This window comes from Heyndrickxia sp. NPDC080065 (assembly GCF_050281185.1).
Taxonomy (GTDB): Bacteria; Bacillota; Bacilli; order Bacillales; family Bacillaceae_C; genus Heyndrickxia.
The window spans coordinates 57,672-155,627 of sequence record NZ_JBNNWS010000015.1; the positions used below are offsets into that span (position 1 = coordinate 57,672).

Genomic DNA, 97,956 nt, shown 5'->3' on the forward strand with positions numbered 1-97,956 from the left:
TTTTAATTTAGCATAGCGTTGCATAATTGGAGCAAGTTCTTTTTGAAGCACATCTAATTGGTTATGATACATTTCAAGTGATACTTGCTGTGGATGAAGCTGCATTTCCGTTACTGAATTAAATTTACGTAAACGTGATAGAGCAACTTCCTTCGACACTTCGGTTGCGTAAGTGGCAGCGAATGTATTTTTATATTGATTTAATGTATTATTGAACGAATGATATGCTTTTCTTCTTATTTCAGTATCTGCTGATAATTCATAACGATCCTCATAAAGTGCAAAGGACATCGGTAATTGACTGCCATCTTTATCTTCAATTGACGTAAATTGCATATCTGAAGATTTACTTCGTTGATAAATCATATAAGGTGAATCGTGAACTTCACTTAGGGAAGCCAATGCTTCTTCCATTTCAGCAGACAATGTATGCGGCTTTCTTTCTAGTAATTCTTCTAAGTGATTTTTATATACTTCTAGGTTCGGTTCTTCCTGTATGTATTGTTCGATCGTTCCATCTGCTAATGTAAGTATTTCTGTTTCTAAAAAAGAAAGTGAAGCACCTATATTTGCCATCATTGCTGCAATGCGTGCAGAATTTCCTTGATTTATAGGGTTAGTACCATCTTCAGAGGACCGTAAGCTTGTATATGTTGCTACTCTAATAATTCTTGTGTAAAGTGCTTCATAAGCTGTTAAACATTCCAATAAGACATTTGCTCCATTCCCAAGCTTACCTTTATATTGGGAAACAGTTGTTACATCTCTTTGTACAGCTTCAAGCTCATACTCCCATTTTTCCTCGGTTTCAAAAAGATCTTCTAATTTCCATGTCATTTCTTTTGGTACTTCAGTTCGTAAAAGACGTTTTTCTATCGTTTTCTCCATAAAGATTTCTCCCTTCTTTTGCTAGTGCTTTCAAAGTATTTCGAAACACTAATCTATTTTATTATATAAGAATTTTTTGATTTTTTATATAAATATTTCATTCCACATAAACTTTTCCCTATTTAGAAGGTGTTTAATGTTCACATCTTAAAAAGGATATATTTTCTATATATAAAATTAATTAATATTCATAAAATAACATCGTTCACTATGAACAACTTATGAATTGATATAAACGTAAAAAAATTTTTTTAAAAGGAGTTTTGTTCATGACAGTTATCAATAATATTAAGCAGACAGTTTCTGGATTAAAGAGTGCACAAGCAAACTTAGAAAGCTTTGCATTAGCAACTGATAACCAACAAGCAAAGCAGCTTTATCAAAATGCAGCGCAACAAACACAAACAGTTATTGATTCTTTAACTCCTAGAGTGAATGAGGTTGAACAAGAAGAACCACAATATAAACAACAATAATTTTATGAAGAAAAGGATGATATGAAAGTATCGTCCTTTTCTAAAAAGGAGTAGGGACCAATGACTATTGCTTCAGACGTAAAAACATGTATTGCAAGTCTAAATGGGGCTAAAAATAATCTTAGTCGTTTTGCTTTAATGTCTATGGATAATGAAGCAAAAAGAATATTTCACGAATGCATGCTTGAAACGGAAGACATTATTTCTGAATTAAATCAAAGGCTGACCGTTATCGAACGAGAAGAGCCTCAGTATAAATCGTAGAGGAGGGAGTTATGATTATGGGGTTTCCTGGATGGCTTGAGATTATTATTCGCTCATTCTCTTCACTTATTATTTTATTCCTTCTAACAAAATGGCTGGGAAAAAAACAAATTACACAATTGTCTTTATTCGAATATATTATCGGAATCACAATCGGAAGTATTATAGCTGAAATTTCAACTGGAGTAGGAACGAATTTTTTATACGGATTATATAGCCTTTTGGTTTGGACGGCTGTTCCGTTTTTTATTGCTCTCATTAGTATGAAGAGTAAAAAATTCAGGGAAGTTGTTGAAGGAAAGCCGACAGTTTTTATCAAAGATGGGAAAATCCAAGAAGACAATTTGAAAAAAGAAAGATATACAGTGGACGACTTAACAGAATTATTACGAAGAAAAAATGCATTTAATATTGCCGATGTTGAATTTGCTGTGCTTGAAGCAAGCGGGGACTTGAATCTATTATTAAAAAGAGAAAAGCAGCCACTTACACCAAAAGATATCCAGTTAAAAGTAGCTCCAGAAAAAGAACCTAAAACCGTTATTTTAGAAGGACAAATTATGGCAGAAGCACTAGGGCTAACAGGGTATAATCAGTCTTGGTTAAAGGCGGAATTAGAAAAGCTAAATGTTGATCTTAATAATGTTTATATCGGTCAAGTCGATTCATATGGTAAATTAACCGTTGATATTTATGATGATAAAATACAGCTTCCAAATTCTCAGGAAAGACCACTATTATTAGCTACATTAAAAAAATGCCAAGCAGATCTTGAATTATTCACCTTAGCTACTGAATCAAAATCTGCCAGCACCATGTACACAAATAATGCAAAACGTATTGAGGCAATGATCGAAAAGTTAAAACCTTTTTTATCGGAATAATGCCATTTATGATAAAAAGTTTTTAACTATATTTAAATATTGATCTTTTGGATAGCCATTATAAAGTCCCATACCTATCCGTACAGGGTCCCCAAAGAAATAACGTTCAAAATGAGTTTGTCTTGTTCCAAATGAGCTCATACAAAGATCCCATGCTAATCGGAAGGTCTTTACACGGTCTTCAGCAGTCGCATTAGCACATTGTAAATAATCATCCAAATCAGTTTGAATAGAGGAATCAAATTGTTTTTCAGTGGGAAGCATGATCAATCCGCTTCCTCCTATTAATTGAATAATTTCAACCAGTCTTGGATAAATTCTAGGGTAATAATATATTGCTACATTTAATGGCTTTAAATCTGGAACCATTGTATTCCACCTGTCTAATTTTGAATTTATTCGGGAAGACAAATGTAATGATTTCATAATTTCAAGAGCTGAAATAATCTCACTCATTTTGTCTTTTACATGTTGATATTCATGAATATTAATGGCCTCAACAATAGATTCAGCTACCCCAAGTATAAACTCAGTCTTTACAATCATCCGTGCAACTGCTTGGTAAAGTAACATAGTATTAAAATTCGTTTCCGCATAAAACTTTGATGCAATATCAATGTTTTTATATAAAAAAACTCTTTCCCAAGGGACTAAAACATCATCAAAAACGATAATAGAGTCCATTTCTTCAAATTTTGAAGCTAAAGGAGAGTCAAAAGTGGAAAGGTTGTTGACAAATGATTCACGACAAATGAACCTTAATCCCGGAGAATTTGAAGGTATAGAAAAGCCAAAAATGTATGAATCCTCGATAAAATTCCCACCCGCTGGAAGGACTAACACTTCATCTGTTATACCGCCTTGTGTGGCTAATAATCTTGCACCTTTAATGATAATACCATCACTTGTTTCACGAATAATTTTTGCAGCAATAATTTTTTCTGAATCCTCAAAATAGCCAATAGAACGATTGACTTGTGGATTAATAAGAGTATGTGTAAAGGAAAGATCATTCTCCATGGCCATTTCATAGATTTTACGAATATGTGTACCGTAATTATCATTTTCCCCATTAAATACTTTTTCCCCAACACCTAATGCCATTATACATGTATTGACATAATCAGGAGATCGGCCTAATAACCCTAAATTTGTTTTAGCCCATTCCTGTGTTGCGAAACATCTTTTCTCTAAATCTTCTTTTGTAGTTGGTTGATGGAATGAAAAACCTACACGAGTGTTTGTAATAGGGGATAGGAATGTGAAAATTTCACTTTTAGAATTTTGCAGCTCATATAGAGCAGCTTTACTTTTTAATACACCACTGAAAGCGGGATGTTCTGAGATTTTTCCTGTGAGTTTCTTTCCATCTATCCAAACTTCATTATTTAAGCTATCAATTCTGTTAATGTATTCAATCCCAGTATTTATCAATTTATTCACCTCAAATCTGTTTATATTTTAAGGTATGCAATATATGGAATGGACTATTAATTTTTTTATTCCTAAAAAAAAAGAAATCTGCATGATGCAGATTTCTTAAAAAATTACTCTTATTGATATAAAAGCTGTACTTGCTTTTGAATATCATCATTTTCTAAATATTCATCGTATGTCATTTCTTTATCGAGCATCCCTTTAGGGGTAAGTTCAATAATGCGGTTAGCTATTGTTTGAATAAACTGATGATCGTGGGATGCAAAAATCATCGAACCTTTAAAACGGATTAAACCATTGTTCACTGCAGTAATCGATTCTAAATCAAGATGATTGGTAGGTTCATCTAAAAGAAGAACGTTTGATCCACTTAACATCATTTTAGAAAGCATACAACGAACCTTTTCACCACCGGAAAGGACATTTGCTTTTTTCATCACTTCTTCACCAGAGAATAGCATTCTTCCTAAAAATCCTCTTAAAAAGCTCTCACTTTGGTCATTGGGAGAGTATTGACGTAACCAATCGACAAGATTTAAATCTCCATTTTCAAAATAACTAGAGCTATCTTTAGGGAAGTAGGATTGTGTAGTAGTGATACCCCATTTAAATGAACCACTATCAGGTTCCATTTCTCCTGCCAAAATTTTAAACAATGTGGTTTTAGCTAATTCGTTTTGGCCAACTAGAGCTATTTTGTCATCTTTATTCATTATAAAACTAACATTATCAAGAACCTTTACACCGTCAATCGTTTTCGTTAATCCTTCTACACGTAATAGATCATTACCAATCTCTCGGTCAGGGGTAAAATGAACGTAAGGATATTTTCTAGATGAAGGTTTAATGTCATCTAATGTAATTTTATCGAGAAGCTTCTTCCGAGAAGTTGCTTGCTTCGATTTCGATGCATTCGCACTAAAACGGGCAATAAAGCTTTGCAGCTCTTTAATTTTTTCTTCTTTTTTCTTATTATCCTCTTGTGCCATTTTTTGAGCAAGCTGACTAGATTCATACCAAAAATCGTAATTTCCTACATATAATTGGATTTTACTGAAGTCTAAGTCAGCAATATGAGTACAAACCTTATTTAAGAAATGACGATCATGGGATACAACAATCACAGTGTTCTCAAAGTTAATTAGAAATTCTTCAAGCCATTGAATAGCTTTTAAATCTAAGTGGTTGGTAGGCTCGTCTAATAGCAAAATATCTGGTTTTCCAAAAAGTGCTTGAGCAAGTAATACTTTTACTTTTTCTGCACCAGTTAACTCCGCCATTTTCTTTGTATGAAGCTCTTCTGAAATTCCAAGACCTTTAAGCAAAATAGCTGCTTCTGATTCTGCTTCCCAACCATTTAATTCAGCAAATTCACCTTCAAGCTCTGCGGCTCTCATTCCATCTTCATCACTGAAATCTGCTTTCATGTAAATAGCATCTTTTTCTTGCATCACTTCAAATAAGCGGGTATGTCCCATAATAACAACTTTTAAAACTTCTTCATCTTCAAATTCAAAATGGTTTTGTTTTAATACAGCCAGTCTTTCGCCTGGTGTCATATGGACATCACCAGTTTGAGGCTCAAGTTCACCTGAAAGAATTTTTAAAAAGGTTGATTTTCCAGCGCCGTTTGCGCCAATTAATCCATAGCAGTTACCGGGTGTAAATTTAATATTAATATCTTCAAATAGTTTACGTTCCCCGAATCGTAAGCCAACATTATTAACAGTAATCAAAGACATATACCTCCAAAACAGTAATATCTTTATGATTATAACATGACTTGAATAAAAAAGGGGGACACCTGAGTTAATATGTAGTATTCGTTAATTGGTTTTGATTATTTTGCTACAAATTTTCATTCTGCTGTATAATTTCATCACCTGTAATAATGGTATTAGCTTCTTCCAATCGTTTGAGTTTTTCAACGGAATCACCAGGATAATATTTGCTTTGATTGATATTACTCATTGCTGTATTAACGGTAATTTCAGGTTTTTTGGGTGAATTAGTTATTCTTTGATCTTTTTTTTTCATCATTTTCAACTCCATTCAATAAACTGTCTAGTTATTATCCATTCACTATTTTTATAGAATTATGCATAATAATAAATATTCTTCTATACGTAACTAGGATTGAAAATTTAATTAAATGATATACATGAATTTAACTCTATTTGATAAAAATAGTAGGTATATTACTACTATTTGGAGGATATAAAATGCCTAACGATCAAACCATGATGCCACAGTTTCCGGAGCCAATTTGGAGAGAGTCTGTTGAAATTCCTAGTTTTTCTAATTTGATTGAGGATATTGATGTGGATATAGCTATTGTTGGTGGAGGAATTACAGGAATAACAACTGCTTACTTATTAACTAAGGAAGGATTCAAAGTTGCCATTATTGAGGCTGGGAACTTGTTAAATGGTACAACTGGTCATACAACTGCAAAAGTAACAGCTCAACATGGATTAATATATGATGAATTCATCCAAAATATAGGAAAAGAAAATGCAAGATTATATTATGAAGCAAATTCTGAAGCAATTCAGTTTATTAAAAATACGATTCAAGAACATGGGATTGATTGTGATTTTAGTGAAGAGGATGCTTATATTTACACGAATAGTGTTGAGTATGTATCCAAATTGCTAAAAGAAGAAGAGGCGTATAAGGAGCTCGGAATTGATGGTGAAATAGTTGATCAGATTCCATTAGATTTTCAAGTGATATCCGCATTAGTGATGAGGAATCAAGCCCAGTTTCATCCTCTAAAATATTTGAAACCACTTATCAATTATATACAAAATGCTGGGGGATTAATTTTTGAAAATACGACTGCGACTGATGTTGATTACGGTGATCAGCCAGTAGTTATTACAAGAGAAGGTATGAGGGTAACGTGTAAATATGTTTGTGCTTGCTCACATTTTCCTTTTTATGATGGTTTAGGGTTTTATCCGACAAGAATGTATCCCGAGAGATCCTATTTAATTGCGGTAAAGTCGAAAAAAGATTTTCCAGGCGGTATGTATATAAGTGCCGAGCAGCCTACGAGATCATTGCGTTATATGATGTACAATAATGAAAAAATGTTATTAGTCGGTGGTGAAAATCATAAAACAGGACAGGGAATACCAACTATTATGCATTATGAGGCCCTGGAAGAGTTTGCTAGTAATCAATTCGGTATAGATGAATATTTATATCGATGGTCTGCACAAGATTTAACCACATTAGACAAGATTCCTTATATAGGAAGAATTACGAGTAATCATAACCAAGTTCTAGTCGCGACAGGTTTTAGAAAATGGGGAATGACGAATAGTACTTTGTCTGCACTTCTATTAAGGGATATCATTGTTGAAAAAGAAAATCGTTTTGAAGAACTTTTTTCGCCATCCAGGTTCAATTCGGATCCTGGTGTGAGTGAGTTTATATCTACAAATTTGGATGTAGCTAAGCATTTAATCGAAGGTAAGCTTGAATACCCGTTGAGGGATGTTAATGATTTATCTAATGATGAGGGCTCAGTTGTTAATGTCAATGGAAAACGTGCCGGAGCATATAAAGATCAGGATGGAAAACTGTATGTAGTGGATACGACATGTACCCATTTAGGCTGTGAAATAGAATGGAATTCGGGGGATCGTACATGGGATTGTCCTTGTCATGGGTCAAGATTTTCGATTAAGGGAGATGTTGTTGAAGGACCTGCAGAAACACCGTTAAAGAGAATTGACATTGATTAATTTGATTTATATCGCATCACCTATTGGGTGGTGCTCATTTTTTTATAATAATTTTGAAACAAAAGGTATATATTTTTCGTAGAAAAGTTATCAAGTATTTTTAACGAAAGAAGGTTCTTTTATGAGTGAAAAAGGTTGTATCAAATGTGGTAGCACCAATGCAGCGAAAAAAGAAGTGGCCATGACAGGTACTGGCCTTTCGAAAATGTTTGATATTCAACATAACCAATTTATAGTTGTTTACTGTGAAAATTGTGGTTACTCGGAGTTTTATCATAAAAAATCATCAACTGCCTCAAATGTGATAGACTTTTTCTTCGGTGGTTAAAACGTCATTAAGAAAGCGCCCTTAATCGTCAAATTAAATGAGGGCGCTAGTATATTATTTAGTGTTTTCATACCAATCAGAAAATAGCCCACTGCCATTGCAGCCAGGGCAATCATACACATTTGATACATAATACTCGCTAAAGGCAAACGTGTTGATCCCTTTTCCATAGCAATCAGGGCAAATTCCTTTAGACTCCATTTTTGCAATTCTCTTTTCATATCTTGAAGAATTCCATTCTTGTATTGAATTAAATATTCCCAACATTTTCACCTCTAACTTTTTATTATTAGGATGTGGAAATGCTGGGAAAATTATACGTGTTATAATTTATAACCTAAGTTCAATTAAAGGACGAGTATACTTTTTGATTAAATAACTTCCAAGAGTTAAGCAAACTACAATAGAAAAAATAAATAGTAATAAATAATTTTGGGAGAAAGATTCAAGTGTATCATCTGAAACAAACGTTTCAATTATTTTAATGATAAACCCGTGAAGTAAATAAACATAAAGCGTACGTTGGCCAATTACTGTAATTTTAGTACCACTTGAAGGTACAAGAGCTAGAAAACCAACGATAACAACAAATGTTAATAAATATTGAAATCCTCGATAAATTCCATCCATTATCTCAACATTTCCCATATCATCATAGGAGGAAGAGCCGAGTAACCACGGTACGGCGTTCTTAGGAAATGAAAATTCAAATAAAAGAAATGTAGAAATTAATATCAACATACCTAAAACATTTGAATACTTAATATTTTTAATCCATTGTATGTGTTTTGGTTCAATTAAAAATCCGAGTAAAAAGTAAGGAAAAAACACAAATGTTCTAGATAGGCTTAAAAAACTACCAATATGATCAATGTATCCGATCCCAATTCCTATAAAAATTGCAACTATTAATCCAAGCCATTTCAATTTTGCAAAAACATACAAAAGTAGATTCCAAAAAAATAAACTAAGTAAAAACCATAATGTCCAATGGGGTTCAAGAAAATCAAAAGAAAGCGAATGTTCATCTCCATTGATAAAATAAAAAAACGAATATATTGCCTGAAAGATAAGATAGGGCAATAATATCTTTTTAACTGACTTTAGCAAATACCCATTTTTACGATATCCCTTTGCAAAATAACCAGATATTAAAATAAAAGCCGGCATATGAAAGAGAAAGATAACCGCATATAGAGTAAAAAGAAAATCGTCATTTTCTTTTAAAGGACTTATGACATGTCCAAATACTACTAAGAAAATTAGAATTAATTTTGCATTATCAAAATAAAGATTTCTAGTTGAAGATGAAGCCATGTTAGCACCTCTCATAAATTTTAATACGACTTCTTTATTATCCTTATATAATTTATATTAATAGAATATATAAGTGAAAAATAGTTTCTAAAAAGTGAATAAACCACCTTAATGTTGAAATATCTTCATTTATATATACAATTTTAACATCTATTTACAGTTTGAAGGTTACTACAAGATAAAAATCGTATTAAAAAATATTATTGTGTTATTATAAAATTTACAAAATGATTACATTTATTGTAAAGTGGATTTTGTTGTGTAAATTGATAAAATAGATTTTGATTATATATCAACCTAGATGCATTTGATGAAAAATAAAAGGGATCAATCGAAAAAGTCTAAATTGTAGAGGCTGTCTTTCATTTTACATATCTAATTTGGGATAAATATTGTAAAATATTTAAATGAGTAGAACTTATTAAATATCGAAAGAAGGTTTTTAGAGCATATGTCTATTCCTTTAATCATTGCTGAAAAGCCTGATCAAGGTGCAAAACTTGCTGCCCCATTTCCCCATAAAAAACGGAAAGGCTATATCGAAATCGCCCCAAACCAAACATTTCCGCAAGGTGCCTATCTAACTTGGGCTGTTGGCCATCTATGTGAGCTTGTTCCACCCGAAGAATATGATGCGAAATGGAAACGCTGGTCACTTAACACCCTTCCAATCCTCCCTGAATCCTTTCAATATAAGGTAAAGCGCGATAAGTGGAACCAATTTAAAATGATTAAGGATTTATTGAAGCGTTCGGAAATTACTGAAGTTATTATGGCCGGTGATGCAGAGCGAGAAGGGGAAGCGATAATCAGAATCATATTAAAGCAATGTCATAATCGAAAACCTACAAAAAGATTATGGATTTCCTCACTAACCGAAAAAGCGGTTATAAACGGATTCCAAAATTTACTAAATGAACAAGATACAAGAAGCATTTATTTTGAAGCAATGAGTAGAGCATGTGCAGATTGGATGATTGGTATGAATGCCTCACGCGTCTACACATTATTGCTTCAAGGAAAAGGGATCCGAGATGTATTTTCAACTGGTCGTGTACAAACTCCGACACTTGCTTTAATTGTTAAAAGAGAAAAAGAAATTGAAGACTTTAAAAGTGAACCATTTTGGGAAGTTAAGGCAGTCTTTCAAATCGATAATAATCGGTATGAAGGAAAATGGCATCATGAGCAAGAAACAAGAATAATGGAACAAAGGAAAGCGATCGCTATCGCACAATTTTGTGAAGGAAAAAGAGCTAGAATTGAGGATATTGAAAAAGAGAGAAAAGAGTTTCAACCGCCATTTTTATTTAACTTGTCCTCCTTACAGGCGACAGCAAATAAATTATTTAAGTATTCTCCAAAGAAAACGCTAGATATAGCTCAAAGACTTTATGTAAAAGGGATCATTTCTTACCCTAGATCAGACTCAAGCTTCGTAACAAAAGAAGAAGCACTTGCTTTTCCTGAGATTTTAAATAAAATTAATAAAATTGAACAGTATCAAGATTATTTTCCTCTTCCCGTGCCATCCATTTTAAATAATAAAAGGTTTGTTAATGAAAAGAAAGTGACTGATCACTATGCGATTATTCCAACAGAGCAAGTGACTAATCCTTTATCATTAGATAAAGATGAACAACAAATTTATGACCTTATTATACGAAGATTAATAGCTGCTCACTATGAAAAAAGTATTTTTGATTATACAACAATTCATACAATAGTAGATGAAAGAGCAAAGTTTATTTCAAAAGGAAAACAAATGATTCAAGAGGGTTGGAGAAAGATTATTCACTATTCAGAGGAGAAGAAGGAAGCTGATGAACAAGCTCTGCCAATTTTAGAAAAAGATGAAACAGGAATTGTAAAAAAGATTACGATAAAAGATGGAAAGACCCAGCCGCCAAAGCGATATACAGAAGGTCAATTGATTACTTTAATGAAAACCGCTGGAAAGTTTATAGAAGATGCCGAAATGCAAAGTATATTAAGAAAAACAGAAGGGCTGGGCACGGAAGCAACTAGGGCTGGAATTATTACTGTTTTAAAAGATCGAAAGTACATCGAGGTCACAAAAAACCTAGTCTACCCAACCAAAAAAGGAATTCTTCTAATTGACAGTATCGGAGAGAGTATTTTATCTTCTCCTGAAATGACCGCGAAATGGGAGCAAAGACTTCATGAAATCGGGGAAGGAAAAGCATCCCCAAATGTATTTTTGGAACAGGCAAAGAAATTGTCTGTCAAGCTTATTAATGATGCAAAAACAGCCGAAAGTAATTGGAAATTTACTAGTGAATTACTTGAAGAATTGTCACACCTGACCGTTAAAAATAAAGGAAAAGAAAGATCGAAAACAAAGCTAGGAAAATGTAAAAAATGTGAAGGCAGTATTATTGAAAAAGGAAATTTTTATGGCTGTACAAACTACCAAAAGACAAATTGTGATTTTACCGTTTCAAAGAAAATACTTGGTAAAACTATTTCACAAAAAAATATTTCGAAACTACTAAAGGATGGGAAAACCGATCTTATTAAAGGATTTAAAAAAGGAGAAAAAACGTTTGATGGATTTCTTGAATGGAATCCAGAAAAACAAAGCATACAGTTTTTAGCTAAGTCCTATTCAAATGAAATATTGTGATATAAGAAGGAGTGGTCTGATAAAGATGTCAACCACTCCTTTTTTTATTATTCCTCTTTATTTGCTAAACAACGTTCACATTCTAAAATGTACGATTCGGCTTGTTCATGTACATGTTCTCCACACTCGGGACAAATCTTTTTTGAAAGATTAAGAAAAAATTCAACTGGATTTTGTAACATTCTTACCACTCCATTCATTTGTTTTGAATTATGCGAAAACAGAAAACATTTTTTATATTTTAACACTTATATAATACAGTTGTAAATTATTTATTCTGTTGTGGTACAGATTATGCAACAATTTTTGGATATGTGCTTGGGCAAAAACCTAAATTTGTTAGTAAAACCTATTGTGAAAGTAACTGAGATGATATATTGTTAAGAAAATTGGGTCTATTTAAAATTCCTAAATATGTAGGTGATTAATTTGAATGATATAAGTCTTCGTCCAAAAGCAAGATCACAGTTTAGAATTCAAGTGGGGAAAACTTACTACATGACAAAACGATATTTGGAATGGATGTTTGATAATAAAAGATACGCAAAAGAAAAAACTGAGGAACTATTGCCACATATACTGTTTAAACATGAAACGATTCTTCTTCGTGAATTAAAAGGGGTGGATATGTGGTATCAGCATAATAAAACCAAAAATTTAAAAATCGCTATAAAACAGCTAAATGGAATCGTAGTAAAACCTGGAGAAACATTTTCTTACTGGAAACTAATCGGAAAACCGACAAAAAGAAAAGGTTATGTTGATGGGATGGTTCTATTTTACGGTACCTATAAAAAAGGAATTGGTGGCGGGCTTTGTCAATTATCCAATTTAATTTATTGGACAACTTTACATACACCACTTACTATTATGGAACGTTATCGACATAGTTATGATGTATTCCCAGATTCCAAACGCACACAACCTTTTGGTAGTGGGGCCACATGCGCATATAATTATTTAGATTTACAAATAAAAAACAATACAGAAAACGATTATCAGTTACATCTTTACTTAACGGATACACACTTAGTAGGTGAATGGAGATGTTCAAACCCAAAGTTATATTCATACTTGGTTTATGAAAAGGAACATTTCATTACTCCAGCTTTTTGGGGAGGTTATGTACGCCATAATAAGATTTATCGAAAAGTCTTTAACAATAGTAAACAATTAATTAATGATGAATTTGTCACTGAAAATCATGCTATTATGATGTATGAACCGTTGCTTGAAACAAAAGAAGAAAATTTGTAAAAAGCTTCCTTTGATGATTTAGGGAGTTTTTTATTAATTTTTGCAACGAAGAAACTTTTTTATATCTGTGCATATAATTTTAAAAAATAGGATAAATAACTAAATTTGGAGGTGTTAAAAGTGAACAAGTTTGTGTTTTATACCGTGTTGTGTGAAAGGATGGGGATATTATCAAAAGAAGAAGCTACGAGAATTTTGAATCATAATCACGTATATTTAAAGGATACACATAGAAAAAGTAAAAATTAATAATAGATTGATTATTTTATATTATTATTGACTTCGGATAATTTTTATAGTATTTTTTCACTAGGGAAACATTGTTAATGATTTTCATTTTCAATATTTTTTTTATATAAAAGTTTCCTGTGGGAAACTATTTTGTTTGTGTGAAATTATTAATTAAAAAATGTAGTTTTATACAGGTGACATATTGCCTAAAAGTTGCCTTTAGGAAACAATTGTTCCCTAACAAAAAAGAATGAAAAAATCAGGAGGTTACAATGTTCAAGTCAAAAATGGTTTTAGCTGTATTTATGGTTTTCGCAATAATTGTTGCAGGCTGCTCGAATCAGTCATCTAGTAAAAAGGAAACGGGAAAGATTAAAGTAACAACTACTATTGGAATGATTAAAGATATTGTTGACGAGGTAGGGGGAAACCATGTCGAAACAATTGGTTTAATGAAGTCAGGAGTAGATCCTCATCTTTATAAAGCATCACAAGGAGATATTCGTAAATTAGATCAAGCTGATATGATTTTTTATAATGGATTGCATTTAGAAGGAAAAATGGTCGATATCTTTGAGCAAATGTCTAAGAAAAAAGTAACGGTTGCTGTATCCAAAGACATACCTGAATCTGAATTTCGTTCTTGGGATGATGGAACAGAAGGACATGACCCTCATATTTGGTTTAATGTAAAACATTGGATTTCTGCTACAAATACTGTAAGGGATGAATTGATAAAGTTTGATTCAAAACATAAAGAGGATTACGAAAAAAACGCTGAGCAATATATTAAAAAACTAGAGGAACTTGATAAATATACAGAAGAACAAATCTCAAGTATTCCGAAAGAAACACGGGTGTTAGTTACTGCACACGATGCATTTGGCTATTTTGGAGATGCATACAACATAAAAGTAATGGGGCTACAAGGAATTAGTACAGCTTCTGAATATGGTTCAAAGGATGTTAGTGAGCTCCGTGATTACTTAGTTAATAACAAAATTAAGGCTGTATTTGTAGAATCAAGTGTTCCAAAAAAAGCGATCAATGCAGTTGTTGAAGGAGCTAAGAAAAAGGGACATGAAGTGAAAATTGGTGGTGAACTCTTTTCAGATGCGATGGGTGAGGAAGGAACACCTGAAGGAAAGTATATTGGTATGGTGAAACACAACGTTGACACAATTGTCAATGCACTAAAATAATTGGAGGTATATTTTAATGAAATCACCTATAAGCGTACGTAATTTAACAGTGGCTTATCAGAAGAAACCTGTATTACAAAATATTTCTTTTGATATTCCAGAGGGAGAGTTAATTGGAATCATCGGACCAAATGGTGCAGGAAAATCGACCTTGATTAAATCCATCCTCGAACTAATTCCATCCGTGACTGGTGAGGTTGAAATTTATGGGGGTACCTATAAAGATAAAAGGAAAATCGTCGGTTATGTACCACAGCGAGAGTCGGTAGATTGGGATTTTCCAACAAATGCATTGGATGTAGTTACGATGGGAAGGTATGGACATTTAGGATGGTTTAAACGTCCTAGTTCAAAAGATAAGCAAATTGCTATGGATTGTTTAGAAAAAGTGGGGATGGAAGCATTTGCTCATAGACAAATAAGTCAGTTATCAGGCGGCCAGCAACAGCGTGTGTTTCTGGCAAGAGCATTAGCGCAAGATGCACAACTGTACATCATGGATGAACCGTTCGTTGGAGTAGATGCAGCTACTGAAAAAGCAATTATTATTCTTTTAAACGATTTAAAAAATCAAGGAAAAACAGTATTAGTCGTTCATCATGACTTAAATACGGTGAAGGAATACTTCGATTCGTTGATTTTACTTAATGTGAATTTAATTGCTGTTGGACCGACTGAAGAATTATTTACTAAAGAATATCTTCAAAAAACATACGGTGGAAAATTAACAATGCTTGATTCTAATTCTTCACCGATGGTTATAAGTTGAGGTGTCCGGCTATGAATATATTTAGTATTTTTCAAGATCCGAATACCCAATGGATTTTATTCGGATCCATTCTTCTGGGAATAAGTAGTGGTGTAATTGGCTCATTTGCCTATTTACGAAAACAATCGTTAATGGGCGATGCACTATCCCATGCTGCATTACCTGGAGTATGTTTGGTTTTTATGATTACTGGAACAAAATCCATTTTTTATTTTTTAATCGGTGCGATTATTGCAGGCATTTTAGCAACTATATCTATTAGCTTTATTACGAGACAAACAAGAATAAAACAGGATTCAGCTTTAGGGATTATATTAACAGTATTCTTTGGCATAGGTATTGTTTTGTTAACCCAAATTCAACATAGTGAGAGTGGAAATCAAAGTGGATTGGATAAATTTTTATTTGGTCAGGCAGCATCGATGGTCCACTCAGATGTTTATACAATGGCAGGAATATGCCTCTTCCTTATTGGTATGAGTGTGCTATTCTTTAAGGAATTTAAACTACTTTCTTTCGACCCTGGCTTTGCAAAAGGAATTGGGTTACCAATCGTCCTACTTGATCAAATCATCATGCTCCTTATGGTGATTGCTGTCGTGGTTGGCATCCAAGCAGTAGGAGTCGTTTTAATGGCAGCCTTGCTTATAACACCTGCTGTTTCTGCACGTTATTGGACAGAGAAATTACATGTAATGGTTGTTTTAGCTGGGATTTTTGGTGGAATTAGTGGAATGATCGGTACGATCATTAGTACATGGGCGAATAATTTACCTACTGGTCCATTAATTGTAATCGCCGCAACAAGTATTTTTATTGTTTCAGTTTTGATTGCGCCAAATAAAGGCGTGTTCGCAAAAATGATGAGCCGTAAAAAAACAAAAAGTGATGTTTTGCATCATCATATTAAACAAGTTGTAAAGGATGGAAAAGCGATATGAATCATATTTGGATTATTTTGATTGGTGCTTTAGTCGCTTCCTCATGTAGTATAGTTGGCTGCTTTCTTGTTCTTAGGAAAATGTCGATGATCGGTGATGCCATAAGTCACTCTGTTTTACCAGGGATCGTTATTGCATTTCTCTTAAGTGGTACGAGAGACTCATCTGTCATGGTGTTTGGGGCTGCGATCATAGGGATCATTACTGTATTTTTAATTCAAATGTTTCAAAATAACGGTGTTCAGTCTGATGCGTCAATCGGTGTAGTTTTCACTGCTTTGTTTGCCGTTGGTGTTGTGTTGATCAGTTTGTTTACTAGACAAGTTGATTTAGATCTTGATTGCGTTTTATATGGGGAAATTGCTTATGCACCTTGGGATACGCTTGAGGTAGGCGGGATGGCTTTAGGTCCAAAAGCTGTTTGGGGTGTTGGGAGTGTTTTCTTGCTCAATCTCCTTGTCATTGGCATATTTTATAAACAATTTAAGCTTTGTTCGTTCGATCCGGCTATGGCTGCCGCATTAGGCATTCCGGTTATGTTCTTTCATTATTTGTTAATGAGTCTTGTATCGTTAACGACGGTATCAGCCTTTGAAAGTGTTGGAGCCATCCTTGTTGTCGGTATGATCATCGTTCCAGCTGCTACAGCATATTTACTTACTGATAAGCTGAGTCGGATGATTGTTTATAGTATGATTATAGGTATAATGAGTTCGATTCTAGGATATTATATAGCTTATTTATTAGATGCTTCCATCGCAGGGTGTATGATTACAGTAGCAGGTTTATTATTTATGATTACCTTATTTATCTCTCCTAAGCATGGGGTTCTATTTAAGATATTGAGACTAAAAAGATTAGCTGTATAAATATAATTTTTTATCCCCGTAACTTTTCATAGCTTCTATTCGTTTATTATATAGAGGTTCAAAAGGAGTGATCACTTTGAAAACCAAGCTTGGTAATAATGAATCGTTGAAAGAGCAATTAAAAATAATAAATTGGTACCCTGCTCTAAAGAGGTATTGCCGAACAATCACGAGAAGTAATTGGGACGGGGATGATCTGGCTCAGGAAACAATGGTAAAAATGTTCAGATCCTATATAGATAAAGATATATCCAGTCATAACATTAGTCCTGCACTTATGTATAGAATCGCTCAAAATCAATGGATTGACTATATTCGTAAAGGTTCAAAAGAAGCAAAAGAGCTATTGAATGAACCTTCATATGAACCAATGAAAAACCTTCCAGATCTTTACTCAATTGTTGAAAAACTTGTTTTGAAGTTAACTCCTCAGCAAACAGTAGTTTTCATCTTAAAGGATGTTTTTCAATTTAGTTTATCAGACATAGCAGAATATTTATCCATGTCTGAAGGTTCTATAAAAGCATCTTTATTTAGAACTCGAAATCGGTTGAAAACTATTAGGATAGAGAGTGATGAAGGTAACGATACTGAACAATCTATTATAAATAATGAGGACCAAGAAATATTTTTCAAATCAATTTGCAATTCCATTCGCAAAGAAGATCCCTCTATTCTTATAGAGTTTTACCAATTGATTTACTTGAAACAGGTAGAAAGTATCCGTTCAATTACTTTCCGTTCGGCAGAAAACAACCTCCAATTACGAGCAGCATAATAGGAGGAAAAATGATGAACGCAATACCCTATGTTATCGAACAATCGTCTCGCGGTGAAAGATCTTATGATATCTATTCAAGATTGTTAAAGGATCGTATTATTATGATCGGTGATGAAATAAATGATGCAGTAGCAAATAGTGTTGTTGCTCAACTTTTATTCTTATCTGCTGACGATCCTGAGAAAGATATTTCTATCTATATAAATAGCCCTGGCGGATCGACATCTGCTGGGTTTGCAATTCTTGATACGATGCAATACATTAAACCTGATGTACAGACAATATGTATCGGTCTTGCTGCTTCTTTTGGGGCAATGTTACTTTTGGCGGGTACGAAGGGGAAACGCTTTGCATTACCTAATAGTGAGATTATGATACATCAGCCTTTAGGCGGTGTTCGTGGTCAGGCGACAGATCTTGAAATTTCTGCAAAAAGAATTTTAAAGCTTAAAGATCACATAAATAAAATGATTTCTGAACGTACAGGTCAGTCAGTTGAAAAGGTTGCACACGACACTGACAGAGATTATTTTATGTCAGCTGAAGAAGCAAAGGAATATGGGATTATTGATAAAATAATTTATGAATAACGAATAACTGAAAGGAGTACACTTTTTTTGTGTGTACTCCTTTTTAGTTTTTTTAAAAGGTAAGAAAGCATAAAATTTACTAAGGATATTAGGCATGAAAAGTGTCTGCTGTGTCTAGCTCCAGCGCCTATCGGCTAGCGGATTTCTCCGTCTTCTCCCTACGATAAGCGGGCATCTACTCGTCCCTCGCAGTGTCTCCTTTATCTCAGTCGAAGACTACGAAATCCGTACGCCGATGAGAAGTCGCTTATGTTTTTCTTATTCTGCTTGTTGGGTTAAAAATGCACTCTGAACTTGACTAACTGCCGTTTGAGCTTGAGCAATTTCATTTGTAGCTTGCTTAATTGCTTCCATAGCTAAAGTAGGATCAGAAGAAGACTTTTCAATTGCTTGACTTAGTAAACTTTGAGTAAGTGTAACATTTGCTTTTGCTTGATTTAATTGATTTACGTCAATTTGTTGTTGAGGCATATTCAACACTCCTTAAAAATTTATTCCTCAATATGATGACCATACAATTATGAAATTATGATTAGAAAAAATCCCCTTTAATTCAGGATAACCATTCGTATTATTCCGAATTTAACAAACGCAACACTCAAAATAGAAATACTATTGACGTTTTCATTCAATCTATGTTAATGTTATATCAATTTAAAATACTTTAGTTTGGTAGAGTGATAATGTAATAAAGAAATAGTGCCAGGAAGTGATAAAATGATGTTTTTGCCGAGTGGAAGCAAGGACGATATAGGAAGGATTGTCAGTAGTAGGAACAGGGTTTTTGAAGTGTTTCGTCAGGTAATTTCTAATAGAGGTTTTCATGAAATATCTACTCCGGCTGTAGAATATGCGGATACATTTACAAATAAACACGTAGGTATGTCTCTCCAAGGTTTGCTGAAGTGGTTTAATCGAGATGGAGCAATAGAGGTGTTACGTCCTGATTGGACAACAGCGATTGCACGAGCATTAGCTAAACAAAGTCATCATCCACAGAAATGGGCATATCAAGGTTCTGTTTTTCGAAGTGATAAACCTGGAATGGAAATGAGACAGGCTGGAATTGAAATTGTTGATTACCCTCCTTTTCTAGGTGAGAGTGAATGCTTGTTAATGGCTATAGATTTTTTGGAAGGGTTGAATATTGAACAATATTTAATTGAGCTTGGACATACAGGGATTTTTGATGAACTGACCAAGCAACTTACATTAAGTGAGGAAGAAATGGAAGCTCTTCGGCTTGCTATGCATGATAAAAGAAAAGATGAGGTTTACAAATTAGCATTGAATAAGGGGCATCTAGATATTGCGGAGGAGCTTCTTCATTTAGTGGATGCTTATGGTTCTTTTACAACTATATTAATGGAATATGAACAGAGATGGGAGAAACACCCTAAGCTTTTAAATATACTAAAACATTTAAAAAAAGTAGCTGATATGTTAGATGCCATTGGGGGAGAAGAGGTTATTGTGGATCTAGGAAAGGTGAAGAAATTACCTTATTATTCAGGCATTATGTTTAGAGGTTTTCTAAAAGAAACTGGGGCTACATGCTTTTCTGGTGGTCGGTATGACCAATTATATGATCAATTTGGTCAACGTCGTAGTGCTGTAGGTTTGGCATTTGATGTAGATGTTTTGTCAGAACAAATTGATATTGATCCAAAAAAAGAGACCATCTGCATTATTGCTTCAGATGAAAAACTTGTTTATGCTGAAAAACTTAGACAACAATTTAAAAATTCTATTGTAGATATACAATACGAAGTTCCTGAAATAAACTCCTATGATAAAGTACTTTACATAAACGGGAGCGAAGGAAGGTATGAGGTAAATTGAAAGTATGTATTGCTTTGACCAAAGGGAGATTAGAAGAACAATTTTTAGAGTATTTCCAATTATTATCATATGATATTCAACCTTTGATGAATAAGGGAAGGAAGCTAAGTGTTGAAACAGATATGTGCAAATTTATTTTTGCCAAAGGAGTTGATGTTGCAACATATGTAGAACATGGTGTTGCAGATCTTGGGATTGTTGGTGAGGATATTCTTCTTGAATATCAGCCAGATGTTTTTGATTTATTACCACTCCCTTTCGGAAAATGTCGTTTTGCAATCGCAGGACAAAAAGACAAGGATTTGAAAAATAGAAAACGAAAAATCGCAACAAAATATCCTAATGTAACAAATAAATATTTTCGAAAAAAAGGAGAATCAGTTGATATTGTAAAACTTGATGGTTCTGTAGAATTAGCCCCTATTTTAGGATTAGCTGATGCTATCGTCGATATAGTTGAAACGGGTACAACATTAAAAGAAAATGGACTCACTGTGCAGGAATTCATTCATAGTATTTCAGCTCGTTGTATTGCTAATCGATCCTCATTAAAAGTAAAAAGAGATGTATTGACACCAATTATTGATGCGATTGCACCAAAGGAGGGAGTTAGATGATTCGATCTTTATCTCCAGAACAATATATCAAAGCTTTTATCCATTCACGTAATAAAGGCAAATCGATAAATAATACAGTGATGGAAACCGCGAAAGAAGTAATTGAGCAAATTCGATTACATGGAGAAGAGGCTTTAAGGGAGTATGTTAATAAGTTTGATGGACATATTCCAGAACAATGGGAAGTTTCAATGGAAGAGCGGAAGCAAGCTTGGAAGAAAGTTTCACCAGAGGTTGCAGAATCACTTAAAAAGGCGGCAACTAATATCCGGAATTTTCATACGAAACAATTACAGCAATCAAAGATTATGGAAATGACAGAAAATATTATTTCAGGTCAATTATTTCGGCCGATTGAGCGAGTAGGGATTTATGTACCAGGTGGGACCGCATGTTATCCATCGACCGTTCTAATGAATGCTATTCCTGCTATATTAGCGGGTGTAAATGAGGTAATTATGACAACCCCAGTCAGATTTGGTGAAAATATTGCACCGATTCTTTCAGTTGCTGCTGATATTGCAGGGGTTCATAAAATTTATAAAATAGGCGGCATTCAAGCAATTGCTGCTTTAGCATATGGAACCGAAAAAATAACTCACGTCGATAAAATCGTTGGACCAGGAAATTGCTATGTCGCAGCAGCTAAAAGCCTTGTCTATGGTGATGTAGGGATCGATATGATTGCAGGACCGTCAGAGGTAGCGATTATTGCAGACGAATCGGCAAACCCAGCCTATATTGCAGCAGATTTAATCGCTCAAGCAGAGCATGATGAAAATGCTCGTACATTTCTTTTTTCAACTTCTAGAGAAATGATTTTGCAAACGGAAAAAGAATTAGAAAAGCAATGTTCGACTTTACCAAGGGAACATATTGCTGTTCAATCATTAAAATTACAAGGGGCAAGTGTTTTTGTAGATAGTATTGATATGGCATTTGAATTAGTCAATCAATTGGCACCTGAACATTTAGAAATTCAATTAGATAATCCGTTATTTTATTTGAGTAAAGTGAGGAATGCAGGTTCTGTTTTTTTAGGACATTATACTCCAGAAGCGATTGGTGATTATATCGGTGGACCTAACCATGTACTCCCTACTTCTGGTACAGCAAGATTTTCCTCAGGGCTTTCCGTAGATGATTTCATGAAAAAAACAACCTATTTATATTATTCTGAGAAAGCATTGAAGGATGCAGCAGTGCATATCATCAATATTGCAACAGAAGAAAAATTAGCAGGTCATGTACGTGCAATCGATATACGATTCAATAATAGAATATTGAAAGAAATATAAATATTTAACAGCAAGGACTGTGGAAAACATTTGATATTTAATGGCTTAGGGATTGGAGTGGAACTAAATGCGTACAGCCACAAAAACTAGAAAGACGAATGAAACACTAATTCATGTTTCATGTAACTTAGATGATTCAACGAATGTATCGACTCATACAGGAGTTGGTTTTTTTGACCATATGTTAGAGTTGTTTGCTAAACATGGAAAGATTGGCTTAATGATTAATGCTGAGGGAGATTTGCATATCGACGGCCACCACACAGTGGAGGATGTCGGGATTGTATTAGGCCAAGTAGTTAAAGAAGCGCTAGGGGATAAACAGAGTATTGCCAGGTATGGTTCTGCATATGTTCCAATGGATGAGTCGTTGGGTTTCGTTGCTATAGATATTAGTGGAAGGCCTTACTTACATTTCGAAGCAGAATTTAAAAATCCAAAATTAGGGAGCTTCGATACGGAATTAGTTAAAGAATTTTTCACGGCGTTTGCATTTCAGTCAGGTATCACTCTTCACGCTAGAGTTTTATATGGTGAGAATACTCATCATAAGATCGAATCATTATTTAAAGCATTAGGTCGTGCACTTTCACAGGCTATCAGTATAGATCCAACTATAAGAGGAGTAAATTCTACAAAGGGGCTAATTGAATGATTGCAATTGTTGATTATGGAATGGGAAACATCGCAAGCATTTCCAATGCTTTTAAAAGCTTAGGTTATGACATTTGCATTTCAGATCGGATGGAGGATCTTGAAAAGGCTTCACATATTATCCTTCCTGGAGTAGGCTCTTTTCAAGCAGCTGCATCTGAAATAGAGCGAAGAGGATTGCGGGAAGTATTGCAGCATTTAGCAATAACTAAACCGATTTTAGGGATATGCTTAGGAATGCAATTATTATTTACTGAAGGTTTAGAGGGTGGAAGGTCAAAAGGATTGAATTTAATACCGGGTACAGTTGAAAAGATAAAAACGGAATCCATCTTACCTCATATCGGTTGGAATACGTTGAATTTCCGAAATTCCGAGTATGCTGATTACCAAAATAAGTATATGTATTTCGTTCATTCGTATGTTGCAAACACACCATCAGAATACATCATAGCAACGACAAATTATGGCGCAAACATTCCTTCCATAGTTCGAAATGGAAACGTCATTGGGATGCAATTTCATCCAGAAAAAAGTGGAGAAATGGGGAGGAAACTAATTCAGGCATTTCTACAAGCGGGGGAAAAAGCAAAGATGGGAGTAATGTAAGATGAAAGTAATTCCAGCAATCGATTTAATAAATGGAAGCTGCGTGAGGCTTTATCAAGGTGATTTTAGCAAAACTACTGAAGTAGCAAGCAATCCTAAATCACAATTATTACGATTTATTGAAGATGGTGCTGAAATGATTCATATTGTTGATTTAGATGGTGCCCGTATCGGTTCACCGAAACAATTTGAATTAATTAACACATTAACATCTCTTTCTAAAGTGCCAATTGAGGTTGGTGGAGGGGTCCGTGATCTTGAAACGATTGAAAAATATATTTCTATAGGCGTTTCTCGGATCGTTCTTGGAACATCTGCACTTGAAGATCAGATGTTTTTAAAAGATGCATTGACTCAATACAATAACCAGATTGTCATTGGAATTGACGCAAAAAATGGAAAAGTTGCTGCTCGTGGATGGGAAATGGTGTCTGAAGTTAACTATATTGATTTTGCTAAAAAAATGGAGCAATTAGGTGTACAAACAATCATTTATACAGATATAACGAAAGATGGAACAATGAGTGGTCCTAATTTAGAGGAGCTTGAACAAATTTCTAAGGCAGTTAGCTGTACGATTGTTGCTTCTGGAGGAATTCGTAGTGTCGAAGATTTACATTCTTTGAGTGAAATTGGTATTTCAGAGGCCATAGTAGGAAAAGCCATTTATGAAGGTAAGGTTAAACTCCAGGGGGAAAGAATATGATTGCAAAAAGAATTATTCCCTGCCTTGATGTTAAAGACGGAGAAGTAGTAAAAGGAACGAATTTTGTATCATTACGTAGTGTGGGAGATCCAGTAGAATTGGCTTCCTATTATTCGCAAAACGGTGCGGATGAACTAGTTTTTTTAGATATTTCGGCCACCACAGATGAAAGAAATACTCTTATAGAGATGGTAAAGAGAACGGCAGAAAATGTATTTGTGCCATTTACCGTCGGCGGGGGTGTAAGATCAATTGATGATATCACCCGATTATTAAAAGCAGGAGCGGATAAAGTGTCAATAAACTCTGCTGCTGTTGCTAACCCTAATTTGATAAGAGAAGCCTCTTATCGATTTGGATCACAATGTATAGTTGTAGCAATTGATGCAAAACGGTTTCAAGATTCATGGCATGTCATGACCCATGGAGGTAGAAAAAATACAGATATTGATGCAATAGAATGGGCAAAAAAGGTAGAACAATTAGGTGCAGGGGAAATTTTATTAACGAGTGTTGATAAAGATGGAGTAAAAAGTGGCTTTGATATTCCTTTAACTGAAGCTATTGTAAACGCAGTAAGGATACCCGTTATTGCTTCAGGCGGATGCGGACATCCAAAGCATTTTCTGGAAGTATTTAAAAAAACAAATGTATCGGCAGGTTTGGCTGCATCCATCTTTCATGAAGAAGCTTATACAATTCGCGAGGTAAAGCAGTTGTGTGAAGTGAATGGAGTGAATATTAGAAATGCTTGATTTTACTAAAGGGTTAATACCTTCAATTATAGTTGATAGTTATACAAACGAAATATTAATGTTGGCCTATATGAATCAAGAGGCATATAAAAAAACATTAGAAACAGGAGAAACTTGGTTCTATTCACGTTCCAGGCAGTCACTGTGGAATAAAGGAAAAACATCAGGTAATAAGCAATTGGTAAAGTCCATATTTGTAGACTGTGATAAAGATTCATTATTAATCTATGTAGACCCTTTAGGGCCAGCTTGTCATACGGGTCAAAAAACTTGTTTTTATCAAAAGATTAAAGAGTTTGATAAGGTACCTCCCAAACCAATAGCAAAGGAAACAATCTATGAGGAATTAATGACTGAAATTATAAATCGTAAAACAGTACCAGCTAAAAATTCCTATACAAATTATTTATTTGAAAAAGGAATCGATAAAATTGGAAAAAAGATTATTGAAGAAGCAGGAGAAGTTGTTATCGCTGCTAAAAATTGCAATTATCAGGAAGTGGTCAATGAATGTTGCGATCTATTCTATCATTCTTTTGTTCTATTAGCAGAGCAAAATATTCCACTTAAAGAAATCGAAGCGGAGTTGAAACAACGTTTTTCAAAAAAAGGAAATAGTAAGGGTGACAGAAAAGAAATCGCTGAGTGGTAATACATTAGAAATGATATATAGAAGAATAGTTTAGACACTAAGTATGTATAATTGAACTTAGTGTCTTTGTCATCGTTTAGGAAATTATAAAATATTCGCACTGTGGGATAACTTTATGAAGAGCGAGGTTTACGTCTAGCTCCAGCGCCTATCGGCTAGCGGATTTCTCCGTCTCCTCCCTACGATAAGTCAACATCGGCTCGTGAACTACCTCACCATGTTTCCTTTATCTCAGTCGAAGACTACGAAATCCGTACGCCGATGAGCAAGGCGCTTGCGCTTTTGTTCTTTATCGGTGTTTTTGCAAAATTATTGCCTTATGAATAAAGACTACTATTTAAAATAGAAAGAATGCGGGCATTTTTTCGTGACTAAATCGTTCAATCTTTAGTTGGAAATGCAACTTTGTTAACGAAAAGAGCTCTATTTATTGTTTATTAGGTTGAGCCAAGTCTTGCAAAAATAAGGTTGCCGATAAATATTTTCTAGCATACATTTGAAAATAGGCGGTATACACTGATAAGGTTGCAATAACAATCGTATTTCTGATTGCTTCACGTTGATGGTTTGCCAGATGAGCATATTCATCTACCATTTGTTTTGCAGTTGTTTCAATCATGTTCTCAATGTCACTAACAGTTTTTTTAGTCGTATCATAATCCTTATGATTAATTTGATCAAACAAGGTGGAATAACATGCATATAAGTGAACAGGATTAATTAAATCATCATTTTCATTTTCCGGGTCATTCACAACTAGTTTTAGTAACTTTCGTATTGAATCAAAATCTAAAGCCGTTTTTAAATCTTCAACAAGGAAAAGTAAGGCTGTTTGTTCTAATGAATACTTTTTTCCTTTTTGCGGTGAGGAAATCATATCTTTAATATCCCTTTTCACCCAATTTTGAACGGCTGTTATTGAAAAATTAGTATTTTCTATTTGATTACCTAGTGCAACAATTTCATTTAAAGAAAAAGATACATCCGCTTTTTCATATTTAATCACTTTTTCAAAAATAGGGGCTAGTATAGTGGTAATAAATTCAGTCATAGGTTTTTGTTCTTGAACGGTTATATTGTTCGAACGGACCCATGCATCTTGTAAAATGTTTATAGGCTTTTTATTATTCCATCCTTTAAGTGATAATAAGAGTTCAGCCATTTCTTTTCTAGTTAATTGAAATGCGAGCATTTTTTCAACCCCATGTATCAAAAGTTCTTATGAACTTATATTATGATTAGCATAAAGAAATGTCAAACCCATTATTATAGATAATTTCATTAGATTTATGGTCTAGGAAAATATTAATATAAAGAAGAGTTATAGAAAATACTTGCTTTTTATTAGATAAGTTCATATAATAAGTTCATAGGAACCTAAAATAATTTGAGAGAGTAAATTACTCTTGAAATTAAAAAAGGAGAATTACAAGTGCGAAAAAAATTATTAATGTTTTTAACTGTATTTACACTTATTTTCACTGTTTCTAGTCTCGGTTTTGTTGATGATGCATCAGCAAAAGGTTTCCGATCAGGAAAGAGATCTTTTAATCCGACACATTCGAATCAATTTTCACCAAACAAAAGTACGAATAATAACAAAATTAAACAAGATACACATACTAATTCTACCAATAAATCCTTTACGAAGAACAGCAGTAACAAAGGTGGATTTATGAAAGGCATGCTTCTTGGAGGTTTAGGTGGATTATTAATTGGAAACTTATTTGGTGGACTTGGTCTAGGCGCTTTTGGATCGATTCTTGCTGGGTTCGTCAATGTTATCATTATAATCGGTGTGATTATGATTATTGCGCGGATCTTTAAATTCTTTAAACGCAATAATTCAGAAAGATACAATTCATAATGGAGAAGACAGCCATTTTTGAACAAGATATAGTTAATGCCGTTTGTATTTATGTTGCCGATAAATACTATGTACAGCCAGAAGAAGTATCGGTAGAATTAATTTTTGATGATGAAAGCGGCTTTTCAGCTGAGATAGAGATTAATGATCGTTTACAAAAGTTAACAGAGTTAAATTTAATCGAGGCACTCCGTCATTGGCTTGATTCCGAACATGGATTAGACCCTATGGCAGTAGGTTTAGAATTGGAATTAGATGAACAAGAAGGAATCATTGCATATGTCAGTTAATAGCAAAATCTAGAGGGAAAATCCTCTAGATTTTTTTGTGGTTTAAGAATATTCTTTTAATATAGTTGATAAATTATTATTTTCGAGTAAGGGGGGCAGGGGATGCGGTCAATTTTTATAGGTATATGTGCATCACTCTTTTTTGCGGTTACTTTTGTCCTAAACCGCTCCATGGAATTATCGGGTGGGAACTGGCTTTGGAGTGCGTCATTGCGATATTATTTTATGATTCCATTTTTATTGGCAATTGTTATTTGGAGGAAAAATTTAAAGGCACTGTTTATAGAGATGAAAAAACATCCGTATCAATGGATGATTTGGAGTTTTATTGGATTTGGTTTGTTTTATGCACCATTATGTTTTTCTTCTGCCTATGGACCGGGGTGGCTTATTGCAGGGACTTGGCAAATTACCATTATATCAGGCTCTTTACTTGTCCCTTTATTTAATGAGGTCGTTCAAACTTCAGATGGACCGATTAAAATAAGAGGGAAAATTCCTGTAAAGGGTTTATCCATGTCGTTAATTATTATACTTGGTGTGTTTTGTATGCAATTAGATCAAGGGCAGCAAATCTCGTTAAAAGATGCCTTGCTTGTAGTTATACCTGTTATTATTGCTTCATTTGCTTATCCTCTTGGTAATCGAAAGATGATGCAAATTTGTGAAGGAAGATTAGATGCCTTCCAGAGGGTACTTGGGATGACGATTGCAAGTTTACCTTTTTGGATTATTTTGTCTTGTTATGCTCTTGTGACCGATGGTTTTCCAAGTATTAATCAAACAACTCAATCCTTAATTGTTGCTTTATCTTCAGGTGTCATAGCGACGGTATTGTTTTTCAAAGCTACCGACTTAGTGAAAGATAATATATCACAACTTGCTGCAGTTGAAGCGACTCAATCAATGGAATTATTATTTGCCTTAATAGGTGAAATTGTATTTTTACACACTGCAATACCATCCATACTTTCATTATTTGGTATTTTTCTAGTTATTATTGGAATGATCTTACATAGTTATGTATCTCGTTCTAAGGATGTAGTGATAAATAAAAAAGTAAACGTTTAGCGAGAATTGAATAAGATGTGTTCCTAAAATTATTCTTTAAAAATATGTATGAATTTTATTATTTAAACCAACTTATATGAAAGAGGTATACATTTAGAAATAGAGGTGATTATTTTGGACACATCATTAGCATACTTAAGAGAATCTTTATCCAATCATTTAAATCGCTCGACTGGTCAAGAAGTATATAAAAAGTTACAGACAAACCATTATAAAAATGAAGAGGAATTCGTTCGTGACTTAGCTGAAGAAGAGGTTGCATTTTTAAATAAAATATTGAGAGATGAAATACGCTACGCTGAAGAGGAACAGGATCAGAAACGTGTCATGGAACTAAATGAAGTATATGAATTGCTAATATAATGTGGTACTTTTCGCTTCAAAAACACCAAAGTTTAAGAAAAGATCCTATTTAATTCTACGCTAAATACAAGGAGTTGTTTCAATTTGGGTGCAATAGAAAGATATGGCTATGTGTTCGAACCTGAATTTAGTGTGATTAACCGTGATGGAGCAATTCACGTTTATAAGGATGGACAATTTGTAGAAGAAATCAAGTTTGAATTTTTTGGTGAATTTCCAGAGCATAATCAAATTGAAGAATTAGTTAATCACTATTGTGCTCAAATGAATAAAAATGGAAAATAGTTTTAGTTACTATAATTTGATTATGTAAACTTAGATTTTGTGGAATATTAAGTAGGGTAGACGATCAATAAAATTGTCTACCCTAATCATTTTATAAGAAACTTTTTTTTGCTAAAATAGTGTTTAGATTATGCTATAACTTTTAAAGTTTTTCATGAAGTGTAAAATAATGAAAATAGGTGTAATTGGGATAGGGGATATTGCAAAAAAAAGCAAATCTTCCTGTGTCACATGAGATTTGTGAAAAATTAGTTCATGATTTTAAGAGAGTGAATTAAATATTTTAATATCTATTATATAAAAGTAAAAAGACATAGATATAAAAACTGTCAAATAAATATTAGTAATTGAATTTTAAGTTTCATTGAATTGAAGGAGTAATGGAGCATGGAGAATATATTTGAAAAATACGCAAATCGAACACCATCTATTATTGACGAAGAAAAATTCAAAAAATATGCAGTTTTTCTTCCACTAATAAAAAAAGAAGAAGACTATCATATTCTTTTTGAAATTCGTGCTTATCATATGAGAAGACAGCCTGGAGAAATATGCTTTCCAGGTGGGAAAATTGATAAATCAGATATAGATCCTAAATATACTGCCTATCGAGAAACGTTTGAAGAACTTGGTATTCAACAAAATGATATCACTCATATTTTTCCATTGGATTATATGATGAATTCTTTTGGGACGATGATTTATCCATTTGCTGGAATCATTAAGAATGAGGAAAGGATTTTGCCAAATCCAGCAGAGGTTGCTAAAGTATTTACCGTTCCACTTTCGTTTTTTAAAAACACAGAACCAGAATGCTATAAAATTAATTTTAAGGTAGAACCTGAAAAGAATTTTCCTTTTCACTCGATTACCGGTGGAGAAAATTATAATTGGCAAATCCGTCACATGGATGAATATTTCTATTACTATAAGGATTATACAATATGGGGATTGACTGCCTATATATTAAAAAACTTTATTGAAATAATAAAAAAAGAGAATCTTAAAATGTAAATTGTCTTTGATAATAAAAGATTAATAGCTGAAAAAATCAGCAGTAATATAATAAAATACTTGCAAATAAGAATGATTACGTATTATTATTATTATTAAGAAGGACAAAAATAAATAGTAATAATTTTTTTGTTCTTTTGTTAGATAAATCGTAATGATTTTGTTTTAATTTATTCAGTTTAATTATTATGATTATAGTTTGTGTACGTTTTAATTTGAAATTAAATTCATGTTCTATTAATAGTGTAGTAGAATAATATTTTTATTTTTTCTAAATCGTAATAATATCGATTCATCTATCGATATAAATAGTAGAAATGGGGAAAAAAGTTGTTTCAAAAACATAATTTACTTACGGTATTTGTTTTATTTGCTATTTTTATATTAATTAGTGGTTGTGCAAATGAACAAAAGAATAGCAACAAGACAAACAATAATAAAAAGTTAGAAATTGTAACTACATTCTATCCTATGTATGAATTTACTAAAAATATTGTACAAGATAAAGCAAATGTTAAATTGTTAGTCCCTTCGAATATAGAACCACATGACTGGGAGCCTTCTCCTAAAGATGTAGGAAGTATACAACAAGCAGACTTGATGATCTATAATAGCACCTATTTAGAGACATGGGTTCCATCTATCGAAAAAAGTGTAAACAGAGATCATCTTTCTTTTGTAGAAGCAAGCAGTGGAATTGATTTAATGGAGGGTACTGAGCACCATAAGCATGAAATGGATCCGCATGTTTGGCTAAGTCCTGTATTAGCTCAGCAAGAAGTAAAGACAATTACAAATGCTGTAATTAAGGCAGATCCAAAAAATAAAACTTATTATCAAAAAAATAGTGATGAGTATGTAGCGAAACTAGCACAGCTTGATAATAATTATCGTACTGCACTAAATAATGTAAAAAGAAGAGAGCTAATTACTCAGCATGCTGCATTTGGTTATTTAACAAAGGAATATGGGATAAAGCAAGTGCCAATTGCAGGATTGTCCCCATCACAAGAACCAAGTCCCGCAAAGCTTGGGGAGTTAAAAGAATTTGCTTTAAAACATAAAGTAAAGACAATCTTTTTTGAAGAATTAACTTCACCAAAAGTAGCCGAAACTTTGGCAACGGAAATTGGTGCTAAAACAGAAGTACTTCATACATTGGAGGGATTAAGCAAAAATGAGCAAGAACAAGGCCTTAATTATATAACAATCATGCATCAAAACCTCGAGGCAATAAAAAAATCACTGGATGAATAAATAAAAAACTAGTTTTATAAATAGCGTGTGTCACAAATTTAACGCACGCTATTTTATGTAGTGCAGAAAGGAATGATCTGTTTGAAATTGGCTTCTTTAGATAATATTGTTTTTGGCTACACTCATGTTCCTGCGTTGAATGGAGTGTCATTTGAATTAAACAGTGGAGAATTCGTTGGAATCACCGGTCCTAATGGAGCATCAAAATCCACTATGCTTAAGATCATGCTCGGCCTGCTTAAGCCGTGGGAGGGTGAAGTCAAAATTAGTAAGAAAAATGCAGAAGGAAAAAGATTAACGATTGGGTACGTTCCTCAACAAATTGCTTCCTTTAATGCTGGATTTCCAAGTACAGTTATTGAGTTAGTTAGGTCTGGAAGATACCCGAAAGGAAAATGGTTTAAAAAACTTGATGAAATTGACGAGATAAATGTAAAAAATGCTTTAGAAATGGTTGGAATGTGGGAATTTAGACATCATAAAATTGGAGCTTTATCAGGTGGACAAAAGCAAAAGATCTGCATCGCTCGTACATTAGCTTCTGAACCGGATTTAATGGTTTTAGATGAGCCAACTACTGGAATGGATCATGAAAGTAGAAAAGGATTTTATGAATTTATGAGCCACCAAGTAAAAAAACATAATCGAACAGTGGTTATGGTTACCCATGATCAGGATGAGGTAGAGAATTATCTTGATAAAATCATCCATTTAGAGAAAGGAGAGCAGGGTGGATGGAAATGTTTAACCTTGAATTCATGCAACGGGCGTTTTGGGCTGGCGGATTAATAGGGATTATTGCGCCGCTTTTAGGTGTATTTCTAGTTTTAAGAAGACAAGCTCTGATGGCAGATACACTATCCCATATTTCATTAGCAGGTGTAGCTATTGGATTTTTTCTTCATTCAAATATTACCTTATCAAGTATTTTGGTAGTAATTATAGGAGCTGTTGGGATTGAATATATGCGAAGAGCATATCATACGTATTCTGAAGTTTCCATTGCAATATTAATGGCTGCTGGACTTTCCTTTGCGTTGTTTTTAATGAGCATTAGTGATGGAGGGATGACAACGAGCATAGATCAATTCCTATTTGGTTCAATAGTGACAATAAGTTCTGGACAAGTATATACATTATTAGGTGTGACCATTGTCATTTTACTTTATTTCTTTATTCTAAGAAGGCCATTATATTTAATGACATTTGATGAAGATACTGCATTTACTAGTGGTATTAATACAAACCTTTTGTCTTTATCATTCAGTGTGATTACAGGTTTAGCTATCTCTGTGATTATTCCAACTATTGGGGTACTTCTAGTATCAGCGTTATTAGTATTACCTGCTGCTTTCGCTATCAGGTTAGCAAAAGGATTTAAAATGGTATTTGCAACGGCAATGATTCTCTCATTATTTAGTATTTTTACTGGGCTTATTTCTTCTTATTCATTAGGAACACCTCCAGGAGCAACAATTACGTTATTATTAGTTATTATTTTATTAATCGGTTTTATCATTCAAAAATTGGTATTGCATTTTACAAGAAGTATAAAACGCCGTTCAATAAGATAAAATCATATTTTTTTCGTGGTTGATATATTTAGGCTCTTTTCGTATAAATTGTTGCTTTTAGACTATAAACTTAGTCCGTTGATTTCCGCTCCAGACACTTGCTTTCCGCGGGGAGGGATGGGAGCCTCCTCGGCGTTACCGCCTGTGGGGTCTCCCACTTCCCTCTTTTTCCCGCAGGAGCCAAGTGTCCTCCGCTACAATCAACTCAGATTGTTAATAAAATATCACTAAAAAAGCAACAAACTTTACGAAAACAGCCTATATTTATGAAATAGGGATGTTCCATTGTAATTGTGGAACATCCCTATTATTATGCTACTTTATCTTGACCTTGATTATCTGAATCTTTTTTATTGGCTTTTTTTCCCCACCAGGTTGCAAGAAGTGGACCAGAAATATTATGCCACACACTAAATATCGCGCTTGGAACTGCGGCAAGTGGTGAGAAATGTGCGATTGCTAAACCTGCACCTAACCCTGAGTTTTGCATACCGACCTCAATAGAGATAGCTTTTTGGTCTTTATAATCTAATTTTAAAATTTTTGCTAAGAGAAATCCTATTAATAGGCCTAGACCATTATGTAAAACTACGATTACAAAAATAAGAAGTCCGTTTTGAAGAAGTTTTTCGGAATTCGCTGCGACTACTGCTGAAGCGACTGCAACAATACCAATAACCGAGATTAATGGGAGAGCTGCGACACTTTTCTCCACTTGTTTATTAAACAATAATTTCACAATTACTCCTAATACAATCGGTATAAGCACAATTTTAACAATAGACATAAACATATCTCCAGCAGATACAGGTAACCACTTACTAGCAAATAAAAGTGTTAATGCCGGAGTAAGGATTGGTGCCAGTAAAGTGGAAATTGATGTGACTGCAACAGATAATGCTGTATTTCCTTTAGCTAAAAATGTCATTACATTTGAAGCTGTTCCTCCAGGGCAACATCCTACTAAAATAACACCGACCGCTACTTCAGGGTCGAGCCCGAAAGCATTAGCAAGTCCAAATGCTAATAATGGCATGATGGTAAATTGACCGATGACTCCAATAAGCACACTTTTTGGAGCTTTAAATACGGCTTTAAAATCATTAAGAGAGAGCGTTAATCCCATTCCAAACATAATAATTCCTAATAACAAACTAATATGCGGCGCTATCCAAGTGAAGCCGCTTGGTAAAAAGTAACTTAAAATAGCGAATATAATTACCCATACCGCAAAGGTATTCCCTGCAAATTTACTGATACGTTCCAATGTTTTCAATTTTCTTTCCTCCTTTAAAGTATTATTATAATGTAATTTGTCGATTTTTCAATAAAATATTAATAATCTGAAAAGGATAAAGAAAATATCTTTAAAAATGAAGGAGGACTGTTTGAAAAAACCTTCTTCAAATGTGTGATTTAAATTTGATTTAATCTTTCGATTATCCTCCTCTTTTTGTAAAGCATTTTTCCTACTTCTCCTACATCTTGTATCATTGAACGATTTGTAAATGCACCAAACATAATTCCAGTAATAGGAACCGTTTGTAATAGCTTTTTCCATCCGAATTGATCGCGGAAGGAATAGACAATATCTCTCCATCCTTGTAATTGTGACATCATTTCGTATGAACGCTCATTATTATGATTAAAGGATGATAGCTCTTTTAGTATAGCTTTTTTTCCGGCGGCATCAGTCGAAGAAAATTGTAAGCACTTGAAAATAAATATTCTTTCATATTTTTCATTTGGATTATATCCATAAATAATAGCTATTTCTTGTAGTGTTTTTAATGATAATCCTAGAAGTGCCGGGATATCGATGGTTAAAGTAACAAGTCCCCCTATTCCAGTTGTTGCTCCTTGAAGCGTAGCTATTTTTGTTCTTCGTTCTATGATGCTATTACAAGCTTGATTCATGGAATGTATTGATAATTGATTCAAATCTTGAAGTTGATTGATTTCAACACTTGTTTCTTTTTGTAACAATTTAAATATATGTTTTTCATTTGTTAAATACTTACCTCCGTTTTGAATAAAACTTCCAATTTCATCTAACAAAATACCTATCTTATTGTGAATAAACTTTGGTGTTATTCGATCCAGAATTTTAAAGGGGATCTTGGTTATTCTTTTCCAAAACCAAATTCCACTGATGTTTTTTTCCCATTTTTCGATTTTACGTAGTTCTATAAACAATTCCTCTTTCGTCTCCATATCCATTCTCGCTTTCTATAGTTAAAAAATAAGTGATTTGAATAATTATTTCCTATTTTGGTCTAAACATTCTTGATATCTAAACATAGGTTTTTGTCACAGGTATAGGAGGTAAAAAATATGATACAGATAGTGAGTGATGTGAGGAGGATAGAAATGGAGAATCAAGAAGATGCAAAAAAATATTTGTCAGATGTAGATTCTTGGCTGAATGAAATTTCTTATTTTCTTATCGATTTAAACAATGATTCTAAAGAAGATATACATCAATTAATCAATGAAACGAAAGGATTAGTTAGAGAGGAAAGGGAGCGTCAAGAGATTGAAGAGTCAGGATTGATTACCATTCAATACTCCGTCCAAGATATTAACGATTATATTCAGACGCGAGTGAATGAACTGGAGAGACAGCAGGGAGCAGTAACAATAGGCAAACATAAGCTCCCACCTTTACCATATGCCTATGATGCTTTAGAGCCATATATTAGTAAAGAAATTATGATTTTACATCATGATAAACATCATCAAAGCTATGTAGAGGGATTAAATAAAGCGGAAAAAATGATGAAGGAAGCAAGGGATAGAAATAACTATGATCTGATAAAGCATTGGGAGAGAGAGGCGGCTTTCCACGGCTCTGGACATTACCTCCATACTATCTTTTGGGATGTGATGAATCCGAAGGGCGGGGGCCAGCCTCATGGTGAATTGTTAAAACAAATACAAAAAGACTTTGGCAGCTTTGATAAATTCAAAAGGCATTTTTCGGAAGCAGCGAAAAAGGTTGAAGGGGTGGGGTGGGCCATTTTAGTTTGGTCGCCAAGAGCGCATCATTTGGAAATACTACAATCTGAAAGGCATCAATTATTAACCCAGTGGGATACGATCCCTCTTCTCGTTTTGGATGTTTGGGAGCATGCTTATTATTTACAATATAAAAATGATCGAAATAAATATGTAGATAATTGGTGGAATATTGTGTACTGGTCAAATGTGGAAAAACGATTTAATAAAGCAAAAGAATTGAAGTGGGATCCGTATTAGGGTTTGGATGTTTTAAGAAATGGTATAAAAGTAGCTCACACTTATCGTCGAAGAAAGTGTGAGCACATGATTATTCTTGATTGAATAAATGATGTAGTAAACGCTCCTTATCAGTGAAAAATTGTTTCATAATTGAATAATGTTTCGTATTCTCTAAAGAAGTTTCAAAAATTCCATCATTAGTAAATTCAAAAATCCTTGAATGTGGGTATGCCATAATAATTGGTGAATGAGTAGCGATAATGAATTGTGAATTTTGATGTACTAATTCATCAATTCTAGACAACATTGATAATTGCCGTATTGGTGAAAGTGCTGCTTCCGGTTCATCAAGGATATATATACCATTTCCAATAAATCGATTTAAAAAAGTAGCGAAAAATGATTCTCCGTGAGATTGCTTATGTAATGAAACACCCCCAAATGAATCAATAATAGGTGGTCCAAATGCGAATTCTTTATCTAATTCCTCAATGTTTGAAGCAACATTGTAAAAAGTTTCAGCACGGAGAAAAAATCCATCCTTAGGTTTATTAACTCCCTTTACAAGCTTAATATATCTATCTAATTCAGAATGAGAGTCATAGGTAGAAAAATTAAAGTTAAATGTTCCTCCTTCCGGATTGAAGCCTGTTGCAACAGCAATGGCTTCCAATAGGGTAGATTTCCCCATTCCGTTTTCTCCGACTAAATAGGTTACCTTTGGATGAAAGGAAAGTTTATTTAGTGTCTTAACGACAGGCAGGTTGAAAGGGAAATGATTGAATGAAGGAATCTCATTTCGCTTTAGCTCAATGAATTTAATATATTGGTTACTTGATAATAAGTCCATTTGTTAAACCTCATTTTTGTACTTTATAATTTGTATTTATTTACCTTTTTTTAATAATGTCCCTCGATAGATTGCTTCGCGTAATTCCATTTCATAATATTTTATTTCAGGCAAGCCCATTTCTTGTGCAATAGAAATTTCATTAGCCCTCCCATTTATAATGCCATTATTTGTTATATTTCGCCATTTCTTGTTTAACTCCTTTAAAATTTTGAAAAAGGTGGGGAAATAGCATTGGAAAATTTTAAAAAAATGTTTTACCAAAACCTTGATTATTTAAAATATATCTGTTATTCTAAGAATGAATTATTTTTGTTCGGTATGTAAGGAAGAGAAAGTGTTTAACTTATCGCCTAATATCACTTGAGCAAGGATAGTAATACATTGTGTGTATAACACACTAGGAGGAAATTAACATGGCACAAGGTACAGTAAAATGGTTTAACAGCGAAAAAGGTTTCGGCTTCATCGAAGTAGAAGGCGGAGACGATGTATTCGTTCATTTCTCAGCGATCCAAGGCGAAGGTTACAAAACACTTGAAGAAGGTCAAAAAGTAACTTTTGACGTTGAGCAAGGTCAACGTGGAGCTCAAGCTGCTAACGTTCAAAAAGCTTAATTGCTAAAATGAAAAAACAGACTCTATATGGGTCTGTTTTTTTGTACGTTTTTTAGGAAATTAAAAACCCTACTATAAAGTTATAGTAGGGACAAAAAGGTAACAGTAAATGGTATTTTTATTATAACATAGAAAGATGGAATAGCTTATAAAAATTTTTCTTTTATGAAAAATTTTTTCATTATTTTTATTCTTTAATGTTGATAATTCAAATTTAGTCTTTTTTTGTATCATTTCAATAATGTGCTGTAAATCATATTGATTCAGATATTATAAATATTTAATAAAACGCTGAGGGGCTTCTAAAAATTGTTTTGTAACCATAACATGCTCCGTTTCTTCAAAGGCTATATTTGCCGGTGGGGAAGAGTCAAAAGTATATAAGTCTGCATTAGGAATCCCCATTAATATTGGAGAATGAGTAACTATAATAAATTGAGAACCGTTTTGTACTGCTTCAAGAATAATACTTATTAATGTAAGTTGTCGCATGGGAGATAAAGGTGCTTCGGGCTCGTCAAGTAAATAAAGCCCATTTGGCTTAATGCGTGCTTGAAAGAAATCTAAAAAGCTTTCCCCATGGGATCTTGTTTCCAAACCATTTTGATAGAGATGATTTAGTTGATTGAGTGTTCGTTCGTGTGGAAGGGATGCTAAGGATTTTGCATACGCTGATTTATTTTTGTATTTTTCTTCTATTTGAGTCAATTCATTTTCCGCATCTACTCTCATTTGTTTGATTCTCTTTGTGAATGAGATAAAATCCTCTGCTCTAAGAAAGAAGCCTGTTCTTGTCTTTATCTTCCATTTTATATAAAAAGAATCTGCTAATTCCTTGGCATAAAGAAAATCAGGATCATCCTTTACTTCGACACCTCCTGCGGCTGGAAGTTGACTGGCCGCTGAGATTCCTTCCAGAAATGTTGATTTTCCGCTACCGTTTTCACCGATAAAAATAGTAATAGGATTTATAAAAGAAAGGGATTGAAATTGCTCAAAGATCGGCAATGAAAAAGGATAATGACGTCTAGAAGCAATTTCCTTCAATTGTATAGATTGAATAAACATATTTTTATCACCTATCATTTTTTTATAAAAAACCGCAGGAATTATGCGGTTTTCATTATTTTGCTTTAATACATTCAGTGCATTTCTTAAAGTCGCCTTGCAGTAGATGTAGCTCCTTGTATCCTATACGGTGCAATTTAAGACAATATGAGTACTTCTCATTCCGCTTTGGTAATACAGATAAGCAGGTTTATCCGGACGATTTTCTTTTATCCATGATAGTTTTTATGATTCTTATATATTGAACATCTCCCAGACCATATTGTGGGAAAAGATGAAATAAATGATTCAGCAAGTCATCTAGAGACTTATCAAGATTTTTCTTAATATAAGCTGTAATTTCGTTATCTTCCTTTAAATAATCGAAATAAAGATTTATTCCCTGATACATGACTGGAATTAATTGAACATTAGGAATACGATGTTGAATCAGAACTTGTTCATAAATTTCTTTATATCTATCTAGTTGTATTTCAATTTCTTCCACATCATAAGTCGTTTCCTTTACCATATGGTAGTATACTTTTCCTTTATACCCAACTTGATCCAGATATGCTAGTACTGTAAGTAAATTCATCTGACAAAACATGTCATCTCCAAACCATAAAACAATGCATTTATATTGTTTTTCAAACAGTGGTTTTAAAGTGTTAATAGTAATTTTCTCATATTCCTTTAAAGATACTTGATGTCCTGACGCTCTTATTTTATTAAATTCGTCACTAAATATTGTAGAACAGGTATCATTGGAACACATGGCTTCATTAAAAGGAACATAGTCACTTTGTCCCATTAACTGCTGTGAAAAAAATTCTTCATACATCTTCTGTCCGTTTAAAATATTCAATATATCTTGATCAAACTGTTCAGCGATTTTACTTTGTAAAGTTTCGATTTTTAATTTCTGAGAAATTTCCAAAATATATCCCTCCTTTATACCAGTCATATTGAGTTTCACAAAGGATTGCAGTGGCATCGGATTTTTTCTAAATGTATTAGGACTAATACCGAATGTACGTTTGAAAGCTCTTGTAAAAGCTTCTTGAGACGAATACCCATATTTAATCGCAAGATCAATCATTTTTTGATTTGTTTTTTCAAGTTCGATAGAGGATAGATATATTTTTCTAAGTGCTAAATATCTTTTTATACTAATTCCTGTCATTTGATGAAACTTGAAAGAACAGTAAAAAGGTGAATACCCCATATCATTTCCTAAGTTCTTTAAAGAAAAATCATCAAAAAGATGGTCTTCAATCCAATCTATCATCTCCTGGATTATATCGTTCACCCCCTAAGCCCTTACATCAATAATAAGCGAAGAGAAAATGAAATTTTTGATATAAGTTGTGTTTATTCATTATTTAGATGGACTTGATGATAAAAATTAAGATTTATTGGAAAATGAAAGAAAGACTATAAAAACTGTGAATGGTAATATAAAAATAAAAATCAGAGACATGATTGCCCCTGATTCATTTTCGGTTATTTCCAATTTAATTCAATAAATTCGTCTCTACCTGATTTTCTTCGGTCCTCTAAATACTCATTTTTATTTTTTTTATAATAGTCTTGATGATAATCTTCAGCAGGGTAGAATGTCTCTGCCGGTAATATTTTAGTAACAATTGGTTTGTTGAACTTACCACTATCACCTAGTATTTGTTTCGAAGCTTCAGCAAGTTTTTTTTGCTCTTCAGTATGGTAGAAAATCACAGTGCGATATGAATCCCCGCGATCATGGAACTGACCGCCATCATCAGTTGGATCAATTTGCTGCCAATAGATGTTTAGTAACTCATTGTAACTAAATATATTTGGATCGTATGTGATCTGTACGACTTCATAATGTCCAGAAGTACCTGATTTTACATCTTGATAGGTTGGGTTTTCTATATGTCCTCCTGAATAGCCTGAAATCACTTTGTGAATTCCATCCCATTGATCAAATGGCTTTACCATGCACCAAAAGCAGCCGCCTGCAAAAGTTGCCTTCTCTAATTGTTTTTCCATTTAGCATCCCCACAATCCAATTTCATAAAAAGTTTATTATATTCGGATAATATCATTTTTTTATGATATAAAGCAATTAAAGAGACTATCTTTCTTATTTTTATTTTTTTGATGAGGGTTGACACTAGTGTGTATTAAACATATAATACACCTATAAAGTGTATGAACCGAATAATACATACATCTTTCTAATCTTAGTGTATGAACTATATAATACACACAATAAACTGGAGATGTTTCTATGAAGATTAACTTTAATAATCGTGATCCTGTATACGTACAGGTTGTACGATATTTTAAGGAACAAATAGCAATTGGCATGCTAGAAGGCGGGCAAGAAATTCCGTCACGAAGGGAGCTTGCTTCGATGTTGAAAATTAATCCGAATACGGCGCAAAGAGCCTATAAAGAAATGGAGGAACAAGGGTTGATCCATACAGAAAAAAATTTTCCAAGTCGAATTACTAATGATGATGCAATACTAAGTAAAGTACGAACAGAATTAATCATGGAAGCAGTTGATTCTTTCGTTCAATCGATACGACCAATTAATGTTCCAGTTGAAGAGCTGCTGGACCTAGTAAAAGCGAAATATAATTCAACCGGCAAAGAAAGGGAGGAAATCGAGTGATTGAAGTACAAAATGTAACCAAAAAGTTTGGCCGTAAAAAGGTGTTAAATGGTATATCCTTTACGGCAAAAAAAGGCGAGATTACCAGTTTGATTGGAATTAATGGTGTGGGAAAAACGACTACCTTGAAAGCCATTTTGGGCCTTACACCTATCAATAGTGGAAGTATTTTAATTGATGGTGAAAAGTTGAATAAAAATAGTTATGAAAAAATAACGTTTATTCCTGATGCAATTACTGTTCTCCCGCAAATGACCATTCATGATGCTATGGTTTTTATGAACGACTTCTATCGAAGTTGGAATCAAAACCGAGCAAATGATCTACTTAGTTTTTTTAAATTAGATAAAAGTAACCGTATATCTGAATTATCAAAAGGAAATGTAGCAAAGGTAAATTTATTATTAGGACTGTGCCTGGATGTTGATTATGTTTTAATGGATGAACCTTTCTCAGGGATCGATATTTTCAGTAGAGAGCAAATTGCAGAAGTTTTCACGAGTCATCTTGTTGAAGACAGAGGTGTCATTATTACAACCCATGAGATTAATGATATTGAACATCTAATTGATAAAGTAGTCTTAATGGAAAATGGAACAGTTTTAAAGGAATTTAATACCGAGGAAAAAAGGCTTACTGAAGGGAAATCAGTTGTCGATGTTATGAGAGAGGTGTACCAGCCATGAACAAATTTTTAAAGCTAGTAAACTTTGAAATGAATCGTTTTAGAAAGTTTTTCTTGATATTATTAGGAATCACACTCACGCTTCAATTTGTTGGTGTAGTTGTAGAATCTATGATCTATACGAATAAAGCAAAACAATTGATGAATGAACAATCAATGACAGCTGCACAATACGTGCAGGATTACGGTCATATGGCTTTCACGCATATTATAAACACCTTATGGTTTCTAGGTCCTATTGCTATTTGTAGTGTAGCCATTACTTTTTATATCTTCCTTATTTGGTATCGTGATTGGTTTGGCAAAAACACATTTATTTATAGATTATTAATGCTGCCAACTTCAAGACTAAATCTTTTCTTGTCGAAAGCAATAACGATATTTTTATTAGTGCTTGGATTAATTGCTTTTCAACTAATCATATTACCATTAGAAAATGCCGTATTAAAGGGGATTGTTCCTAGTGAATTGAGATATGATCTGGAATTGAGGGAGATACTTTCCGTTAAATATATTAATTTTATCATTCCCAGTTCTTTTTTTGAATTTTTTCTTCATTATGGTACGGGGCTTATTGCGATCTTCGTTATTTTTACAGGGATCTTATTTGAGAGAAGTTATCGCTTAAAAGGTATCGTTATTGGAATTCTTTATACCATTGGCGCTGCAATAGTACTTTTTTCACCCTATCTAGTGGAGATGATTTTTCATAAAAATCTTCTTTATCCCATTGAAATTTTTGTATTATTATTGATCACGGGTGTCATCGTGCTTTTAGGTTCATTATATATAAGTGGTTATTTATTAAAGAAAAAGGTAACGGTTTAGGAGGGCAATATGAAACGTTATATTAGTTCAATCATTATTGTAGCAGTCGTGGTATTTAGCATCGGCACCTTTTATATTTATTCAGCGGTTTCAGCTAGTCCCTTTCCACATTTAAAAATAGTAGGAGAAAGTGGAAATGAAAAGGAAATTAAGTCGCTCATTATTACAGGAGATTATCAATTAGGTCAGGATCATGATAACTTTGAATTGTCATTAAAAAGTACGGTTTATAATAGCGAAAGATCTTTTCTAGATAAACTAGATAACGAAACAAATAAGATTAAACAGCTAAGAAAACAATATCGAAATTTTATGCGAGGGAAGATGGGTTTAGATTCTTTTTATGAGGATCAAGATATCCTGATTTATGCGGATACTAATTCAAGTTGGAATGGTATGGATGGTAACACTAAGTTAGAAATTTCAATGCTAGATAAAAAAGACAAAAAGAAAACAAGTTTTGAAATCCCTCTTTCAAATCAATTTCGTTATGCATTTGTTCAGGATGTACAGCGAGTTGGAAAACAATTGAAAGTAATTACAGAAAATATGCGAAAACAAAATATAAATAATGAAAATGAAAACAACGAGTTACATGTGTACACCATTAACTATTCTAATAAAAAGCTTGTTAATGATGAAGTCATTAAATCTTACAACATAGAGAATGTAAATACATACAGTCAATTTCAAAAGATTCCAGTTATAGATGAAACAGCTCCAAGTAAATATGTTTTATTTAATAATTCTTTAATTAAAAGTACTGATCAAGGAGAAGAGGAAGTTGTAAAAAGTGAGCTTATTGCTTATAACACTGAAACTTCTGAAAAAGAAATCATTAAACTCCCGAAAAAAATAAATATTGATCAAATTTCGTCTTTTAATGGAGATATCATATATATTGTTTCCAGAAATACAAGTGGATTGAAAGTAATATCCTATAATTTCGAGAGTCAAAAAGTAATAAGTGAAATAAAAATACAAATACAAAACACAGAAAATATGGATATAGAAGATATAGTATATAAAATCAAAAATGAAAAACTCTTTATTATTACATCTAATAAGGGTAATAAAAAAAATGCTAATGTCTTAGTTTATGATATAGATACAGGTGAATCCCTTTTTAAAGGTAAAATTGTGGAGAATGACCAAAAAGATAATGAGACGAAGAAAAAATCCTCTATATGGCTTTATGACATAGATTTCAATTAACGTAAAAAGCCATCATTGGAAAAATAATGGTGGCTTTTTGGAAATTATCTGAAACTTTTTATGGGTGTCATCCGTCTAATATATGGAGATATTTTGAAAATGTAGGAACTATTAATTAATAGGGGGGGATCAATTTGATGGTTCGGAATAAAATTGACAAACATATAAAACGAATTCTAACTCCAGTATTAAAAGAATTTGGTTTTACGAGTGTTAATAGCAGGAATTATTACACGTTACATAATGACTGTATTTGGGTATTTAATATTTATCATGTAGGAAAATATTATTCCGAATTATCAGGTTGGCCAGCACAATCCTTAAATGCAACCGTAGGTATTTATTTTGATTTTATTCCTCCTGAGTGGGATGAAGTAGATAGATATGAAAAATTTCCTAAATATTATGATTGTCAATTACAAATGGAATTATCTAGTCAATTAGATGCTAAGACTAAAGTTCATCAATTCGATCGGGAGAAAGAAAATGTTTGGTGGTTTAATTCTGATGGAAATAATATAGAAGATGTAATAGATGATATTAGAAATTCTTTTATAACAACGGGTTTGCCATGGTTGAAAAAGTATTCAAATATTGAAAGTGCTTTTGAAAAAATTGAAGGAGAAATGAATTCATACCATAAATTTTATAAAGCAAAATTTTTTGCTAAACACTTAAATCAATGGGATAAGTATGAAAAATATAATCATTTATTTAAGGTCGAAGCCAATAAATTTGGTGAGTGAAAAAATTTAGTCAAAGACAAAAGGTGAAAGTTACTGACCAGCTAAATAGCGGAAAGAAACCATATAGAATATTATTTCAAAAAATTCTATATGGTTTTTATTATGAATAACTCCTGATTCTTAATAAATAATAACAACGTAAAGATTATTTCAAACCAGGAGGGATTGTTAATGCAATATCAGCAAGGACAAGGTCAAACACATCAAAATATGCAAACAGGCAGTGTTCCCCAACAAATGAACCATGGTGGTCACGAGATCATGGATGTGGGAGAAGTATTATCTGGTGCAATTGGAGCAATGAATCAGTATACACTCCTTCGTGATCATGTACAAGATCCGGAATTGCGTAATATTCTCGATCGCCAATATCAATTTATGCAAAATGAATACAATACAACTGTAGATTGCTTTCAATCTGGACAAGATCCTGCTAGACCTACTCAAACCTATAATATGCAACAGGACAACAACTTTATCTACGGATTGACGCCAACTCAGCCGAAAAAGCCATTGCAATCCGCATCAGAAATAACAGATGAATGTATTTCAGGACTCATGCTTGGAGCAGTTAAATCTTGTGCATCAATGAAAACGATGGCAGCATGTGAAACAACAAATCCTGTTGTTCGAAGAGTATTAGCTGATTCAGTACCAAATGACATTGAAATGGCATACGAACTTTCTATTTATCAAAACAAGCATCATTATTATCAAGTACCTCAATATTCTCAGCAGGATATGCAGCAAATGCTAAATGCCTATGCACCTGCACAAGCGCCAACTCAAATGCCAAATAATAATATGACTCACTAAAAAATATTCATATTATATTAGCAAAACACCATTCAATTGAGTGGTGTTTTGTCGTGTTTATTTGTGTTAAAATAGAGGTTGGTATCTATTACATATAGAAATAAATTTTTTAATACAAGGAGAAGAATGATGGGTAAAATATTAATTTTTGGACATAAAAATCCTGACACTGATTCGATTTGTTCTGCGATTGCATATGCAGAACTAAAAATGAAATTAGGCTGGGAAGTTGAGCCGGTTCGTTTAGGCGAAATAAACGGAGAAACAAAGTACGCTCTTGAACAATTCGGAGTAGATGCACCGCGTTTAGTACAAACTGTTGCAGGTGAAGGTAATGGTGTCATTTTAGTTGATCATAATGAACGCCAACAAAGTGCAGATGATATTGATCAAGTAAAAGTGCTAGAGGTGATTGATCATCACCGTATTGCTAATTTTGAAACTAGTGATCCATTGTATTATCGTGCGGAACCTGTTGGCTGTACAGCAACGATTTTAAATAAAATGTATAAAGAAAATGGAGTTTCTATTACAAAAGAAACAGCAGGACTTATGCTATCAGCGATCATTTCTGATTCCCTATTGTTCAAGTCACCTACTTGCACTGAGGAAGATGTAAAAGCAGCTAAAGAATTAGCAGAAATTGCTGAAGTGGATGTAGATAGTTATGGTTTAGCTATGTTGAAAGCTGGTGCTAATTTAAGTGATAAAACTATCCAACAATTAATATCTCTTGATGCAAAAGAATTCCAAATGGGAGATCATAAAGTAGAAATTGCTCAAGTGAATGCTATTGATACAAATGACGTTTTATCACGTAAGGAAGAATTAGAAACAGCTTTATCAAACAAGATTTCAGAAAAGAACTTAGATTTATTCCTATTTGTTGTAACAGACATTTTGAAAAGTGAGTCAATCGCTGTTGCACTAGGAAAAGCAACAAGTGCAGTTGAAACTGCATTCAATGTAAAATTAGAAAATAACACAGCTACATTAAAAGGTGTCGTATCACGTAAAAAGCAAATAGTACCTCAACTTACAGATGCTTTAAAATAAAAAGAAAAGCGGAAGCGCCTTGCTCATCGACGTACGTACTGGAGGGACTTTGACTGAGATAAAGGAAACACGATGAGCCGCAGGCGAATCGATGTTGACTTATCGTAGGGAGAAGTCCTGAAGTACGCTAGTCGATAGGCGCTGGAGCTAGACAACGCAGACACTTTTAGTAACTTACATCCATTTAAAAATTAAATATTTTCTTACCTTTTGAAAAAAATCGGTAAAGGAACGTACATAATTTCCTTTACCGATTTTTTAATATTCTACTTTATCACGAATATGTGTCTTGTTAAATTCTGTAGGATTTGGATTGAAATATTTATCTGTATATTTAGCAATAAATTTGTCATTTTGTAAATATCCTGCACCCCAAGTTGGATCCATAGTAAGCCACTTGCCATCTATTTTCGCTTCAATCCAAGCATGGTTCTCTTTCCAGACTCCGGTACCAGCTTTACCTGAAATAACTCGGGCTTCAATATTACTAGCTCGTAACAGTGCACCTGCGAGGTAAGCATAATCTTGACAAACACCTGTTTTTAAATCTAATGTTTTTAATGCACTATCATCCCATTTGAATTCATTTTTTTTAAATTTAGTCACATCATAAGATACATTTTTTGCAGTAAATTCATATATAGCCATTGCTTTTTCACGATCATTTTTTTTATTTCTATTTATTTTATTTGCTAGACTAATAATTTTAGGATCATCAGATTGAATCCCTCTTGATGGAAGTAAATCACGTTTATCCTCTGTAGCAGTATTGTCAACTGAAAATACAGCTACCGAAAAATAGCGGAAATAATTAGAATTTTCTTCTTTTATTTCAGGAACATTTACGGAAACTTCATATGTACCAGGTCCAAATCGTAAGTATACAGATCCATCAAACACAAAATCCTTTACAGGAATAATATCTAGTGCCTCATCATTATCTTTTTTAGTTTTCACATATATATGTGTTGTTTCTTTAGCTAATAAGGCGTTAGGATCAATTTCTCCTTTAATATGATACGTTAGATTGGTTTTGTCGCCGCCAAATTGCGGGTTTTCAAGTTTAATGCCTCTTTCTTCGTAGGTACGAAAAAATTCAATTGGTTTCATTGTTCTATTAGACTGATTATCTACAAAAATAGTTGTACCATATTGATAACGATTTTCAGTATTTTTATCAGGTACTAATATATTTATTTGATGAATTCCTTTTCCGTAAAAAAGAGGTACTTCATAAGTAAATTCCCCATTTTTCACAGGTATTTCATGCTTCCAATTATCCATGTCCTTCTTTACTTCAATCATTATGTTTTTATTTTCAGGTGTATTTGAAATTTTTCCATGAATGTCGATTAACTCATTTCCAGTTATAAATCCGGAACTAATGTCTTTAAGGGCTAACTTTGCTTCCTGTGCAAAAGGAGTATAGGTTAAATCTCTTTGTTTTTTAGGATTTACATTAATTACCTCGAACGTTGAAAGATCATAATAATAATTATCTCGATCAGTGGCTGGTAGCATTACTCTTACTGAATACTTTCCATCTCCATTATAGAAATGAATCTTCTCTTCAAAATGTCCATTAACTATAGGAATATAGTATTCTTGTACCGAATTTGAATCAATGACATCAAGTGAACTTACCTTTACCCATGCATAATTCTCTTTTAGGAGTTCATGTTTTTCAACATCTCCAGAAATGGAAAGTTCCTCATTCACTGCAAATAGTTTATATGTCGGTTTTGATAATGCGGCACCAACTTTCTCACTGTAACTAGTTAGTACAATTGGTTCCAAATCAAGTTCTTTGTTTTGTTCATTCGCCAGTTTATCATACTTTGTTTTTTCTTTGTCAGCTTGGGTTTCTTGTTTATTATCCTGTTTATTATTAGTTTTTGATATTGTATGATTGCTGCATGCAGAAAGGGGAAGTATAAGTAATGATGAGAGAGCTGTAACTAATAGTACCTGTTTTATTTTCATTATAGTCCTCCTCTGAAAGCTAATACAGATATTACCATATACTTATTAGTTATAACATATTTATAACTTGGAAAAATATGAGTAGAAATACCTAATTTTGATTTCATGTAAGGATCAGACTATTTAATCGTATAAGCTCGCAAAAAGGACGCACACCTGGCGTCCTTCTTGTCCATTTCTCGTATATACCTCACCAAAAGTGCGATTTCGCGTTACTTCTTAAGATAATGGTGTTTTGTGTTACTTGAGTTTCTCCATTTACTTGAGATTTCGTGTGCTTCCTTCTCGTCCAAGTATGATGAAAACGCTCAGACTGCGGATCTAAATGGTTTTTGTAACTCATCAAATCACCTCTTAGGTAGGATACATACTTTGAAACAGTGATATTCAAAGGGAATATCACTTTTATCATTTGTTAATAGAGTAAAAAAATACGTGAGACTAGGTGAAAATATTGCATGTCCTTTCAGTGATCTTGCAAAAGCGGCCTTATCAAAAAAACGAGTCATTACATACAATGATTAATAATGGCAATTTAAATAAATCCATTCTCACAATTGAATAATAATGTAAACGTTTTATAATGAAATGTTTTGTTTAGAATAAAATAATAAAATGTTACCGTAAGGAGGTTCTAAAGTGAATTCTAATAAAGCACTCGAAGTACTTGATAAGATGAGACTTCCAAATGGTGCTTACACTGCTAGCTTGTCAACAGATTATCGTTTTGTTTGGATCAGAGACGTTTTTTATACGGTCTTGCCTTTTATATATTGTCCATCCAATCGTTTCGACAAGGCCATACAATCTTTATTTGATATGTTTAAAAGTTATGAGTGGAAAATTGATATCCATACAGTAAAAAAGCCGTCCTTACTATTTGAATATATTCATTCACGTTATTCGCAAGATTTAAAAGAAATGGATCAGGAATGGGGCCATGCACAAAATGATGCAATAGGGGCGTTTTTATGGGGAGTAGGTGAGAGGTATAAATATAATCAAAAAGTGATTAGAGACAAAAAAGATCTGCAAGTATTACAAAAATTAGTGAACTATCTTGAATGCCTCGAATATTGGAATGCAAAAGATAATGGCATGTGGGAGGAAGCAATGGAGCTGCATGCTTCAAGTGTAGGTGCATGTGTTGCAGGACTCAAATCTGTTCAATTGTTAGTTCATGTTAAGAACGAATTGATCCAGAATGGCGAAGAATCATTAAGAAAGTTATTACCAAGAGAAAGTGAACATAAGGAAACAGATTTAGCACTATTATCATTAGTTTATCCTTACCGAATTATTAATCGTAAAATGGCATTAAAAATTGTAGATGATGTTTCAAATAATCATGAAAGAATATATGGATGCATCCGATATAAAAATGATATGTACTATAATGAGGGAAAAGAAGCGGAATGGTGTTTTGGATTTCCATGGTTAGGATTGTGCTATATGGAACTTGGGATGATGGAAAAAGCAGCCGAATACGTCTCTAAAACTCAAAGAATTGTTCCGCATAATTGGGAAGTCCCCGAATTATATATTGGAGGAAAAAATAAACCGAATGGAAATACTCCACTAGCATGGTCTGTTGCTTTATCCTATTTATTTTTAGAATCAATGAAACATAATAATAATGATTATCATGGTAAACAAGTATCCTAAAATCAAAAATAGGCTTCTCATGTGTGAGGGCCTATTTTTAATGCTTTATTAAAGGTTATTGCTAATAAAATCACCTGGTATGTGTGAAGCGATTTCTTTACATAGTACAACTAGCTGAACACATACCATACAGGGTTTTATTAGAAACAATAATATTGTTTTACAAAATCATTTTTAAAATATAGTAAGCCCTTTCAAAGATAAATTGATGAAATATAACAAAACAAGACAATTTTCATCGAAGGATACGCATTTTTTGCATCGAATGTTATTAGTAACTCTTTAATGCTAAAAAGCTAAAAAACAACAAACCATTGGGGGAATTCGATTGGAAGATATACTTCTTACTCATAAAGACATTCATCTGTTTCCTAGTGAATATGATTTATATTTGTTTCATGAAGGCACCCTGTTTGAGAGCTACAAAATGCTTGGCGCACATATTATTTCACAAGAAGGAATAGAAGGAACAAGGTTCAGCGTTTGGGCACCAAATGCTAGAAGGGTGTCAGTTGTTGGAGACTTTAATCAATGGAATGGCTCCGAATTCAGGATGGAGCGTGTGGAACGGTCAGGAATATGGACTTTATTTATTCCTAATCTTAAGGAAAGTGAAATATATAAATATGAAATACTATCTCCAAGTAACGAACTTGTGTTAAAAGCAGACCCATATGCATTTTATTCAGAGGTTCGACCAAATACTGCATCAAAAATTTACGATTTAAATAAATATAAATGGAATGACCAAAAATGGATGAGAAAGAGGTCAAAGAATGATTTATATCATCGACCAATGTCAATTTATGAAGTACATATCGGATCATGGAGAAAAAAAGGGGATGGTGGTTTCTATACATTTCTTGAACTAGCAGATCATTTAATCGAATATGTTCTAGATTGTGGCTATACCCATATTGAATTAATGCCTATAATGGAACATCCATATGATCGATCATGGGGATATCAAATTACAGGATACTATTCAATGACAAGCCGATACGGTACTCCAGAAGATTTTATGTACTTTGTAGATTGCTGTCATCAAGCAGGGATTGGAGTCATTTTAGATTGGGTTCCGGTTCATTTTTGCAAAGATGCCCATGGACTAGGGAGATTTGATGGTACACCATTGTTCGAACCTATCGATCCTCTGAAAGCTGAACGTCCAAATTGGGGTACATATAATTTTGATTATGAAAAGCCGGAAGTCAGAAGTTTTCTTTTTTCAAATGTTATGTTTTGGATGGATATATATCATGTTGACGGTTTTCGAATAGATGCAGTATCATCATTGATTTACTTAAATCACGATCATTCAATGCCTGTCACATTAAAAAATATTGATGGCGGCGAAGAAAACCTGGAAGCCATCCAATTTTTGAAAGACTTAAATGTTCACATTTTCAATAAATATCCTGGTGTTCTAATGATGGCAGAAGAAGCTACAGCATGGCCACTTGTAAGTAAACCTACAACTTGGGGAGGATTAGGTTTTAATTATAAATGGAATATGGGATGGGTGAATGATGTTCTACGGTATATGCAACTTAATTTAGATGAAAGACCAAACAACCATCATTTACTTACCTTCTCTTTTTTTTATGCTTTCTCGGAAAATTTTCTATTGCCATTTTCTCATGATGAAATGGTTTATGGAAAGCGTTCATTACTCAATAAAATGCCTGGTGATTATTGGCAGAAGTTTGCAAATTTAAGATTGCTTTTTGGCTATTACTTTACACATCCGGGTAAAAAACTAATGTTTATGGGGAGTGAATTTGGTCAATTTGATGAATGGAAGGATCTATCCGAATTAGATTGGAATCTGTTTAGCTTTGAATCTCATTCACAGTTTCATAAATATTTCAAAGAATTGAATCAGTTTTATAAAAATACTAATTGTTTATGGAGACTTGACCATGATGAATCCGGATTTGAGTGGATTGATCCGAATAGTAATGAGCAATGTGTCATATCGTTTATTAGAAAGGGAAAACGCAAAGGTGATTACTGTATTGTGGTTTGTAATTTTTCCGCCAATACATATTTTCAATATCGCATAGGTGTTCCGGCAATAGGGAAATATTTAGAAGTATTTAATAGTGATAAAGTCCAATTTGGTGGTTCAGGACAGTGTAATAACGATTCCATCTTAGTCGAAAAAATTTCTTTTCATAAGCAACCATACAGTATGAAAATAACGGTTCCTCCACTTGGAATAGCTATTTTTAAGAAACAAACGAAAAAAAGACGGAAGGAAGTAGCGGAGAATGGGGTCTAAAAAATGGATAGCTATGTTATTAGCAGGAGGTCAAGGTACAAGGCTTGGAGAATTAACAAATGGATTAGCGAAACCTGCTGTACCGTTCGGAGGGAAATATAGAATCATAGATTTTACACTTAGTAATTGTACCCATTCAGGCATTGATACAGTAGGAGTCTTAACACAATATCAACCCCATCTTTTAAATTCATATGTTGGAATAGGGAGAGCATGGGACTTAGACCGAAACTTTGGTGGTGTTTCTGTATTGCCTCCTTACAAAGGAAAAGATGGGGGAGAGTGGTATAGAGGAACAGCTAATGCGATCTATCAAAATATACAATACATTGATCAATTTAATCCTGAAAATGTTCTCATCATATCTGGAGATCATATTTACAAAATGGATTATAGTCAATTGCTTCAATATCATATAGAAAAAGGGGCCGAAGCTACTATCTCAGTGGTAGAAGTACCTTGGGAAGAAGCCCATCGTTTTGGAATTATGAATACTGATGATGAAATGAAAATCATAGAATTTGAGGAAAAACCAAAGAATCCCAAAAACAATCTCGCATCTATGGGTGTATATTTATTTAATTGGAAAATATTAAAACAGTTTTTAATTGAGGATGAACAAGACATCGCTTCTTCAAATGATTTTGGAAAAGATATTATTCCAAAAATGCTGGCAAATCATAATCATCTTTACGCATACAGATTTAGTGGGTATTGGAAAGATGTTGGAACGATTGAAAGCCTATGGGAGGCACATATGGATTTAATAGAAGATGTACCTTTACTTCAATTAGCTGATCCGTATTGGAATATATATGCTGGGAATGCGAATCATCCTCCACAGTATATTTCTTCAGAAGCGGAAATCAATCAATCATTAATCAATGAAGGCTGTAGCATCTACGGAAAAGTTTATCAATCTGTCTTATCTTATAATGTCCAAGTTGGGATAGGAACGACAATACAAGATTCAGTCATTATGCCTAATGTGAAAATCGGGAAGAATGTGACGATTAGAAGATCGATCATTGCCAGCAATACAGTTATTGAAGATGATTCGGAGATCGGATCCTCTGATCAGTCGAGTAAAATAACGGTAATTGGAGAAAACCAGAAAATAAGTTCTTTTATATTTTAAACACAAAACGACAAGGGGACGATTAGATGACAAACGTATTGGGAGTTATAAATCTTATCAATGAAAAGCAATTTTTGAAACAATTAACTTATCATCGGTGTCTGGCATCCGTACCTTTTGCTGGACGATATAGAATGATAGATTTTATGTTGTCTAACTTTATTCACTCCCAAGTAACACAAGTAGCTGTTTTTACTAAAGAAAAATACAGATCCATTATGGACCATTTAGGTTCTGGTAAGGAATGGGATCTCGATCGTCGGAATGGAGGTCTATTTGTTTTACCTCCCATACACCAAGACAAAAAAATAAAGGGTGACCTTGAACAGTTTTATGATCATTTTGAGATTTTTAGTCGGTCTTCCGCGGACACGGTTATCATTGCACCCGGACACCTCGTTTGTAAAATTGACTTTGATGAAGTTCTATCACAGCACAAAAAAAATCGTGCAGATGTTACTGTCATTTATAAAGAATATCAAGGAAAAACAGTGGAAAAACCGCTATATCATAAATGTACTTTAAATATTGAAAATAATGTAACAGATATTGAACTGTATACAGCACCAAAATCTGGTGAACCTGTATGTCTAGAAATATTTGTGATAGATAAATTTATATTGATGGAATTGATCCATACATGTGTGGAAAATGAAGAATTTGATTTACTTAAAGATGCTATAAAAGCAAATTTAAATCGACTGAATATAAAGGGATATCATTTTACAGGTAACATGCCGTTTATTAATTCGATTGATAGTTATTATACAAGTAATATGGAATTTCTTGATCAGAATATGGTACGTTCTTTTTTTTATGATAAATGGGATATTTTCACAAAAGTGAAACATGAAGCTCCGGCAAAATATTCTTCTTCATCGAAAGTATCTAATTCTTTAATTGCAAATGGATGTGATATTCAAGGAATTGTTGAAAATAGCATTATCTTTCGAGGGGTAAAAGTTCAAAAAGGTGCTGTTGTGAAAGACAGTATTATTATGCAAAAAGGAATGATTGAAGCAGGTGCACATGTTGAAAACATTATTGCAGATAAACAAGTGAAAATCACAAAAGGGAAGGTGCTAATAGGCGACCTACATCCGAAAGTGATTAAAAAGGCGGAAATTATCTAATGGAGGCTCTTTCATGAACGTATTATTTGTTGCATCAGAATGTGCTCCTTTTGTTAAAACTGGTGGCTTAGGAGATGTGATCGGCGCTTTGCCTTTTGCATTAAAGGACCAAGGAGTAAAAGTTAGTGTAATTCTCCCTAAATATGGAGATCTTCCTTTTTCCGTTAAAGAGAAATTGACACTTATGCAAAGTATTGAGGTGCCTGTTGGCTGGCGCCATCAATATTGTGGAATTGAAAGACTTGAATTTAATCATATTCAATTTTATTTTCTTGATAATGAATATTATTTTAAACGACATGGCAGCTATGGTTTTTTTGATGATGGAGAACGCTTTGCCTTTTTTTCAAGTGCGGTTCTAGAGGTGCTTCCATACCTTGATGATCGCCCTGATGTCCTTCATTGTCATGATTGGCAAACAGGACCAGTGAGTGTTTTATTAAAAGCACATTATAAAACTCATCCGTTTTATCAAGATATGAAGACTGTTTTTACCATTCATAATTTAAAGTACCAAGGTGTATATCCTAAAACCGTTTTGTATGATCTATTGGATTTAAGTGAATTATATTTCCAAATGGATGGGCTTGAGTTTTATGGAAATGTAAGTTATATGAAAGCGGGGCTGGCCTATTCTGATATTTTAACAACAGTTAGTCCTACATACTCTATTGAAATTCAAAATGCTTACTATGGAGAGAAATTAGATGGATTTTTACGGAAAAGGAAAAACTCCCTACATGGTATTATTAATGGAATTGATACAAATTTATATAACCCGTTAAACGATCAATATATATATACTCCATATGATTCTTATGATGGGAAAATACTTAATAAACTTCAACTTCAGGAGGAATTAATTCTTCCTGTTGACGTAAATATACCTGTCATTTCCATGGTTACTAGATTAGTAGAGCAAAAAGGAATAGACCTAATCCTCCATGTTATTCAAGAAATGTTAAGATTAAACGGACAGCTTATTATTTTGGGGACGGGAGAAGAAAAATATGAACGAGCATTAAAGGAGTTGGCTTGCCAATATCCACATCAAGTTTCCGTTCACACTTATTTTGATGAAAAATTAGCCAGAAAAATTTATGCAGGATCAGATATATTTCTTATGCCTTCAAAGTTTGAACCGTGTGGAATTGGTCAGCTTCTTTCTCTAAAATACGGTACATTGCCAATTGTAAGAGAAACAGGGGGACTAAAAGACACAGTGCAGCCTTATAATGAGTTTACGGATGAAGGATATGGTTTTTCTTTCACTAATTATAACGCACATGATATGCTTTACACGTTAGAACGAGCAGTATGGTTTTTTAGATTTCAGCCAAATAAATGGAAGAGATTAGTTGAGAGAGCAATGAGTCTTGATTTTAGCTGGCAATCCTCCTCGAAAGAGTATAAAAAAATATACAAATCTTTAATATCAGAACAAAAGAAACCGGAACCTATTGGTGTATAATAATATAATGAATAAAAATCATGTGCAGTTAGCAGAAACTGTGCATGTTTTTTTATTAATTGAAGTGAGGTTGGAATGGTATAATAGTTTAAAAGATGGCTTTGTTAATGCTTATTGTTGATAAGATCACCTGTATGGTATGTGTGAAGCGTTTTCTTTGGAGTAAAACTAGCTGAACATATACCATACAGGGTTTATTAGAAATAACAGCATTGTTTAACAAAGCTTAATAGATAAAAAAATGAAAAGTAAGGAGATATTTTCGATTGATGAAGTTAGTTTCTTGGAATGTGAATGGAATTAGAGCATGTGTAAATAAAGGTTTTTTAACATATTTTAATGAAATGGATGCAGATATTTTTTGTATTCAAGAAACCAAATGTCAGGATGGGCAAATAGATTTAGAGTTAGAAGGGTATCATCAATATTGGAATTACGCTGTGAAGAAAGGTTATTCAGGGACAGCGGTTTTTACTAAAAATAAACCGCTATCAGTAAAATACGGATTAGGTAATGAAAACGAGGAACCGGAAGGAAGAATTTTAACTTTAGAATTTGAAACATTTTATTTAGTAAATGTGTATACTCCAAATTCTCAACGGGATCTAGCCAGATTAAGTTTTCGATTAGCTTGGGAAGATAAAATTCGTGATTATTTGATAGAATTAGATCAAACGAAACCAGTGATCCTATGTGGTGACTTGAATGTTGCTCATCATGAAATCGATTTAAAAAATCCGAAGCCAAACAAAGGAAATTCAGGGTTTACTGATGAAGAGAGGGGAAAAATGACCCATCTGTTGGAATCAGGTTTTATCGATTCCTTTCGTTATTTACACCCTGACAAAGAAGGTTCCTACACTTGGTGGTCGTATATGAATAAAGTAAGAGAAAGAAATATTGGGTGGAGAATTGATTATTTTATTTTATCTAATCGATTAAAAGATGTATTAAAAGATTCACAGATTCACTCACATATTTTAGGCAGTGATCACTGTCCTGTTGTTCTTGAATTGCAATCTTAGTTTTAAGTAGATAAATAACAGGACAGTCACCACAACCTCCTTATTTTAATAATGTAAAATAAGGAGGTTAGCCTATATGGATAAATTGTTCGATAAAAATGTGTTAGAAGAGCCGCTTTCATCTTGGCAAAGAGATGCAATGGAGGCGTTTGATAAAAAGATAATGAATAAGGAGTTTAAATTCCCTTGTATCCCTGCTTTTCAAGGGTATGTTTTGAATCATATGCGGTTTGGCTTTATAAAGGATCCAAGAATTCCAGACACTGCTTTAGAACTTGCAGCTTTGTTAAAAACGTATGGAAGTATTTCGAGGGAAACGGGAGATTATTCCGCTTTAGTCATATTTTTTGAAACTCCTAGTGATTTAAAAGATTCCTTTTCAATCCAAGAATATGAACAGCTGTTTTGGAATCTATTAAATCAATTGGCATTGCTTGATGAAGCGGAATGGCCTGATCAAATTTCTTCGACTCCTGCACATCATACATGGGAATTTTGCTTTAATAACGAAAGATATTTTTTTTATTGTGCAACACCTGCACATGTACAAAGAAAAAGCCGTTATTTTCCGTATTTTATGTTAGCTATTACACCTAGATGGGTTTTGGAAAAATATAGCTCTATTTCTGAAAGAGCTGAAAAAATGAAAGAACGTATTCGTGAAAGGCTTTCTGAATATGATTTAGTTCCGCCTCATCCAGATTTGAAATGGTACGGTCAAAGTGACAACCATGAATGGAAGCAATACTTTTTACGAGACGACGATTCAACTATAGCCAGCTGCCCATTTAAACATCATATGAAAAATAAAAATGATTCCTGATTATCTACACCTGACCTTTGATGGGATGGTGTTTTTTATTTAAATGAAGGAAATTTAACAAAATTTGTAGAATGAACATAAGATATCTATTTTTACTATAACCGTATGGATAGGGAGTTTAAAACATAATTATAAATAACCAGCCGTTGATAAATTGAAGTTTTAAATGGAGGTAAAATATGGAGTTTCCTATTTATATATTTGGGATTCATCCTCATTTATTATTTGAGGCTTTAGCTTATTTCATTGGGTTCAGAGTCTATTTACATACAAGGAATAAAGAAAGAATCCCAATGGAAAAAGCGATGTGGGTCGTTGTAGGTGCTATTTTTGGCGCGGCTATTGGTTCGAAAATGGTTTATTGGTTTGAGGATCCAGTAAAAACCATCAATCATTGGAATAACATTCAATATATGATGGAAGGTAAAACAATTGTTGGAGGATTATTAGGCGGATTAGTGGGTGTCGAATTAGCAAAAAAGTGGATTGGTTGGACGAGATCCACTGGTGATGATTTTGTTCTTCCTTTAGCTGTCGGGATGATGATTGGAAGAATAGGTTGCTTTCTTACAGGACTCGATGATCATACATATGGAATTGAAACTACATGGATTACGGGAATTGATTTTGGAGATGGTATTCAAAGACATCCAACTCAGCTTTATGAAATCGTATTTTTATTTTTATTAATTGTATTCCTCATGATCATTAAGAAAAGAAAAATGATTTTATGGGAGGGCTATTTGTTTCAATTATTTATGCTGAGTTATTTAACTTTCAGGTTGTTCATAGATTTTATAAAGCCGACACCACACCCTTATCTTCATTTAAATAATATACAATTGGCAAGTATTGTAGGAATTATTTACTATGTCTTTTTGATGAAAAAAAAAGGAAAAGAATATTCAAGAATTGTAAATAGGGAGGGACAGCTTCATGCCGAATAGACCATATACTTATTATGATTTAACCATTAGTATTTGTTCTAAATGCTTAAGAAAAGTAGAAGCGAAGATTATTTTTGAAAACGAGAATGTATATATGGTAAAAACATGCATGAAACATGGAAGAGAAAAGGTATTGATTTCTACAGATATCAACTATTACAAATGGTGCCGTGATTTTATTAAACCTTCTGAGATGCCCCATAGATGGAATACGCCAATTAAATACGGATGTCCTTATGATTGTGGCTTATGTCCTGACCATGAACAACATAGCTGTCTGACATTGCTGGAAATTACAGAAAGATGTAATTTAAAATGCCCCATTTGTTATGCAGAGTCTTCTCCGCAAAAAGGGACGTTCCGTTCATTAGAACAAATTGAGCTTATGTTAAATGCCATTGTTGATAATGAGAAGGAACCAGATATTATTCAAATCAGCGGAGGTGAACCAACAATTCATCCTCAGTTTTTTGAAATTTTAGACATGGTAAAGCAGAGCCCTGTAAAACATATTATGGTCAACACAAATGGCCTAAAAATCGCAAATGATAAAGAATTTGTCAAACGACTAGCAACCTATTTACCTGGATTTGAAATCTATTTGCAATTTGATAGTTTTGAAGGGGAAACATTAAAAGAATTGCGTGGTGTAGATCTAACAAAGGTCCGTCAAAAAGCAATTGATCATTTAAATGAATACAATATATCTACCACCCTTGTTGTCACATTGAAAAAAGGATTGAACGACAATGAGATAGGGAAAATTATCCAATACGGGCTGGAACAAAAATGTGTTCGGGGTGTGACATTCCAACCTATTCAGAGTGCAGGTAGACTAGAAGATTTTAATCCTGAAACGGATCGGTTAACTTTAAGTGAAGTAAGACAAATGATTATTGACCAATCAGGTGTGTTTGGTGAAAAAGATATGGTACCAGTTCCTTGTCATCCAGATTCTTTGGCGATGGGTTATGCATTTAAGAAGGATGGTCTAGGTACTCCATTAACCGGTATGATTGATCACAACATTTTATTAGAAGGAGAGAGAAATACGATTGTTTTTGAGCAGGATGAAAACATTCGGAATATGATCTTTAATCTCTTTTCGCTAAATCATTCACCAAGTTCGTCTGCATTGTCATTGAAAGATTTATTATGCTGTCTTCCAAAAGTAAACATTCCAAGTGAAATCGGCTATGATAATGTATTTCGAGTAATTATTATGCAGTTTCAGGATGCACATAATTTTGATGTTCGCTCTGTGAAAAAATCGTGTGTACACATCGCCCATCCAGATGGTCGGATTATTCCATTTGATACGTATAATTTGTTTTATAGAGATGAAAAAGAACAAGAGTTAATGAAGATTAGGGAAGAGATATTAGCGGGCAGATAGTTCATTTAATAGAAAAATATATTAGTATGAAACGAGGGATAATATAATTGGATAACCAAGATAAGAGCGAAAAAAAGAACTCAGATGTAAACAATGAAGGTAATATATGGTTGGGGATCGGTATCGGATTTCTACTCTATTTCATCCCCTCTTTACTTACTTTTCAAGGGTTGGTACAGGTCGCTTTTCTTGCACCCATTTTACACATTATCGCTATCATATATTTTTTTGCAAAAGATAAGAGGTATACAGGAATCGGACTTCTAATATTCGGTGGTGTTATCCTTTTATTAATTACTGCTTGTTTCGGATTTGTGTTATTCCATTTGATGGGAGTATAAATGAAACTTCAGCTTTTCTACTTAGAGTGAAACTTTTTGCAGGGATCCTCGTCTAAAGTATTGTATCTTAATCTATAACTGAATCCTGCTTGAAAGGGGATCCCATGAAAAAAAGAATCGTTTTATCAATTCTATGTGTTTTATTACTTCTTGGTGTTGGTTGGGTAAGTTTCACCTTCTATCATATGAAGCATGTTGCTAAAGAACAGCCACCGAAAAATATACCTTATCTAGTAATTCTGGGGGCAAAAGTAAATGGAGAGAAAATGTCAAAAGCGTTTTTTGAACGGGCTAAAGTAGGTTTACAATATTTAAATCAAAATGAAAATACGAAGGTTATTGTAACTGGCGGACAAGGTCCAGATGAAGATATTACCGAGGCTGAGGCTGCTAAACGTTATTTAATTGAAAATGGTATTGCGGAAAAACGCATTTTTTTAGAAGAAAAATCTGTTAATACATACGAAAATATTAAATTTGCTAAAAAGCTATATTCAATAAATGAAGCAGTATTCGTAAGTAATGATTTTCACCTTTATCGTGCGATACAATTAGCAAAAGCTCAAGACATAAAAGCATATCCTCTTGCAGCTGAAACTCCTAAAGTCGTTAAACCCAAATTATTTGCCAGGGAATTTTTGGCGATATTAAAATGGGTGATCACAGGGAAATAAAGTGCCTGACACCTTCCGTGGACATTTGATGTTTTTTTCCATCCCAGACGGACACTTGTGGAAAATGATGTAAATAAAAAGCTAGTGTCCATGTGGGGTGGAAAAATATCTTGTTTGTCCATGGAAGGTGCCTGACACCATCCAAAAAAACGGAAGAGGACAGGCATTTTTCAAAATCTACCCGAACGAAAAATCGAGTAGATAAGCCAAACAAACATAAGAATCGCAATACCAATACCGAATCCAACAGTGGGGAAGTGAAATAAAAAGCGGTTACTAAACGTCTGCCCGATAATTAACCCTGCAATAATAATGCTAAAGGCAAGTAGCGTAATGCTAAATGATATACGGTTCCCTACACGATCAAGCTTTAAAAGTAATTTATCAATTTGCGGGAGTTCCATTTCAAAACGAACTTGCCCTTTGTTGACTTTGATCAATGTTTTTCTTAGTAACTTGGGCAAACGGAACGTGATATTCGTAAAGTCTATTAACTCATCCCAGGCTTTTGAAAGTGCATGTAAGGGATGAATACGATCAAACAGCAGTTTTTGACCAAAAGGTTCTGCTAGATGAATTAAACTTAATTCCGAATCGAGATTTTTTACAATGCCTTCAATTGTAATTAGTGCTTTTCCAAGCATTGTGTAGTCTTTTGGGATAATAATTCGGTGTTTTTGTGTTGTATTGAATAAGTCTGTGATTGCTTCACCGATATTTATCTTACTTAAAGGAATGTTGTAATATTTATCACGTAAATTATCTAGATCCAGCCTTAGCCTATCTTCATTAATTTCTACTGAAGTTATAGCCATTCGACTAACTGTACGGATTAGAATATCCGTGTCTTTCTTCATTAAACCAATAATGAGTGAAGCGAAATTTTTCTTCATATCCGGACTTAAAATACCAATCTGACCAAAATCGATATAAACTATTTTGTTACCAGGCAAGAAGAGAAGGTTTCCTGGGTGAGGGTCACCATGGTAGACCCCGGAAATTAACACTTGATTGAGAAAAGAGTGCACAAGTCGTTCAGCCAATACTTTATTATTGAATTCATTGGTTGTTTCTGAATTGAGATAGGCATATTTTGTTCCTTCGAAATATTTAGTAGTCAACACCTTTTTTGTTGAATATTCCCAGAATACTTCCGGAATAAGAATATTGTCGTCTTCTTCAAACTGCCTACTAATCTTTTCGGCATTTCGTCCCTCTTGAGTATAATCCATTTCACTTTTAATCGCTTGGGCCAGCTCATCAACTATATCCCTTATTTGATAATGTTTTGCCCAATCATAGCGAATTTCGATCAGGCGGGTGATATCTCGTAATATTTCAATGTCGCTATCGATTTGTGATTCAATATTTGGACGACGAACTTTGACGGCTACCGTTTCTCCAGTTTTTAAAATGGCCTTATGTACTTGCCCAATCGATGCAGTTGCAAGACTGTCATCGTCAAAGTGCTGGAAGATATCCTCACAACTGGCACCGAGCTCCTCATAAATGGTTTGTTTGATGATAGATGTATCATACGGTGTGACATTATCCTGAAGTTTTTCAAGTTCCAATATTAGCTGTTCAGGGAGCAAATCCCTTCTTATGCTTAATAATTGTCCAAGTTTAATAAAGGTAGGTCCGAGCTCCTCCATAACCAATCGCAGCCGACTGCCGAGTGGTTTTGGTTCTTCTGATTGCAAATCGGCTGCCATTCTTTTCGGAAGCGAAAGCAAGTGCAATAATCCTACTTCCTTTACGATATATCCGAAACCATGTTTAACAAGAACGGTAACAATTTCCCTATATCTGTTAATATGCTGCATTCGCTTCATAAACATCTAAGATCACCTAATTTGTTCACTCTTGATTCGCATTTTTTAATAAAGCATCTAATTTTTCCTCTAGCCTGTTCAATTGTTGTTTCGTATCTTCGAATTCTTCAACGGTGACAAAGCCTAGCTGTTTAAATGATTCAGAAACTCCTTGCTGAAATTGCTTACTCCATTCTTCTTGCTTTTCTTTTCCTTTTTCTCCTAGCTCCACTAGTAATTTTTTTGCTTCTTCTGGAGCCAGGTCACCGTTAGTAACAAAATCTCTCACGTATTTTTCCGCCTTTTCTTTACTTGCAAGTGCAGCACCTAATCCAAGATAAAATCCCTTTTTGATTAATTCGTTCATTTTTTTCACCCTTTCTTTTTAATGATTTAATTATGTCCATTTAAATACAAAATGGTTATAAAATCAATTTATTATTGTCTGAAAATAAAAATACTTCCCCTTTACTAAATTTTAAATATTTTATATAATAAAAGGGTATATTAATTAAGATTAATGAAGGAGGGGTAAAGGTCAGATGAGTATGTCCGTTGTTTTTCAAATGGTTTTAGCTTAAGACGGGATAAGTATGCCCATTTTTAGCCAAACCAATCGTAAAACAACGGACAATCAGACCTTTATACTCTATAAATATTCGTGTTTTTTGGAATGTTTCCTTAAAGCATGTGAAAGGTAGGGGCTGTATTTCCCTACCTTTTTTATATGGATCTGTTAATTGATTTTGTAGTTTTTTAAATGCCTGCATGGGAATTGTCAACAGGTATCACATTTGAATTAAACAGCAGGTAAGATTTCGACAATATACCTTAACAGAGTCCAGTGTATAAAAAAGTCAAATTTCAATATTGAAAAGTTTTTTCTTAATATTGTATAAACTGTCCTCCTTGTTTTGCGATTGGTTCTATTAATCAGAACTTTTGGAGGGATAATAATTATGAGTATTGTACAATCAGAAAATTTAACTCACTATTTTGGAGATAAATTAATTTTTAAAGAAATTAATTTTCGTTTATTAAATATGGAGAGGGTAGGTTTAGTCGGGCCAAACGGAGCTGGCAAAACTACTCTTTTGCAGATTTTATCAGGGAGATTACTTCCAGATAGCGGTACGATTAGCTGGCATCCAAATGTACAGATTGGGTTTTTAGAACAGCATATCGAATTGGTGGAAGGAGTTACCATATTAGATTATTTGAAAAGTGCATTTCAACATTTATATGACTTAGAAAATGAGATGATTCGCTTAACTGAAGCAATGTCAACAAGCAATTCTGATGAATTACAAAAATTATTAAATAGGTATTCACAAATACAAGATCAGTTAGATATTAATGATTTTTATTCCATTGAGTCGAAAATTGAGGATATTGCTTTTGGATTAGGGATTCATGCTCTCGGAATGGAAAGGGATGTTTCAGAGTTAAGTGGTGGTCAGAGTACTAAATTGCTGCTGGCTAAGCTTTTGTTGAGCGAGCCGGATGTTTTACTGTTAGATGAACCAACTAACTATTTAGATTATAATCATATTTTATGGTTGAAGGAGTACTTAATTAATTACAAAAACTCCTTTATCTTAATATCGCATGATACAGAGTTTTTGAATGATGTAGTAAATATCATTTATCATTTAGAGCATAAGCAATTAACAAGGTATATTGGGAATTACAAACGATTTATGGAAGCATATGAGTTACGAAAACATCAAGTACAAATTGCATACAGTAGACAACAAGAAGAAATTCAAAAGCTTGAATCATATATCCAGAAAAACAAGGCACGTGTTTCAACTTCTAAACAAGCGAAATCACGTGAAAAAAAGTTATTAAAAATGGATCGAATTACTCAGCCTGATCAAACTCCGTTTCCAAGATATTCTTTTAAAGTATCTGAACGACCCACAAGTGTAATTGTTGAAACGAAAGCTATAGAAGTCGGTTATAATTCACCTTTACTACCATCCATTAGCTTTCGACTTAAACGAGGTGAGAAGGCTGCAATTATTGGCCATAACGGGATAGGTAAGTCTACTTTACTTAAAACGATTATCGGGGAGATCGCACCTCTTAGTGGAACAGTGGCATTCGGACAAAAGGTAAAGCCTGCATATTTTGCCCAAGAATGGAACACAGCTTTAACATTAACACCATTGGAATATATATGGTCCATGAATGCAAAAATGTCTCAAAAGGAAATTCGGCAAGCTCTAGCTAGATCGGGTCTAAAAAAGGATCATATTTTTCAGCCGTTAAATTCTTTAAGTGGGGGAGAACAAACGAAAGTACGACTGTGCCAACTTATGTTAGAGGAAAGTAACTGGCTCATCCTTGATGAACCTACTAATCATTTAGATGTTCAAGCAAAAGAGGTACTATCAAATGCACTTCAACAATATGAAGGCAGTATCCTGCTTGTTTCTCATGAACCAGACTTTTATAAGGATTGGTGTACACATATTTGGAATTTGGAAGAATGGATGAAGGAATAATATGAATAATAAAAAAGCACCAGAATTATAGTACTTATAATAATTCTGGTGCTTTTTTTCTATACATTTTTGAACCAATTTAGTGTTCGAAAAAAATTTATTATAGTTCCTCTTTTGATAGAAAACCGTAAAAAATGCGAAGATTGATAAACCAAGCCGCACAATGGGAAACAGATTATTGAAATCAATATTTCTTAAATATTTTCTGATATTATTTTTTACTCTTAAATTCATAAAATAGTTGTAGTGATAGATGAGGATTTTGTCCTTGAATGTAAACATCTGTAATTAGAAAATCTTTAGGAACCTCAAACTCGGCAGTATTGTAAAAATAAAGCCCGACAACTTCATCCAGTATATTTGATTGTTTCCAGCTCACATTATAAATAGTGGAAGTCCCAGTTTCTCCCTCATTAAATAAATTAAATTCATCAGAATTTCCTTGAGCTGTTGAATTAGGGGATTCAATATCCATTCCAGTATTTATTTTATTTGTATTAAAAAGAGACGAAGTCCACCAGACTTGTTTTGCGTTTTGACTTATGATATTGTATTCATTTCTTAGCTGCAATTCTATCTGCATCGGTTTTAAATCAGAAGGAATAAAATCAAATTGATGCTCGGAAACAACTAAAAATTTCCTTTCTCCTTCGTACACTAAATGCAAGTAAACACGGCCTAATGTCGTTTTTCGTGGTAGTGTTGAACTTGAGTATTGTTTTAATAATTTTTGATAATTCGCTTTTGATAAGTACTTTAAATCATTTTTAGAAATTTTCATGTAAATGGTTATACTATCGACAATTTTTCCGTTTATTTGTTCATATTGCTGAATTTCGTCTTTTGACATATTGTAAATAGAAATATCTTGGAATCCTAACTTTTTTAATTTGTTAAATGTATTCTTGTTAGGTTGAGATACATGCAAATTTTCCTTTATTTGAAAATTGTCGGGATTGGTTATAATCGTAGCTTGAGTTGTTTGTTTAAAGTAAACAAATCCAATGTATAACATAAATACCCCAGTGATAATCGAATAAAGTAGTAACAATCGATTTTTATTTTTCAAACTCTTCACCACTTTCTAACTCTTTAATAGTATAATAATACCAATATTGTAAAGAAAATTCGATACTTTTTAGGGGGAAGTATATGGGATTTAGAACGATGCTGGTCGGTTTTATTTTTATATTGTTTAATATTAATCTTGGAAATATTAATATTTTACCTGATGTAATAGGGTATGGCCTATTATTTCTGGGATCAATTACATTAAGAAGAAAGTTTGATAATGAATTCTTTTCTAGAGTCAAGTCAGCGAGCCTGATTTTAATTATTCTATCTAGTTTAGATCTCCTGAAAAAACATACAGAGGTATTATATGTTCTTAATAATTCTCAGACTATAGAGGGAAAGGTTTTTTCTTTTCTCTTTTATCTCACGATTGTATCTTTGTTCTTATACTGTGTATATAACTTATGTAGAGGCATTGAAAAAGAGGCAAATCTTATTGAATCAAAGGGGTTAGCTTCTAAATCAAGAAAGGTCTTTAAAATTTTTGCTATTTATCAATTGGCTTTTTTTCTTTTTCTCGGAATCGGTACCATTGGCGGATCTCAGGAATTCCATTTTAGTGGTCAGGCTGCATTATTTATTTTTATTGTTGTAGCTATTATTTTGATTTACGTTTTTGTTCAAATGTTTTCATTATTAAATCAGGCAGAAAAAACATTTATAGCAAGTTATAATGAAAAATAGATTCATATTAATTACTTGTAGTTGTATCAAACGAAACCAAATTTTAAAAATACCCCTTGATTCGCAATTTGAAAAATGCTAATATAATCAAAATATTTCTTTTATAAGTCGATGAAGAGAACAAGTACGTGAGGATCTGACTCTGACAGCGAGCTGGGAATGGTGGAAGCCAGCGAGGAAGCCGAAACGGAAAAATCATCTCTGAGATGCAAGGCTGAACGTAAAGTAAGTCTTGACGGAAGTCCACCGTTACAAGGAACGCGTATGATGGTACGTTGACAAAGTGCTGTTGCTGTTTGCAGCAGAATTTGGGTGGTAACGCGGGTAATACACTCGTCCCTTATTATAGGGACGGGTGTTTTTTATTTTCAGGTATTGTTAGACCATTTAATTGTTACAAATCAGTTTCCAATACTACGCAACAATTTGCTGCATAGCATGCCCAACAAGTATTAATGTCAACAATAGACAATAACAATTCCGTATTTTAAAAGGAGGATAAAAATGATGGAAGTTGAAAATCAAAAAGAAAGTAGCTCAATGCGGGAAAAACGGATCTCGAAATATTGGGAGGAACAGAATATTTTTCAACAATCGATAATGAACAGGGAAAATAAAAAATCCTTTGTATTTTATGAAGGACCACCGACAGCCAATGGTCTCCCACATGTTGGTCATGCATTAGGCAGGACATTAAAAGATATTATTGCCCGTTATCAAACAATGATTGGTAAGCAAGTGATCAGAAAAGCTGGATGGGATACTCATGGATTACCTGTTGAATTAGGAGTTGAAAAAGCACTGGGGATTTCAGGAAAACAAGCAATTGAAGAATATGGTGTTGAAGCATTTATTGAAAAATGTAAGGAAAGTGTCTTTTTCTATGAAAAACAGTGGAGAGAATTTACAAGAGATTTAGGATATTGGGTAGATATGGATAATCCATACTTGACGATGAGCAATGATTATATTGAATCTGTTTGGCATATACTTGGTACAATTCATGAAAGAGGTTTGCTATACAGAGGCCACCGTGTATCGCCCTATTGCCCGAGCTGTCAAACATCATTGAGTTCTCACGAAGTTGCCCAAGGCTATAAAGATGTAAAAGATTTGAGTGCTACCGTTAAATTTAAATTAAAAGACAAAGAGAATGAATATTTGTTAGGATGGACTACCACACCTTGGACACTACCTGCAAATGTTGCTCTTGCTGTAAATGAAGATATTGATTATGTGAAAGTAAAGGTAGATAATGAAATCTATTTTGTCGCTTCTTCTAGATTAAATCATGTTGTTAAGCAATCTAAAACTATTTTGGAAACGATTAAAGGAAAAGAGCTTGTAGGGCTTTCATATGAAGCTCCATTCACGTTTGCGGAAGTGGAAAATGGTCACAGAGTGGTTCATGCCTCATTTGTTTCAGAAGATAGTGGTACGGGAATTGTCCATATTGCACCTGCATATGGGGAAGATGATTACCGACTAGTACAAGAAAATAATTTCACTTTTATTAATGTAGTTGATGAACAAGGTAGATATTTGGATGTGGTGAAACCACTAGCAGGACAGTTAGTTAAAGAGAGTGACGTTGCAATCGTAAAGCTTTTACATGAAAAGGGATTATTATTTCATAAGGAAAAATATGAACATTCATACCCGCACTGCTGGAGATGCGACACACCTCTGCTTTATTATGCAACCGAGAGCTGGTTCATCAAAACTACTGCATTAAAAGATGAATTTATTGCAAAAAATCAGGAAGTGAATTGGTATCCTGAACATATAAAAAATGGTCGATTCGGAAACTTTTTAGAAGGGTTAGTTGACTGGAATATAAGTCGTAATCGTTACTGGGGTACGCCTTTAAATGTTTGGGTATGTTCGTCTTGTAAACATGAATATTCACCCAAAAGTATGAATGATCTCATAATGCATGCAGATGATCCGTTAAATCAAACTGAGCTCCATAAACCGTATGTCGATTATGTGACCATTAGTTGTCCAAAATGCAATGGAAGGATGAATAGGACACCAGAAGTGGTGGATGTTTGGTTTGATAGTGGTGCAATGCCATTTGCACAGTATCATGTACCATTTGAAAATTATGAAATTTTTCAAACACAATTTCCTGCAGATGTAGTAATTGAAGCGATTGATCAGACTCGTGGCTGGTTTTATTCTCTTCTAGCCGTATCGATTCTATATAAAGGGGTCGCTCCATATAAAAATGTTTTGGTAACAGGACATGTTCTTGATGAGCATGGGCAAAAGATGTCAAAAAGTAAAGGCAATGCTTTAGATCCGGTGGAATTAATTAAACTTTACGGTGCAGATGCATTAAGATGGGCTCTTATCGAAGACAGTGCTCCATGGAATCAAAAGAACTTTTCAAAAAGAAATGTTCAAGAAGCAAAATCCAAACTAATCGATACACTTTCCAGCTTATTTCATTTTTACAGTCTTTATGCAAATATTGATTCATTTGATCCTAGTAAATACAAAAGTGAGAAATTATCAATTATGGATAAATGGATTCTTTCAAGATTAGCCACAACTACTGTTAATATGAAAAAAGAAATGGAAGATTTTCAAGTAACTAATGCTGCAAGGTATGCAGGACAATTAGTTGAAGAGATCAGCAATTGGTATATACGTAGAAACAGGGAGCGTTTTTGGAGTCAAGGTATGTCTGAAGATAAGATTGCTGCTTTTCAAACTTTCTACATTGTTTTAAAAGATACAGCAAGATTGCTTGCTCCATTTGTACCTTTTATTTCAGAGGATATATATCAATCATTAACAGGAAGAAGTGTTCATTTATCAAGCTATCCTGAAATAGAACAAAATTATTTTGATCATAGACTTGAGGAGCAAATGCAAGCAGTGAGGGAAATCGTAGAACTAGGCAGAAATATCCGTCATTCCCATCAATTAAAAACAAAACAACCTTTAGCTAAATTAGTAGTCGCTTCTAATTTTGAATATCAAAATGAACTTGTCCAATATGAAAACATCATAAAAGACGAACTGAATATCAAGGTACTGGAGTGGGCTGATTTTTCAAATGATTGGATAGAATACAAGTTGAAGTTAAACTTTAAGTCTGCTGGCCCAAAACTAGGAAAAAGGGTAAATGAAGCGAATCAGCGATTGATACATGCTTCAACTGAAGAAATCAATCATTTTCTGAATGAAGGGTCTCTATCTTTGTTAATTGATAATGAACGTATCGTACTAGATAATGATGATGTGCAAGTGCAAAAGAAAACGAACTTAAATGGTTTTACTGAGGCATCTAATCGTAATTTCACCGTATGGTTAGATACGAATATAACTGAAGATTTAGAACGTGAAGGCATGGTAAGAGATTTTATTCGAATGATTCAAGATTTTCGTAAGAAGAGTAATTTCCCAGTAGAGAAGAGAATCACAATTCAAATATCTGGATCCACAAAATTCAAGCACTTAATAAAAGAATATGAAAATTTGGTCCAAAGCAGTATTGTATTAAATACTATTATTTATACAGAAGGTGATCAAATGGAAAAAATGATGATTGGTGATGAGGAAATTATGATCAGTATCATATAAACCGGAAAAGTGGGAGAATTTCTCCCACTTATTTTGTTGAGAGGCACTTTTTGTAAAGTTCGTTGATTTTGCATCAAGTAAATATCGATTAGGATTTTACAAACTTGTCGAAAACAGCCTTTTGAAAAACGTTTTGTTATAATGAAGAAAATGTATATATAATGGATCGGGAGTGTCATCATGAATCAAAAAACGATTGGAATATTAGCGCATGTTGATGCGGGAAAAACGACATTTGCTGAACAGCTTTTATATCATACAAAAAGCATTAAACAAAGAGGCAGGGTTGATCATAAAGATGCTTTCCTCGATAGCCATGATATAGAAAAGGCAAGAGGAATAACAGTATTTGCTGATCAAGCCCAATTTTCCTATAATGGATCAAATTATTACCTTATAGATACCCCTGGCCATGTCGACTTTTCATCAGAAATGGAACGATCCATTCAAGTGATGGACTATGCCATTGTGATCATCAGTGCGGTTGAAGGAGTAGAGGGGCATACAGAAACCGTTTGGCACCTACTTAGAAAGCACCAAGTTCCAACATTCTTTTTCATCAATAAAACAGACCGAGTCGGTGCGAATATTGATAGAGTGATAGAGGAAATCCGAACACAATTAACAAAGAATGTCTTTCAAATAGATGACTCATTTGAAGATGGAGTTATGAATGAAGACTTGATTGAATTTATTGCTGAACAAAATGAAGCACTGCTAGAAAAATATATGGACGATAGCTATGATAAAGTACTTTGGCTGAGCGCTATGGAGAAATTAATTGCAGAAAACAGTATTTTCCCAGTAGCAAGTGGTTCAGCTTTACAGGATATAGGTATTCATTCCTTTATTGAGAAGTTTGACAAATTAACCTTTTCCGAATGGAAACAAGAAGGGTTATTTGGAGGACGGGTTTATAAAATAAGACATGATGATAAAGGTACAAAGATTACTTTTATAAAAGCATTAAATGGATCTCTAAACGTACGTGATGAAATCAACTATGGTGAAGATGAAAATAAGGTAATTGAAAAAGTAACACAAATTAGAAAATACAACGGAAAAAAGTTTGAAATTGTAGATCGAGTTTTTGCGGGTGAACTGTTTGCAGTGACGGGATTATCCAATATTTCTGCGGGTGATGGAATCGGTACGATTCAGGAAAAAGCTAAATATGGAATGCAAGCAACTCTGAAATCTAAAGTAATCTTTGACACTTCTTTGAATAAAAGAGAGGTTTTAAAGTGCTTTCAAATATTAGATGAAGAAGATCCCTCCTTAATGGTTACATGGGATGAAATCTTACAAGAAATTCATCTCCATGTAATGGGAGCGATCCAGCTTGAAGTATTAGAACAGTTGGTACAAGAGCGTTTTAATATTAAAGTTTCCTTTGGAAAACCGGAGATACTATACAAAGAAACAATTAAAACAGAAGTATATGGATATGGTCATTTTGAACCATTAAAACATTTTGCTGAAGTTCATCTCAAATTAGAGCCTTCTGAAAGATCGGGAGGTGTTTCATTCGAGAATATATGTCATTCCGATGATTTAAACACAAGTTATCAAAATCTCGTGAAACATTATTTATTTGAGAAGGATCACCGAGGGATTCTAACAGGCTCTCCACTAACTAATATAAAAGTAACTTTATTAACAGGACGAGCTCATATTAAGCATACAAGTGGAGGCGATTTTAGAGAGGCCACCTTGAGAGCATTAAGACAGGGATTAGAAAAAGCGGAAAACATCTTATTTGAACCGTTTTATGATTTCAAAATAAAAGTAGATATAGACCAAATGGGGCGGGTATTATCAGACATACAAGCTGCTTATGGAAGTTTTAATACACCCGAAACGAGTGGAAATAAAGCCATTATTACTGGTAAAGTACCTGTCGCAACATTTATGTCCTATAGCACAGTTCTTGCATCCTTCACTCAAGGAAAAGGGATCATTAATTTGGTATTTGGTGGATATCACCGCTGTCATAATGAAGATGAGGTAATTGAGAGAATTGCTTACAATAAAAATGCTGATCCGGAGTATACATCATCTTCAATATTTTGCTCAAAAGGACAAGGATATACAGTCCCATGGGATGAGGCGGATAGTATGATGCATTGTTTGAAGTAATTTTTTTTGAAATTTGAATGCTAAAAAATAAACTAGGTGTATAATAGCTAAGGAGTTACATGATCTTAATATTTAATAATCGATGAAAGGACGTCTCATAATGAACATTACCGGACATTCAATTGAAAAACTCGAGGATCCAACAGGAATTTTAGCTGGGGATCGTTATGAATATATATTAAACATTGAAGTACCTGAAGATGATGAATTATTTTCTGATAAAGGATTATATTTAAAGATTATTTATGTAATCGATGAAATGGGACCTCGAATTGCACAATATCAAATTTTTGAAAATATAACGAATCGTTATATTGATTTTGGTTTGGAAGAAGATGAAGTAGAATTGGTAAGTAATTATTGTAAACAGCATATCGATTCCGTATAAAAAGCAGGTAAACCCTGCTTTTTTATTTTTTATGTCTAGCGTAAGCAGCAGGTCCCTCGAAGTAAAAAAAAGTAACCATAGAAATCAAAGAGCGGACTTCAATGGTTGGCAAACATTTAATTCCGAGGCTTATCAAGGCGATTCTGCTTTTCTAATGACTCCTCAATGACTGATCCAATGGATTCAAATTTTATTTTCCATGGACTAATTGGAGAAGTTCGTATTAATTGTAAAGAAAGCTGAGTATTTACAGGTCCAATTTCTTTTAAATGCATTTTAACTTCTACAGGAACAGTTGTTACTAATGAATATGGATCTGCATCTATTACCGGGTGTCTATTCCATTGTATTGTTTCAATTTGCTTAATCTTATTTACTTGACTCTTAATATTCATATCTTCACTAACAACAACTTTTTTTACTAAACCTTTATCTCCGTTCTTTATAAATACCATGATTGCATCTGCCAGTTGAGGAGGAGATGCACTAACTAAATATTCATCGATCTTTCCTGCTGCTTTAAAAATCATGAGTTGATGGGATAAATCCGATCTTTCTGTACGATGTGTCATACTACCAATGAAATGGATACAAAAATGACCCGGAAAGCCATTCTGAAGGGCACCTGCTCCATGTGGCATACCATGCATAGAAGCAGCGATTAGTCTATTATTAGATAAAATTAATATTGCTCTACGGCGCCAGCTCCAATGTCCCTCATAAATATTCTTCATGATTTTTGTGTCTTTTCTTGTCAACGGCTGGACATCTGCATGATGTTTTCCTGCTCTTCTTTGTACTTCAAAGCTTTTTCCAGTTTCTACATCAATCACAGTAAACTTTGCTAGTCTAGGAAGGAATTTGTTCACTTCTTCCCAATGCAACATTTCTATTTGAAAATTTATTTGATTCGTACTGGAATCTTTTTTAGATGCAAATGTATGTTTGATTCCTAAGAATGAAATTAAAATGAAAATAAGGAAAGTAATTTGAGCTTTTTTCATTGAATTGCATCATCTCCGAATACTTTTTGCTTAATATTTATTTTTTACAAATTATTTTGGAGCATAACTTTTAAATTATGGAAAAGATTGAGATAAGATGCATTTATAAATTGAAAGAGAGAGATGTAAGAAAATCCCTCTCTTTGTTCAAATGTAAGAAAGTATAAAATTTACTAAGGATAATAGGCATGAAAAGTGTCCGCTGTGTCTAGCTTCAGCGCCTATCGGCGTACGGATTTCTCCGTCTTCTCCCTACGATAAGTCAACATCGACTCGTTCCTCGCCGTGTCTCCTTTATCTCAGTCGAAAACTATGAAATCCGTACGCCGATGACAAAGGCGCTTGTGCTTTTCTTAATGTTTTGAATTAGATTGTACTAATTAACAAGCCAATTTACTTACTAATAAACATTTGAGACCAGTGATATCCAGTTTGTTCAACACCTACACCGATATGGGTAAAGCTTTTATTCAGTATATTTTCGCGGTGTCCTTGACTATTCATCCAAGAATTGACAACCTCTTGTGCTGTTCTTTGTCCCATGGCTATATTTTCACCTGCGGATTTGTACGACACCCCAAAATCCCTCATCATATCAAATGGAGAGCCATAAGTTGGACTTGTATGTGAGAAATAATGGTTTTGTTGCATATCAGCCGATTTTTTTTGAGCGACTCCACTTAATTTCGTATCAACTTTTAAGGCAGGGAGACCATTTTTTGCTCTTTCATTATTGGTTAAATTAATGACTTGTTGAGCTACCTGACTAATATTACCGGTTGGTTGATTATTAGTAGGTTGATTTTTAGCCGGTTGATTAGTTGTCGTATTTTTCCTTGGCTGCCCTTGAGGTTGTGCAGGTACATTAAATTGTTGTGCTCCACCCGGTATTTGCTGTTGAACAAATGGCTGAGTAAATTGTGGAGCACCCGCTTGCTGTTGAATAGCCTGGCTAGGATCAATTGTTCTAAATTTATATTTTGCAGACTGTGTCAAGATCGCTTCTGTATGTGGGTACTGGCCACTTGACATTGATGTTCGATCAGCAGATATATTCAGGTTATTATTTACCTTATGCCGGTTATCTACGCCTACATTATATCTATCTGTTAGTGGTCCGGTCTGATCTAAATTATCATATCGGACATTTAAGGCTCTATTATTATTGATATTTCTGTTTGTTGTTTTCGTTCCAAACTGATCACGATTCAAAGATTGATTCGCTTGGGTGCAACCTACAAGGCCAAATATCAAAATTGATGATATTAAGATGCCTTTTTTATTTGTTATCAAATTTAAAAACCTCCTTTAACATGTATTTTCTTTCCTACTTATTTTTTAATTTATGTTGCAAAATATTAATGGAAATTACCGTGATAATTGGATGGAATTATTCGTTACATGAAATTGATTAGTTTGGAGATAATAAATTAAGATTTCTATGAAGATTCTTACTCCTTAAAAGAGGTAATCAATAATAATATTATGTAAATAAAAAATAAGAAAAGAATTCTATGTCCGCTTTTTTAACACTCGGGTTAAGCAGACCAACGATAAAAAGAGTAGATGATCGTTAAATAGAGGGCATAACCTCCCAATGAGTAGATGTGCTTCCATGAATCATTATGAACAAAAAATCCTAATGTTTCTGCAAATTTTTCAGCAACAGTCATCAAGAGACTTAAGATAAAAATAAAACCTGTCATTTTTACCCCATGTATTTTTTTGCAAACAAATAAAAAAAAGATAATAAACAAAGGGAGTCCAATTAAAGTAAAAAGAATATTTATTGAAAAGATCTCAGGCATTAGTCTTTTTGGAAATGAGTATAATCCTTTTCCAATAAAAAAAAGATCGAGATAGGTTCCAAGCAATGTTCCAAGCAGCAGTGGTGGGATTAGATTTTTATTCCAAAAGGGAAATTGCTTTTTTCGCAATTGAAGCGAGCTCGATTCTTTCAAGTGTTTTGCAGTATTCATATTCAATCTCTCCATCTACTTTTTCTTCTGAATCTATTAAATAATAAATGACTTGCCAGTCTTTAAACCAATCGGTATTTTCAGGATTCGGATGCTCTCTATTTTTCCATGCAAATTCTAATTTTGGGCTAAAAAATCGTGGAGAACCAGAGTTCAATTGGCATGATTTAAACCTTGGCTTAAAAAGTCTTCCCGGAATTCCTTCAGCTACATCATTAAAAATATGGGGCCAATAATCTTTTCTAGATCCGGTATGAGGAGTCGTGATTGCCCATCTTTTTGTCATTTCTAATTGATTACGTTCACTAAACAAAATGGCATACAATCGTTTTCCTAAAAGAATACGTTTATGTAAGCTCTCAAAATGATTGAGTGTTTGACCTGCCAGCATTAACCTTCCGTCCTTTATATAAGGGAAGAGAATGTGATTCATGGACAGGAAATCCTGCAGCTTGAATTCGAGTGTACTGAATACATTCTTTTTAAAGATGGGATTTTTTATCACTCTTAATTCTAAATAGCTTTGCTCATTGATGATTAAAGCAATAGTAAGTTTATATGGATCCTGATCTTCCCAAAATTGACTCCATAGTGATTCCATAAAAGTTGATACATGTAAATGAGGTAATAAATAAAATAGGTTTTGACCTCTTTTTAAGCTTTCTTCGTAAATTAAAAATTGTGGGTAAGCGTCTTGAAAAATCAGCCAATTTCCCCGTTCTAAAAAGGTGAAAAAAGAAGAAGCCTCTTTTTTCGTTAGAAGCTTTGAGAGGAGTTCTCCTTTCAAATCAGTCATATTCCATCCGCCATTACGTGATACCATATGTCCTAAAAAAGCCCAATGAATTTCCGGATGACGTATATAAAAATCTAGATATGCTTTTGTTCTTGTCACATTATTTTTATTAAGTCTGCTCGTTTGCTCTCTAATTTTTTGTATTAGAATTTCTTCCTTTGGGAAGATTTTTACCATTTGAAATTTATTGTTTTTCTTTTTTAACTCTTTCTTTATTTTCTTAATAGGTTCAGAGAGGGGGATTTTTTTCTGTTTTTTGATCTTATACAAGATGAAAGTAACCTCCTCTTTAATAACTAAAGCTGATGAGGATTTTGTTTTAGGAGATAGTTAAAAATGGATATATGACATTTTATTAATGAAAATTGAAATTCATGATGAATATTGAATGATAAGAAAATAAGTTGATTGGTTTATGCTGTATCATGCTGGATATTATAGGTGATTTCATTACTGCATAGATGCTATACTTTAAAAAGACATTCATGTAATTGAACCTTCGGAAGGATACTTTATTTGTATGATAGGAGGATTATATATGGGTAAAAAAGATAAAATTGGTAAGATAAAAGATCAGGCCGAAATTCTCTCATTCACAGCTAGAAAAAAATGGCTTTCTATACCAGAAGAGTTTCGAAAAAAAATTGAACATAATGTGTGGTGCTCTTCTTGTCGAGATGCTGTTCAGATAGAAAAATATGCTGTTAAAGAAACACGGGGTGGACTTCTTCTTCAAGGAATATGCAAAACATGTGGGAACGAAATCGTAAGAGTGGTTGATTAAAAATTTAATCGACTTTCGTTTAAAGGGGCAAATATGACAAATATCAGTGATATAGCGAAGAGAGCAGGTGTGTCTGTCACCACTGTTTCGAGGGTTCTTAACAATCATAAATATGTTTCAAGTGAGAAAAGATTAGCAGTACAAAAAGTGATTGAAGAAATGAATTATACACCAAACAAAAATGCAGTCGACTTGATTCGTGGAGAAACTAAAATGATTGGTGTAATTATTCCTTATAATAATAATCAAGCATTTGATCAAATGTTACATGGGATACTTAATAAATCAATTGAACGTGATTATTCAGTTACAGTACTTCCAACAAAATATAATAAAGAAAAAGAGATTTCTTACCTATCTATGTTGAAAAATAAATTTTTGGATGGAATCATTCTTACATCAAGAGCTAATGACTGGAATAAAATATTGCCTTTTACAAAATACGGATCAATTGTTTCATGTGAATATACCGATCACCCTGAAGTTGGGTGTGCTTTTATAGATAGATATTCTTCATTTATTGAAGCATTTCAATATCTTAAAAATAAAGGGCATACGAAAGTTGCTTTTACAACGGCAAGAGGTAAAGAAAGTACTAGCACTGTACAAATCCTAGCAGCATATAAAGAAATATTCGGAGATTTGCCAATCGAATACAATGTTTCAGAGTGCTATTCATTTGAAGACGGGTATAACGCCGGAATAAAACTACTAAATTTAGAAAAAAGACCGACAGCTGTTTATGCAAATGGGGACGAGGTCGCTTGTGGCATTTACCAATACGCCAAGACCATAAATTTAGAAATTCCAAAAGACGTATCGATACTTGGTCAAGAAAACCAGCCTATGGGAGTTGGAATGAATATATCAACCGTCGATCATCAATTAATCAAAGCGGGAGAATGTGCATGTGATCTCATAATTGATAAATCAAAACAAAAAATTAAAATTCCTTTTAGGATAATTGAACGTCAATCAACTTAAGTATTGACATGAAATCCATTTCATCTATTACTCTTGTTCTAACAGAATATGAAATGGGGGATGGACGAAGTGTACAATTCTTTTATATTTGATTTAGACGGTACAATTATTGATTCAGAGATAATTGGGCTAACCGCATTACAAGAAACATTAAAAGAGCAAGGTATTGAAAAAGATCTTGATCAGCTGCGTTTTTCATTGGGTATACCAGGATTAAAAACTCTTGAAATATTAAATATTGCCGATATCCCAACTACATTGGAATCTTGGCTTAATAAGGAAAAGCCTCTTTTAAAAAACGTTCCATTATTCGAGGATATTATTGAAGTGATCGCTCAACTGCCGAAAGCGGGAGTTGTGACATCAAAAACCGCTGAAGAAATGAATAGTAGTTTTTATTTATTAAACATAGATCATCATTTTCATACGATTGTTTGTGCAAGTGATACAGAAAGACATAAGCCGCATCCTGAACCATTAGAATTAGGGTTAAAATTATTAGACTGTAAACCTAATAGAGCTATATATATTGGTGATTCAATATATGACATGGAATGCGCAAAAGCTGCAGGAGTAGATTTTGGTTTAGCATTATGGGGAGCAAAAACAACTGATGGATTTGAAGATGCAAATTACATTTTTAAAACTCCTAACGAGATTTTAAATTTGATAAAGAAGTAAGAATTTTAAACTTATCATGAAATACAAAAAGCTAAAAGAGTGGTCATGCACCCTTTTAGCTTTTTGTAATTTTTGAAGGATTATTAATTTTATAATGAACAGGAACATCCACAATGAATTCTTCTTCTATATCTTTTCCTTTAGGTAATTTCTTTTTGACAATTTTTCCGTCAAATTCAAGAGTTTCACCTTGTTTAAGTTCGAACTTTTTTAAGGTTTTCGAGTGAGAGCACCAGGCATAATCCACTTCAATTGGTTTTTCTTGATGGATAACAATGTTTTCAAGTACAACTACTTCATCATTTTCTTCATTGAAATTATTCCAGCTTAATGCGAATTGTTTAACTACAGCTGTAAAATGGACTTTTTCAGTAGGTAAATCTAATTTTGGTGCTTTTTTTGTTGAAACTTTCTTTACTCTCGGCTCATTTTGATTGGAATCTGATTTCGTCTTTTCCGGTATAGAGTTTTCTATTTTTTCTTGATCGTGGGAGGGCGATGTTTCTTTTGAACTTGAAGAAACAAATGCCTTTCCGAAACTTGGTGATTGCATTTCCTTTAGGTAGGCAGGATGAATACAGCTTAAGTTCCCGTCTTGGAATTCAATAATTATGGTGTTGTATTCCTCAGTATTCCCGAACACTTCGTAGCCTTTGATATGGACTAACTGTTTTTGATTTGCGTCTTTGTACCAGAATTGTTTTTTTACTTCTTTGGTTGTTGATAGTCCCCATTCTCTTACTTTTGCTTCGTAGTGGGAATCATCAATAAAAGTTTCATAATCTCCCTCTGGTGGTATATAAGTTGTATCATTCGATTCTTCATTGTGTGGTAAAGTAATTGGCATACCTTCACTTCCTTTCTAGAATATTGTACACCATTCTCTTTCAATAGAGTATGGAGGAGAAGATTTACAGAAAATGTATTGTTGTTGCAAGAGTTATCATCCTAATTCTTGGGAAAGTGCACGTCCAGCTTGTCTTCCTGTGAACAGACAGCCGCCCACAAATGTTCCTTCCAGGGAGCGATAACCATGAATTCCTCCTCCGCCAAATCCTGAAACTTCTCCTGCGGAGTAAAGACCTTTAACCGGGTTTCCAGAAATATCAAGTACACGGCCTGATAAATCGGTTTGAAGTCCTCCAAGAGTTTTTCGACTAAGGATATTTAATCGAACGGCAATTAATGGTCCATTTTTTGGATCAAGAATTTTGTGAGGCGGTGCGACTCGTATGAGTTTGTCACCAAGATATTTCCTAGCTCCCCGCAAAGCGATAATCTGCAAATCTTTCGTAAATGGATTATCGATTTCTCGATCTCTCGCAAGAATTTGCCGCTCGATTTCACGGTAATTAAGTAAATTATTTCCAGCAAGCTTGTTCATCCCAGCCACTAGTTCTTGTAATGAATTGGCAATGACGAAATCTTCTCCATTGTCCATAAATGCCTTTACAGGAGCTGGGGCGCCTGGAATAATTCGTGACAATACTTTTCTAATATTTTTTTCGGTTAAATCAGGATTTTGTTCAGATCCTGAAAGGGCAAACTCTTTCTCAATTATTTTTTGAGTTAAAATAAACCATGAATAATCGTAGCCAGTAGCCTGAATGGCTTCAAGTGTGCCTAATGTATCGAATCCAGGAAAATTTGGTACAGGAAAACGCTTTCCGTTAGCATCGAACCACAGTGATGATGGACCAGGAAGGATGCGAATACCGTGCATTGGCCAAACCGGGTTCCAGTTTTTAATTCCTTCTGTATAATGCCACATACGATCTCTGTTTACTATTCTTCCTCCTGCTTTTTCAGTTATAGCAAGCATTCGCCCATCCACATGCTCTGGAACGCCTGAAATCATATTCTTTGGTGGTAAGCCAAGACGGGCTGGCCAATTCTGTCTAATAAGCTCATGATTTCCACCAATCCCCCCGCTCGTTACCATTACAGCTTCTGAATGAAACTCGAAGTTTCCAATCACTTCCCTAGAGCTTGCTTCTCCACGAGCAACTGAGCTAGGGATGAGAATGGCACCACGCACACCGACAACTGCACCATTATTAATGATTAATTCATCGACACGGTGGCGAGGGCGATAATCGACTAAACCGTTTTCCATCGCCATACGGACCCTCGTCTCAAAAGGTTTCACGATACCTGGTCCGGTTCCCCAAACGATATGAAAACGCGGGACTGAATTGCCATGACCTTCAGCAAGATATCCACCACGTTCTGCCCATCCGACCACGGGAAAGAATCGAACTCCTTGAGCATATAACCATTCTCGTTTTTCACCTGCAGCAAAGTCAACATAGGCTTGCGCCCATTTTTTGCCCCAATAATCTTCGTTATTTTCTCTATCATACCCTGCTGTTCCCAACCAGTCTTGCCAAGCAAGTTCACGAGAATCCTTAATGCCCATCCTTCGCTGCTCAGGTGAATCGACTAAAAATAATCCGCCGAATGACCACCATGCCTGGCCCCCAAGGGATGCTTCCGGCTCCTGATCTAAAAGCAATACTTTTTTTCCCGCATCGGCCAGCTCTGCAGTTGCTACTAAACCGGCAAGACCAGCACCAACTACTACCACATCAAATTTCAAAATGTTTTCCCCCTTGTTCAAATTATATAAAACTTAAAGGATGGTACAGAATTTAAAATATTTAAAAAATTATTATGGTATTTTATATTATAAGCCAGTAGTTTAATTTATGAAAATGTGTAGTACTTGAAATATTTGTTTATTCCATCATTTATAGGGGGAGGCTTAGTAGATATTTTTTATGAGAGTAATCTTTTTTCGATTTTTGTAGTACAATAAAATAGATTTAAGACTATTTTTTTAAGGAGTTTTTGCAAGGTGAAAGTAATAAATAAAATATTTAACCATTATTGGAGCCCTTATGTCGCCATCGGTATTGCAGGTGTACTAAGTGCTCTCTATTTTGGAATCACCAAAACCGTTTGGGCGGTTACTGGTGAGTTTACGAGGCTCGGCGGGCATATTTTACAACTCTTTGGTGTGGATATTTCTGATTGGGCTTATTTCAAACTAATACATATGCAAGGAACAACCTTTAGCCGAACTGATGGCTGGATTGTTTGGGGGATGCTTATTGGTGCGCTTATCATGATTTTGATAAGTAATAGTTTTAAAATTAGAATACCCAAGCAAAAGAGAAGGTTGGTTCAAGGTCTCATCGGAGGAATTATTGCTGGATTTGGTGCACGATTAGCTCTTGGTTGTAATCTTGCCGCTTTTTTTACAGGTGTACCGCAATTTTCGCTCCATTCCTGGATTTTTATGATTGCAACGGCAATAGGAACTTTTATAGGTACAAAAATTGTAAATTTAAAATGGTGGAAAGGTAAACCAGTACTGCAAAAGGGAAATACAGCCAAGCTTTTGAATAAAAACCGTCGAATTCAACCGTACATTGGCGGACTTATTGCGATTATCTATATTGGAATTATTATTTATCTCTTTGTAACGGATAAAACGATGCTCGGAGTAGCAGCAATATTTGGAGCGGCTTTTGGTATTTTAATAGAAAGAGGGCAAATTTGTTTTACCTCTGCTTTTCGTGATTTATGGATCAGCGGGAGAGCTACTATGACGAAAGCTATTCTTGTAGGAATGGCAATCAGTTCCGTGGCAACTCTGATCGTTATTATCGTTTATGGATTAGAGCCTGTGACGAAAATAGCAGCACCAAGCACCTTTATTGGCGGCTTGCTATTTGGATTGGGAATCGTATTAGCAAGTGGTTGTGAAACTGGAATGATGTATCGTTTGATGGAGGGGCAAGTTCACTATTTGATGGTATTTATCGGGAATATCGTTGGTGCGACAGCACTTGCCTATGCTTGGGATCATCTTGGGGTTTACAATCTGCTTGTAAAAAGCGGCAAACCAATTAATCTCATTACAGCAATGGGACCAACAGGTGCACTCATCATAACACTTACTCTACTAGTAGTAAGCTTTATCATCGCTGCCTATTGGCAAAAAAATTATCGTTTTGAGGTTGGATTTAAGAAAGGGGATCATAAGCATGTCCATTGATTTTACACTAGATATTAGAGGAGAATCCTGTCCATATCCTGTCATTTATACATTAGAAACGTTAAGGGATTTGGAGAATGGAAAAATACTGCAAGTAATAACTGATTGCCCATCATCCTTTAGAAATGTTCCGGAGGAAGTAGTGAAACACGGATATCAATTAGCGCAAGATCCAGTGAAAAATGGGCAGGAATATCTTTTTTATATCATTGCTTAAGGTCCTGTACCTAAGAATAGCCTTCACATTTATTGTGGAGGTTTTTGTTTTGACTTTTGGGATTAGTAGGAAGGTGCTAGTTAAGGTATTAAATTGTGAAAATGAAGAATAAATATAAAATAACTTTATGAATAAGCTGTTAAAACGAGTACTTAATGATGGTATTAATTATAGGCTTTTGTAAAATAATGTTATTGTTGCGGTAAAGTCATTCGTGGAATGTTTTGTCTAGATATACTCCGTATTAAAATAGCTTTAAACATGGCCGGCAGATCACTTATTGAACAAAAAGTATAAACAAAGAATTATGATATAAAAAATAAAGGATATGTGAATGAATGGGAATTTTTCTTATTGTTTTATCATTATTAGCAATTATCGGACTTTCTAATATTGTGAATCATCTTGTGCCATATATTCCCGTGCCGCTTATTCAGATCGCTTTAGGCATATTAATTGCGGTAATTCCTTTAGGAATACATATCCCTATGGAGACAGAATTATTTTTAGTGCTCTTTATTGCACCTTTGCTTTTTAATGACGGGAGAAATGTACCGAGGTCAGCATTATGGAAATTAAGGGTTCCAATATTATTACTTGCACTAGGGTTAGTATTTGTAACGGTTATTGTGATTGGCTATTTAATACATTGGCTTATTCCTTCGATACCTCTTCCAGCAGCGTTTGCATTAGCAGCTATATTGTCACCGACAGACGTGGTAGCAGTTAGTGCGATTTCAAGCAGGGTTAATATACCTAAAAGCATTATGCACTTGCTTGAGGGGGAGGGGTTAATGAATGATGCATCAGGGCTAGTTGCTTTTAAATTTGCAGTGACAGCAACTGTTACAGGTGTTTTCTCGCTCGCAAATGCAAGCTTGAGTTTTTTAGTTATTGCCATCGGAGGTTTTCTTGGCGGAGCGATTCTAGCTTTTTTCATTATTCAAATCAGGGTTCTTATTCGTCGTTTTGGGATGGAAGATGTAACAATCCATATGCTTATACAAATTCTTACTCCGTTTGTCATTTATTTGGTTACTGAGCATTTTCATCTTTCAGGAATATTAGCTGTTGTTGCAGCGGGAATAGTCCATGCAATTGAGAAGGACCGGGAAAAATCTCCGACTTTAGAATTACAGGTCGTTTCGAAAAGTACATGGACAGTGATTTTATATATTTTAAATGGTTTAGTGTTTGTTTTACTTGGTTTACAAATTCCGAATGTAGCAAGTGAAATTTTTAAAGATCCACTATTTAATAATTTTGTAGTGATGAAATATATTTTGATCATTACTTTCGCATTATTGCTCCTTCGTTTCATTTGGATCTATCTATCTTGGTGGATTGGTTGGAAATTGGTTAAGAAAAAGAAAATTCTAAAACCATATCTTAGACCAATTGGGATTACTACGATTTCAGGTGTTAGAGGAGCTGTAACATTAGCGGGGTCGTTTTCGATTCCTTTTTTACTAGCTGATGGGAGTCCATTTCCTGAGCGCTCTCTAATCATTTTTATCGCAGCAGGAGTAATATTAGTAACTTTAATCATCGCGAGCATCTTCCTGCCAATGATTGCAAAATCAGCTGAAGAAAAGGTAGATAGTGAAAGAAAAGAAATGGAAAAGAAAGCATTTATTCAAACGAAAGTAGCAGCTATACGGGCAACCGAGGAAATGATAAATGATGTGAATCGCTCTGCTGCTTTATCTATTATTTCAGATTATAACCAGAAAATAAGTCAGTATAAATATGAAAGTGCCGATGCCAACTTGCGTAAGAAGGAAGAAACTGAAATTAGGATTAGGGCACTGGAGGCAGAGTCTTCATATATTACGAAATTGATAAAAGAAAGACGGATTGATCGTGAAACAGCTTATATTGCTAAAGAATATATTCGTCGAATGGAAATTGCTATTACGAACAAAATTAAATATAGGGTTTTCGTTTTATGGACGTTGATAAGAAAAATCTTGTTTCGAATAGTACAGATGTTTGTCCCAAATAAAAAGATATTAGACAAAAAACGGAATATAATACGAAGCATCATCTACTTAAAAAAGAATATGGCTGAATCAGCTATTCAAGATCTGAAAAATGGATTAACTTCTCATAATAAAAATATTACTTTTCTTGTGATAGGAGAATATAATGAACTCCTTACTAATTTAAAATTGCATAATAATGCTAGTGCCGCTAAGGAGTATGAACGTTTAAAACGTGAATTGCAAGGTAAGGCCTTTCAAGCCGAACGAGATGAAATTCAAAAGATGTATGAAAAAGGGCAAATTACCGCCGATATTGTTAAAAAGGTACGACAAAATATTAATATACGAGAAGCCTATTGGATGGAAAAGAACAGTTTACATGGGTAATCTTTTAGTGATTGACTTCATTTTTAAGTTGATTCACTAGAATTTTTTATCCTATTTGGTTATTAAAAGGATTGATTCTTTGATACAAATCAAAATGAGGGCGGCTCATAATTATTTGGATTTAAATAATTATGGGTCGCCCTCGTTTGTCGATATTTCATTTACTTGGCAAAGAATTAGATTGTATAACCTTCTTTTGTAAGGATTGGAATGTTTCCTTTTCATAGAAAGCATCTGCCCGTTGCTGTATTTCATTTAACATATTGCCATTTTCCATTAGCGTTTCTTGTATACGATCGATTAATTGAAGAGCATTTTTCCCAGTGATTTGCATGGCAACTCGTTCAAGTAGAACTTTTGCATCAACCGAGAATTTTTCAGCAAAACTATGACACATTACTATATTGATTCGAAGTGCCTCAGAGTATTCACTTGTAAATGCCCGACGTATACATCCCCGAACACCAGCATAACCATATGAAATTTCGGATATAGCCCGATAAAAAAGAATCATACCATCTGCATGACTGGATTCTGGGTGCACCCTAAGTTCACTTACTAATGAAGTTAATCTCCGTATCACTGGTTTAGCTGACTCCATTGCTTTCCACCATTCTAACAAACGATATTTCTCATCCTCACTCATAGTCATAGGGTTAGTATTTAGCATCTATATTTCCCCCTTTTACTATTATTAAAGACGTGGGATCGCTTGTATATTTTCGATTCGTGCACGTATGATCTCCCATTCTGGACCTAAAAGAGCTTTACCGTGTTTTATAGCTTCCTTGATCATTTCTGCAATTTGAAGATTTAAATATCGACTTATCTCAACTAAATTATAGACATTTTGATTTGCTTCCTTTACAACTAATTCAAAATTAGGGCTTAATTGTGCTTCACTAATACGAAGTGTATCAAGGTCAAAAACAAGCATTTCTTTTGCAAGTGAAATAAATTCCCCTTTGCGTAGGCGAATAATTGTTCCTTGAACTGCATCAAAGCCGTAACCTATATCTGCGACAGTAGCATGGTAAGGATTGAGGCCAGGTGCAATCCTTAATGATGGAATAGATCGAAAACCAGTAGTTATGGAACATACTACTTCTTTTGCAGCCATTCCTTTTTCCAAGGCTGCATAAATGGCTTCAAGATAAGTGCGGCTGTGGTAAGAGTTCATATCAATAGTGGTCGAAGTCAAGGCGGTGTCCCTCACTTATTTTTATATGTTAGTGAAACAGTGCCCTAAAACTTAGTTTCCCTAATTGCTAGGACTAGTATTGCCGCTATATTTGTGCGTATGTGGATGGGATCCGTTCACTGTCGTTACTCCACTGAATTTATGATAGTGTCCTCCATCAGGTAAGGGAATGGCAGGGCCGGTTACACCTCGAATTTCATGTTTATGTCCATCATCAAAGGAAGTGATTGTAAAGTATTTGTGAGTATGCGGCACTCCACTAGGAGCAGGTTCAGTTGTACCAGCATAACGATGCTCATGCCCAACATTGAATGAGGTTACTCCTGAAAAGTGATGCTTATGAAGCGGCCTGCCATCCCATGAAGTAAGATATAAAACGTGAGAGTGCTCCGAATCCATATTAGAACCAGGTGAATGAATAATAAAACCAGTGATAGGTATTTCCATGATGAATTTTCCACCTTTCCTATTTTTATATATCAAAATTACAAATTTCTTTATCTGTTTTTCACAAAATCATATTCCTAATTATATTTTTTAGACCAAAAGACAAGGTTTTTTCGGCAAATTACCATTTATAGGCTAAAAAAGTAAAACATCGATAAGTTTGCAATAGATCACCTTATATCTATTTAAATAAGGAAATAGAACTATTATTTCGACAAATATTACAGTGGTTCTGTTCTTTTATAAAGAATTAATATCAAAATTAACTGTTTTTTATTGAATACTGGAAAAAAATGAATGTAATCCATTACAAAAGGAGCATATACTGCGATTAGCTAATATATTGTTGTCGAAAGATGAAGATTGCGTCCTGGTAAATTTAGAATATAATGAAAATTACAAACGCCAAAAGGAGGTCATTTAATGACAATTAAAAAAGGATTATTTGCTGGTGCCCTAAGTCTAGCATTGTGTGCATCAACAGTATTTGCAAGCGGGGCTAGTGTGGGACAAGCCCAAACAGTTGAAAAGAAATATTTAATAGTTTTTAAAGACGAGACAAAATTACCTGCTGGTTATGAAGATTTACTAAAGAAAGCTGGCGGCCAGGTTCATCAGAATCTAGAAAAGCTAGGAGCTGTTGAGGTTTCCTCTAGCAATCCAAATTTCCTGAAAGAAGTGAAAAAGTCTTCAATTGTGTCTGAAGCTAGTGTAGAAAGTAAAATTATTGCTGAGGATCCAGAAATAGAGGCAACATTTTCCTATGATGAGGTCGCAGCATCTAATGCTGACCTATATGAACAGTTACAATGGGACATAAAACAAGTAACGAATAATGGGGAGTCATGGAATCTTCCTGGTGGAACAGGGAAGTCAGCATCTGGTGACGATATTGTCGTTGCAGTTATTGATACAGGAATTGACTATACCCATCCAGATTTAAAAGCAAATTATGCTTACGGGAAATCGTTTGTACCAGGTTATCCAGATGCGAAGGACCAAAATGGTCATGGAACCCATGTAGCTGGTTCAATTGCGGCAAAAGGGAGAACAATGGGAATAGGGCCTGATCTTAAAGTAGCTTCTTACCGTGTGTTTGGACCTACTGGAGAAGCAACTACAGCTTCTATTGCTGAAGCATTAATGACTGCTGCTGATGATAATGTCGACGTAGTAAATATGTCATTAGGCGGCTATGCTTGGTATCAGGATCCGGAATTTACGACAAAAGACATTGTTGCTGAAGAGCAAATGTTTAATCGAGCAATAAATTATGCAATCAAAAAAGGAGTTACGGTTGTTGGATCCGCAGGAAATAATGCTGTAGATATTAGCAGTCCGGGAAAACTTTCAGGTGATGATAAGGGTGCAACACACAGAAGTCCGAGTAACCAAAATTTGATCAGAGTTTCTGCTGGAGGACAATTGAAAAATCTTGCCTATTACTCTAATTACGGAGTGGGTAAAATCGATGTAATGGCTCCAGGCGGTGATTTAGGACCTAACTATGATCCTGAGACAGGGATAGGCAGAGATAATTCTTACTTATGCTTAGCTACGGTACCAGGGGGTTATGGTTACAAAGCTGGGACATCCATGGCTGCTCCTAAAGTTGCAGCACTTGCAGGTGTAATCATTGCAAAGTATGGAAAAGATAAACTTAATCCTTCACAAGTAAAACATATTATTTTGAAATCAGCTGATGATATTTTCAAACCAGGTTATGATGAAAAGTCTGGCCATGGTTTAATTAATGCAGTCAGTGCATTAAAATATAAATAAAGATCAAAACAAAGCTATCGGAGGTTTCGATAGCTTTGTTTATTGTTTAATTAATAGAACGACTTTGTATTCAAATTAATTTTAATCGACCGGTCTTGGTCCAGCATCCTTACCAGTGTTTTCTATTGTCAATATTGGACGAACAGATATGTCACTGCTTACACGAACCTGACAAGATAAACGAAGATGATCCTCTATACCATTATCATAAATCGCCTTTTTCTCAATAATTGTTAAATCACAAAATTCACCTGCTAACATTTCTACTCTGCAGGTTGTACATTTCGCATTTCCTCCACAACGGTGTAAAATATTTATTCCATTATCCTCTAATGCTAAAACTAGCTTTTTCCCTTCTTCAACTTCAAAGGTCCCTTGTCCTGGAACAGTAACCTTTGGCATTTTGTGATACCTCCATATATAAATTATGTTTTTTACATAGTTTTTCCTTCTCTATTGTTCCTTAAACTAAATAATGAAATAAAAAGTAATAGAAATGACTAATTTGCGGTAAATTATGAAAGGATTGACATTATCGCGAATTATAAAAACTGCTGCATAAGAAGTTTTTTAAAAATATTTTATGAATATGTGTATGTGAATCTTAAAAACATCATCATATAAAAAATGTTTAGAGGTGTAGATTGTTGCAGATTCAAAAAATGAATAAAGAACAAAAGCTTATTATCTTCGCTTTTCTAGTATTGACTTTTTTTGTATTCCCATTATTCATACTAGGGGAAAATGCACATATACGTGTCCATGACAATCTGGATTCTAATCTTTCTTGGTATACAGTTTTAGCTAAAAGCGGCCAATTAACAGGTCCTACTAATGCTACAATTGCACAAATTATTAATGGAAACTTATCTAGAAATGCATTTGGTACAGAATTTAGTTTAATTGTATGGCTTTATGCCCTATTCCCAACGATGATTGCTTATGCTCTAAGTCAGACGATAACAAGGTTCGTCGCATTTATAGGTATGTTTTTATTATTAAAAAAGCATTTCCTGCCGGGAAAAGGCTGGGAGATAATCAATATTGGCACAGCACTTGATTTCGCACTAACCCCATTTTGGCCATCAGGGATGTTAAGTACACTAGGAATGCCGCTTGCACTATGGGCTTTCCTTAATATCCGTAAAGGGGAGGGATTGTTGAAAAATTACTTAATACTTACTCTTATCCCTTTTTATTCGAGTGTTGTGTTAGGATTTTTCTTTTTTCTTTGTGCAATGGGGATATTTTGGATTGTCGATGTGATCAGGCAAAGAAGATGGAATTGGCGCTTCTTGTTTTCAATCGCTTATATGTCAATTGTCTATTTAATAGTTGAATATAGACTCGTTTTTTCCATTTTGTTTGGTGAACCAAATAGTAGGGATGAATATTTTCATACTAGATTGTCCTTTTGGCATTCAGTCCAGCTTACCTTTAAAAATTTCATTCTAGGTCATAATCATGTCATGACTGTCCATACCTTTGTTATTTTGCCTGTCATGTTGTTAGCTTTATTTTTTGTTGTTAAGAAAAGCTTGTGGAAACAAGAAAAGACCTTTATTATTTTGTTCTGTTTGAATTTCGGATTATCTGCCTGGTACGCATTCTGGTTTTATAAAGGGTGGCAACCGCTAACTGAACGCTTTCATTTTCTTAATACGTTTAACTTTGCTCGTTTCCATTTTTTAAGACCGCTTGTCGTATATTTACTGTTCGCTTTGTCGCTAAAAATACTCTATTTTTGTGGAGAATTCTCGAGAAAAGCAACAGCTGTTCTTGTCGTCTTACAGCTTATAGTTGTTTCATTGTTTAACGAAGAGATTATTTTTCACGATAAACCATCGGTTAAGCAATTTTTTGCAGTAGAACAATTTAGTGACATAAAAAAACATATTAACTTGCCCCAAGATGAATATCGTGTAGCAAGTATTGGAATTCATCCGGCAATAGCACAGTATAATGGTTTTTATACTCTGGATACCTATAATAATTTCTATCCGTTAAGCTATAAATATCAATTCAGGGAAATTATTGAAAAAGAGCTCGCCAAAAATAAAACAATTAAAACGTATTTTGATGAGTGGGGTGGACGGTGTTATGTATTTACTGATGAACTTGGAAAACATTATATGTTTAATAAAAATTCAAAAAAGAGGTTAAAAAACCTTGAACTTAATATTGAACCTTTTAAGGCGATGGGCGGCAGATATATTTTTTCGGCAGTTCCAATCGATAATGCATCCGAAAATAGTTTGGAATTAGAAAAGGTTTTTGAATCAAATAGTTCTGTATGGAAAATATATCTTTATAAGGCAATATAGCATCAAGTGAAATGATCTTTTTTTCAAATGGGAAATAAATATACGTTAAATGTATTTCGACTTACTACCATAAAAATTTAGTTATACAGAAAATATGATGTTGGAGCGGTCTATCATGTCAGACCTAATCGAAATATTAATTCGATCTGTTTTTGCATTTTTTCTATTTATGATTATTGCTCATTTTCTTGGTAAACAAACCATTTCACGAATGACATCGCATCATTTTATTGCTGCAGCTACATTTGGATCCATTACTGCTAATCTTGCGTTTAACATTCGAAATGAAGCATGGCAGGTTACTGCAGCGATGATTATTTTTTTCATCTCTGCTTTTATATCTAGCGTTATTTCTTTAAAATATCGAAACGCTAGAAAATGGTTATCCGGGAAACCGACTGTTATCATTGAAAACGGAAAAATTTTAGAAGAGAATTTAGGTAAGATTCGGTTAACAATGGATACATTAAATCATGTGTTACGGCAAAAAGATATTTTTGATATTAATGAAGTTCAATTTGCTATTGTTGAACCAAATGGAGAGTTATCCGTTCTTAAGAAACCTGATTACCGCTATTTAACGAGAAAAGATATCGGATTGTTCTCGTCAGAAGGTAACCAATTTCCTATTGAGCTCATTATGGAACGAAAAATGGTTGAGCAAAATTTAACTGACAATGGATTAACGAAAGAATGGCTGATAACTGAACTTTCGAAAAGAGGATTTAATCTTTCGGACGTATTTTATGCAGTAAAGGGTACAAATAATCACTTGTATTTTGATCTTTACAAGGATCGTATTTCATCGCCAATTGATAAAGAAAAATAGGAAATTTATATTACACAAATCCGTAAAATTAAGAGTTCATAGTCTAAAAGATTGGGAATCACGGTAATTTTCACCTCTATTTTATAAATGTTGGATTGAATATGACAAAAATATAGGTATAAAGTCATAGTTGTGCTTTGTTTGTAATGTTGTTCATCAAACTAAAAAGAAATGTAACTGTATTGTTCTGTAAGATGGGTGATTGCCATGTTAGAGTGTTACCATATGAATTTTCAGGAGGTAGCATCCATGAAAAAAACTTACATTTTTAAATCACTCGTTGTAGCTTTTGCAGCTACATTCGGATTTATAGATATACAGAATCTTTCGGCTGAGGCAGCTACAAACCATCAAGTAGTTAAGGGAGATAGCCTGTGGAAGCTCGGACAACATTATGGTGTAACTATTGATCATATAAAAAAAGAAAATAATCGATCAAAAGATTGGATATATACAGGAGAAAAATTGCAAATTCCTAATAAAAAGAAGGGATCAGCTAAACATTCATCTAATAATAAAACAGAAACTCGCGACAAAGATAAAGTTTCTATTTCAAATGCAGAGAAAGATTTATTATCTCGTTTAGTTGAAGCAGAGGCAAAGGGTGAATCTTATAAAGGAAAAGTAGCAGTTGCAACCGTTGTCTTAAATCGAGTAGATTCACGTGATTTTCCGAATTCAGTTACAGGTGTTATTAAACAAGTTGTTGGGCATAGTTATGCTTTTTCACCTGTTCAAAATGGAGCAATTAATAAGCATGCATCAGATGAGGCAAAACGTGCCGTTGATGAAGCTTTAAAGAGAACAGATCGTTTAAATAATTCGATTTATTTTTATAATCCTGACATTGCAACAGATAATTGGATTCGTTCTCGTAAAGTAGTAAAGACAATTGGCCACCATGTATTTGCAAAATAATGAATTAAGAAGGCTGCTTTTAAGGTCTCTTATTAGCGGATGAAATTTTTAAGGACAGACTTCACAATTGTTGAAGCTGTCTTTTTTCATTTTATAGATATATTGCTGATACATTTGATGTTTACCTGTTATTGAATGAACACCACCGTTTTAACTGTTAAAAGATTCTGTAAACTAATTTGTTCGAAATTTTAAAAGATGGTAAACTAAATAAAAACAGGTCGTGGCAGAATGGAAACTAATATTTTAGAAGTGATTAATTTAAAAAAAGTAATTGGTGAAACTTCAGTTTTACAAAATATTTCCTTTAGTTGTAATGAACATACCGCTCTAGCTATTTGCGGGAAAAACGGTTCAGGAAAAAGCACTCTGTTAAAGATCTTGGCAGGAATTTATGAACCAACAAGCGGGAAAATCATAAGAAATACAAGGAATATAGGGTATGTTCCAGAACACTTTCCGGAGAATTTGCAATTTAGAATGAAAGAATACTTATACTTGATAGCATCCTTTCATGGTAAGTCTAATCAGCAAATTGAATCTGAAATTTCTAAGTATATCCACTTATTTGGAATAGAGTCATTTCTTGATACACCCCTCAAACAATGCTCTAAGGGTACAAAGCAAAAGGTAGGGTTAATTCAAGCTCTTCTTATGAAACCAGACCTTCTTCTTTTAGACGAACCAATTACAGGATTGGACACTGCATCACAACATAATCTCATTCATCATTTAGAACAGCTGAAAAAACAAGTAACCATCATTTTCACCACACATGAAGATGTAATGATAGACAAACTAGCTAATCAAATATTAAATATAGAATCTGGAGAAATGTTATTCAATAAGGAATCTCAAGAAGTAAAAAAGATAATCAAAGTGAAATTTATTGATAAAGAGATTTTTAAAGAACTAGATTTGCATAAAATTTATTACGATGGAAAAACGGCTATGCTTACGGTTAACGCAGCAATAAGTGATCAAATATTAATTCATTTATTAAATAAAAAATGTTCTGTGCTTGAGGTCAGTGAAAAGAGGTAAGTATGACTGGGTTTATTCATTATCAATTTAAAAGTTATATTCGTTCATTAAAAATAATCCCTCCGTTAACAGTATTTACAGGATGGGTGATTATATTGTACATCTATAAAGGTCTCCCTATTTTAAGCAGTTACGCAATCACAAGTATTGTCTTGTATTTAGTGATGACTTGGGTGGTTATAGGTGTTTTTTCAATTGAGGAAGAAGCCGAGAAATATATTTTATTTGTTCAATTAGGTAGTAAATATCGATTTTTATGGGGAAAATGGGCTGTTTGCATAATGATCGCATTCGTATTGTCATTGTATGCAATTATTTATCCAGTACTAATGAATAATTTCAAAGGGCCAATAATGACGATACATATCGCACTATCATTCTATAGCCATATTTTTTTGGCTTTGTTTGGCATTTTAGTGGGTTCGTTTTTCTCAGTTACTTCACTTGCTTCAAAAAAATATTCGTGGTTGCTTGCAATGCTCGTGATGGTTTTATCGATTTCTTATGAGAGAATAGTAGAAAAAGCAGTAATTTTTAAGTGGTTGTTTATCCTCTTTCCACCGATTGTTAATGTGACGAAATATTTAAGTAGGGACGATACAATACATATTGGCAGGGATTTCTGGGTGTATTCAGGTTTAGCATTTGTATATATGGTTGTTTGCATGATAGTTGTTGTAAAGATGTTTTTGAGGAAGGAAAAATAGTGCTTCATAACTAATTTAATAGAAGCCTATAAATGGTATAATATGAACAAATATTTAGAAAGTATTTTACAATCATAACTATTTATATTCTTGGAGGATTTATGGAACTGGATAAACCTAGGGTTTTTATTGGATCAGCAAGGGAGTCCATTGAATATGTAAATGCAGTTCATGCAGCACTTAGTTATTATGCTGAAGTTACTCCTTGGTCTGCTGGAGCATTTAAACCGTTAAACTATACGATGGAAGATCTCGAAACACAATTAGATCAAAATGACTTTGCTGTTTTTATATTTTCCCCTGACGATATTGTCAATATGCGTGGGAAAACCTCAGTTATTACACGAGATAATACTTTGTTTGAAATGGGACTTTTTTGGGGAAGATTAAGACGAGGTCGAGTTTTTTATTTAATTCCAAATACAGTACCTAAGTTGTTAAACGATACAGATATCGAAGGTTATCATCTGCCTTCAGATTTAATTGGAATATCTGCCTTGACCTATGAAGTTCGTGATAATCAAAATTTTGTTGCTGCAGTGAATGTAGCATGTGGTTATATAGCCCAACAAATCAAAGAACTAGGTCATTATGAAGATCCAGCATTACTTTTAGAGGAAGCAAGACTAAGACAAAAAGAGAGAGATGCAATAGCCCTTTTCACCTTAAAATTAACAAAGGAGCTAATTTATTACGATCACACAAAAATATATGAATACTTATCAGATTCACTCAGAAGTGTTTATGCTATTCATCCACTATTCAGTTTAGATGGTGTTGGAGTTTGGAAAAAAGAAAATAATGATGGATTAAGACATGTTGCAGGAAAAGCAGGATATATTGATTTTTATCCATTTAGCATAAATGATAACAAAAAAGAAGACGATGATAATAGGATTCTGGTTGTAGATAGCTTTTTAAAAGGGGAAGAATTAGTCCTTCTAACAAAGGATCACTTGTTTAAAACTTATTTAATATGCTATCCTATAGGTAATGAATTGGTTATTACTGTATCTATATCCGGTTCAACACTTTTATCTGATGATGAAATAGAAACTCAAATCCTTGCTAACTATGATTTGATGAAAACAATAAATTATCTTTTTGGAGGTGCTTCTCGATGACTAGATTTATAAATCCAGCAATTAATAGAAAAATTTCTAAAAAGGATTCATACAAACTTGGTGAGCCTGTTGTTGGTCTGAAGGCAGTTGCACCTGTAAAAGGAAAAGAACAAGTCGGAGCGGTTGTGTATAAACGTAAAGCCAAATATGGAGACCTCTTCGAAAATTTTGCATAAGAAAAAAACACTCTTCAATTGTACTGCACCCCAATTGTTAGACACCATTTAACAATTGGAGGTGCTTTTATTATGGCTAAATTTACAATCGAAGAGAAACTGACAGCGGTAAAACGATATATAAATGGTATAGAAAGTCAACAGAATATTGCAGATTCTATAGGGGTGGATAAGGCTGTTTTTCTA

At 33.8% G+C, this 97,956-nt stretch carries 100 protein-coding genes and 1 other annotated feature (1 of these 101 cut by a window edge); of the genes, 70 read left to right on the forward strand and 30 right to left on the reverse strand.

All coding sequences use genetic code 11. From position 1 onward, the window contains the following. Positions 1–888, reverse strand: the start of a protein-coding gene (gene pepF, locus ACQKP0_RS18145; protein ID WP_427407237.1) for an oligoendopeptidase F. 927 nt of this gene lie to the left of the window's left edge; 888 of the gene's 1,815 nt are visible here — the first part of the coding sequence; it begins with the start codon at positions 886–888; the stop codon falls past the left edge of the window. A 269-nt stretch (positions 889–1,157) separates the two neighbouring features. Here pepF and ACQKP0_RS18150 point away from each other — a divergent pair, with 269 nt between their 5' ends. The 3 genes from ACQKP0_RS18150 to ACQKP0_RS18160 are packed head-to-tail and all read left to right on the forward strand — an operon-like array spanning position 1,158 to position 2,512. Next, positions 1,158–1,364, forward strand: coding sequence for a DUF1657 domain-containing protein (locus ACQKP0_RS18150; RefSeq protein ID WP_427407238.1), 207 nt, complete (start codon positions 1,158–1,160; stop codon positions 1,362–1,364). A 60-nt stretch (positions 1,365–1,424) separates the two neighbouring features. Further along, positions 1,425–1,628 carry a DUF1657 domain-containing protein gene (locus ACQKP0_RS18155; RefSeq protein ID WP_427407239.1) on the forward strand — a complete coding sequence of 68 codons (204 nt, stop codon included), beginning with the start codon at positions 1,425–1,427 and terminating at the stop codon, positions 1,626–1,628. 14 nt (positions 1,629–1,642) lie between these two features. Further along, entirely contained in the window at positions 1,643–2,512 is an 870-nt protein-coding gene (locus tag ACQKP0_RS18160; protein ID WP_427407332.1) for a DUF421 domain-containing protein, read from the forward strand. 6 nt (positions 2,513–2,518) lie between these two features. Here the strand turns inward: ACQKP0_RS18160 and hpaB are convergent, their stop codons facing one another. The 3 genes from hpaB to ACQKP0_RS18175 all read right to left on the reverse strand — a co-directional run bounded on the left by hpaB (position 2,519) and on the right by ACQKP0_RS18175 (position 5,986). Continuing rightward, entirely contained in the window at positions 2,519–3,955 is a 1,437-nt protein-coding gene (gene hpaB / locus ACQKP0_RS18165; protein WP_427407240.1) for a 4-hydroxyphenylacetate 3-monooxygenase, oxygenase component, read from the reverse strand. A 110-nt stretch (positions 3,956–4,065) separates the two neighbouring features. Next, the gene (locus tag ACQKP0_RS18170; protein ID WP_427407241.1) at positions 4,066–5,685 is read right to left on the reverse strand and encodes an ABC-F family ATP-binding cassette domain-containing protein; all 1,620 of its coding nucleotides are present in this window, start codon (positions 5,683–5,685) and stop codon (positions 4,066–4,068) included. Between the two features lie 112 nt (positions 5,686–5,797). Next, complete coding sequence (locus ACQKP0_RS18175) at positions 5,798–5,986, reverse strand: hypothetical protein (RefSeq protein WP_427407242.1); 189 nt, start codon at positions 5,984–5,986, stop codon at positions 5,798–5,800. 185 nt (positions 5,987–6,171) lie between these two features. Here ACQKP0_RS18175 and ACQKP0_RS18180 point away from each other — a divergent pair, with 185 nt between their 5' ends. Together ACQKP0_RS18180 and ACQKP0_RS18185 are read left to right on the forward strand one after the other, a co-directional pair. Continuing rightward, positions 6,172–7,704, forward strand: coding sequence for an FAD-dependent oxidoreductase (locus tag ACQKP0_RS18180; protein ID WP_427407243.1), 1,533 nt, complete (start codon positions 6,172–6,174; stop codon positions 7,702–7,704). 121 nt (positions 7,705–7,825) lie between these two features. Then, a complete protein-coding gene (locus ACQKP0_RS18185; RefSeq protein WP_427407244.1) occupies positions 7,826–8,032 on the forward strand; it encodes a zinc ribbon domain-containing protein in 207 nt (68 codons plus the stop codon). Here the strand turns inward: ACQKP0_RS18185 and ACQKP0_RS18190 are convergent. Together ACQKP0_RS18190 and ACQKP0_RS18195 are read right to left on the reverse strand one after the other, a co-directional pair. After that, complete coding sequence (locus ACQKP0_RS18190) at positions 8,029–8,253, reverse strand: hypothetical protein (RefSeq protein WP_427407245.1); 225 nt, start codon at positions 8,251–8,253, stop codon at positions 8,029–8,031. The genes ACQKP0_RS18185 and ACQKP0_RS18190 overlap by 4 nt on opposite strands. A gap of 109 nt (positions 8,254–8,362) precedes the next feature. After that, entirely contained in the window at positions 8,363–9,349 is a 987-nt protein-coding gene (locus tag ACQKP0_RS18195; protein ID WP_427407246.1) for an acyltransferase family protein, read from the reverse strand. A gap of 451 nt (positions 9,350–9,800) precedes the next feature. On the opposite strand from ACQKP0_RS18195, the gene ACQKP0_RS18200 reads away from it, so the two are divergent. Beyond that, positions 9,801–11,996: a DNA topoisomerase III gene (locus ACQKP0_RS18200; protein WP_427407247.1), complete on the forward strand. Its 2,196-nt coding sequence runs from the start codon at positions 9,801–9,803 to the stop codon at positions 11,994–11,996. Between the two features lie 47 nt (positions 11,997–12,043). On the opposite strand, the gene yhfH is transcribed toward ACQKP0_RS18200, so the two are convergent. Continuing rightward, positions 12,044–12,178 carry a protein YhfH gene (gene yhfH / locus ACQKP0_RS18205; RefSeq protein WP_427407248.1) on the reverse strand — a complete coding sequence of 45 codons (135 nt, stop codon included), beginning with the start codon at positions 12,176–12,178 and terminating at the stop codon, positions 12,044–12,046. Positions 12,179–12,425: 247 nt separating this feature from the next. On the opposite strand from yhfH, the gene ACQKP0_RS18210 reads away from it, so the two are divergent. From ACQKP0_RS18210 to clpP, 8 genes are all read left to right on the forward strand, one after another. After that, the gene (locus ACQKP0_RS18210) at positions 12,426–13,253 is read left to right on the forward strand and encodes a VanW family protein (RefSeq protein ID WP_427407333.1); all 828 of its coding nucleotides are present in this window, start codon (positions 12,426–12,428) and stop codon (positions 13,251–13,253) included. 120 nt (positions 13,254–13,373) lie between these two features. Next, entirely contained in the window at positions 13,374–13,502 is a 129-nt protein-coding gene (locus ACQKP0_RS18215; protein ID WP_427407249.1) for a hypothetical protein, read from the forward strand. Between the two features lie 254 nt (positions 13,503–13,756). Continuing rightward, entirely contained in the window at positions 13,757–14,686 is a 930-nt protein-coding gene (locus tag ACQKP0_RS18220; protein ID WP_427407250.1) for a metal ABC transporter solute-binding protein, Zn/Mn family, read from the forward strand. A 16-nt stretch (positions 14,687–14,702) separates the two neighbouring features. After that, positions 14,703–15,455, forward strand: coding sequence for a metal ABC transporter ATP-binding protein (locus ACQKP0_RS18225; protein ID WP_427407251.1), 753 nt, complete (start codon positions 14,703–14,705; stop codon positions 15,453–15,455). 11 nt (positions 15,456–15,466) lie between these two features. Continuing rightward, complete coding sequence (locus ACQKP0_RS18230) at positions 15,467–16,396, forward strand: metal ABC transporter permease (RefSeq protein ID WP_427407252.1); 930 nt, start codon at positions 15,467–15,469, stop codon at positions 16,394–16,396. Continuing rightward, positions 16,393–17,265 carry a metal ABC transporter permease gene (locus ACQKP0_RS18235; RefSeq protein WP_427407253.1) on the forward strand — a complete coding sequence of 291 codons (873 nt, stop codon included), beginning with the start codon at positions 16,393–16,395 and terminating at the stop codon, positions 17,263–17,265. Before ACQKP0_RS18230 ends, ACQKP0_RS18235 begins: the two co-directional genes overlap by 4 nt. Positions 17,266–17,341: 76 nt before the next feature. Beyond that, positions 17,342–18,043 (forward strand): sigma-70 family RNA polymerase sigma factor, encoded by a 702-nt coding sequence (locus ACQKP0_RS18240; protein ID WP_427407254.1) that lies wholly within the window; start codon positions 17,342–17,344, stop codon positions 18,041–18,043. A gap of 14 nt (positions 18,044–18,057) precedes the next feature. Next, positions 18,058–18,636 carry an ATP-dependent Clp endopeptidase proteolytic subunit ClpP gene (clpP, locus tag ACQKP0_RS18245; protein ID WP_427407255.1) on the forward strand — a complete coding sequence of 193 codons (579 nt, stop codon included), beginning with the start codon at positions 18,058–18,060 and terminating at the stop codon, positions 18,634–18,636. Positions 18,637–18,894: 258 nt separating this feature from the next. Here the strand turns inward: clpP and ACQKP0_RS18250 are convergent, their stop codons facing one another. After that, a complete protein-coding gene (locus ACQKP0_RS18250; protein WP_427407256.1) occupies positions 18,895–19,107 on the reverse strand; it encodes a hypothetical protein in 213 nt (70 codons plus the stop codon). Positions 19,108–19,353: 246 nt separating this feature from the next. Here ACQKP0_RS18250 and ACQKP0_RS18255 point away from each other — a divergent pair, with 246 nt between their 5' ends. The 8 genes from ACQKP0_RS18255 to hisIE all read left to right on the forward strand — a co-directional run bounded on the left by ACQKP0_RS18255 (position 19,354) and on the right by hisIE (position 25,769). Then, complete coding sequence (locus ACQKP0_RS18255; RefSeq protein WP_427407257.1) at positions 19,354–20,478, forward strand: ATP phosphoribosyltransferase regulatory subunit; 1,125 nt, start codon at positions 19,354–19,356, stop codon at positions 20,476–20,478. Then, entirely contained in the window at positions 20,475–21,095 is a 621-nt protein-coding gene (gene hisG / locus ACQKP0_RS18260) for an ATP phosphoribosyltransferase (RefSeq protein ID WP_427407258.1), read from the forward strand. Before ACQKP0_RS18255 ends, hisG begins: the two co-directional genes overlap by 4 nt. Beyond that, positions 21,092–22,393 (forward strand): histidinol dehydrogenase, encoded by a 1,302-nt coding sequence (gene hisD, locus ACQKP0_RS18265; protein ID WP_427407259.1) that lies wholly within the window; start codon positions 21,092–21,094, stop codon positions 22,391–22,393. Before hisG ends, hisD begins: the two co-directional genes overlap by 4 nt. Before the next feature lie 67 nt (positions 22,394–22,460). After that, positions 22,461–23,048: an imidazoleglycerol-phosphate dehydratase HisB gene (gene hisB / locus ACQKP0_RS18270; protein WP_427407260.1), complete on the forward strand. Its 588-nt coding sequence runs from the start codon at positions 22,461–22,463 to the stop codon at positions 23,046–23,048. Next, positions 23,045–23,656, forward strand: a complete 612-nt coding sequence (gene hisH / locus ACQKP0_RS18275) for an imidazole glycerol phosphate synthase subunit HisH (RefSeq protein ID WP_427407261.1) — start codon at positions 23,045–23,047, stop codon at positions 23,654–23,656. The genes hisB and hisH overlap by 4 nt, the downstream gene beginning before the upstream one ends. A 1-nt stretch (position 23,657) precedes the next feature. Continuing rightward, positions 23,658–24,362: a 1-(5-phosphoribosyl)-5-[(5-phosphoribosylamino)methylideneamino]imidazole-4-carboxamide isomerase gene (gene hisA, locus ACQKP0_RS18280; protein ID WP_427407262.1), complete on the forward strand. Its 705-nt coding sequence runs from the start codon at positions 23,658–23,660 to the stop codon at positions 24,360–24,362. Beyond that, positions 24,359–25,117, forward strand: a complete 759-nt coding sequence (gene hisF, locus ACQKP0_RS18285) for an imidazole glycerol phosphate synthase subunit HisF (protein WP_427407263.1) — start codon at positions 24,359–24,361, stop codon at positions 25,115–25,117. The genes hisA and hisF overlap by 4 nt, the downstream gene beginning before the upstream one ends. Continuing rightward, positions 25,110–25,769: a bifunctional phosphoribosyl-AMP cyclohydrolase/phosphoribosyl-ATP diphosphatase HisIE gene (hisIE, locus tag ACQKP0_RS18290; protein WP_427407264.1), complete on the forward strand. Its 660-nt coding sequence runs from the start codon at positions 25,110–25,112 to the stop codon at positions 25,767–25,769. Before hisF ends, hisIE begins: the two co-directional genes overlap by 8 nt. A 427-nt stretch (positions 25,770–26,196) precedes the next feature. On the opposite strand, the gene ACQKP0_RS18295 is transcribed toward hisIE, so the two are convergent. Further along, positions 26,197–26,961, reverse strand: a complete 765-nt coding sequence (locus ACQKP0_RS18295; protein ID WP_427407265.1) for a DUF1836 domain-containing protein — start codon at positions 26,959–26,961, stop codon at positions 26,197–26,199. A 240-nt stretch (positions 26,962–27,201) separates the two neighbouring features. Here ACQKP0_RS18295 and ACQKP0_RS18300 point away from each other — a divergent pair, with 240 nt between their 5' ends. From ACQKP0_RS18300 to ACQKP0_RS18340, 9 genes are all read left to right on the forward strand, one after another. Then, complete coding sequence (locus tag ACQKP0_RS18300) at positions 27,202–27,636, forward strand: hypothetical protein (protein WP_427407266.1); 435 nt, start codon at positions 27,202–27,204, stop codon at positions 27,634–27,636. After that, positions 27,636–27,926 carry a YxcD family protein gene (locus ACQKP0_RS18305; RefSeq protein WP_427407267.1) on the forward strand — a complete coding sequence of 97 codons (291 nt, stop codon included), beginning with the start codon at positions 27,636–27,638 and terminating at the stop codon, positions 27,924–27,926. The genes ACQKP0_RS18300 and ACQKP0_RS18305 overlap by 1 nt, the downstream gene beginning before the upstream one ends. 102 nt (positions 27,927–28,028) lie before the next feature. Continuing rightward, complete coding sequence (locus tag ACQKP0_RS18310; protein ID WP_427407268.1) at positions 28,029–28,997, forward strand: DMT family transporter; 969 nt, start codon at positions 28,029–28,031, stop codon at positions 28,995–28,997. A gap of 114 nt (positions 28,998–29,111) precedes the next feature. Continuing rightward, positions 29,112–29,360, forward strand: a complete 249-nt coding sequence (locus ACQKP0_RS18315) for a sigma-G-dependent sporulation-specific acid-soluble spore protein CsgA (RefSeq protein WP_427407269.1) — start codon at positions 29,112–29,114, stop codon at positions 29,358–29,360. A gap of 84 nt (positions 29,361–29,444) precedes the next feature. Beyond that, positions 29,445–29,645, forward strand: a complete 201-nt coding sequence (locus ACQKP0_RS18320; RefSeq protein ID WP_427407270.1) for a YbxH family protein — start codon at positions 29,445–29,447, stop codon at positions 29,643–29,645. 387 nt (positions 29,646–30,032) lie between these two features. Then, positions 30,033–30,659, forward strand: coding sequence for an NUDIX hydrolase (locus ACQKP0_RS18325; RefSeq protein ID WP_427407271.1), 627 nt, complete (start codon positions 30,033–30,035; stop codon positions 30,657–30,659). A 330-nt stretch (positions 30,660–30,989) separates the two neighbouring features. Next, on the forward strand, positions 30,990–31,916 hold the full coding sequence (locus ACQKP0_RS18330; RefSeq protein ID WP_427407272.1) for a metal ABC transporter substrate-binding protein: 927 nt from the start codon (positions 30,990–30,992) through the stop codon (positions 31,914–31,916). A gap of 81 nt (positions 31,917–31,997) precedes the next feature. Then, a complete protein-coding gene (locus tag ACQKP0_RS18335; protein WP_427407334.1) occupies positions 31,998–32,705 on the forward strand; it encodes a metal ABC transporter ATP-binding protein in 708 nt (235 codons plus the stop codon). Further along, positions 32,651–33,490 carry a metal ABC transporter permease gene (locus ACQKP0_RS18340; protein WP_427407273.1) on the forward strand — a complete coding sequence of 280 codons (840 nt, stop codon included), beginning with the start codon at positions 32,651–32,653 and terminating at the stop codon, positions 33,488–33,490. The genes ACQKP0_RS18335 and ACQKP0_RS18340 overlap by 55 nt, the downstream gene beginning before the upstream one ends. 310 nt (positions 33,491–33,800) lie before the next feature. Here ACQKP0_RS18340 and ACQKP0_RS18345 read toward each other — a convergent pair whose 3' ends face one another. Further along, positions 33,801–34,766, reverse strand: a complete 966-nt coding sequence (locus ACQKP0_RS18345; RefSeq protein WP_427407274.1) for a bile acid:sodium symporter family protein — start codon at positions 34,764–34,766, stop codon at positions 33,801–33,803. 140 nt (positions 34,767–34,906) lie between these two features. Then, complete coding sequence (locus ACQKP0_RS18350; protein WP_427407275.1) at positions 34,907–35,704, reverse strand: EcsC family protein; 798 nt, start codon at positions 35,702–35,704, stop codon at positions 34,907–34,909. A 120-nt stretch (positions 35,705–35,824) separates the two neighbouring features. Here ACQKP0_RS18350 and ACQKP0_RS18355 point away from each other — a divergent pair, with 120 nt between their 5' ends. Further along, positions 35,825–36,748: a superoxide dismutase gene (locus ACQKP0_RS18355; protein WP_427407276.1), complete on the forward strand. Its 924-nt coding sequence runs from the start codon at positions 35,825–35,827 to the stop codon at positions 36,746–36,748. Between the two features lie 70 nt (positions 36,749–36,818). Here the strand turns inward: ACQKP0_RS18355 and ACQKP0_RS18360 are convergent, their stop codons facing one another. Further along, entirely contained in the window at positions 36,819–37,580 is a 762-nt protein-coding gene (locus ACQKP0_RS18360; RefSeq protein ID WP_427407277.1) for an AAA family ATPase, read from the reverse strand. Between the two features lie 416 nt (positions 37,581–37,996). Between ACQKP0_RS18360 and ACQKP0_RS18365 the strand changes: the two genes are divergently transcribed. Then, on the forward strand, positions 37,997–38,197 hold the full coding sequence (locus ACQKP0_RS18365; protein ID WP_427407278.1) for a cold-shock protein: 201 nt from the start codon (positions 37,997–37,999) through the stop codon (positions 38,195–38,197). A 270-nt stretch (positions 38,198–38,467) separates the two neighbouring features. On the opposite strand, the gene ACQKP0_RS18370 is transcribed toward ACQKP0_RS18365, so the two are convergent. The 3 genes from ACQKP0_RS18370 to msrA all read right to left on the reverse strand — a co-directional run bounded on the left by ACQKP0_RS18370 (position 38,468) and on the right by msrA (position 41,278). Further along, positions 38,468–39,283 carry an AAA family ATPase gene (locus tag ACQKP0_RS18370; protein ID WP_427407279.1) on the reverse strand — a complete coding sequence of 272 codons (816 nt, stop codon included), beginning with the start codon at positions 39,281–39,283 and terminating at the stop codon, positions 38,468–38,470. Between the two features lie 172 nt (positions 39,284–39,455). Beyond that, positions 39,456–40,556, reverse strand: coding sequence for a helix-turn-helix transcriptional regulator (locus tag ACQKP0_RS18375; RefSeq protein WP_427407280.1), 1,101 nt, complete (start codon positions 40,554–40,556; stop codon positions 39,456–39,458). Between the two features lie 194 nt (positions 40,557–40,750). Beyond that, positions 40,751–41,278, reverse strand: coding sequence for a peptide-methionine (S)-S-oxide reductase MsrA (gene msrA / locus ACQKP0_RS18380; RefSeq protein ID WP_427407281.1), 528 nt, complete (start codon positions 41,276–41,278; stop codon positions 40,751–40,753). Positions 41,279–41,519: 241 nt separating this feature from the next. Between msrA and ACQKP0_RS18385 the strand changes: the two genes are divergently transcribed. From ACQKP0_RS18385 to ACQKP0_RS18415, 7 genes are all read left to right on the forward strand, one after another. After that, a complete protein-coding gene (locus ACQKP0_RS18385) occupies positions 41,520–41,909 on the forward strand; it encodes a GntR family transcriptional regulator (RefSeq protein ID WP_427407282.1) in 390 nt (129 codons plus the stop codon). After that, entirely contained in the window at positions 41,906–42,595 is a 690-nt protein-coding gene (locus tag ACQKP0_RS18390; protein WP_427407283.1) for an ABC transporter ATP-binding protein, read from the forward strand. The genes ACQKP0_RS18385 and ACQKP0_RS18390 overlap by 4 nt, the downstream gene beginning before the upstream one ends. Continuing rightward, on the forward strand, positions 42,592–43,422 hold the full coding sequence (locus ACQKP0_RS18395) for a hypothetical protein (protein ID WP_427407284.1): 831 nt from the start codon (positions 42,592–42,594) through the stop codon (positions 43,420–43,422). Before ACQKP0_RS18390 ends, ACQKP0_RS18395 begins: the two co-directional genes overlap by 4 nt. A 9-nt stretch (positions 43,423–43,431) precedes the next feature. Next, positions 43,432–44,637, forward strand: coding sequence for a hypothetical protein (locus ACQKP0_RS18400; RefSeq protein WP_427407285.1), 1,206 nt, complete (start codon positions 43,432–43,434; stop codon positions 44,635–44,637). 137 nt (positions 44,638–44,774) lie between these two features. Continuing rightward, a complete protein-coding gene (locus tag ACQKP0_RS18405) occupies positions 44,775–45,383 on the forward strand; it encodes a DUF4304 domain-containing protein (RefSeq protein ID WP_427407286.1) in 609 nt (202 codons plus the stop codon). A 171-nt stretch (positions 45,384–45,554) separates the two neighbouring features. Further along, entirely contained in the window at positions 45,555–46,199 is a 645-nt protein-coding gene (locus ACQKP0_RS18410; protein WP_427407287.1) for a spore coat protein, read from the forward strand. 129 nt (positions 46,200–46,328) lie between these two features. Beyond that, positions 46,329–47,255 carry a manganese-dependent inorganic pyrophosphatase gene (locus ACQKP0_RS18415; RefSeq protein ID WP_427407288.1) on the forward strand — a complete coding sequence of 309 codons (927 nt, stop codon included), beginning with the start codon at positions 46,329–46,331 and terminating at the stop codon, positions 47,253–47,255. Positions 47,256–47,513: 258 nt separating this feature from the next. Here the strand turns inward: ACQKP0_RS18415 and ACQKP0_RS18420 are convergent, their stop codons facing one another. Then, a complete protein-coding gene (locus ACQKP0_RS18420) occupies positions 47,514–49,238 on the reverse strand; it encodes a transglutaminase domain-containing protein (protein ID WP_427407289.1) in 1,725 nt (574 codons plus the stop codon). Positions 49,239–49,428: 190 nt separating this feature from the next. Continuing rightward, positions 49,429–49,650 (reverse strand): YpzG family protein, encoded by a 222-nt coding sequence (locus tag ACQKP0_RS18425; protein ID WP_427407290.1) that lies wholly within the window; start codon positions 49,648–49,650, stop codon positions 49,429–49,431. A gap of 227 nt (positions 49,651–49,877) precedes the next feature. On the opposite strand from ACQKP0_RS18425, the gene ACQKP0_RS18430 reads away from it, so the two are divergent. From ACQKP0_RS18430 to ACQKP0_RS18480, 11 genes are all read left to right on the forward strand, one after another. Beyond that, on the forward strand, positions 49,878–50,903 hold the full coding sequence (locus ACQKP0_RS18430) for a glycoside hydrolase family 15 protein (protein ID WP_427407291.1): 1,026 nt from the start codon (positions 49,878–49,880) through the stop codon (positions 50,901–50,903). A gap of 337 nt (positions 50,904–51,240) precedes the next feature. Then, entirely contained in the window at positions 51,241–53,187 is a 1,947-nt protein-coding gene (glgB, locus tag ACQKP0_RS18435) for a 1,4-alpha-glucan branching protein GlgB (RefSeq protein ID WP_427407335.1), read from the forward strand. Then, on the forward strand, positions 53,177–54,325 hold the full coding sequence (locus ACQKP0_RS18440; protein WP_427407292.1) for a glucose-1-phosphate adenylyltransferase: 1,149 nt from the start codon (positions 53,177–53,179) through the stop codon (positions 54,323–54,325). Before glgB ends, ACQKP0_RS18440 begins: the two co-directional genes overlap by 11 nt. Positions 54,326–54,351: 26 nt before the next feature. Next, positions 54,352–55,458: a glucose-1-phosphate adenylyltransferase subunit GlgD gene (gene glgD, locus ACQKP0_RS18445; RefSeq protein ID WP_427407293.1), complete on the forward strand. Its 1,107-nt coding sequence runs from the start codon at positions 54,352–54,354 to the stop codon at positions 55,456–55,458. Between the two features lie 13 nt (positions 55,459–55,471). After that, positions 55,472–56,929 (forward strand): glycogen synthase GlgA, encoded by a 1,458-nt coding sequence (glgA, locus tag ACQKP0_RS18450; protein WP_427407294.1) that lies wholly within the window; start codon positions 55,472–55,474, stop codon positions 56,927–56,929. A 269-nt stretch (positions 56,930–57,198) separates the two neighbouring features. Beyond that, a complete protein-coding gene (locus ACQKP0_RS18455) occupies positions 57,199–57,954 on the forward strand; it encodes an exodeoxyribonuclease III (protein ID WP_427407336.1) in 756 nt (251 codons plus the stop codon). Between the two features lie 76 nt (positions 57,955–58,030). Next, positions 58,031–58,777 (forward strand): YqcI/YcgG family protein, encoded by a 747-nt coding sequence (locus tag ACQKP0_RS18460; protein ID WP_427407295.1) that lies wholly within the window; start codon positions 58,031–58,033, stop codon positions 58,775–58,777. 179 nt (positions 58,778–58,956) lie between these two features. After that, entirely contained in the window at positions 58,957–59,724 is a 768-nt protein-coding gene (locus ACQKP0_RS18465) for a prolipoprotein diacylglyceryl transferase (protein WP_427407296.1), read from the forward strand. Beyond that, a complete protein-coding gene (locus ACQKP0_RS18470; protein WP_427407297.1) occupies positions 59,714–61,120 on the forward strand; it encodes a radical SAM protein in 1,407 nt (468 codons plus the stop codon). The genes ACQKP0_RS18465 and ACQKP0_RS18470 overlap by 11 nt, the downstream gene beginning before the upstream one ends. A gap of 47 nt (positions 61,121–61,167) precedes the next feature. Continuing rightward, a complete protein-coding gene (locus ACQKP0_RS18475; protein ID WP_427407298.1) occupies positions 61,168–61,461 on the forward strand; it encodes a hypothetical protein in 294 nt (97 codons plus the stop codon). A gap of 104 nt (positions 61,462–61,565) precedes the next feature. Further along, complete coding sequence (locus ACQKP0_RS18480) at positions 61,566–62,135, forward strand: YdcF family protein (RefSeq protein WP_427407299.1); 570 nt, start codon at positions 61,566–61,568, stop codon at positions 62,133–62,135. Between the two features lie 170 nt (positions 62,136–62,305). Here ACQKP0_RS18480 and ACQKP0_RS18485 read toward each other — a convergent pair whose 3' ends face one another. Continuing rightward, a complete protein-coding gene (locus ACQKP0_RS18485; RefSeq protein WP_427407300.1) occupies positions 62,306–63,976 on the reverse strand; it encodes an ABC1 kinase family protein in 1,671 nt (556 codons plus the stop codon). A 19-nt stretch (positions 63,977–63,995) separates the two neighbouring features. Beyond that, positions 63,996–64,316 (reverse strand): phasin family protein, encoded by a 321-nt coding sequence (locus ACQKP0_RS18490; protein WP_427407301.1) that lies wholly within the window; start codon positions 64,314–64,316, stop codon positions 63,996–63,998. Positions 64,317–64,908: 592 nt separating this feature from the next. Between ACQKP0_RS18490 and ACQKP0_RS18495 the strand changes: the two genes are divergently transcribed. Further along, the gene (locus tag ACQKP0_RS18495) at positions 64,909–66,459 is read left to right on the forward strand and encodes an ABC-F family ATP-binding cassette domain-containing protein (RefSeq protein ID WP_427407302.1); all 1,551 of its coding nucleotides are present in this window, start codon (positions 64,909–64,911) and stop codon (positions 66,457–66,459) included. Between the two features lie 211 nt (positions 66,460–66,670). Here the strand turns inward: ACQKP0_RS18495 and ACQKP0_RS18500 are convergent, their stop codons facing one another. Further along, on the reverse strand, positions 66,671–67,528 hold the full coding sequence (locus tag ACQKP0_RS18500; protein ID WP_427407303.1) for a hypothetical protein: 858 nt from the start codon (positions 67,526–67,528) through the stop codon (positions 66,671–66,673). An 83-nt stretch (positions 67,529–67,611) separates the two neighbouring features. On the opposite strand from ACQKP0_RS18500, the gene ACQKP0_RS18505 reads away from it, so the two are divergent. From ACQKP0_RS18505 to ACQKP0_RS18520, 4 genes are all read left to right on the forward strand, one after another. Next, the gene (locus tag ACQKP0_RS18505) at positions 67,612–68,217 is read left to right on the forward strand and encodes a hypothetical protein (protein ID WP_427407304.1); all 606 of its coding nucleotides are present in this window, start codon (positions 67,612–67,614) and stop codon (positions 68,215–68,217) included. 102 nt (positions 68,218–68,319) lie between these two features. Continuing rightward, positions 68,320–68,561: a binding site (T-box leader), on the forward strand. 163 nt (positions 68,562–68,724) lie between these two features. After that, positions 68,725–71,811 carry an isoleucine--tRNA ligase gene (ileS, locus tag ACQKP0_RS18510; protein WP_427407337.1) on the forward strand — a complete coding sequence of 1,029 codons (3,087 nt, stop codon included), beginning with the start codon at positions 68,725–68,727 and terminating at the stop codon, positions 71,809–71,811. 180 nt (positions 71,812–71,991) lie between these two features. Then, positions 71,992–73,950 carry a GTP-binding protein gene (locus tag ACQKP0_RS18515; protein ID WP_427407305.1) on the forward strand — a complete coding sequence of 653 codons (1,959 nt, stop codon included), beginning with the start codon at positions 71,992–71,994 and terminating at the stop codon, positions 73,948–73,950. Positions 73,951–74,050: 100 nt separating this feature from the next. After that, a complete protein-coding gene (locus ACQKP0_RS18520; RefSeq protein WP_427407306.1) occupies positions 74,051–74,338 on the forward strand; it encodes a DUF6509 family protein in 288 nt (95 codons plus the stop codon). 116 nt (positions 74,339–74,454) lie between these two features. Here ACQKP0_RS18520 and ACQKP0_RS18525 read toward each other — a convergent pair whose 3' ends face one another. The 4 genes from ACQKP0_RS18525 to ACQKP0_RS18540 all read right to left on the reverse strand — a co-directional run bounded on the left by ACQKP0_RS18525 (position 74,455) and on the right by ACQKP0_RS18540 (position 78,390). After that, on the reverse strand, positions 74,455–75,342 hold the full coding sequence (locus tag ACQKP0_RS18525) for a hypothetical protein (protein ID WP_427407307.1): 888 nt from the start codon (positions 75,340–75,342) through the stop codon (positions 74,455–74,457). Between the two features lie 393 nt (positions 75,343–75,735). Next, the gene (locus ACQKP0_RS18530) at positions 75,736–76,635 is read right to left on the reverse strand and encodes a CAP domain-containing protein (protein WP_427407308.1); all 900 of its coding nucleotides are present in this window, start codon (positions 76,633–76,635) and stop codon (positions 75,736–75,738) included. A gap of 245 nt (positions 76,636–76,880) precedes the next feature. Continuing rightward, positions 76,881–77,321, reverse strand: a complete 441-nt coding sequence (locus ACQKP0_RS18535; RefSeq protein WP_427407309.1) for a CBO0543 family protein — start codon at positions 77,319–77,321, stop codon at positions 76,881–76,883. Next, positions 77,248–78,390, reverse strand: a complete 1,143-nt coding sequence (locus tag ACQKP0_RS18540; protein ID WP_427407338.1) for a DUF2515 domain-containing protein — start codon at positions 78,388–78,390, stop codon at positions 77,248–77,250. The genes ACQKP0_RS18535 and ACQKP0_RS18540 overlap by 74 nt, the downstream gene beginning before the upstream one ends. A 265-nt stretch (positions 78,391–78,655) precedes the next feature. Between ACQKP0_RS18540 and ACQKP0_RS18545 the strand changes: the two genes are divergently transcribed. From ACQKP0_RS18545 to ACQKP0_RS18555, 3 genes are all read left to right on the forward strand, one after another. Next, positions 78,656–78,901, forward strand: a complete 246-nt coding sequence (locus ACQKP0_RS18545) for a hypothetical protein (RefSeq protein ID WP_427407310.1) — start codon at positions 78,656–78,658, stop codon at positions 78,899–78,901. 33 nt (positions 78,902–78,934) lie between these two features. Continuing rightward, positions 78,935–79,885: a LacI family DNA-binding transcriptional regulator gene (locus ACQKP0_RS18550; RefSeq protein WP_427407311.1), complete on the forward strand. Its 951-nt coding sequence runs from the start codon at positions 78,935–78,937 to the stop codon at positions 79,883–79,885. Positions 79,886–79,954: 69 nt separating this feature from the next. Next, positions 79,955–80,566, forward strand: coding sequence for an HAD family hydrolase (locus ACQKP0_RS18555; RefSeq protein ID WP_427407312.1), 612 nt, complete (start codon positions 79,955–79,957; stop codon positions 80,564–80,566). A 55-nt stretch (positions 80,567–80,621) separates the two neighbouring features. Here the strand turns inward: ACQKP0_RS18555 and ACQKP0_RS18560 are convergent, their stop codons facing one another. Continuing rightward, complete coding sequence (locus ACQKP0_RS18560) at positions 80,622–81,413, reverse strand: hypothetical protein (protein ID WP_427407313.1); 792 nt, start codon at positions 81,411–81,413, stop codon at positions 80,622–80,624. A gap of 96 nt (positions 81,414–81,509) precedes the next feature. Next, entirely contained in the window at positions 81,510–83,165 is a 1,656-nt protein-coding gene (locus ACQKP0_RS18565; RefSeq protein ID WP_427407314.1) for an FAD-binding dehydrogenase, read from the reverse strand. A 258-nt stretch (positions 83,166–83,423) separates the two neighbouring features. On the opposite strand from ACQKP0_RS18565, the gene yedE reads away from it, so the two are divergent. The 3 genes from yedE to ACQKP0_RS18580 all read left to right on the forward strand — a co-directional run bounded on the left by yedE (position 83,424) and on the right by ACQKP0_RS18580 (position 87,218). Then, positions 83,424–84,629: a selenium metabolism membrane protein YedE/FdhT gene (gene yedE, locus ACQKP0_RS18570; RefSeq protein WP_427407315.1), complete on the forward strand. Its 1,206-nt coding sequence runs from the start codon at positions 83,424–83,426 to the stop codon at positions 84,627–84,629. Next, complete coding sequence (gene yedF, locus ACQKP0_RS18575; RefSeq protein WP_427407316.1) at positions 84,619–84,846, forward strand: sulfurtransferase-like selenium metabolism protein YedF; 228 nt, start codon at positions 84,619–84,621, stop codon at positions 84,844–84,846. Before yedE ends, yedF begins: the two co-directional genes overlap by 11 nt. A gap of 338 nt (positions 84,847–85,184) precedes the next feature. After that, a complete protein-coding gene (locus tag ACQKP0_RS18580) occupies positions 85,185–87,218 on the forward strand; it encodes a Na+/H+ antiporter (RefSeq protein ID WP_427407317.1) in 2,034 nt (677 codons plus the stop codon). A gap of 157 nt (positions 87,219–87,375) precedes the next feature. Here ACQKP0_RS18580 and ACQKP0_RS18585 read toward each other — a convergent pair whose 3' ends face one another. The 3 genes from ACQKP0_RS18585 to ACQKP0_RS18595 are packed head-to-tail and all read right to left on the reverse strand — an operon-like array spanning position 87,376 to position 88,866. Next, positions 87,376–87,888 carry a hypothetical protein gene (locus ACQKP0_RS18585; protein ID WP_427407318.1) on the reverse strand — a complete coding sequence of 171 codons (513 nt, stop codon included), beginning with the start codon at positions 87,886–87,888 and terminating at the stop codon, positions 87,376–87,378. Positions 87,889–87,912: 24 nt separating this feature from the next. Continuing rightward, positions 87,913–88,419, reverse strand: coding sequence for a hypothetical protein (locus ACQKP0_RS18590; protein ID WP_427407319.1), 507 nt, complete (start codon positions 88,417–88,419; stop codon positions 87,913–87,915). A 60-nt stretch (positions 88,420–88,479) separates the two neighbouring features. Beyond that, positions 88,480–88,866 (reverse strand): YmaF family protein, encoded by a 387-nt coding sequence (locus tag ACQKP0_RS18595; RefSeq protein ID WP_427407320.1) that lies wholly within the window; start codon positions 88,864–88,866, stop codon positions 88,480–88,482. 423 nt (positions 88,867–89,289) lie between these two features. Between ACQKP0_RS18595 and ACQKP0_RS18600 the strand changes: the two genes are divergently transcribed. Beyond that, the gene (locus tag ACQKP0_RS18600; RefSeq protein ID WP_427407321.1) at positions 89,290–90,648 is read left to right on the forward strand and encodes a S8 family peptidase; all 1,359 of its coding nucleotides are present in this window, start codon (positions 89,290–89,292) and stop codon (positions 90,646–90,648) included. 81 nt (positions 90,649–90,729) lie between these two features. Here ACQKP0_RS18600 and ACQKP0_RS18605 read toward each other — a convergent pair whose 3' ends face one another. Continuing rightward, positions 90,730–91,050: a 2Fe-2S iron-sulfur cluster-binding protein gene (locus ACQKP0_RS18605; RefSeq protein WP_427407322.1), complete on the reverse strand. Its 321-nt coding sequence runs from the start codon at positions 91,048–91,050 to the stop codon at positions 90,730–90,732. A gap of 260 nt (positions 91,051–91,310) precedes the next feature. Between ACQKP0_RS18605 and ACQKP0_RS18610 the strand changes: the two genes are divergently transcribed. The 7 genes from ACQKP0_RS18610 (at position 91,311) to ACQKP0_RS18640 (ending at position 97,770) form a co-directional block, all read left to right on the forward strand. Continuing rightward, the gene (locus ACQKP0_RS18610) at positions 91,311–92,972 is read left to right on the forward strand and encodes a DUF6044 family protein (RefSeq protein WP_427407339.1); all 1,662 of its coding nucleotides are present in this window, start codon (positions 91,311–91,313) and stop codon (positions 92,970–92,972) included. A 115-nt stretch (positions 92,973–93,087) separates the two neighbouring features. After that, positions 93,088–93,801 (forward strand): DUF421 domain-containing protein, encoded by a 714-nt coding sequence (locus ACQKP0_RS18615; protein WP_427407323.1) that lies wholly within the window; start codon positions 93,088–93,090, stop codon positions 93,799–93,801. 249 nt (positions 93,802–94,050) lie between these two features. Next, positions 94,051–94,719, forward strand: coding sequence for a cell wall hydrolase (locus ACQKP0_RS18620; RefSeq protein ID WP_427407324.1), 669 nt, complete (start codon positions 94,051–94,053; stop codon positions 94,717–94,719). A 231-nt stretch (positions 94,720–94,950) separates the two neighbouring features. Further along, complete coding sequence (locus ACQKP0_RS18625; RefSeq protein ID WP_427407325.1) at positions 94,951–95,763, forward strand: ATP-binding cassette domain-containing protein; 813 nt, start codon at positions 94,951–94,953, stop codon at positions 95,761–95,763. 2 nt (positions 95,764–95,765) lie between these two features. Continuing rightward, entirely contained in the window at positions 95,766–96,470 is a 705-nt protein-coding gene (locus ACQKP0_RS18630; protein WP_427407326.1) for a hypothetical protein, read from the forward strand. Between the two features lie 101 nt (positions 96,471–96,571). Beyond that, positions 96,572–97,594 (forward strand): nucleotide-binding protein, encoded by a 1,023-nt coding sequence (locus tag ACQKP0_RS18635; RefSeq protein ID WP_427407327.1) that lies wholly within the window; start codon positions 96,572–96,574, stop codon positions 97,592–97,594. Then, the gene (locus ACQKP0_RS18640; RefSeq protein WP_427407328.1) at positions 97,591–97,770 is read left to right on the forward strand and encodes a hypothetical protein; all 180 of its coding nucleotides are present in this window, start codon (positions 97,591–97,593) and stop codon (positions 97,768–97,770) included. The genes ACQKP0_RS18635 and ACQKP0_RS18640 overlap by 4 nt, the downstream gene beginning before the upstream one ends. Positions 97,771–97,956: the final 186 nt, after the last annotated feature.

Bases quoted from the DNA above. Each gene is read 5' to 3' on its own strand.
- ACQKP0_RS18150 (WP_427407238.1), top strand. From the start codon at position 1,158: ATGACAGTTATCAATAATATTAAGCAGACAGTTTCTGGATTAAAGAGT.
- ACQKP0_RS18155 (WP_427407239.1), top strand. From the start codon at position 1,425: ATGACTATTGCTTCAGACGTAAAAACATGTATTGCAAGTCTAAATGGG.
- ACQKP0_RS18175 (WP_427407242.1), bottom strand. From the start codon at position 5,986: ATGAAAAAAAAAGATCAAAGAATAACTAATTCACCCAAAAAACCTGAA.
- ACQKP0_RS18180 (WP_427407243.1), top strand. From the start codon at position 6,172: ATGCCTAACGATCAAACCATGATGCCACAGTTTCCGGAGCCAATTTGG.
- ACQKP0_RS18185 (WP_427407244.1), top strand. From the start codon at position 7,826: ATGAGTGAAAAAGGTTGTATCAAATGTGGTAGCACCAATGCAGCGAAA.
- ACQKP0_RS18190 (WP_427407245.1), bottom strand. From the start codon at position 8,253: ATGAAAAGAGAATTGCAAAAATGGAGTCTAAAGGAATTTGCCCTGATT.
- ACQKP0_RS18195 (WP_427407246.1), bottom strand. From the start codon at position 9,349: ATGGCTTCATCTTCAACTAGAAATCTTTATTTTGATAATGCAAAATTA.
- ACQKP0_RS18200 (WP_427407247.1), top strand. From the start codon at position 9,801: ATGTCTATTCCTTTAATCATTGCTGAAAAGCCTGATCAAGGTGCAAAA.
- yhfH (WP_427407248.1), bottom strand. From the start codon at position 12,178: ATGTTACAAAATCCAGTTGAATTTTTTCTTAATCTTTCAAAAAAGATT.
- ACQKP0_RS18220 (WP_427407250.1), top strand. From the start codon at position 13,757: ATGTTCAAGTCAAAAATGGTTTTAGCTGTATTTATGGTTTTCGCAATA.
- ACQKP0_RS18225 (WP_427407251.1), top strand. From the start codon at position 14,703: ATGAAATCACCTATAAGCGTACGTAATTTAACAGTGGCTTATCAGAAG.
- ACQKP0_RS18230 (WP_427407252.1), top strand. From the start codon at position 15,467: ATGAATATATTTAGTATTTTTCAAGATCCGAATACCCAATGGATTTTA.
- ACQKP0_RS18235 (WP_427407253.1), top strand. From the start codon at position 16,393: ATGAATCATATTTGGATTATTTTGATTGGTGCTTTAGTCGCTTCCTCA.
- clpP (WP_427407255.1), top strand. From the start codon at position 18,058: ATGAACGCAATACCCTATGTTATCGAACAATCGTCTCGCGGTGAAAGA.
- ACQKP0_RS18250 (WP_427407256.1), bottom strand. From the start codon at position 19,107: ATGCCTCAACAACAAATTGACGTAAATCAATTAAATCAAGCAAAAGCA.
- ACQKP0_RS18255 (WP_427407257.1), top strand. From the start codon at position 19,354: ATGATGTTTTTGCCGAGTGGAAGCAAGGACGATATAGGAAGGATTGTC.
- hisD (WP_427407259.1), top strand. From the start codon at position 21,092: ATGATTCGATCTTTATCTCCAGAACAATATATCAAAGCTTTTATCCAT.
- hisB (WP_427407260.1), top strand. From the start codon at position 22,461: ATGCGTACAGCCACAAAAACTAGAAAGACGAATGAAACACTAATTCAT.
- hisH (WP_427407261.1), top strand. From the start codon at position 23,045: ATGATTGCAATTGTTGATTATGGAATGGGAAACATCGCAAGCATTTCC.
- hisA (WP_427407262.1), top strand. From the start codon at position 23,658: ATGAAAGTAATTCCAGCAATCGATTTAATAAATGGAAGCTGCGTGAGG.
- hisF (WP_427407263.1), top strand. From the start codon at position 24,359: ATGATTGCAAAAAGAATTATTCCCTGCCTTGATGTTAAAGACGGAGAA.
- hisIE (WP_427407264.1), top strand. From the start codon at position 25,110: ATGCTTGATTTTACTAAAGGGTTAATACCTTCAATTATAGTTGATAGT.
- ACQKP0_RS18295 (WP_427407265.1), bottom strand. From the start codon at position 26,961: ATGCTCGCATTTCAATTAACTAGAAAAGAAATGGCTGAACTCTTATTA.
- ACQKP0_RS18305 (WP_427407267.1), top strand. From the start codon at position 27,636: ATGGAGAAGACAGCCATTTTTGAACAAGATATAGTTAATGCCGTTTGT.
- ACQKP0_RS18310 (WP_427407268.1), top strand. From the start codon at position 28,029: ATGCGGTCAATTTTTATAGGTATATGTGCATCACTCTTTTTTGCGGTT.
- ACQKP0_RS18325 (WP_427407271.1), top strand. From the start codon at position 30,033: ATGGAGAATATATTTGAAAAATACGCAAATCGAACACCATCTATTATT.
- ACQKP0_RS18340 (WP_427407273.1), top strand. From the start codon at position 32,651: ATGGAAATGTTTAACCTTGAATTCATGCAACGGGCGTTTTGGGCTGGC.
- ACQKP0_RS18350 (WP_427407275.1), bottom strand. From the start codon at position 35,704: ATGGAGACGAAAGAGGAATTGTTTATAGAACTACGTAAAATCGAAAAA.
- ACQKP0_RS18355 (WP_427407276.1), top strand. From the start codon at position 35,825: ATGATACAGATAGTGAGTGATGTGAGGAGGATAGAAATGGAGAATCAA.
- ACQKP0_RS18360 (WP_427407277.1), bottom strand. From the start codon at position 37,580: ATGGACTTATTATCAAGTAACCAATATATTAAATTCATTGAGCTAAAG.
- ACQKP0_RS18365 (WP_427407278.1), top strand. From the start codon at position 37,997: ATGGCACAAGGTACAGTAAAATGGTTTAACAGCGAAAAAGGTTTCGGC.
- ACQKP0_RS18370 (WP_427407279.1), bottom strand. From the start codon at position 39,283: ATGATAGGTGATAAAAATATGTTTATTCAATCTATACAATTGAAGGAA.
- msrA (WP_427407281.1), bottom strand. From the start codon at position 41,278: ATGGAAAAACAATTAGAGAAGGCAACTTTTGCAGGCGGCTGCTTTTGG.
- ACQKP0_RS18385 (WP_427407282.1), top strand. From the start codon at position 41,520: ATGAAGATTAACTTTAATAATCGTGATCCTGTATACGTACAGGTTGTA.
- ACQKP0_RS18395 (WP_427407284.1), top strand. From the start codon at position 42,592: ATGAACAAATTTTTAAAGCTAGTAAACTTTGAAATGAATCGTTTTAGA.
- ACQKP0_RS18400 (WP_427407285.1), top strand. From the start codon at position 43,432: ATGAAACGTTATATTAGTTCAATCATTATTGTAGCAGTCGTGGTATTT.
- ACQKP0_RS18405 (WP_427407286.1), top strand. From the start codon at position 44,775: ATGGTTCGGAATAAAATTGACAAACATATAAAACGAATTCTAACTCCA.
- ACQKP0_RS18410 (WP_427407287.1), top strand. From the start codon at position 45,555: ATGCAATATCAGCAAGGACAAGGTCAAACACATCAAAATATGCAAACA.
- ACQKP0_RS18415 (WP_427407288.1), top strand. From the start codon at position 46,329: ATGGGTAAAATATTAATTTTTGGACATAAAAATCCTGACACTGATTCG.
- ACQKP0_RS18420 (WP_427407289.1), bottom strand. From the start codon at position 49,238: ATGAAAATAAAACAGGTACTATTAGTTACAGCTCTCTCATCATTACTT.
- ACQKP0_RS18425 (WP_427407290.1), bottom strand. From the start codon at position 49,650: ATGATAAAAGTGATATTCCCTTTGAATATCACTGTTTCAAAGTATGTA.
- ACQKP0_RS18440 (WP_427407292.1), top strand. From the start codon at position 53,177: ATGGGGTCTAAAAAATGGATAGCTATGTTATTAGCAGGAGGTCAAGGT.
- glgD (WP_427407293.1), top strand. From the start codon at position 54,352: ATGACAAACGTATTGGGAGTTATAAATCTTATCAATGAAAAGCAATTT.
- glgA (WP_427407294.1), top strand. From the start codon at position 55,472: ATGAACGTATTATTTGTTGCATCAGAATGTGCTCCTTTTGTTAAAACT.
- ACQKP0_RS18455 (WP_427407336.1), top strand. From the start codon at position 57,199: ATGAAGTTAGTTTCTTGGAATGTGAATGGAATTAGAGCATGTGTAAAT.
- ACQKP0_RS18460 (WP_427407295.1), top strand. From the start codon at position 58,031: ATGGATAAATTGTTCGATAAAAATGTGTTAGAAGAGCCGCTTTCATCT.
- ACQKP0_RS18465 (WP_427407296.1), top strand. From the start codon at position 58,957: ATGGAGTTTCCTATTTATATATTTGGGATTCATCCTCATTTATTATTT.
- ACQKP0_RS18470 (WP_427407297.1), top strand. From the start codon at position 59,714: ATGCCGAATAGACCATATACTTATTATGATTTAACCATTAGTATTTGT.
- ACQKP0_RS18480 (WP_427407299.1), top strand. From the start codon at position 61,566: ATGAAAAAAAGAATCGTTTTATCAATTCTATGTGTTTTATTACTTCTT.
- ACQKP0_RS18485 (WP_427407300.1), bottom strand. From the start codon at position 63,976: ATGTTTATGAAGCGAATGCAGCATATTAACAGATATAGGGAAATTGTT.
- ACQKP0_RS18490 (WP_427407301.1), bottom strand. From the start codon at position 64,316: ATGAACGAATTAATCAAAAAGGGATTTTATCTTGGATTAGGTGCTGCA.
- ACQKP0_RS18495 (WP_427407302.1), top strand. From the start codon at position 64,909: ATGAGTATTGTACAATCAGAAAATTTAACTCACTATTTTGGAGATAAA.
- ACQKP0_RS18505 (WP_427407304.1), top strand. From the start codon at position 67,612: ATGGGATTTAGAACGATGCTGGTCGGTTTTATTTTTATATTGTTTAAT.
- ileS (WP_427407337.1), top strand. From the start codon at position 68,725: ATGGAAGTTGAAAATCAAAAAGAAAGTAGCTCAATGCGGGAAAAACGG.
- ACQKP0_RS18515 (WP_427407305.1), top strand. From the start codon at position 71,992: ATGAATCAAAAAACGATTGGAATATTAGCGCATGTTGATGCGGGAAAA.
- ACQKP0_RS18520 (WP_427407306.1), top strand. From the start codon at position 74,051: ATGAACATTACCGGACATTCAATTGAAAAACTCGAGGATCCAACAGGA.
- ACQKP0_RS18525 (WP_427407307.1), bottom strand. From the start codon at position 75,342: ATGAAAAAAGCTCAAATTACTTTCCTTATTTTCATTTTAATTTCATTC.
- ACQKP0_RS18535 (WP_427407309.1), bottom strand. From the start codon at position 77,321: ATGAATACTGCAAAACACTTGAAAGAATCGAGCTCGCTTCAATTGCGA.
- ACQKP0_RS18545 (WP_427407310.1), top strand. From the start codon at position 78,656: ATGGGTAAAAAAGATAAAATTGGTAAGATAAAAGATCAGGCCGAAATT.
- ACQKP0_RS18550 (WP_427407311.1), top strand. From the start codon at position 78,935: ATGACAAATATCAGTGATATAGCGAAGAGAGCAGGTGTGTCTGTCACC.
- ACQKP0_RS18560 (WP_427407313.1), bottom strand. From the start codon at position 81,413: ATGCCAATTACTTTACCACACAATGAAGAATCGAATGATACAACTTAT.
- yedF (WP_427407316.1), top strand. From the start codon at position 84,619: ATGTCCATTGATTTTACACTAGATATTAGAGGAGAATCCTGTCCATAT.
- ACQKP0_RS18580 (WP_427407317.1), top strand. From the start codon at position 85,185: ATGGGAATTTTTCTTATTGTTTTATCATTATTAGCAATTATCGGACTT.
- ACQKP0_RS18585 (WP_427407318.1), bottom strand. From the start codon at position 87,888: ATGCTAAATACTAACCCTATGACTATGAGTGAGGATGAGAAATATCGT.
- ACQKP0_RS18595 (WP_427407320.1), bottom strand. From the start codon at position 88,866: ATGGAAATACCTATCACTGGTTTTATTATTCATTCACCTGGTTCTAAT.
- ACQKP0_RS18600 (WP_427407321.1), top strand. From the start codon at position 89,290: ATGACAATTAAAAAAGGATTATTTGCTGGTGCCCTAAGTCTAGCATTG.
- ACQKP0_RS18605 (WP_427407322.1), bottom strand. From the start codon at position 91,050: ATGCCAAAGGTTACTGTTCCAGGACAAGGGACCTTTGAAGTTGAAGAA.
- ACQKP0_RS18610 (WP_427407339.1), top strand. From the start codon at position 91,311: ATGAATAAAGAACAAAAGCTTATTATCTTCGCTTTTCTAGTATTGACT.
- ACQKP0_RS18615 (WP_427407323.1), top strand. From the start codon at position 93,088: ATGTCAGACCTAATCGAAATATTAATTCGATCTGTTTTTGCATTTTTT.
- ACQKP0_RS18620 (WP_427407324.1), top strand. From the start codon at position 94,051: ATGAAAAAAACTTACATTTTTAAATCACTCGTTGTAGCTTTTGCAGCT.
- ACQKP0_RS18625 (WP_427407325.1), top strand. From the start codon at position 94,951: ATGGAAACTAATATTTTAGAAGTGATTAATTTAAAAAAAGTAATTGGT.
- ACQKP0_RS18630 (WP_427407326.1), top strand. From the start codon at position 95,766: ATGACTGGGTTTATTCATTATCAATTTAAAAGTTATATTCGTTCATTA.
- ACQKP0_RS18635 (WP_427407327.1), top strand. From the start codon at position 96,572: ATGGAACTGGATAAACCTAGGGTTTTTATTGGATCAGCAAGGGAGTCC.
- ACQKP0_RS18640 (WP_427407328.1), top strand. From the start codon at position 97,591: ATGACTAGATTTATAAATCCAGCAATTAATAGAAAAATTTCTAAAAAG.